This is a genomic window from Paenibacillus sp. ClWae2A, assembly GCF_032452295.1.
GTDB lineage: Bacteria > Bacillota > Bacilli > Paenibacillales > Paenibacillaceae > Paenibacillus.
Genome location: NZ_JAULSQ010000006.1, coordinates 230,687 through 323,447 on the forward strand (window position 1 = coordinate 230,687; position 92,761 = coordinate 323,447).

Annotated in this window: 72 protein-coding genes, 2 rRNA genes and 1 riboswitch (1 of these 75 only partly in view); of the genes, 23 read left to right on the forward strand and 51 right to left on the reverse strand. The window is 46.6% G+C overall.

Annotated elements, in window-relative coordinates; genetic code table 11:
* A protein-coding gene (locus tag QVE09_RS19370) for an SDR family oxidoreductase (RefSeq protein ID WP_315938093.1) crosses the window boundary here: on the reverse strand, positions 1 to 745 show its 5' portion. Its footprint begins 14 nt before the window's first position; 745 of the gene's 759 nt are visible here — the first part of the coding sequence; the start codon lies at positions 743 to 745; the stop codon falls past the left edge of the window.
* A 414-nt stretch (positions 746 to 1,159) separates the two neighbouring features.
* On the opposite strand from QVE09_RS19370, the gene QVE09_RS19375 reads away from it, so the two are divergent.
* Positions 1,160 to 1,753, forward strand: a complete 594-nt coding sequence (locus QVE09_RS19375) for a TetR/AcrR family transcriptional regulator (RefSeq protein WP_315938094.1) — start codon at positions 1,160 to 1,162, stop codon at positions 1,751 to 1,753.
* A gap of 155 nt (positions 1,754 to 1,908) precedes the next feature.
* Positions 1,909 to 2,532, forward strand: coding sequence for a hypothetical protein (locus tag QVE09_RS19380; RefSeq protein WP_315938095.1), 624 nt, complete (start codon positions 1,909 to 1,911; stop codon positions 2,530 to 2,532).
* 121 nt (positions 2,533 to 2,653) lie between these two features.
* On the opposite strand, the gene QVE09_RS19385 is transcribed toward QVE09_RS19380, so the two are convergent.
* The 5 genes from QVE09_RS19385 to QVE09_RS19405 all read right to left on the reverse strand — a co-directional run bounded on the left by QVE09_RS19385 (position 2,654) and on the right by QVE09_RS19405 (position 9,891).
* Positions 2,654 to 3,793, reverse strand: a complete 1,140-nt coding sequence (locus QVE09_RS19385) for a toxic anion resistance protein (RefSeq protein ID WP_017690481.1) — start codon at positions 3,791 to 3,793, stop codon at positions 2,654 to 2,656.
* Between the two features lie 19 nt (positions 3,794 to 3,812).
* On the reverse strand, positions 3,813 to 5,501 hold the full coding sequence (locus tag QVE09_RS19390) for a vWA domain-containing protein (RefSeq protein WP_315938096.1): 1,689 nt from the start codon (positions 5,499 to 5,501) through the stop codon (positions 3,813 to 3,815).
* Positions 5,502 to 5,513: 12 nt separating this feature from the next.
* Positions 5,514 to 6,245 carry a hypothetical protein gene (locus QVE09_RS19395; RefSeq protein WP_315938161.1) on the reverse strand — a complete coding sequence of 244 codons (732 nt, stop codon included), beginning with the start codon at positions 6,243 to 6,245 and terminating at the stop codon, positions 5,514 to 5,516.
* Positions 6,246 to 6,921: 676 nt separating this feature from the next.
* Positions 6,922 to 7,488 (reverse strand): Uma2 family endonuclease, encoded by a 567-nt coding sequence (locus QVE09_RS19400; protein WP_315938097.1) that lies wholly within the window; start codon positions 7,486 to 7,488, stop codon positions 6,922 to 6,924.
* Between the two features lie 81 nt (positions 7,489 to 7,569).
* Entirely contained in the window at positions 7,570 to 9,891 is a 2,322-nt protein-coding gene (locus tag QVE09_RS19405; protein ID WP_315938098.1) for a beta-L-arabinofuranosidase domain-containing protein, read from the reverse strand.
* Between the two features lie 182 nt (positions 9,892 to 10,073).
* Here QVE09_RS19405 and QVE09_RS19410 point away from each other — a divergent pair, with 182 nt between their 5' ends.
* Both QVE09_RS19410 and QVE09_RS19415 read left to right on the forward strand, forming a co-directional pair.
* Positions 10,074 to 10,838 carry a helix-turn-helix transcriptional regulator gene (locus QVE09_RS19410; protein WP_315938099.1) on the forward strand — a complete coding sequence of 255 codons (765 nt, stop codon included), beginning with the start codon at positions 10,074 to 10,076 and terminating at the stop codon, positions 10,836 to 10,838.
* Between the two features lie 129 nt (positions 10,839 to 10,967).
* Complete coding sequence (locus QVE09_RS19415) at positions 10,968 to 11,480, forward strand: GNAT family N-acetyltransferase (RefSeq protein WP_315938100.1); 513 nt, start codon at positions 10,968 to 10,970, stop codon at positions 11,478 to 11,480.
* Positions 11,481 to 11,617: 137 nt separating this feature from the next.
* Here QVE09_RS19415 and QVE09_RS19420 read toward each other — a convergent pair whose 3' ends face one another.
* The gene (locus QVE09_RS19420; RefSeq protein WP_315938101.1) at positions 11,618 to 12,661 is read right to left on the reverse strand and encodes a 2,3-butanediol dehydrogenase; all 1,044 of its coding nucleotides are present in this window, start codon (positions 12,659 to 12,661) and stop codon (positions 11,618 to 11,620) included.
* Positions 12,662 to 12,994: 333 nt separating this feature from the next.
* On the opposite strand from QVE09_RS19420, the gene QVE09_RS19425 reads away from it, so the two are divergent.
* Complete coding sequence (locus QVE09_RS19425; protein ID WP_315938102.1) at positions 12,995 to 13,906, forward strand: LysR family transcriptional regulator; 912 nt, start codon at positions 12,995 to 12,997, stop codon at positions 13,904 to 13,906.
* A 114-nt stretch (positions 13,907 to 14,020) separates the two neighbouring features.
* Here the strand turns inward: QVE09_RS19425 and QVE09_RS19430 are convergent, their stop codons facing one another.
* The 6 genes from QVE09_RS19430 to QVE09_RS19455 form a co-directional block, all read right to left on the reverse strand.
* Complete coding sequence (locus tag QVE09_RS19430) at positions 14,021 to 15,775, reverse strand: methyl-accepting chemotaxis protein (protein ID WP_315938103.1); 1,755 nt, start codon at positions 15,773 to 15,775, stop codon at positions 14,021 to 14,023.
* Between the two features lie 244 nt (positions 15,776 to 16,019).
* Positions 16,020 to 16,352, reverse strand: a complete 333-nt coding sequence (locus QVE09_RS19435; RefSeq protein ID WP_315938104.1) for a hypothetical protein — start codon at positions 16,350 to 16,352, stop codon at positions 16,020 to 16,022.
* Positions 16,353 to 16,373: 21 nt separating this feature from the next.
* Positions 16,374 to 17,699: a WXG100 family type VII secretion target gene (locus QVE09_RS19440; RefSeq protein WP_315938105.1), complete on the reverse strand. Its 1,326-nt coding sequence runs from the start codon at positions 17,697 to 17,699 to the stop codon at positions 16,374 to 16,376.
* A gap of 289 nt (positions 17,700 to 17,988) precedes the next feature.
* Positions 17,989 to 19,341, reverse strand: coding sequence for an amino acid permease (locus tag QVE09_RS19445; RefSeq protein WP_315938106.1), 1,353 nt, complete (start codon positions 19,339 to 19,341; stop codon positions 17,989 to 17,991).
* Positions 19,342 to 19,478: 137 nt separating this feature from the next.
* Positions 19,479 to 19,760, reverse strand: coding sequence for a hypothetical protein (locus QVE09_RS19450; protein WP_315938107.1), 282 nt, complete (start codon positions 19,758 to 19,760; stop codon positions 19,479 to 19,481).
* A 163-nt stretch (positions 19,761 to 19,923) separates the two neighbouring features.
* Positions 19,924 to 20,379 (reverse strand): GNAT family N-acetyltransferase, encoded by a 456-nt coding sequence (locus QVE09_RS19455; protein ID WP_315938108.1) that lies wholly within the window; start codon positions 20,377 to 20,379, stop codon positions 19,924 to 19,926.
* A gap of 255 nt (positions 20,380 to 20,634) precedes the next feature.
* Between QVE09_RS19455 and QVE09_RS19460 the strand changes: the two genes are divergently transcribed.
* Complete coding sequence (locus QVE09_RS19460; RefSeq protein WP_036672630.1) at positions 20,635 to 21,210, forward strand: GNAT family N-acetyltransferase; 576 nt, start codon at positions 20,635 to 20,637, stop codon at positions 21,208 to 21,210.
* The gene (locus QVE09_RS19465; protein ID WP_133386491.1) at positions 21,207 to 21,554 is read left to right on the forward strand and encodes a DUF1801 domain-containing protein; all 348 of its coding nucleotides are present in this window, start codon (positions 21,207 to 21,209) and stop codon (positions 21,552 to 21,554) included. The genes QVE09_RS19460 and QVE09_RS19465 overlap by 4 nt, the downstream gene beginning before the upstream one ends.
* A 429-nt stretch (positions 21,555 to 21,983) precedes the next feature.
* Here QVE09_RS19465 and QVE09_RS19470 read toward each other — a convergent pair whose 3' ends face one another.
* From QVE09_RS19470 to QVE09_RS19490, 5 genes are all read right to left on the reverse strand, one after another.
* Positions 21,984 to 23,288 (reverse strand): DUF1963 domain-containing protein, encoded by a 1,305-nt coding sequence (locus QVE09_RS19470; protein WP_315938109.1) that lies wholly within the window; start codon positions 23,286 to 23,288, stop codon positions 21,984 to 21,986.
* A gap of 107 nt (positions 23,289 to 23,395) precedes the next feature.
* Entirely contained in the window at positions 23,396 to 24,574 is a 1,179-nt protein-coding gene (locus tag QVE09_RS19475) for an alanyl-tRNA editing protein (protein WP_315938110.1), read from the reverse strand.
* Positions 24,575 to 25,040: 466 nt separating this feature from the next.
* On the reverse strand, positions 25,041 to 27,188 hold the full coding sequence (locus QVE09_RS19480; RefSeq protein ID WP_315938111.1) for a hypothetical protein: 2,148 nt from the start codon (positions 27,186 to 27,188) through the stop codon (positions 25,041 to 25,043).
* Between the two features lie 261 nt (positions 27,189 to 27,449).
* Positions 27,450 to 29,219, reverse strand: coding sequence for a dihydroxyacetone kinase subunit DhaK (gene dhaK, locus QVE09_RS19485; protein ID WP_315938112.1), 1,770 nt, complete (start codon positions 29,217 to 29,219; stop codon positions 27,450 to 27,452).
* The gene (locus QVE09_RS19490; RefSeq protein WP_076333049.1) at positions 29,219 to 30,361 is read right to left on the reverse strand and encodes a glycerol dehydrogenase; all 1,143 of its coding nucleotides are present in this window, start codon (positions 30,359 to 30,361) and stop codon (positions 29,219 to 29,221) included. The genes dhaK and QVE09_RS19490 overlap by 1 nt, the downstream gene beginning before the upstream one ends.
* 304 nt (positions 30,362 to 30,665) lie before the next feature.
* Here QVE09_RS19490 and QVE09_RS19495 point away from each other — a divergent pair, with 304 nt between their 5' ends.
* Positions 30,666 to 31,700 carry a PocR ligand-binding domain-containing protein gene (locus tag QVE09_RS19495; protein WP_315938113.1) on the forward strand — a complete coding sequence of 345 codons (1,035 nt, stop codon included), beginning with the start codon at positions 30,666 to 30,668 and terminating at the stop codon, positions 31,698 to 31,700.
* A 105-nt stretch (positions 31,701 to 31,805) separates the two neighbouring features.
* Positions 31,806 to 32,795 (forward strand): aldo/keto reductase family protein, encoded by a 990-nt coding sequence (locus tag QVE09_RS19500; protein ID WP_315938114.1) that lies wholly within the window; start codon positions 31,806 to 31,808, stop codon positions 32,793 to 32,795.
* 234 nt (positions 32,796 to 33,029) lie between these two features.
* On the opposite strand, the gene QVE09_RS19505 is transcribed toward QVE09_RS19500, so the two are convergent.
* From QVE09_RS19505 to QVE09_RS19520, 4 genes are all read right to left on the reverse strand, one after another.
* The gene (locus QVE09_RS19505) at positions 33,030 to 33,917 is read right to left on the reverse strand and encodes a LysR substrate-binding domain-containing protein (protein ID WP_397387069.1); all 888 of its coding nucleotides are present in this window, start codon (positions 33,915 to 33,917) and stop codon (positions 33,030 to 33,032) included.
* Between the two features lie 31 nt (positions 33,918 to 33,948).
* Positions 33,949 to 34,419 carry an SMI1/KNR4 family protein gene (locus QVE09_RS19510; RefSeq protein WP_315938116.1) on the reverse strand — a complete coding sequence of 157 codons (471 nt, stop codon included), beginning with the start codon at positions 34,417 to 34,419 and terminating at the stop codon, positions 33,949 to 33,951.
* Between the two features lie 190 nt (positions 34,420 to 34,609).
* Positions 34,610 to 35,710: a threonine aldolase family protein gene (locus QVE09_RS19515; protein ID WP_315938117.1), complete on the reverse strand. Its 1,101-nt coding sequence runs from the start codon at positions 35,708 to 35,710 to the stop codon at positions 34,610 to 34,612.
* Positions 35,711 to 35,763: 53 nt separating this feature from the next.
* Entirely contained in the window at positions 35,764 to 36,624 is an 861-nt protein-coding gene (locus QVE09_RS19520) for a LysR family transcriptional regulator (RefSeq protein ID WP_315938118.1), read from the reverse strand.
* 181 nt (positions 36,625 to 36,805) lie between these two features.
* On the opposite strand from QVE09_RS19520, the gene QVE09_RS19525 reads away from it, so the two are divergent.
* Together QVE09_RS19525 and QVE09_RS19530 are read left to right on the forward strand one after the other, a co-directional pair.
* Positions 36,806 to 37,795: a quinone oxidoreductase family protein gene (locus QVE09_RS19525; protein WP_315938119.1), complete on the forward strand. Its 990-nt coding sequence runs from the start codon at positions 36,806 to 36,808 to the stop codon at positions 37,793 to 37,795.
* A 393-nt stretch (positions 37,796 to 38,188) separates the two neighbouring features.
* Positions 38,189 to 38,407: a hypothetical protein gene (locus tag QVE09_RS19530; protein WP_315938120.1), complete on the forward strand. Its 219-nt coding sequence runs from the start codon at positions 38,189 to 38,191 to the stop codon at positions 38,405 to 38,407.
* Positions 38,408 to 38,537: 130 nt separating this feature from the next.
* Here the strand turns inward: QVE09_RS19530 and QVE09_RS19535 are convergent, their stop codons facing one another.
* From QVE09_RS19535 to QVE09_RS19560, 6 genes are all read right to left on the reverse strand, one after another.
* Entirely contained in the window at positions 38,538 to 39,845 is a 1,308-nt protein-coding gene (locus QVE09_RS19535) for an MFS transporter (protein WP_315938121.1), read from the reverse strand.
* Between the two features lie 106 nt (positions 39,846 to 39,951).
* Positions 39,952 to 40,116: a hypothetical protein gene (locus QVE09_RS19540; RefSeq protein ID WP_186327758.1), complete on the reverse strand. Its 165-nt coding sequence runs from the start codon at positions 40,114 to 40,116 to the stop codon at positions 39,952 to 39,954.
* Between the two features lie 17 nt (positions 40,117 to 40,133).
* The gene (locus QVE09_RS19545) at positions 40,134 to 41,621 is read right to left on the reverse strand and encodes a peptide ABC transporter substrate-binding protein (RefSeq protein ID WP_315938122.1); all 1,488 of its coding nucleotides are present in this window, start codon (positions 41,619 to 41,621) and stop codon (positions 40,134 to 40,136) included.
* Entirely contained in the window at positions 41,618 to 43,054 is a 1,437-nt protein-coding gene (locus QVE09_RS19550; RefSeq protein ID WP_315938123.1) for a coproporphyrinogen-III oxidase family protein, read from the reverse strand. The genes QVE09_RS19545 and QVE09_RS19550 overlap by 4 nt, the downstream gene beginning before the upstream one ends.
* Positions 43,047 to 44,897, reverse strand: a complete 1,851-nt coding sequence (locus QVE09_RS19555) for a B12-binding domain-containing radical SAM protein (RefSeq protein ID WP_315938124.1) — start codon at positions 44,895 to 44,897, stop codon at positions 43,047 to 43,049. The genes QVE09_RS19550 and QVE09_RS19555 overlap by 8 nt, the downstream gene beginning before the upstream one ends.
* 15 nt (positions 44,898 to 44,912) lie before the next feature.
* Positions 44,913 to 46,919, reverse strand: a complete 2,007-nt coding sequence (locus QVE09_RS19560; RefSeq protein WP_315938125.1) for a B12-binding domain-containing radical SAM protein — start codon at positions 46,917 to 46,919, stop codon at positions 44,913 to 44,915.
* A 436-nt stretch (positions 46,920 to 47,355) separates the two neighbouring features.
* On the opposite strand from QVE09_RS19560, the gene QVE09_RS19565 reads away from it, so the two are divergent.
* Positions 47,356 to 48,144 (forward strand): formate/nitrite transporter family protein, encoded by a 789-nt coding sequence (locus QVE09_RS19565; RefSeq protein WP_017690511.1) that lies wholly within the window; start codon positions 47,356 to 47,358, stop codon positions 48,142 to 48,144.
* Between the two features lie 265 nt (positions 48,145 to 48,409).
* On the opposite strand, the gene QVE09_RS19570 is transcribed toward QVE09_RS19565, so the two are convergent.
* The 5 genes from QVE09_RS19570 to nirB form a co-directional block, all read right to left on the reverse strand.
* The gene (locus QVE09_RS19570; RefSeq protein ID WP_315938126.1) at positions 48,410 to 49,396 is read right to left on the reverse strand and encodes a WXG100 family type VII secretion target; all 987 of its coding nucleotides are present in this window, start codon (positions 49,394 to 49,396) and stop codon (positions 48,410 to 48,412) included.
* Positions 49,397 to 49,777: 381 nt separating this feature from the next.
* Positions 49,778 to 54,748 carry a DUF4132 domain-containing protein gene (locus tag QVE09_RS19575; protein WP_315938127.1) on the reverse strand — a complete coding sequence of 1,657 codons (4,971 nt, stop codon included), beginning with the start codon at positions 54,746 to 54,748 and terminating at the stop codon, positions 49,778 to 49,780.
* Between the two features lie 24 nt (positions 54,749 to 54,772).
* Positions 54,773 to 55,192, reverse strand: a complete 420-nt coding sequence (locus QVE09_RS19580) for a hypothetical protein (protein ID WP_315938128.1) — start codon at positions 55,190 to 55,192, stop codon at positions 54,773 to 54,775.
* A gap of 341 nt (positions 55,193 to 55,533) precedes the next feature.
* The gene (gene nasC / locus QVE09_RS19585; protein ID WP_315938129.1) at positions 55,534 to 57,666 is read right to left on the reverse strand and encodes an assimilatory nitrate reductase catalytic subunit NasC; all 2,133 of its coding nucleotides are present in this window, start codon (positions 57,664 to 57,666) and stop codon (positions 55,534 to 55,536) included.
* A 21-nt stretch (positions 57,667 to 57,687) separates the two neighbouring features.
* Positions 57,688 to 59,793, reverse strand: coding sequence for a nitrite reductase large subunit NirB (nirB, locus tag QVE09_RS19590; protein WP_315938130.1), 2,106 nt, complete (start codon positions 59,791 to 59,793; stop codon positions 57,688 to 57,690).
* Between the two features lie 425 nt (positions 59,794 to 60,218).
* Between nirB and QVE09_RS19595 the strand changes: the two genes are divergently transcribed.
* Complete coding sequence (locus tag QVE09_RS19595) at positions 60,219 to 61,448, forward strand: nitrate/nitrite transporter (protein WP_315938162.1); 1,230 nt, start codon at positions 60,219 to 60,221, stop codon at positions 61,446 to 61,448.
* A 145-nt stretch (positions 61,449 to 61,593) separates the two neighbouring features.
* On the opposite strand, the gene fabF is transcribed toward QVE09_RS19595, so the two are convergent.
* Entirely contained in the window at positions 61,594 to 62,832 is a 1,239-nt protein-coding gene (fabF, locus tag QVE09_RS19600) for a beta-ketoacyl-ACP synthase II (protein WP_315938131.1), read from the reverse strand.
* A gap of 138 nt (positions 62,833 to 62,970) precedes the next feature.
* On the opposite strand from fabF, the gene QVE09_RS19605 reads away from it, so the two are divergent.
* Both QVE09_RS19605 and QVE09_RS19610 read left to right on the forward strand, forming a co-directional pair.
* Positions 62,971 to 63,834 carry a helix-turn-helix transcriptional regulator gene (locus QVE09_RS19605; RefSeq protein ID WP_315938132.1) on the forward strand — a complete coding sequence of 288 codons (864 nt, stop codon included), beginning with the start codon at positions 62,971 to 62,973 and terminating at the stop codon, positions 63,832 to 63,834.
* A 134-nt stretch (positions 63,835 to 63,968) separates the two neighbouring features.
* Positions 63,969 to 64,643: a response regulator transcription factor gene (locus QVE09_RS19610; protein ID WP_315938133.1), complete on the forward strand. Its 675-nt coding sequence runs from the start codon at positions 63,969 to 63,971 to the stop codon at positions 64,641 to 64,643.
* 21 nt (positions 64,644 to 64,664) lie between these two features.
* Here the strand turns inward: QVE09_RS19610 and QVE09_RS19615 are convergent, their stop codons facing one another.
* From QVE09_RS19615 to QVE09_RS19660, 10 genes are all read right to left on the reverse strand, one after another.
* Positions 64,665 to 67,889: a response regulator gene (locus QVE09_RS19615; protein ID WP_315938134.1), complete on the reverse strand. Its 3,225-nt coding sequence runs from the start codon at positions 67,887 to 67,889 to the stop codon at positions 64,665 to 64,667.
* A gap of 197 nt (positions 67,890 to 68,086) precedes the next feature.
* Positions 68,087 to 68,389 carry a PAS domain-containing protein gene (locus tag QVE09_RS19620; protein ID WP_315938135.1) on the reverse strand — a complete coding sequence of 101 codons (303 nt, stop codon included), beginning with the start codon at positions 68,387 to 68,389 and terminating at the stop codon, positions 68,087 to 68,089.
* A 71-nt stretch (positions 68,390 to 68,460) separates the two neighbouring features.
* On the reverse strand, positions 68,461 to 70,419 hold the full coding sequence (locus tag QVE09_RS19625; RefSeq protein ID WP_315938163.1) for a methyl-accepting chemotaxis protein: 1,959 nt from the start codon (positions 70,417 to 70,419) through the stop codon (positions 68,461 to 68,463).
* 383 nt (positions 70,420 to 70,802) lie between these two features.
* Positions 70,803 to 71,642 (reverse strand): MetQ/NlpA family ABC transporter substrate-binding protein, encoded by an 840-nt coding sequence (locus QVE09_RS19630; RefSeq protein WP_397387066.1) that lies wholly within the window; start codon positions 71,640 to 71,642, stop codon positions 70,803 to 70,805.
* Between the two features lie 63 nt (positions 71,643 to 71,705).
* Entirely contained in the window at positions 71,706 to 72,377 is a 672-nt protein-coding gene (locus QVE09_RS19635; protein ID WP_315938137.1) for a methionine ABC transporter permease, read from the reverse strand.
* Positions 72,374 to 73,183: a methionine ABC transporter ATP-binding protein gene (locus QVE09_RS19640; protein ID WP_315938138.1), complete on the reverse strand. Its 810-nt coding sequence runs from the start codon at positions 73,181 to 73,183 to the stop codon at positions 72,374 to 72,376. Before QVE09_RS19640 ends, QVE09_RS19635 begins: the two co-directional genes overlap by 4 nt.
* A gap of 131 nt (positions 73,184 to 73,314) precedes the next feature.
* Positions 73,315 to 75,618: an outer membrane protein assembly factor BamB family protein gene (locus QVE09_RS19645; protein ID WP_315938139.1), complete on the reverse strand. Its 2,304-nt coding sequence runs from the start codon at positions 75,616 to 75,618 to the stop codon at positions 73,315 to 73,317.
* A gap of 100 nt (positions 75,619 to 75,718) precedes the next feature.
* Positions 75,719 to 76,513, reverse strand: a complete 795-nt coding sequence (locus QVE09_RS19650) for an energy-coupling factor transporter transmembrane component T family protein (protein WP_315938140.1) — start codon at positions 76,511 to 76,513, stop codon at positions 75,719 to 75,721.
* Complete coding sequence (locus QVE09_RS19655) at positions 76,488 to 78,059, reverse strand: ABC transporter ATP-binding protein (protein ID WP_315938141.1); 1,572 nt, start codon at positions 78,057 to 78,059, stop codon at positions 76,488 to 76,490. Before QVE09_RS19655 ends, QVE09_RS19650 begins: the two co-directional genes overlap by 26 nt.
* Positions 78,060 to 78,653 carry an ECF transporter S component gene (locus QVE09_RS19660; RefSeq protein WP_315938142.1) on the reverse strand — a complete coding sequence of 198 codons (594 nt, stop codon included), beginning with the start codon at positions 78,651 to 78,653 and terminating at the stop codon, positions 78,060 to 78,062.
* A 507-nt stretch (positions 78,654 to 79,160) separates the two neighbouring features.
* On the opposite strand from QVE09_RS19660, the gene QVE09_RS19665 reads away from it, so the two are divergent.
* Positions 79,161 to 80,114 carry a copper amine oxidase N-terminal domain-containing protein gene (locus tag QVE09_RS19665; RefSeq protein WP_315938143.1) on the forward strand — a complete coding sequence of 318 codons (954 nt, stop codon included), beginning with the start codon at positions 79,161 to 79,163 and terminating at the stop codon, positions 80,112 to 80,114.
* Positions 80,115 to 80,296: 182 nt separating this feature from the next.
* Here the strand turns inward: QVE09_RS19665 and QVE09_RS19670 are convergent, their stop codons facing one another.
* Both QVE09_RS19670 and QVE09_RS19675 read right to left on the reverse strand, forming a co-directional pair.
* Complete coding sequence (locus QVE09_RS19670; RefSeq protein WP_315938144.1) at positions 80,297 to 80,965, reverse strand: pectate lyase; 669 nt, start codon at positions 80,963 to 80,965, stop codon at positions 80,297 to 80,299.
* 349 nt (positions 80,966 to 81,314) lie between these two features.
* The gene (locus tag QVE09_RS19675; RefSeq protein WP_315938145.1) at positions 81,315 to 82,190 is read right to left on the reverse strand and encodes a radical SAM/SPASM domain-containing protein; all 876 of its coding nucleotides are present in this window, start codon (positions 82,188 to 82,190) and stop codon (positions 81,315 to 81,317) included.
* A gap of 218 nt (positions 82,191 to 82,408) precedes the next feature.
* Positions 82,409 to 82,511, forward strand: a riboswitch (TPP riboswitch).
* A gap of 160 nt (positions 82,512 to 82,671) precedes the next feature.
* On the opposite strand from QVE09_RS19675, the gene QVE09_RS19680 reads away from it, so the two are divergent.
* From QVE09_RS19680 to QVE09_RS19710, 7 genes are all read left to right on the forward strand, one after another.
* The gene (locus tag QVE09_RS19680) at positions 82,672 to 83,439 is read left to right on the forward strand and encodes an ABC transporter ATP-binding protein (protein ID WP_315938146.1); all 768 of its coding nucleotides are present in this window, start codon (positions 82,672 to 82,674) and stop codon (positions 83,437 to 83,439) included.
* Complete coding sequence (locus QVE09_RS19685; protein WP_315938147.1) at positions 83,426 to 84,244, forward strand: ABC transporter permease; 819 nt, start codon at positions 83,426 to 83,428, stop codon at positions 84,242 to 84,244. The genes QVE09_RS19680 and QVE09_RS19685 overlap by 14 nt, the downstream gene beginning before the upstream one ends.
* A gap of 53 nt (positions 84,245 to 84,297) precedes the next feature.
* Positions 84,298 to 85,371 carry an ABC transporter substrate-binding protein gene (locus tag QVE09_RS19690; protein ID WP_315938148.1) on the forward strand — a complete coding sequence of 358 codons (1,074 nt, stop codon included), beginning with the start codon at positions 84,298 to 84,300 and terminating at the stop codon, positions 85,369 to 85,371.
* A 951-nt stretch (positions 85,372 to 86,322) separates the two neighbouring features.
* The gene (gene thiM / locus QVE09_RS19695) at positions 86,323 to 87,135 is read left to right on the forward strand and encodes a hydroxyethylthiazole kinase (protein WP_315938149.1); all 813 of its coding nucleotides are present in this window, start codon (positions 86,323 to 86,325) and stop codon (positions 87,133 to 87,135) included.
* The gene (thiD, locus tag QVE09_RS19700) at positions 87,132 to 87,944 is read left to right on the forward strand and encodes a bifunctional hydroxymethylpyrimidine kinase/phosphomethylpyrimidine kinase (protein WP_315938150.1); all 813 of its coding nucleotides are present in this window, start codon (positions 87,132 to 87,134) and stop codon (positions 87,942 to 87,944) included. The genes thiM and thiD overlap by 4 nt, the downstream gene beginning before the upstream one ends.
* Positions 87,944 to 88,609 (forward strand): thiamine phosphate synthase, encoded by a 666-nt coding sequence (gene thiE / locus QVE09_RS19705; protein ID WP_315938151.1) that lies wholly within the window; start codon positions 87,944 to 87,946, stop codon positions 88,607 to 88,609. Before thiD ends, thiE begins: the two co-directional genes overlap by 1 nt.
* Before the next feature lie 324 nt (positions 88,610 to 88,933).
* Positions 88,934 to 89,677 carry a MerR family transcriptional regulator gene (locus QVE09_RS19710; protein ID WP_315938152.1) on the forward strand — a complete coding sequence of 248 codons (744 nt, stop codon included), beginning with the start codon at positions 88,934 to 88,936 and terminating at the stop codon, positions 89,675 to 89,677.
* Between the two features lie 546 nt (positions 89,678 to 90,223).
* Here the strand turns inward: QVE09_RS19710 and QVE09_RS19715 are convergent.
* From QVE09_RS19715 to QVE09_RS19735, 5 genes are all read right to left on the reverse strand, one after another.
* Complete coding sequence (locus QVE09_RS19715; RefSeq protein ID WP_315938153.1) at positions 90,224 to 90,706, reverse strand: hypothetical protein; 483 nt, start codon at positions 90,704 to 90,706, stop codon at positions 90,224 to 90,226.
* 287 nt (positions 90,707 to 90,993) lie between these two features.
* On the reverse strand, positions 90,994 to 91,650 hold the full coding sequence (locus tag QVE09_RS19720; protein ID WP_091016111.1) for a deoxynucleoside kinase: 657 nt from the start codon (positions 91,648 to 91,650) through the stop codon (positions 90,994 to 90,996).
* Positions 91,647 to 92,270, reverse strand: a complete 624-nt coding sequence (locus QVE09_RS19725) for a deoxynucleoside kinase (protein WP_017690540.1) — start codon at positions 92,268 to 92,270, stop codon at positions 91,647 to 91,649. The genes QVE09_RS19720 and QVE09_RS19725 overlap by 4 nt, the downstream gene beginning before the upstream one ends.
* 184 nt (positions 92,271 to 92,454) lie before the next feature.
* Positions 92,455 to 92,571, reverse strand: a 5S ribosomal RNA gene (gene rrf, locus QVE09_RS19730).
* Between the two features lie 80 nt (positions 92,572 to 92,651).
* A 23S ribosomal RNA gene (locus tag QVE09_RS19735) occupies positions 92,652 to 92,761 on the reverse strand; the annotation flags it as partial.

A 92,761-nucleotide genomic window follows, 5' to 3' on the forward strand; every position in this document is an offset into this window, starting at 1 on the left:
AGCCAGCATCTGCTGTAACGACGGTTCCGTTCACGAAGCTGGACTCGTCCGAACCGAGGAACAAAGCTACCTTGGCGACCTCTTCGCTCGTACCGATGCGTGGGTTGATTGCCATGCCCAGCTGTTGCCGCCCTGCACCGTATGGGCTAATGCCAGCCATGGATGTGCCGATGTTGGTTGCCACAGCTCCTGGAGCGATCGCATTACAGCGAATGCCTTGCTCAGCATACATGTACCCTGTATTTTTAGTGAAGCCTACGACCGCATGTTTGGAAGCTGTATATGCTGCTCCCGCACGTCCGCCGTGCAATCCACCTGCTGAAGCAATGTTCACGATAACACCTTTTTGTTTTTCCAGGAAGATCGGTAATACCTTACGTGTCGTCCGCATCACACTGGTCGTGTTCACAGCGAACAATCTCTCCCACTTCTCATCCGTTATATCTGCTGCCGGCTCCATGCCATCCATAATTCCCGCATTGTTAATCAGAATATCTACTGTACCGTATGTGCTCACCGTCGTATCGATCAGGTTTTGCACATCTTCTTCTTTGGCTACATTCGCCAAAACAACAATCGCTTCTCCGCCCTGTGCCTTAATATCATGAACTACCGCTTGTGCGGATTCTTCGTTAATATCCGATACGACTACTTTCGCGCCTTCTTGGGCATACAACGTGGCAATTGCTTTTCCCATACCTGAACCAGCACCTGTAACAACTGCAACTTTATCTTGAAGTTTCATTCCATGTATCCTCCTTTGTGTATTCGTTTACAATAAGTTAACAAACAAATGTTCATTAACTCCTATCCTTAGTATAATAAGTCATAGCGTTTCACTTCAATCAGTAAAAGCTTGTCCAGTTGTACGTTAAACAACACTTATAAGCCCGAATGTACTTTAAAGTGAACGATATAAATTGAACTAAACATTTACACAAAACGGAGAGGACAGAAATAACCTGAAGAAGCGGGAGCGTTCGCCTACAAGCTTTCTGCAAGAAAGCTACATCGGAAGCATACGCTATCCCCGGATTTACCCCTTTATAAAAGGAATTAAAAAAATCTGGGGATAACAGCGATCGAAAGGTTGTTCTGTCATCGAAGTGGCCAGTGTAAATATTATTTAGTTCAACTTATATAGCGAGGAGGAAAATAGATGTCTGAAACTCTGAATTCAATGGACCGAAGAATCAAGAAATCAAAAGCTGCACTGAAGGATGCACTCATTCATTTGATGCAAAAACATCCCTTTAAAGAAATATCGATTACGGATATTGTGCAGCGAGCCGATCTGAATCGAGGAACTTTCTACAGGCATTATCATTACAAAGAAGACCTGTTCAACGAAATTATCGATGATGTGATTCAGGATCTGGTAACTTCTTTTCGCAAACCCTATCAGGATGAGGAAAAGTTCGAAGTCAATCTGATGCCCTCTTCGGCGATCACTATATTTGAGCATGTACACCAACATGCTCAATTCTACACACTGGTTGTGAAATCTGAGGCTTCATCCAACTTCCAGCGCATGATCTGTGATGTCCTTCGGGATCTCGCTTTACAGGATCTGAACCATATTTTCCCTCCGCACATCAACCATGAAATATTGGCAAGCTACCAATCTCATGCGATATTTGGCATGATCATGGAGTGGATCAGACAGGATTTCAAGCACAGCCCCGTCTACATGGCCGAGGAGTTGTTCAAGATCATCCATTACAAGCCAGATAATGTCGTGTTAAGAGACTGAAAATCCTATTCGCCATACTAGCTATAGTAGGGTTATTGAGAGTAATTTTAAAAAAGCTTTACCACAAAAATTATGTAAATGTATTCCTGTAATTTCTAGTGTTGATATGTTAGGTTATCCAATGGAATATAAACAAAAGGAGGATGACAATACATTTGAAGAAGTCGTGGATTATATCATTAATTACCAGTTTTGTTTTGCTTGGCGGAGTGCTTCTCTCTCCAGCCGCTTCTGCTGAAGCAGCCAAAGTAGTAACCTCTACATATTCAGATTCAGATCAGAGTTATAGTAAAGAAGAAGATGACTTTAGTGAAGAGTTTGCGGACGAATTAGAATTAGATGATGAAGAACAGGAGCTCACTAAAGATCAAAAGGATTTCGAAAAATATCTTGAACAAATATCTCGTCTGGTACCTTATGAGAGTAAAGCAATCGATACGTTGGGTAGTGTGGGAGGTGAGGTGAATTCAACCAATCGCAAGTCCATGTACCTCAAACTTACGAATACGGTGATCCCTAATTATACAAAAACGGTCTCCATGTTAAAACAAATCAAACCTTCCAATCCTGAACTTAAGAAAATACATGCCTATTATGTTAAGGGAAGCTACCTTCAGCTGGAAGGATACTTGTTGTACAAACAAGCCGTTTCTAAAAACAAAGTGAATTCTAAGATACTGCAACAAGGTCGTGCCAAAGTACGTGCGGCTGGCGTTCTCCTCGACCAATACGAGCAACAGATATACCCTTATGCACGGAATATCGGGTATCTAAATTAGTACCAATCTTCATAGAAGCCCAAAAAGCGCCCATTCCCAATGCTTAATGAGGAATGGGCGCTTTTCTAATTCTAAAAAAGATAACTATCTAACACATATTTTTTTTATTTCCCTCTTCTGATTACAATCCCAGCTTCTGCCCTTTTTCCAACCGCTGGATCTGCTGCTCCCCGGTATCCGCAAGTTCACGGAACTGGTTAATCGTCTCACGCATTCTTGGCAGAGCTTCCTGCTTATATAGACTGATTGAATCGAGTGCTGACAACACATCGGTAAACGCCTGTTTCATCGTATCCACGGAGATGCTGGCTTCATACGCCTGTTTTTGGATGGCAATCCCCTGATCCTTGAGCATCTTGGATGTACCCGCAATCAGATCATTGGTTGTCTGGTTCAGCAACTCAATTTTCTGCAATACAATCTTCTGATTATACAAAGCACTCGCTACCGTAACGGCAATTTTCAATGCCGAGATCGTTACATTCTTCGCCCGGTCTACGCCTCGGATCAGTTCCTTATTATTGCGGATGACTACTTCAATCGCCATGATACCCTGCTGGTTCACGACCAACATCTGCTGCAGATCCATCACCCGTTGACGGAGTGGGAACAGCACTTCTTCCGTAATAAAGCGGACTTTCTCGGGGTCCTCATTGCGGACCTTGGCGGCTTCAATCTGCGCATCGATGGACTCATCCATGAGTACGCCAAGCTGAATCTCCTTTTGCAGTCGTTTGGTAAGTTCCCGCAGGTTCTGCTGTTCAATCTCCAGCGTTGTATTATCGTTACGCAGGGTGGATCTTCCTTTATCCAAAGAGGTTACGATGTCAGCGATGACTGCGTCAGCCTTCTGGTATTTCAGAAAATAAGCGCGAAGCGGATTGAACAATTTCCCGAGGAAACCGGTCTTGGCAAAGTCGACCACGCTCGGGTCGAGATCCTTCAGTTGCATATGCAGCTCGGTCAAACCTTTGGCAACCTGACCGCCCTCGTCTCCCGTCTTGGACAGATGTCCAACGGAGACTTGAAGCAAGGCGTTTTTCTCGGAAGAGGATCTCATCGTGTTCATGCCAAAGCCGTCAATGGATTGCAGAATCTCTTTGCGCTTCTCAAGGGATTCGAGGTCCAGTGTCATGATCATCTCTACGTTGGCATTTGCCACTTGTTGAAGCTCCGCGACCTCTGCGGGCACGGGTTTTACCTCTTCTTCGATCACCTTCTGAATTTCCTTCTGGCTCGGTATTTCCATTGAAAATGACATCTACAGTTCCCCCTTTAGATTACATCTGTACGTTAAACAGGTTACCAATCTTGTACACGACATCGTCAGTATCGGCATTGATGCTTGCTGCTTCGTTAATGCTGGAGATACTCTCCAAAGCCTTGATGTCCGCGTTGTATCCAATCGTATAGATTGGCACTTTGTACGTCTCGACCAGATCCCGGATATCCTTGAGGGTATGACCTTCATTGGTCTCGCCATCACTCAGGACAAAAATCAACGGCTTCACGTTTGGATCAGCAGCCATGTAATCTTCCAGCATTTTCATTGCCACCACGATCCCGTCAAAGGTCGCCGTACCGCCACCAGCTTGCAAACTATCAACTGTTCCAACAAACATGGACTGCTGGTTCGTATCATACTTGGCAATCGGCAGATTCACGGTTACCCCGCTAGAGTAAGAAACCAGGCCAATACTATTCTCTGTGCCCAAGTACTTCTGACCTTTGTGCAGGGACTCCTTCAGTCGGTTAAGCGGTTCGCCGTCCATGCTTCCGGATACATCGGTCACGAACACAGCGGCAATCGGTTTGCTGCCGTTCTTCTTCTCTTTCCAGACTTTCTGCGCGGACAGTAACGTGCCGCCATCCACGGTAGCCAGTTCGGATTTGTAATCCTGTAGCCCGTTGAAACCGAACTCCTCCGCCGATTGTTGGTACTTCGCCTGGGTTACGAATTCCGCAAACTTCTGGATAATCTCCTGTTTGTTCTGCGGCAATTGTCCCAATGCATACAGCGGACTGTCATGTCTCACACCAAATGGTGTAAAGACGTAACCACTCTTCAGATCAGCGGTATTCACATACGTCTGGTATTCGAGTACAAAGGCATCCAATCTGCCTGACTTGGCAGCCTCCCGCATCTGAATCGTTGTCGAGGCTGTAAACGGTACATTCGTCTGGAATTTCTCAAATCCCTCAATTGCCTTCTCGCCCAGCGGGTTGGAGCTGTCATACGTATTCAGTGCAGTCACCAGAAAGTTGAGTCCTGTGGAGCTGGCAAATGGATCGGTATATCCCATCGCGAGTTCATTGTTGGCAATGGCTTCGGTTACGGTTTTCACATTAACGGAGCCGTACGTATCAACCAGTGCGTCATATTTTGCTTTGGAAATGACAATACCCGGAACATTCCCGACCAATCGCTCGGACACCATCTCTGTCTTCACCCCACTGGCCTCAACCATCTCGCCCCACAGTTCATTGGAAGGTGTGAATGCATCCGGTATATACTTGCCTGATTTGATATAATCGGTAGCCGTACCGGAGGCAATGTTGCGGATTTTGACCGATACCTGTTTGCCCCCAACGGTAATGTTTGATTTGTTGAACTCCTCGCCCACTTCGGTTAACCAGCCATCTACCCCGCTGCCCGACTTCTCTGGGGAAGAGAAGATTTCGACGTAATCATTCGTTGTATTCTCTACAGCAATTGCGAATTTGGAGATATCCGGCAGTGATTCCGCCACGTCGACCGGATCGAGATCAATCTGTCCTTTGACCGGTTCCGCCGTTGCTGGTGCAATGTCCGCGTACAGTTTCCCCAGTTCCTTACCTGCATTCTCTGTGCTTACCTGTGTGGTCGACTTGCCAAAGTTCGACGTCAGTGTAATCCCTGCATAGACCAGACCAAATACGAGTACCAGCATCACAATCGATATGAAAAAAAACTTTCCCTTCTTGGCCATACGAGCAACCCCTCACTGTCTGTATAATTTGGTGTGCTTGATTAACTGATCAATCTCCTGCATACAAGGCATCTGTTCAATATCTCCGGCTTCAAAGCTGTCGAGGCGTGAAATCTCCAGTAACAACTGATCGAGCTTGAGCAAAATCTCCTCATTGGTGTGTAGTGCATTTTTCACATAAGACAGATAATCGTTGTATACCTTGGTTTTTTCCTGAAAAAGTTTCTGGGGAAGTGTTGAGGAGTTGGATTTCATCATGTTGGCATAGTCAGCTTCATCAAATACATTCAACCGGTTCAGCACACTGCGGATGTTCAGGTATAACAACTTCTCCACTTCAAGTGTGACCGCAGCGAATTTCTTGTAGCTCAGTTCCCCTGGATCAAAACGCTGATGAAGCACATTCAGGAGTGTTTCTTTCTTCTTTTTCATTCGACTAAGTTGGGACAGCCCCAGCGTAATATCTTCTTCGAGGACTTTGATGCGTCTATAAAAAGATAGTGCTTCCACATAATCTTCATGTGTTTCGATATGCTTCACGGGCAGGACTACCGGCTGTCTGAACAGCAAGGTGTAACTCCCATATAAGAGTGCCATTGCACTGCCGAACAGAAGGGTAACGGATAGCGCAGTTGTGAATGCACCCTCCCCGAAATTCAGCCCGATAAAGCCGGGTGAGAATGCGAGAACATTCACAGCCACAATACCGAGGATTAATCCCAACAATTTTATGTACTTGATCATGTTCAATCATCCGACCTCCTTTCATGTTATATATTGAAGCTTTATGTCGTAATTTTCCTGTTCAACTTATTCTTATTGTACATGATGTTAACGCTCTCAGGTGGATAACATTGGATATTTGGATACTCATAATATACGTGGTTTGGGCTTATCCCATTTCATATTTTCAGGGACAACGTGGAACTTGGCAGGAAAATTTGTGGTCAATCCATAAAAAGTGAGTTTTACGAGACAGCAGATTGTGGAGAATTGTTATCAGGTAATACGTGGAAAATAGCTATGCGTGTCATTTTTTATATAAGACTTGTCTGAAAAAAAGAGCACTGCAAAAAGGACGAATCGGAGATCATCCGGTTTCGTCCCTTAAACGTTGTTTCTTCATTTTTGGTATTCTTATTGAAAATCTTGATGCCTTATTCTACAGCTAACGAACTGAGGTGACGTTATTAGGCACATTCCAGCTCTTCTGAAAATGTAACGAACCTGAGACACGTTATATTCGCGTGTTGGGTGTAAAAAGTTGTTTATCGCCTATTTCGAATGAAATAGCGTCGCTGAGATTCGTTACATTTTCCACCACATCAATATTGCCCATATAAGACGTATGCAGTTCGTTAGAATTTAGAAAACAACTGCCTTATTACTTCCTCTGTAGCAGACAGGTTGACGCTTCGCACTACCTGAACTTGAACAGCGAATCCATCGGGATTACCAGTTCGGGATATATAACCGATTGAATCGTTTCCTGCTCTGTATACAGATGACGTGTCTGGTAACTGCCATCCTCCAGCGTGTAGACATGGACGGTTTGATTGCCGGGGTCAACAATCCAGTATTCGTTCACGCCATATTTCTGATACAAGTTAAATTTTTCGTTAAAATCCTTTAACGCAGTCGAAGGTGATAACACCTCGATAATTAATGAAGGTGCACCGTGACAGCCATTTTTAGATATCTGGTCTTTGGAACACACCACCGATAAATCAGGCTGTACAACTTGATCTGGTAGGTCATATTGTTCATTTTCGCTAAAATACACATCAAAAGGGGCAACAAACACGAAACATTTCCGATTCTGAAAAAAAGTCCGCAAGGAGAAGTGCAGCTCACCCACAATAAAATGGTGCAATGAAGTGGGTGCTGGAGACATATTAAAAGCTTTGCCATTAATTAATTCCCATGCCCCCTCCCAAGTTAACCAATCCTGAAAGTTATAAGTACCTTTATTATCGGGTTTTGCCACACTCCAACCTCCTCTTTCACCTAACCGTAATTTATTTTCATTATAACATTGTGTTTGCGCCTTTTCACACTATGCCTCTTATCACGAAAAGATGGATTCCGGTTTGCTTCGCGTGGTGCGTACCTCTACAACTTTCCCGGCACAGCCATTGTCGCCCTTCGCCTGGAATACCACTGTAACGTTATCTTTGCCTGATGTAACTGCCTCAGGGATATCGTAGGTCACATAGAACACTTCGCCGATTTTGTTCATATGAATTCGTTGCTCTCCAATAAGTGTTCCACCCACGGTAATGGTGAATTGTCTGTCATATAACGTACCTTCCCGTTCAAACGGGGAATGATCTCCGCCCCAATAGGCCACACATAGGTAATTGGTTACGGCGCGATCCACCGCCAGTTGATAACTGAAGTAAGCCCCACTGACGCCAAAAGCCTCTCGCCACATATGCAACTTCTTACGGCCATCTGTGGTTGAACCATTGTGGTGCTCACCACGGCAGTTGCTATCCAGTTGATGTCCAATCTCATCCTGCTGACCGTCAGCCTGAACCCTGTCGATCGTGATATCGTTCAACTCTTTCTCCAGCGCATCCCCTTCATCGTTAAACGGCCAGTACACGGTATAAAATTCGTGATGCACATCATAGAACGGAATGAGCTTCACGACTTCGCCTGTGGAAGTAACATCTTTGCTAAGTTCAAATGTTAACGTATCTGCATCCACAACCTTGATCCACTCTCGTACATCCTCTTGCTCCGTCCAAATCACAGGTACAGGTGCAGTCTTGGGATTCAGTGCTGTTTCGTCCACAATCGTATCCTCGGGAAGACCCTCGTTTCCTAGTGCACCAGCGAGTACTATCGGGCCGTACAGGAATGCCACTTTGTGGGCATCATCCCGGGAAGTGTACTGGCGGAGTGACATCGGCAGTGTGATGGTGATGACATCGCCCGTTGTCCATGTGCGGTCGATGGAAAGATAGCCGGGTTCCATCCGTGTATACGGATGTTCCGTATCACCATTAACCGTTGCCGTCATTGGCTGTTGCAGCCATGAGGGCACGCGTAATCTTAGATGAGCCGAGGCGTTGCCTCCGGTGATCGTCAGGGTTACCTTTTCCGAATAAGGAAAGTCGGTTTCAAGCTTCAGGGATAATCCCTGTGACGCCCAATCCAATTGGGTAGCGATATACAGGTTGACGTACAGGTCCTGTTCATCCTCAAAATAGATCGCCTCGGCATATTTGCCCGGGTTCTCCATGCCTGATCCTGTGCAGCACCACCAAGCGGTATCGTGAGTACCATAGATTTTGTAGTGGCCTTGCAGCGTTGATGCAAAATACGTTTTGTTCCCCGTATCGGGGTCCTGCGTGCCAAGGATGTGATTGTATATGGCGTTTTCATAATAGTCCATGTAGGCGCTATCGTGATTCCAGGCAAAGAGTTGCTTCGTTAGATGTAACATGTTGTGAGTACAACAGCTCTCTCCTGTTTTTATCCCGAGACTCTCCATGCCCTTTGCTTCGTAATGCTCCGAAATGCTCGTTGCTCCAAATACATAAGAACGATGATGCACTGTGGTATTCCAGAAAAATTCTGCCGCCGTTCGATAACTCTCATGTGTATGGTCCTGATTGTAGATTTCGGCTGCACCGATCACTTTGGGAATCTGAGTATTGGCGTGTTTGCCTTGAAGATCGTCTTGCTTGTGCTCCAAGGGTCTCAGGATCAATTGATGGGTAAACTTGTTAGCGATCTCAAGATATAAGGCTTTGCCGGTAATCCCATACAAGTGTGCAAATACTTCATTCATGCCCCCGTGTTCACTTTGAAGCATCGTCTGCATCTGTTCTTCTGTCATCGGGAGCAAACCTTCTACTGCCCAATCTGCAAATCGGGTAACTACCTCAAGTGCCTGTCCGTTGCCAGTGAGTTTATGGGCATCAATCAGGCCACGATAGATTTTGTGCACACTGTACCAGGGAACCCAGTATTCACCGATGTTGAACCCACCGATATTCTCTGCTCGAAAAGCCATGTGGAAAGGTTCTTCGGACAAACCACCGATATACCCGCTCCCCGTGGTCTGCTGGATTCTCGCCAGTTCGGTAACCGCATAATCCAGTCTTTCTTTTAACGTGATTTTCCCGGTTGCCTGATACGTCACAGCCAGGGCAGACAGATAATGTCCGAGGGAATGTCCGCTGATGGTACGTGCCTCCCAACCCGCGTAGCGTTCTTTGCGGGCAGGTAAACCATGAGCTTCGAAGCATGGAGCCAGGAATCGATCGATATCCAGCGATAACAGGTAACGCTCCCCCACCTCTTGTGATGTTTGGAACACACCATTTAACAGATCTACATGTTCCGGTCCCAGAAATCCTTTTTTCGTATCAATCATGACACTCACTCCTTCTCGGGATGTAATAGATATCCATTCATTCTTGAGGGGTAAAATCCGTTTTATCAGCTACAAGACCAATACTCATCAATCTACTGTAGAGCTTGAACATCCCCATACTATCAAATAAAATACAATTACATCAGACTCATAATCCAAGAAAAGGTGGATAAATCCGTCCTATGCAAAAGCCACTGGAACATTACCTGTGCGGCAAGTTCATATCCGACGGCAACTGGAGCCACATGAGACGCAGCATGCCTGTTCACGAGATCATTTTGATGTTGGAAGGTGAGATGTATATCGCGGAAGATGAGGAACAATATGTAGTTCGTGCCAACGATCTGTTGTTTCTGCGCGCTGGTCGCACCCACTATGGATACCGGATCAGCGACGCCCCCGTCAGCTTCTACTGGGTTCACTATGATGCCATGCAGGCAGAATTCAACCGCTTTAGGACACATGCCACCATTCAGGTACCTTCCATGGCCAATCAGTTATTCAAGCAATTGCTGCATGTGTCATCCTTTTCACCGGAGGAAGCCAACGCTGCTTTGTTATTGTTGTTTAGAGAACTGGAGCGGAATATAGAGGCGGATTATCGCCCGCACAATGCGATTGTGGACCATATCTGCAAGTGGGTGGATATTCATCTGCATACAAACATCACGGTGAGTCAGATTGCGGAAAATTTTAATTTTAACAAAGACTATATCTCCAAAATGGTGAAACGCGAGAAAGGTACTGGACTCAAAACCTATATCCTCACAGAACGTATTCGCCGGGCAAAACAGTTGCTGCTCAACACCAATGCAAGTGTAAAAGAAATTGCCGGACAGTGCGGCTTCTCCGACTACAAGCTGTTCCTGCGCATGTTCAAGCAATACGAAGGCAATACGCCAACCGAATATCGCAATCATCTGTATTCCACACAGCTCAATCGCTGATATGCTTTGGTCTATAGAAATGACTGAGTTAACTATAGAAAATTTGAATGAATCGGATTGAATCCGTTATGGTAAAATGCAAGAAAACTATATTCCATACTTAACCCATAAGAGAAGGGGAATTATAAGATGACAACGGCTGCCGTTACGATTCATCCTGCCACAGAAGCAGACCATCCAGAGATTGTAGATATCCTTGTTGCAAGTTATGCCGAGTATCGGGAGACTTTTCAGCAAAATGAACGATGGGAGGCCTACCTAAAAGATATTCGAGAGTCTGTGGTTAATCCGTACCTGACACAATTATGGATCGCAAAGATTGATGATCAGATTGTCGGTACAGTCCAATTATTCGAAACAGCGCGCAAGGCTTATCCAAACTTTGAATTGCCCATCGATTATCCGTTTATTCGGCTGTTGGGTGTTGATCCAAAATGGAGAGGTCACGGGATTGCCAGAGTATTGCTCCAGCAATGCGTAGATTCTGCTAAAGAAATGGGCAAAAATACGGTGTATTTATATACAGGCGGTCAGATGGTCAATGCCATCCGTTTGTATGAGCGTTTTGGATTTACAGAGGATAAGGAATTCAGCTCCGAGAGTAGCGAGGGCAAGGCGATCTGTTACCGTTATGATTCCTAGTGGCAGGTAACAGGAACAACCCGCGATCAGCGAGCGGAGAATGAAACGTAAAAAAGACCGATCATTTTCATGACGGTCTTTTTTACGTTTATAAATGATCAATCAACATTTAAAATGATACATCGCTATTGATTGTTTTAGCCGCCAATCTCTACCAAAATCTTCGCATGGCTCTTGTCGCTCATCAACAACTCAAGTCCTTCCTGCACGATGTCGTCCAGTTTGATTTTCTTGGTGATGACCTGTTTCACATCGAGCGCCCCTTCAGCAATCAATGAAATTACTTCAGGGAAAATGTGGCGATATGCCAGCGTTGCCGTTAGATTTGCTTCTTTGACCAGAAGATCGAAGAAGTTCACTTGAAGCGGATTGGGTATCGCAGCGATGACAACAACTTCTCCACCTTTTTTGACAACCGCAATGGCGCTATCCATTGTTGGTTGCACACCCGCTGCTTCATAAGCCACATCAATACCGCCCGATTGTTGCAAGATCACCTCTGTTGCATTAACTTTGGCACTGTTCACCGGAATCGCTCCCAGCTTAACTGCCAGGTTCAAACGTTCCTCAAATACATCAACTGCATAGATTTCAGAGGCTCCTGCTGCTTTGGCAGACAGAATGGTCAATAATCCAATTGGACCAGCTCCGTATACAGCTACCTTGTTTCCCACTTTCAACTTGCTATGACGAACCGCGTGAAAGGCTACTGCCGTAGGCTCAACGAGCGCACCTTCTTCGAAAGTGACGTTATCCGGTATGGGATGAACCATGTATGCTTCAACAACAACATACTCCGCAAAACCACCATCACCATTCAATCCAACGAATCCAAATTGAGTACATTGGTTGTAACGACCCTGGATACAGTACTCACATTTTCCACAATGGTACAACGGCTCTACCACGACTCGATTCCCCACACTGATACCGCTTACATTACTCCCCAATTCACTCACAGTCCCTGCAAATTCATGACCCAATGTCAGCGGTGCTTTCTGTCCTGAGAGCGGATGATTCTCGCCTTCTTGAATCCCCACACCATGATGATAAGCATGCAAGTCACTGCCGCAGATCCCCGCATATTCCACTTTGATTTTGACCTGACCCGCTTGAGCAACCGGAACCTCCCGCTCTTCCACACGCACGTCTTTATGGGCATACCATACTGCTGCTTTCATGAAGTCCATCCCCTTTGTATGATTGTCTATATAAGTTGAACTAGATATGTTACACCTGATCACGCTGATTGCAGTACCATCTTTCGATCGCTCTTATCCCCAGATTTTCTTCATTCCCTTGATCCAAGGGGAAAATCCGGTGATAAAGGCGCACGCTCTGCTTCTTCAGATTGGTTCTGCACTCTGCGTTTCTGGTGTAAACGTTAAGGTTCTACTTATATAGTAAAGAACTACAATGCTTGTCTATATATTATATCCCTGTTCATGTATTATTCATATTTATAGATACTAATGTTAACATTAGTTGTATTAATGCTAAACGGAGATGAAATCATGAATCTGGAACAGCTCGAATATATCGTTGAAATTGCGAAAACGAAATCATTCTCCGCCGCCTCGGAGCATCTGCATGTCACACAATCGGCGATCAGCCAATCGGTTCATCGTCTGGAGAAAGAATTGGGGATCATCCTGTTCGAACGCTCGCGGCAGGGAACTCATCCCACTCCCGAAGGCAAACAATTTATTGCCAAGGCACTTGATATTTTACAGCGGATTGATGAATTGAAATCCCTGAACGCAGAAGCCTCCTCTCTTAGCGGAGAGCTTCATGTGGCTACTTTTCCAAGTGTCATGCCCTATCTTGTCCGGTCTGCTGCGGATATGAAGCTTGAGCACCCGCAACTTAACATCTCCATTGAAGAGAAAGGGTCCATGGAAATTATCGAGGATATTCGCAACAACAAAACCCATCTGGGCTTTATCGCGATCTATGCCAAACAATTGCGGGAATTCGATGGACTTCATTTCAGTCCCATGTACTCGGGCAAGCTGGTAGTCGGTACTCATCACCTGTCTGAACTTGCCAAGCACAGCCGTGTTTCACCGGATCAATTAAAAGAACATAAGCTGGCACTCTATCGAGATGGTTTCATCGAAGACTTCATCAAGGAATTCACCTATGATCATGGATCTCTGTCCATTCTGTTCAAAACAAATAATTCAGAAGCCATCAACATGGTGTTAAGAAACGATATTGCCAACACGATTGGTCACGACTTTTCCTTTCACCAAAACCCATTATGGAAAGAAGGTCTGGTGAAGATGGTAGAGATCGCTGGAATCGATCAACCGAAAATGCAGATTGGCTTCGTGCAGACGGAGTCCAAGGAGGCCGCCGTAGCCGCAGAACGATTCGCCCGCCGCTTCAGACAGGCGATAGAGCGGGATCATTTAAAAATTTAAATCTAAAAAAGTGCTCCACCCTTTGAAGGAAGTTTGGGATGATCACCAACTTCTCCAAGAGCGGAACACTTTTCTGATTACCTCTTGCGTTACGATTACTACACCTTACTCAAACTATACTTTAACTTTGCGCACGGCTTCGCTCATCTCGTTCGTCTGCTGCTCCAGCATTGTCGAGGTCTGCGCCACCCTGTTGAACATGGCCGACTGTTCACGCATCAAGCGATAGATTTCATCCGAATGATCCGACACCCCGGCTGATATCTGCGAGATCGTATTGACGGAGGCTGCAGCCTCTTCCGATCCTGCCGAGATTTCCTCTGCCGCAGCGGAGACTTCCTGAATGCGGCTGGTCACCAGTTGGAACGCATCAACTACATGAGCGAAAGCTTGCTCCGCTTCTGCGGTAATCGTAACACCTTGTCCAATCTCGGTTGCAGTAACCCCCATCTGTGAGCCAATCTGCTGTGATTCTTGTTGAATACGAAGAAGCAAGTCGGAGATCCGTTCCATGGATGTGCTTGAGGCCTCAGCAAGCTTCCGAACTTCATCCGCCACAACTGCAAAACCTTTGCCGTGTTCTCCTGCATGTGCTGCCTCTATGGATGCATTAAGCGCAAGCAGCTTGGTCTGACTCGCAAAATCACGAACCGTGTGCAGGGCACCCCCAATTTCCTGGGAGTAATTGTTCAGCACCTGGACCATCGCTACAACTTCACTTGAGACATTTGAGATGCTCTCCATCTGTGTTTTCATCAGTGTCATGCTCTGTTTACCGGACTCCGCCGTAGAAAGCGCACTTGTTGCCGCATCCGATACAACCATCGAGGATTCGGAAATATCCGTTATGCCTTTTGCAATCTCTTCCATCGCATTTGCACTATCGCTCGCACCCTGCTTCTGCGTATGCGCCCCTTGCCTAATCTGTTCGACAGATTGGTCAACCGTCTTGCTCATCTCAAGCATCTCTTCGGTACTGCGATTAAATTCCTTCGTTGATTCTGATAAAATGTCTGTGGTTACTGCTACGCCTTCAACCATGTTACTCACAATTTTATTCAAGTTACCGGACATATGTATCATCGCTTGATATGTGGTTCCAATCTCATCTGCACTCCGTAAACGATATGACGTCAAAATTTGATTCGCTTCTGCAAGCTCACCCTGTGCCATTTTTTCCACACTTGCCTTAAGGGGTTGAAGTGGTCGCAGTCCCCTTACGATAAACCACATGACAACGGCAATGCCTATAAGTGAAATTAAAAGCAACAAAGCATAGAAGGGAATACTCGATTTCATAATATCTGACTCAATGCTTCCGATCACCGATACCGCCGTATCGATACCAATTACACCTGTTACAGCCCCATTACTATCTAGCATAGGCGCGTAAGAGGAAATATAGTCGCCATACTCCTCGTTGTTAATAATTGAAGAACTGGCTGGTTGCCCCTGCAACAGCTTCTGCACAGCCTCCTGAGGGACATCCGTGACTTCATTAATCGGTGAGGCTTTATCTGCATCCTTCATGCCGTCCACCATAATAAGTGGCGTACCTTTGTCATCTATTTTGACGAAATACACATACATTGCACCAATGCGTACGCGAAAGTCATCCAGTTCATCACGAATCTTCAAGAATTCGTCATTCTCCTTGGGGTCCTTGGCAAACTCGGCATAAGATGCTGTATCCAGCTGATTCACATAACTCTGAGCAATCTGGATGTTGTAACTCGAAATGGCCTCCTGCGCAGCTAGTTTCATATTGGCCACCTGTAACAGCATGCTTCCAACGGCTATAATCGTAATGACCAGTGTAACTACGGCAACAATGCGCACAACCAAACGTTTTCTAAAAAAACCAATCATCCGCTCCTCTTCCTCTCCCGTGAACCCAAGCCTTTTTGACTAGGCGCTACCCAAAAAACGCATGCTTGAAGCACTAAGTATGGGAAAATAGTAAACGAATATGTCGAATTAGGCAAGAAAATATTGGGTTAACATAAAAACGCTATCATGGCTGTGGTAGCTTTGTTCATTGAAACAAAAAAACTCCAATGCAAGCATTAGAGTGTGTTCAAAGATTGATAATTATTTTATTCTGTAACTTGAGTTACCATTCTAACTCTTCAATCAAGTTAAATATCATTTTTTTATCAAAATCATCCATTGATTTAAAAATAGCTATTTCATCTGTTTTTTTGTCCAATTTGATGAGTGTAGCTATAGCTAAATCTCCAACTTTATAATAACCTATTAACTTATCTGATGCCCCTCTTCTGGATGTAAGTTCCTCCAGCTTTTCATTTATACCAGTTGACCCCAATTTTTCTTTACCTATATAAGTCATTACATGATACAAAACTATTGGATTTGCTTCATTTAATAAAAGTTGCAACTCATCAATCGAACATTGTCCTTCTTCAATTTTCTTTATTAAATTCATATTTCTACCCCCCATTAAATTTTATTTCAAATGACTCGTAAGAGTCTGCCTTTCTCTTACATAATTTTCAAACAGAGCATTTGCAATATCATTTCGACCTAATTCATCAGCTATTTTTATTTCTCTCATGTATGCATTTAATTCCATTTTAACACGATTCATAGTCTGAAAATGATAACTCATTCCCGGAAAACCTTTGTTCATATCGTCTAGATAATGTGTGTATTCGTGTAAAAGTGCCCCTATTGAAGCATCCTCATTTATAATTAACTGCCCAGGTCCACCTCTTTTTGGAGAATACGCCATATCCTCGCCTCTATGAATCACTTCGACACCGTTTGATTCCAAGTTATCAATAATTTCTTTCCATTTCTCGGGGTGAGATTCCCTTCCAGGGCCAAGAACTTCTTTTAATGGATCATCTATACCTTTTCTGAACATATCTTTACTATTATCTATGCGTGTCCCCACCTCTTTTTCCTTCTCCAGATACTCGGAAAACTTAGAGGATTCTCTCGCCTTTTTACTTTCAGCAATGTTATCCAGAACTCGAAGGCGTTGATCTTGAAGTCCATTAAAACCACCTGTTAACTGCCCTGTACCAGGCGGACGATTGAATGAATTAATCTTCGCGCCGCCTCCCGACGAAGTCAGAAGATTATGCGGCTTGATCATCGTGGAAGCATAACCCCCTCCAACCATTAGACCTCCCAACCCAATCATATTCGCCCAGTGTTCACTGGACCAGGCATTGGTCGGAAAGGTTGCTTCCCGTATCGTTCCATGGATACCAAACGTGAGCCAGTTGGCAGCATCATTGGGGGAGTTGAATGCTTTATCTGCCCTGTCTACATACCCCTGAACAAGACCGCTTGGAATACCAAATGTCCAATAATCCAGAAAACCACCTACACTATCATAACGCTTTTGATATCGATCATCCGCAGATTGCATAAAGGCTTGACCCAATTCGACTAAACTGTCAGCAGACTTCTGAAAAGCATTACGGGTATCGGCTACTGGTGCCCTGCATTCATCCGGCGGTGGTGGTACGCAACTCGCATCATAGAATTGTACAGCTTGCTGATCAGCAAGTCTGAATTTCTCCGCATGCCCTTCAAGATCTTTGGCAATGGATAAAGATAGTGAGACAAAGTCATCCATCACCCGCTGCGCAACTATAAAATCAACATAAAACCTTTCCTTCGTACTACCATCCCACTGTCTTTCGATTTCGAATAACTGCTGTTTCAAGATGTGGTTCATCTGAAAAACCTGATTCTGAGCTGCTGCAAATTGTTTCGAAACAGATATCAACTGTTCAGGAGTTACTTTTATTGTTGTCATGTGAGACCTCGTTCTAAATATATTTCGTTGTTATCCGAACATTTGTTGTTTAGAATGCTATAAGTTTTATATGTACAGATGGGCTTTTATTATAAAGTGAACACAGATCATTTCGTAGAGACTGTCGGTTTATTTATCTAGTTCGTATTACCCCTAATTTGTCCCAGATATAACAAAAACAGAGGTTCTAGTTCCAAAATAAAACCATTACCTTACTAAATAAAAAAAACACCCCGGCGCAAGCGCCGAGATGTCATGTTGTTCTAAATTTGCATACTACCCATTCATATTAAACTGTTTGTTTATTCGTCTTCCTAAATCGAATCAGAGACCAGATAATCAGCAACACGAGCACGGCAAGACAGATGCTAATGCTGAACCGATTACCTTCATCAAACACAAACATCACCGCAATCACACTGAGACATAGTACCACGACTCCGGTTATGTAAGGGAATCCCCAAACTTTGAAGGTCGGTTGAACCGGATATCTCTTTCGCAGTTTCAACTGTGATGAGGCAATACAGATCCACACAAGGATTACGACAAACCCCGGAACTGCGAGCAATACACGGAACAGTTGATCCTGCGCGAACAGGCCAAGCATGGAACCTCCGAGCAATACAGCCGCGCACACCAGCAAGGTATTTACCGGGCTACCGCTGCGATTTGTCTTTGACAATGCCTTCGGAGCTTCCCCGCCCACTGCCATGGAGTGCATCATCCGGGATGCACCATAGATCCCAGAATTCGCAGCAGACAGAACCGCCGTCACCAAAATAAAGTTCATAATGTGTGCCGCTCCCGGCAGTCCCGTGGAGGCGAGTACCTGTACAAACGGACTGCTCTCCGGCCCGATTTCATTCCAGGGGATGAGTCCACAGATGATGAGAATCGGCAAGGTGAAGAACAGAATAATTCTGAGCATGAAATTGCCCACAATCTTAGGCATAACCTTTTCTGCATTTTCCGTCTCGGTCAGGGTCAGACCAATCAGCTCCGATCCCCCATAAGAGAACATGACCACAAGCAGTGCCGAGAAGATCGAAGACCATCCGTTCGGGAAGAACCCGCCTGCTTGCGTGTAATTTTGTAGATATGGCGTGTTATCACTTGGGATAATGCCAAAGATCAACCCTGCACCCAGGATGATAAAAATAATGATCATGGCAATTTTGATCCCGGCCAGCCAAAACTCAAATTCCCCGAACACACCTACACTTAACAGATTAACCAGTATAATGAACGCCGCACAAGCCAGACTCAGCATCCACAGCGGTACTTCCGTGAACCAATACTGCAAAAAACTCCCGGCAGCAATCACCTCAATGACACACACCGATAACCATAGAAAGCAGTACATCCATCCCATAACAAAGGATACTCGGCTACCAAATGCCTCCTGCACGAAGTCTTTCATATTTTTGTTCTTGTACACCGTAGCCATCTCCGCCATTGCGGCCATAACAACCAGCAGCAATAATCCCGCAAAAATGTACGTGACAATAACTCCCGGACCTGCGAGTCCAATCGTCTCTGCGCTGCCTTTGAAAATTCCTGTTCCAATGACACCACCCATAGCCATAAAACTGATGTGTCTTGGTTTAAGCTTCTTCTGTAGTGTTCCTTCTGTCTGAGCCAATTCAAGTCCTCCTGATGTAAAAAACGTCTGTAATGCTGTCTTGTTTCATAGACATAATGTCCAGTATACCCTATTGTCCATCAATCAGCCCAGAAGTTCCTTATGGCCAATTCATCCCAAACATATATGGACATAACCTATGTTTTATACCCCACAATGGCACGAAGCAATCTGTGTGCAATCCAGGTTAGCAAAATGTACCCTGCCCCATAGATGAACCAAGCGCCTATGTTACTCCCCCATGTTGAAAGATCACTCGCGATATACAACAAAGGCAGCATAAAAGAAATAATCAGCGCTACCCAGAGTCTAAACCATTTGGCAAAAAAACTGCATACTCCAAGCACCACAGCAATGATGGGACATAACACCAAGACAGCAAACAGCGGATTCATATGATCAAACCACCAGTATATCATGGACAACTCCCTCCTCTTCGTCACAAGACCACGTTGCTTTTAATGCTGTATTATTGAGTTTATTCTACTCGTTTTCCAACTCTTAAAATGTACGATATGTTGCAAAATAAAAAAACCAGCATCCTGTAAAAAAACAGAATTCTGGTTTCTCATGTAGATCACTTTAGATTGTTTTGGTCATAAACGTGCTGTTCGGGTCCAATGTATAATCCGCGAATGGTTCGCAATATTCAAATCCGAAGTCTTCGTACAACTTCCGTGCCGGGATAAACGAATCCATTGAACCCGTCTCCAGACTGATTCGCTTATAACCACGTTCTACTGCAACGTCCATAATATGAGCCAAAATTTTTCTCGCTACGCCTTTTCTCAGATGAGCCGAAGCGGTACGCATCGACTTCAACTCTGCATGCTCTGGATCAAGTTCTTTGATAGCCCCGCAGCCGAGCAAGTCGTCCCCTTCCCAAGCACACCAGAAAGTGATTTCGGGCTTCTTGAGTCCATCCAGATTCAACGCATGAATACTCTCTGGAGGCGAATCTGCTGCCATCCCTTGCAGGTGCTCTGCAATTAAAGCCTTAACTTGTACTCCACTCAAATCATCCACTTTGATCTCCATAACGTACCACTCCCGCCGACATTTTTATTGGTTTTATCACTGAATGTATATCAATCATTTCATCTTACTACCGTGTTAGGTTTTATGACAAGAGGTTACTTCTATCCACTAAAATACGCTATTGTGATTCACCTGTAATTTCCAGTATGATGAGGCTATCAGATACCAAAGGGGCGAGGTCTATTGCGAAATATACATAGAGTTAAACGTGAAACTAAGGTGAAGCAAGCTTAACCTATTTTAAAGGAGACCCCTATGACACTAACTACGGACAACCTGTTTTATAGCAAACGATTAAAGATGACACCACCACGTGCTGAAGACGTGCAGACCATGCTGCAATGGAACGAAGACCCGGAGTACCTTCGGAATGTGGATACTGATCTGGCCATTCCCTATTCAGAGAAACAGTTGGAAGATGAGGGCGAAACGAAGAACAAGGAAGTTTACTTCAGACTGCGCACGCATGAAGAGGATACGCTGATTGGTTTTGTCGTCATTCATAGCATTGAATGGAACAACCGCTGCGGACAGCTTGCCATTGGCATCGGACTTGCCAAACATCGCAACAAGGGATATGGCACGGAAGCGTTGAATCTTATTTTACGATATGCGTTTCATGAGATGAATCTGGACCGGGTTGGCCTTGATGTCATCGCCTACAATGCCAAAGCAATCCGTTCCTATGAGAAGGTTGGTTTTCAGTTGGAAGGTCGGGCACGCTCAGCTGTATTTCGTGATGGTAAGCGTTACGACCGTTTAATGATGGGAATCCTAAGACCAGAATGGGAAACACACAATCAGATCCATACGGAGGGTGAACAAGTATGACCAAGAATGCAGAAGTTACTGCGTTTATTGAACAGATTCAGATCCCCTGGCAAATACAAGTCTCTGAACAATTGCGCGAGTTAGTGCATGATACCATCCCTGATGTAGAAGAACGCGTGCAATACAAGAAACCTCATTTTTTGAAAAACGGAAAGTATGCTGCGGTCATCTCGCCATCCAAACAGGCCGTGTCTTTCACCATCTTCCATGCAACCGGACTTGATCTCCCCGATGGGATATTTGAAGGCCCGGAAGAACGCAAAACGATCAAACTCAAGGAAAAAGATACGCCGGACTATGAATGGTTGGCTGGTTTGTTAAAGCAGGCATCTGCGGACTTGTAGACGACGGATGTAGTGAAGAGGCCCATACGAAGCATTAGTAACTCAGGTGGTAATATGTGGGCCGTAATGTTCGGGTGGTGTGTATAGGGTTTTAGGTTTAGGTTTGGGCCAAGCGCTAACGAATCGGACAGACCTTATGTCGCAGTTTTACAAGCATATGAAATTCTAACGAATCTCGGCAGTCTTATTACAGACCAACCCTCTGATTTGCTTCAAAAAAACCCATTTTCTCTCTGGTGACTAAATAACATAACCTGATGACTGTAGCAGATATCTCCCTTCCATCCTGCGCAGGGCAAGCAAAGGGGGCATCCCATGAAGTTCCAAGAACTTCGGGATGCCCCCTTTGTTATAGTCTGCTTACTACTGTTATAACAACCTAAACGGTCCTTTAATATTATAAATGGCTTATAAATATAGCTTCAACCATCAAGATTGCTGATATGATACGGCGGTCATCTGACACGGCTCACATATGAACATGTAATACATACCTTCACCATATTTCTCAACCTTGCCCCAGTCCAGTTGTGCAACAGCCTTCATTCTCGTGGAACAGCGTGGACATGTTGGGTACTCAGCATCTTGAACCCAACCCGGATGGCCGCCGACCTGAGATAACGATGGCTCCATCGCCCACTCACTGGCATGGAATGCATGACGCGATGCATTCGCAATCCGAAACTGCCGGCCCGCATCCGGTGCAAGTTTACCATAGTCGTCCGGATCAATCTCATCTGCTCCCACAGGCATGACATTATGTGAACTCCATAACGGTTCCCCCGCTGCGTCCAACTCCATGTAAACCACACCGTAACTGCTGCATATCACGCAAGTCTGTATCTGAAGTCGCTCGGCATGCCAAGACACCTCCTTCAAAGCGGGATGTTTAACATCCAGATTAATTAAGGTGGTTAACGCATTGCCACACCATGGACAGCAATTGTTACTAGGGTTCAACATGGAGAGTGAATTTCCGGTTAACTCCACGTTAGGTCCTTCATTCTCTTTTACTTTATACAGTGAATAACTTGGGGTGGTGAACAATTCTCTGCGCTGCCCGTCTTTTGTAAGCTCCCAACCAGCTTCAGTGGTGTAATACTCAGGTGCCACGTACAATTCGCTCGCCCAAGATGGCGGAGACTTTCTCCAATGCCTGAACTGCTGTACAACAACATCATCTCCGATATAGGCCAGCATGAGCAATATGTGGTTCCGATTCACATCATCGGTGTTCACCTGCTGAAAGAGACGATCTCGCACGGCTACCGAGGCACTTTTATACAAAATGGCAGGATAATAGATCCCCTGTTCCAGCAACTCAGGAACTTCGGTGGTCAACGATATATCATGGTAGCAGACCAGATATACAAGAATGTCTTTGCCCGTATCTTCATCACCTGTACGAATCCGTTGCATCGCGTAATGCTTCATCTGATCTTGTTGCTCTACAGACAAGGATAGATATACCTGTTCCTCGGATTGTTCATAGGGTACATAACGAATTAGTGGATCGCGAACCTGAGGTTCATGCATGATTTTCAAAATTTCGACCGGGTCTGTGATACCTGCATACAAGTTCACGTCACGTCGATTCGCTTCAATGTATCTCTGGCGCTCCTCGCGTTCCATCTCCTGCTTGCAAGGCATGCAATACCCACCTGTTCTGGCGACCGTTGCTGGCAAAATAGTATTAGCACACCCTTCCCGTATACACGGAATTCGTTCTGTCATGTTCCAACCTCCTTCAACTATCGGCAATGGAAAACACGCCACAATGTGACGTGCTTGTCCCTTACTCATATTTCAATACCTGCGTGTCTCATAAAGGAAAATGCGAATCAGTGATGTCCCAGCTGATCCTTGGTGAATTCGTAAAAGGCAAGCGCATCCTCACTGCTGGCAAAGCCTGCCTGAGCCATTTTTTCACTGCCACCACCTTTGCCATGGTAGGCTCCAAGATTGCCTTTGAAGAAAGGTCCACAAGCCCATTCAGGCGGCTGTCCGTTCTGTGCCAGAACAACTTTGGCCTCAGAGATACTGGCAAAGAGTACAAGTCCTTCATGGTCTGCCGTCAGCTTGGCGGCCAGGCTCTGCATATCCTTGAGTGATTTGTCTTCAAAGACCTGAGCAATCACCAGCCCCTGCCGGGCGGCCAGAAGTTCCTCCGCATAATAGGCATCGTTCGTTGTTTTCACTGCATTCAGCTCGGTTTGCAGCTGTTTTTGCTCCAGCTCCATTTTCTCAATGCGCTCCAGTAACTCGTCCTTACTGGTCTTTAATTTAACCATGATGCTATTGAGCACATTTTGTGTGGATGTGAATTCATTCAGCGCCCTTGTTCCACATTTGAAATATATGCGGGTGCCGCCCTTCACTTTTTCGGTTTTCAACAGTTTGATGATACCGATCTCGCCTGTCGCCGACACGTGCGTTCCGCCGCAGGCGTTATACTCCACACCCTCGATCTCGACGATGCGAATGTCTTCCGTTACCGTAGGTTGCTTCACCAGTGGCAATTGTGCAACCTCTTCTGCTGTAACCCAGGAAGTGTTGATGCGAGCGTTACGATAGATCTGACGATTCACTTCTTGTTCAATGGCGGTTAATTGATCCGCTCCCAGTTCAGGCGCAGCCACATCAATCGTGTCATACTCTGTACCGAGATGGAAACTGAGCGTCATCGCTTCTGTCAGCTTTAGCGTGATTGCCGATAACAAATGCTGACCCGTATGCTGCTGCATATGATCGAATCTTCGCTCCCAATCCAGCTCACAATGTACCTCGTTCTGTTCAGGGGCGCGTTCCAGCTTATGCCACACTGCTCCGTCTTCGATGTTCACATCCAGAACAGCGATGCCTCCAATTTGTCCCAGATCACAAGGCTGTCCGCCCCCATGCGGGTAAAAAGCAGTCTCCGCCAGCGTGACATATACACCATCTTCCTTGTCCACTTTGCCTGTAATTGTTGTATGCCACTCTCTTGTATAAGCAGAGTCATAATAGATTTTTTGCGTCATTGAATCATCCCATTCCCTTCTCGTTCAAATGGTTTTTTACCGATTCGTATCTAACCTCCAGATTACACTATCTGGAACCGCTAATCCAATTTTTAGGCGCAAGAAATCGCTCCTGCATATCAAAAAGACCGCTCTGTAAGCCAAGCTACAGAGCGGTCCCCTTACTTATATCCACGTTTAATGTAACGTTGGATATGGTTTGACCTATGATTACACCGGAACGGAGATTGCAGTCATACTACTTATTATAGACACAAGAGCGAAGCAGACAGAAAGGACCTGAAGAAGCGAAGCGTGCTCCTTTATCACCGGATTTCTCCCTTCAGGGGGAAAATCATCAAAATCCGGGGATAAGAGAGATCGAAAGGTTTTCTGTCTGTGTAGTTCCTGAGTGTCTAAATCAAGTATGGTCTGCAATCGGAGTGGTCAAGTGTAATCTACTTCACGGGTTCCATGTCTTTTTACATTAAACCAAATTCCAGAACAGTGCGGTATTCGCCACCGTAACCATGGTGAACAATAATGTGTTCACAAATGCGGCGAGCCATACGTTATTCGTTTTTTCAAACAATTTGCGTGCATACACGGCAGCGATGATGAGACAAGGCACCAGTGCAAAGAGCAAAATGCCATTCAATGCCTGACCTGGATACAACGCCACACCTGTCATAAAGTCTTTGCCGTATTGCACCAGCAACCACAGCACCAACCCGCCAACATTCAGTACAATCGCCAGGAACGTTCCGCCACGTTTGCCGCGTGTGTTGGCATTCAGAGCAACTGCACTGACAAAGTAATAAATCAGGAAGAACGGTGTATACCGCAAGGCGGTAATGAAGTGTTCACTCTCGAACGTTCGGACCGCGAACGTCCATATCCGGAAATCTGTTCCGAAGATCGCCTGCACTACAAACAGCAATGCGTATCCGATGACTACCGCGAGCACCGCGGTCACCAAGCTGGCAATGATCGTAACAGGATTCAAGCTGATACCATAATCGCTGAAACGGGTTCCTGCATCCTTTTTAGAGAAATAGTGGAATGCAAAGGTCACCAGAATCATAATTAACGCCGACACCAGCGCCCAGTAAACAATCTGGTTCGTTGTCGGTTCATTAAAGTAAGAACTTGTAACCACAACTTTGGCTGCATAGTTGAAGATGATCCACATCACCAGAGATACGATAGCCAGAAGTACGCTGCCTACCGCAATATTTTTCATCCGGCGGCTTGATGTATAGTCGTTTTTCTTGCTTCCAGCCATCACAAACCCAATAATGGCTCCAAGCACACTCACGGCAAGTACAATCATAGCGATGATGCGAAGCACATTCAATCCATTCGCCTCTTTATCCATCAAGGTAGGGAACAAGATTGCTGGGATCAATGTGCTGAATGCAATAGCGAGCCAATACATTGTTTTTTGTTTACCATTTACCGCTGCGGATACTGTTGCAATCTCTCCTGTTGCCGCGTTACGCAAGAACGGAAGTCTGAGCAGCAACGTAATCAACGGAACGATCATCAAGAAGAACCCGATCAGAGCTACAAAATTAAAGGCTTCCTTCGCCCACCAGATCTGATTGCCCGAATCCAGATTCACATTGGTCTGATTAGGCGACGTCACACCATTGAATGCATGTGCATAGAAGTCGATCAGATGCCCGGTTGTTGTACGCGAGAAATGGTTCCATGGGTGAGTTTGATTAGGAGTAAACAGAATATGCTCACCCGTTTGGGAAGGACGTACCACTTTTCCGTCTACGGTCAGATCGCCGGATGGTACTTTGGTAAATGTATCGGTCGTGCCTCTTGGCGCATCAGGTGCAAGGCCAAGGAAGGCTTTACCCGAAGCCGTTGCTGCAAAATCCTTGCGAGTCACCGTACCTTGTACTTCTTTCTCTGCGGCTGTTTTCTCTTCGTCCGATTTGTTGAAGAAAAACTCGTCATATTTCCCCGCGACCATGCCCACCGTCCGACTGCCAAATGCTGCTTGAAGCTGATCCTGTGGCGCAACCGCCGCAGCGTAAGAGTAATCCGCACCTGCTGAGATGCCTGTGTAGATCATACGGTATCCTGTTTGAAGGGAACTCATCTCGTCCATGTACATTGACAACAGCGTTGAGAACCCACCCATGGAGTGACCGCTGACTGCCACGTAGGCATTGCCTTTCTCATCTTTCTTGGTGAAGTCCTGCTCATAAATATATTTGGCTGCATCAAACTGCGAGTATATCCAGAACGTTCCGAACAGATCCTTTACCGGAATATCTGCACTCCAGCGGGAATCCCCGTGGTCATACATGTCCAGTGCAAGCACAATATAGCCGCGTCGGGACATCTCAATAGCAGGTGCATCCTGCATTTCTTTCGTATTCAGATATCCATGGGTTGTAATAATGACCGGACGTTTATCATTCACACCTGCACCTTTAGGCATGTAGAGCAGACCCGACAGCGTGCCGTGATCGGCTTGGAATTTGATCTCTTTGACCTTAACGGAATAAAAGGAAGAGTTGAACATTCCAGCAAACAAGCTGCCGAAAATGACCAAAACGAGTGATAAAACCAACAACCCCTGCGGTTTTTTTAAGAATGATGTGACTGTTCTCATAAAGGTCCCCTTAATAAATATAAAATACTAGATAAATGAATGAATAATAGCGCATTGCAGATACATCCAAAGAGTTATTCAAATTAGATGTAAATGATAACATGTAAAAATTGACTTAGCATGGCCTAAAAAAGGCACACATAACGGCGCCGGACGTCCGGCGCCATTACCTGTGTCACTTGCTGCATAGTAGCTTAACGTTTGCTGACTCAATCTCTATACCTGTCTAATGAATGACGCTGGGCAAACCCGTGACCAAACTTACTTCATCGACTCGGATAGCTCCGTGAAAATAACACCCAGCGCATACGCACCAGCATCAGGGTAGCCCAAACTACGATCGCCGACGGCGCCTGCACGTCCCATACGTGCCACGATGTCTTCGGTTTTCTTCGCACCTTCAACGGCTGCTGCTGCACCTTTGGCAAATGCGGTTTTGAAGTCATCGCCAGACTCCGCACTTTGTGTCCAGGAATCGGCACACGGAACGAGTGCATCGATCAAGGTTTTATCACCTACAACGGCACCACGTCCGAAGGAACGTTCTCCTGTAGACTGAATCCCTTGAACGGCTGCATGGATCATCTCGGCGAATTCAGCAACGTTTAATTGCTGTTTATCCCCTACAGCTTTGCCAGCCGCACGGAATGCCGAACCCCAGATCGGGCCGGATGCGCCGCCACAATATTCCATAATGACCAAGGAACATGCATCCAGGAACGATCCGATGTCTTTTTTATCTTCGTTAATAATGTGATTCCATTCGCGTTTCAACTGGCGGAAGCCTTTTGCTACACTCATACCGAAATCGCCATCACCGGCATGGGAATCCAGTTCACAGAACGGTACTTCGTTCTTGATGATGATCTCACCCATTTTATCAATCAGATAGACGACATTGTCCAGTGAGAATTGGTTGCCTTGAATTACCGCAGCAGATGCATCCGTCTCCACTTCGTAAGATACGGGAGCGTCTTCACCTACAACAGCTTCCAACGCTTCGGAATACGCCACTTGTGCTACCGGAGGACCGGATACTTTGAATGCAGGTGTATCACTTTCCTTGAACAACAGCGTTTTTAGTTCATCATCCAGTTTCAGGATCGTAACCGATGCACCAGCCATATCGATACTTGTCATATAGTTGCCTACAAACGTAGTAGCGACCTTCAGTCCTGCATGTCCTGCAAGCTCACGCTGAACGGAATTGTTAAGCAGGTACAGTTCTTGCAGTGGCGTTGCACCAAAACCATTCACGAGCACCGCAATCTCAGCGGATGCATCCTTATCCAGCTTCATGTCTGCGAGCAATGCTTCGACCATACGTCCTGCCAATTCATCAGCCGATACGATTTTCTCCCGGCGAATTCCTGGCTCACCATGAATCCCTACGCCGAATTCCATCTCATCTTCAGCAATTTCGAATGTAGGCGTGCCTTTGGCGGGCACCGTACAGGATGTGAATCCAAAACCAATACTGCGCACGTTCTGAGCTGCTTTCTCAGCAACGGATTTCACATCAGCCAGACTGCGGCCTTCTTCGGCTGCTGCTCCGGCGATCTTGTGAACCAGTACAGTTCCGGCAACGCCGCGACGTCCTACCGTGTACAAGCTGTCTTGCACAGCGATATCATCCTCAACGCGTACATATTGTACGTCGATGCCATCTTCTTCAGCCAGATGCGCTGCATTCTTGAAGTTCATCATGTCGCCGCTGTAGTTTTTGATGATCAGAAGTGTACCCTTGTTGCTGGCTGTTGCCTTAATCGCTTGATACACCTGGATTTGGGAAGGAGATGCGAATACATCTCCACATACCGCTGCATCCAGCATCCCTTTACCGACATAACCTGCGTGAGCCGGTTCATGTCCGCTGCCGCCGCCACTGATCAGGCTGACTTTATCGGCCTGAATCTCTCTGCGTTTGATGACTTTATATTTTTTCAAAAATTCAAGCTCCGGGTATGCGAGCGCAATCCCGTTACACATTTCCATAACTACATGTTCAGCTTGGTTAATAATTTTCTTCATTATTTGGCCTCCCGGCGAGCTGCTTTGTACTCACGACCCATTCGGTCAGCCGCTGCAATGGCAGCAGCCACTTCGGGAACGGTGATTGGGAAAGGCATGGCATGAATGGATTCTTCCGGAATACAAGCGATCTCGGCAACTTTCAACAACTCTTCCTGACTAATCGTGTCTACACCGATATCCGCCAAGCTGATCGGCAGTCCCACTTCGAGACAGAAGTCCATGACTTCATGCAGCTCTTCGGTTGGTGCATTTTCAAGTACGAGCTGTGCGATTGTACCGAAGGATACTTTTTCACCGTGGAAGAAATGATGTGTGCCTTCCAGAACAGTCAAACCGTTGTGAATTGCATGTGCTGCGGCCAGACCGCCACTTTCGAATCCAAGACCAGACAACAGAATGTTGGTCTCAACGATGTTTTCCAGCGCTTGTGTCACAACGTTGCTGTCACTCGCTACTTTTGCTTTTGCACCGTCAGTCAGCAGCATTTCATAACACAGTTTTGCCAGTGCAAGTGCCGCATTGGTACCTACTGCAGATGGTGTATATCCTTCGCGGGAACCCATTGGCAGACTTGCATTTACACGGGAATAGGATTTCGCTGTTGCTCTTGCTTCGAAGTATGTAGAGAGCGCATCTCCCATACCGGATACGAGGAAACGTGTTGGTGCGTTGGCAATTACCGTTGTATCAACGAGAACCACACTTGGGCTTTGTTTGAAGTAAGCATAGTCATCAAAAGAACCATCCGGTGTGTACAATACAGCGGAGTGACTTGTCGGTGCGTCTGTTGCCGCAATCGTTGGGCAGATGATCAGTGCTTCGCCTTCAGCTACACATTTAGCCGCATCAATGGCTTTACCACCACCAAGACCGATGGTAGAGTCACATCCTTTTTCCTTCGCGATCGCTTGCAGACGAGCAACTTCCTCACGGGAACATTCCCCTTTAAAACCGCTTTCAACAAACGTAATATTGAATTTCTCAGCTGTTGCATCCAGCTTTGCTTTGACACGCTGTACATCATCCGGATGTGCGATCAACAAGGCAGATTCTCCGAAGGATTTAACAAAGTACCCCAGGTTCAACAATTCGTCTTCGCCTTGTACATATTTGGTTGGGCTGATAAATGCTTTTCTCATAATAATATATGCCTCCTAAGGATATGAATTGGTGTAGTGATTACATCAAATTTTAATTTCTTACAATTGACCTTAATATAACGCATGAGCAGCAGGTTTACAGTGGACTTTGATAACAAATTATTATAATTTACAATCGTAATTTTTTGCTTTTTGGCACAATCATGGTATGTTATTGTCATGAGATGGTTGAATTTTGACCTCCCATTATACATTACCCGTCATCATTACATCTTAATATGTACAACTTGCTAACTTTTAACGTCCTAAATTATGAATTAGGTTAGATATGGAGGATGCACCAATGATTAAAGAATATCTACATATCAATAAAATTCTCGACCTTAATAAATGGAAGCGCCTACAAGATTCTCTCGCAACAGTAACCAAGCTGGCGATCCTCACCGTGGATTATAAAGGCATTCCCGTAACCAGTCACAGCAGCTGTCAGGCCTTCTGTCAGAATGTGCGTAAAGACCCGGAGCTTCTCCCCTACTGCCAAAAATGTGATTCGCGCGGTGGTCTGGAAGCGGTTCGGTTGAATGAACCTTATGTGTATTTATGCCATTTCAATATTATAGATATCGCGATTCCTATCACGATTGATGGCAAATATATCGGAGCTGTCATGGCAGGACAAGTGAAACTCGCCGATCCGGAAAAGGGTAGCGACTTGGAGCAAATTGTCACGTCCAAAAACGTACCCATGCATGCAGCCAAACTGGAGGAATTAAAGGACGATTACGCCCAGCTGCCTGTGATGACCTATGAAGAGATTGTGAAAATCTCCAACATGTTATCCCTGCTCTGCAACTATATTGTAGAAGAAGCGCTCAACAAAAATCTGTTAGTGGAAATGTTCGAGAAAGCTTCAGGCAATCAAGAGACTCTAAACCTCTCCACCATTCTGCCGGGTTACTCCATTCGTAATATCGAGTCGATCAAAAAAGAGATGACCAATGCGATAGCGGATGCTTATCTGAAGAACAGCCCAAGTGACACGGAAAGCTCCAGCCCGGTGCTTCAGCCTGCTTTTGAATACATTCACAGTCACAAGAGTGAGCAGGTTTCGCTCAAACAAATGGCCGATCTGTGCCACCTAAGTCCGAGTTATTTCAGCAGACTGTTTGCCAAGGAAACGGGTGAGAACTTCACAACCTACCTGGCAAAACTCAAGATTAAATGGGCCAAGCAATTGCTGGAGGTCACCGACATGCCTGTCTCACAGATCAGTGATGAGTTGGGATTTAATGAATCGGGATATTTTATCAAAATATTCAAAAAGTTCGAGGAGATTACACCAGCACTCTATCGCAAATACATCCAGGAGAAAATGTAGATTCACTGATACTTTTTTCGTATCAAAGATGAGGTTAAAAGATATTTCACCTATTAATCTCCCATTGTTACAATGGAGTCCAGATGACTTAGGGAGGCGACATGAATGGAATATCGCAAATTAGGAAACAGTGGATTAACCGTTAGTGAGATTTCACTGGGCAACTGGATTACGCATGGAGCGCAAGTGAATGATGGAATAGCAGAAGCATGTGTACAAGCCGCTTTAGATGCAGGTATCACCACATTTGATACGGCAGACGTGTACTCGAATACCAAGGCAGAAACCGTTTTGGGACAGGCTCTCAAAGATATACGAAGAGAGAGCATTGAACTGTGCACCAAAGTCTGTCACCCTACTGGTTCAGGTCATAATGACCGCGGACTTTCACGTAAACACATTATGGAAGCCTGCAATGGTTCATTAAGGCGGCTACAGACTGATTATATCGATGTCTATTATGCTCACCGTTATGACTATAATACTCCGCTGGAAGAGACGTTTCTGGCATTCTCCGATCTGGTGCGTCAGGGCAAAGTCCACTACATTGGCGTAAGTGAATGGAACGCGGATCAGATTGCACAAGGAGCCGCTTTGGCGAGGGAACTTCATGTACCCTTTATTGCAAGTCAGCCCCAATATTCAATGTTATGGCGTGTGATTGAGCAAGAAGTAGTACCTGCAAGCGACCAAGCAGGACTTGGACAGATTACATGGTCTCCTCTGGCTCAGGGTATACTATCAGGCAAATATGCGCCTAACGAAGCATTACCCACCGGATCACGTGCAGCTGCTGAGGCAGGAGCACCCTTTTTCAATAAACTGGCTGGTCAGTGGTTACGTGAAGATGTTCTTACCGCTGTGCAACAACTTGTTCCACTCGCTAAAGAGATTGGTCTAACTCTCCCCCAACTCGCTGTGGCGTGGGTTCTACAACATTCGTATGTTAGTTCCGTGATTATCGGTGCATCCCGGCCAGAGCAGGTATTGGAAAATGTAAAAGCCTCCGGTGTGAAACTGGACTCTGAGATCATGACTCGCATCGACGAAATATTGAATCCATGGATAGAGCGTGATCCAACCAAGACGGGATAGTTTTTTTTTACTACTCACACATAATAAGTTGAACTAATAATTTACACGATAACGGAGAGGACAGAAAAAACTGAAAAAGCGGAGCTACAAGCTTTCTGTAAGAAAGCTACTTCGGAAGCATACACTTCGCCTTTATCACCAGATTTTCCCCTTGAGAAAAGGAATCGAAAAAAATCTGGGGATAACAGCGATTGGAAGGTTGTTCTGTCATCGCAGTGTAAGTGTAAATAACCTTTAGCGCAACTCATGTTCCCCATCAACAAAGTTCATAAAGCGGGATATCACTTCCTGATTCATATCCGTCCGCCATGCCGTGAACAACGGTACGGAGGGCGGATTTTCTTGTAATGGAAGAAAGACCACACCCTTTCGCTGGAACACATCCACCGAAGAGGGAACAATAGAAATGCCCATGCCCGCCGCAACGAGATTCACAATCGTATACATCTGGATCGCTTCCTGCGTAATTCGAGGGTCTACGCCATGCTCCCTGCAATAATCGAGAACGAGACGATGAAATGGAGAGCCGAGATGCCTTGGGAATAAAATAAAATCTTCATCCGCCAGTTCTCGAATTGAAACTTGAGTCTGAGAAGCCATCCGGTGATGATCTGGCAACACGGCAATCAACGTTTCCATCTGGCAGGGGCGGAACGAGACATGACGAGTATCTTCCTGGTATCTCAAAAATCCAATATGGATCTGTCCGTCTTCCAGTGCCTGTAATTGTTGGGACGAAGTCATCTCGCGCAGCGTCAATTCAATCTGCGGATACGCAGCGCGAAATTTCCTAAGGACATCCACCATAATGCTCCCCGAAGCCGAATCCACAAAGGCTATGGTTATATGCCCGATGATGCCCTGATCTGCCTTTTGCGTAAGCTGAATGGATCGTTCAAGTTGGGCCATGATCAGTCTGGCCTGTTCCAGAAATACGGCACCTGCCGGGGTGAGACGAACCATTTTTCTGGTGCGCTCCAACAGCTTCACGCCAAGCTCTTCCTCCAGATTCTGAATCTGCTGGCTCAGCGGTGGTTGCGTCATATTTAATTTTTCCGCTGCACGGTGGAAATGAAGTTCTTCTGCCACGGTGATAAAGTATCTTAACTTTCGGATATCCATAAGCCGATTGCGCATCCTTCCGTCTACCTTGTTAATTCATTTGTTCCTGAACCCAGATTGCCGACTCAGCCAGCATTGTCATTAGTTCGTTAAAGTCTACAGCAATCTCCTGAAGGGGCACTTCTCCCGCATCGTGAATCAACATCAGCACCTTGCCTGAACTTTGATCCAGTATAGCCATACTGCCTTCACCAAATCCACCAATCGGGAAAGGCTGGAGGTCAGCTGGCATTTCGTATTCTTTCTCATATTCACGGTATACGTCCAGAAACTCGGGATAAGCCCAACTCAGTTCTTTCACCGAATACAAGGCAGGGTCGCCGAAGTTACATGCACCGAATTCAAGTAAAAGTGCACGATACGCTCCGGGCAGTCTCACATTATGCTTTTGCTCAAACTCCTCAATGCTCTGTTGCGTTTCAGGAGTACACCCTTCTCCCATTGTTGTATCGTAGGCCTTCACCAAAAGATCACGAATCGGTTCCAATTCTATTGACTTCACTTGGTCTCCCCCTTTAAGGTACCTTTCTCGACTGATCAACCGTTGCGAATTAAATATTCCTGCTTGAAGCGCAACACCTTACCATACCTTTCAGTATGCCTGTTTTTGCTACAAGTCCATGCATTGTTGTCTTGGGCATTATAGCAAAATGCTCTACCAAACAAGAGAGTCGATCATTAAAATCATCTTGTTAGCTCACCTGTTTACGCAACTCTTGATCCAGCCATTCCAGTGCTGCACGCAGCTTGTCCTGGGGAATTTTCTCATAACGATCACCCGTAGACAATTCAAAGGCACAGCTGTTCCCACTCGTTTTGTTCAGATATGAAGTCATTCCTATGCCATACTGCTGAGCCATTTGCACAAGAATCGGTTCAACTTCGGCAGCAGCGAGCGCAAAGTGTACATGGAACATATTCGATACCGGTACCTCGGGCAATGTGTGTATCCCGTGACACGCATTCAGTAGAGAGGCGAGTTCTTGAGCCTGCTTGTAATAACGCTCCATTTTGCCAATCCGTTCATTGAAATAATATTGGGAACTCAGAATATACGGATACAGGCCAATCAGATCTCCGCCGTGCCGCCGTTTCCATACTTTCGACTCTTGCATCACATCCGTGTCTCCGGCCAATATGGCCCCCGCAATACCTCCAATACCTTTATAAAAGGACACATACACCGTATCAAACAAACTGCAAATCTCCGCAGGCGTTTTCTGGTAATAAGGAGTGATCTCAAACAGGCGTGCCCCGTCCAGATGCAGCTTAATCCCGCGTTCATGGCAATAGGCCGAGATCGCTTCCAGTTCTTCATATGCTGGCAATTGCCCGCCAATCTCGCGTTGTGGCAGTTCCAACAGCAGGCAGGCAATGTCCTGATCAAGCGCTTGTACATCTTGCAAACGAATCAAACAATCCTTGTCCGCCAGTAAAATCGATTCAATCTGATGTAACTCTTTTAGTCCATCTTCCTCATGGATTTCCAAATGACACAGAGGGTGGTAAGCAACTCGCTTTACTCCTTTGCGGTCACACCAGATCCGTAATGCAATCTGCTGCGCCATTGTTCCACTTGGAAAAAATACCGCCGATTCCTTGCCAAGAACGTCCGCCATCTGTTGCTGAAATTCTTCAATGAGGGGGCCGTTGCCGTAGTGGTCACTAAACAACTCCCCATCGATCTGCTCCAGTACGTTCTGAAGCACCTTCACTTGGCGACTGCCATGACCGCCTACAATAAAATCTGTCTGATTAAATGCATCAGCCAATGTTAACGTAGTATCCTCCAAAGTCATTCACTCCTTTATAATGCGTGTTCAAAAGCTTACTTTTTCAACAACCTCTATAGTTCTGGTTCTGTAATGATCTGTACCAGAGCACTTAGCGCACTTGATATATGTTCACCACGGGAATACACAAATCCTACTTCCAACCGGCAATAAGGATCAGTCAAAGACATCACCGCGATCTCACCTCTTATTTCTGCTTTGGTAACCGAAGAACGTGGTAGCAATGATACACCGAGCCCGGCAGATACACCATTCAGAATCGTGTCCAGTGTTCCATATTCCATGATGTTAAGCGTGTGGATACCCTGATCTTTCAAAAAGGATTCCGCCTGATTGCGATGAGTGCATCCGATCTCAAAAAACAACATCGGTCTTGATAATAACGTGTACATCTCATGCGCTCCAGGTTCAGCGATCAACACCAATTCCTCGTCATACATCTTCATATAGTTCAGCTCAGGATGATCGATTGGGCCATATATTAACGCGCCATGCAATTCATGTTGAATCACCTTCTGGTTCAGTTCATGGGTCCCACCCGTGACAAGCGAATGCTGTACTTCCGGGTAGCATGAAGTGTATTCAGCCAAGAGCGGTGTCAGAAAAGTAGAAGCCGCTGTCTCTATGGCACCCAGACGAAGCATGCCAGCTGGTGGGTTACCCACTTGCGTGGCCTGCTCTGCTTCATATAATAATTCCAATATTCTATCCGCATACCCAAGCAGGTTCTCGCCCGCTGGTGTAAGAGACATCCCCCGATTGGAACGATGAAATAGCGGTACTTGCAGTTGAGTCTCCAACTGCTTAATTCGTGTGGTTACATTGGACTGCACATAATTGAGTGCTAGTGCAGCTTTACTGATACTACCTTCGCGGGCAACCGCCTGAAATATTTTCAAATCACCTGCATCCATATCCTGATCACCTGCTCGTCGTTATATCGGCATTCTGCATCATCCGCTTCATGCAAAGTGCGTATCTATTATTTTCAATGATACTGACAATCATTTTTGTTCATTTTACGTGAATCTGCCCTATCTGTACAATGAGGCTCAGTAGTGAAATCTGGCTATACACACAGGAGGAATATTGAACATGAAAGCTATTGTCCATTCGGGCCAGAGCGGCCTTGCAGGTCTTCAATATACAGAGTCAATCTCTCGGTCACCACAAGCCGGGGAAGTGCAGATTCAATTAAAATCCGCTGGAATCAATCATCGGGATCTATTCATCATGTCAGGACGCGGAACCCAGGACACCCCGCTCATTCTCGGTTCCGATGGAGCAGGTATTATCGTAGCGATTGGCGAAGGGGTAAGAGGGTTCGCGATAGGTGATGAAGTCATTATCCATCCTACGCTCGGTTGGGAATTTTCGAATAACGTGCCCATCGTGCCCGATATTGTTGGTGGCCCTACGGATGGAACGCTCGCGCAATATATAACGTTGCCTGCTGAAAATGCCCTGCCTAAACCAGTCCATCTATCCTGGGAGGAAGCAGGCGTGCTGTCCCTTTCCGCGCTGACAGCCTATCGCGCCTTATTTACTCGCGGCGTATTGAAGAAAGGTGAACATGTCCTTATTCCCGGCATTGGCGGTGGTGTAGCGACCTATGCCCTGCTCATAGCAGTAGCGGCTGGTGCCAAGGTGACCGTCACCTCCAGAAGTGAAGCCAAAAGAAATGAGGCACTGCGCTTGGGTGCTACCCATGCATTGGATAGTCATGCCGATTGGCGTTTGAAGAACAATCTTGAACCTGTGGACATGATCTTGGATAGCATCGGACAAGCCATGTTCCCCAAATATTTTGATATAATCAGACCAGGTGGACGTATCGTGATGTATGGTGCAAGCTCGGGGGATGATCTGACCCTACCAATTCGCTCTATCTTCTTCCCGCAGATCTGTCTGATTGGCACCTCTATGGGCAGCCGTGAGGAGTTTGTCCAGATGCTGCAATGGGTGGAGCAACACGACATACATCCTGTAATCGATAGCGTATATCCGTTGCAAGACGTAGAAAAAGCATTCGAACGTATGGAAAAAGGCGAGCAGTTTGGTAATCTGGCTATCCTTATGGAGTGACATCTATTTTGAGATGGGCCTTCATGAATTGTTGAAAATTGTTTTACGATAATGGGGTGAATCCATCTGACCCGTCTCGCGAAACGTATACTAATTGTTCTTATTGCTATTATCATTGTGGCCCAAATTCCTATGTTAAAAGAAACCTTAGCCCGAGGAGTTACTACGTTATATGTGAAGATAAAGTATCCAGAACATTCCTTTCAATTCCAAGACTTCATCTACGAGTCTCATTTCGGGAACTATATCATTTCATATACTGATCAAGACGAACAACTCATTAGTCTGATGCTTGAGCCCAAATTTTTTCCGGTGCTCATCACGTATGATCCATTGAATCAGCCCATGAAAGACTAGTTTGTTCACGCTATGAATCATTCAGGAGGTATCGATATGGACAATCGATTACATTTGGTAGAATTGGTTCGCAAACTGATGGACTCTGAAGGAACGGAAGCAGAGTTGAATGACATGTTAACAGAGCTACAACAGCAAGTGCCGCATGCAGAGATCAGTAATCTGATTTTCTGGGATGAGCGAGACCTGACGCCTGAACAGATTGTGGAAGAAGCCTTGGCTTCCCGTCCGATCATTCTTCCGCCCCAATTATAAACTCCATTCAGGGGCAAACGAATACTTATGTCTGCTGAGCAAAAGGCTGATATTTTGCAGAGTTGTTCCCTTTCCAATAGACTCATGAAATACAAAAGTAACTCCAGTGGATTAACTGCTCCTCATCTCTTCATCCCTGTGAGGAGTGCGTATCCCGGACAGGAGATTCAACAGGAATGCACGGCTTCGGTGCCAGTACATATAATCCGTTCAGCCATAGCGTCAAGATCGGCATACCTACAAGCAGCAACATGGATACTACAAGGAACAAGGATTCTGGTCCGTACCATTCCCCTACAGGACCGGCGAGCACATAAGCTGCCATGCCGGTGATACGAAGCATTGAATTGGTCACAGAATACACTCGGCCCCGAATTTCATTCGGCGTCGTTTCTGCGTAGTATGCAGATAAAGGAGCCATCGCTCCGCTCGCCCCGAGTCCAGCGATTAGCAGCAAGATGAGTAACCAGATAGTCTGCGGATGAAACTGCATCATGATCAGGGTTACGCCTTGAAGAAAAAGCCCGCCTGTAATTAGATAACGGCGCTGGACTCTTTTCTCAAAAGCCGTAATAAGGATCGTGCCCGAGATGACCCCGATCGCCATCGCTGCAACCGCCAAACTATAGATACGATCTCCTTGGCTCGCAGTGAGATCCATCGTACTCTTCACATAGAGCAGTGTCCCAACCAGCACCAGCGATTGCACAACCGACTTTAGCAGATTAATGCTAGTCACATAGCGCATCACTCGATTCGTAAAAAGAAACGATGCACCTACTTTGAACATCTGCCCAAAGGTAACCAGAGGGGGTTCTGCCGTACGCCCATCTTTCCGCTGATCGACCTGAGCGGTTCGGGGAGGGATTTTCATCATAATGGCCGCTCCTACACAGAGCATGAAGGTTAAACTGTCTAACAGAAATACTGGTCGGGGGCCGCCGGTCATCGACAGAATTGCTGCCGCCACCAGCGGACCAATTACCTGCACAGTCTGAAAAGTTGTATGAGACATGCCAATAGCTTTGACGTACAGCTCCTTATCCAGTAAATCCGGTATGATCGAGGAACGTACAGGTGTATTAATTGCTGCCATGGCCTGCATCAGAAAAGCAATACCATATATTACACCGACGTGATCGGTAAAAAAGACTACACCGATGAGCAGCATACGCAAGATATCAGTTGCTACCAACAGAACAAAACGGTTCATCCGGTCTATAAATACACCTGCGATTGGCCCCACCACAATCCAGGGGATGGCTTCGATAATAAATGTCAGCGTCAGCCCCATAACGGACTGTGTTAATTCATAGACCAGCAGGGGCAGCGCCACAAGCGTCACGGCATCCCCAATCTGGGAGACGGTCTGCCCTATCCATAACAGCATATAGTTCCGATTACGCAAGACTTGCCTGAAGCCTGTCTTGTTTTTCATACTATGTGATGCCTCCTATGTAAGGTGTTGGATGCTGTAATAACAGAACGGGCTCTCTTGTGAAAGACAGCCCGTTCCATGCTTTACTCGCTCAAACACATAATAATTACCATTCTGATACAACTCGGCTTGTAACAACGCGGGTCAGGCGTTTAGGTGTAAGTGCAGATGTATCGGTTACTTTTTCGCTATCCAGTACAGCTTCTACCGTTTCTTCCACTGGTTGTTGCACAACCTCTTCTACTTGAGTTGTATTTAATACTTTCGACATATCGTTCTCACCTCCTTTCATGATAGAAGTTCAATATTTTTAAGTGGCAGAACAGCGGCCTTATTTAAATGGGCTCCCTTTACACCTTCATCGATCATTACAAAATGGGAGTCGTACAATAATGGAATGACAGCCATATCATCAAGCAAAAGCCACTCTGCTTTCAGGTAATGCTTTGTTCGTTGTTGAACTTCCACCTCGTCCAGGGAGAGTAACATTAGGTGATCAAATTCTGAATTGGCGTACCCCGGCGTATTAAACGGATGATCTGTCGATAAAGGAATCAGGAAGGCACCAGGATCGGGGACATCTGCATGCCACGTCTCATACAGCAATTCGTAATCCCTAGACTCCAGTCGCAATAAATATTCACTCCAAGGAAGCCTGCGGCACTTCACCTTAATACCCAGAACACGCTTAAAATCTTCTATTAGATATAAAATCATCCGCTCCTGATAATCATGATCAAACAATGTTAATGTGAGTTCGGGAAAATGTTGCCCTCCCGGGTACCCCGCTTCAGCCATGAGGCGTCTTGCCTCAGATTCATCCTCTTGAAGCATTTTTCTTGGTTCAGGATAATCACGCATATCCCGAGGTACTAATGCATCGGCCACCTGTACATGGGGAAGGACCGTCAACATCCGCTGACGTGAAATTGCCAGAGAGAGGGCGCGTCTAACACGCACATCCCCTAAAGGCGTGACACTGAAATTGGGCGTAAGCACAATGGTTGCATGTACTGGTGCAGGTTGAAGCTCAGGGTTATTTTTCAATTCTTCATATCGCATCACAGGTCCATGATTAAGAAAATAGTATAGTCGCTTGCCTGCGGCAGAATAACGGGTTTGAAATACACGCAATCGCTCATCGGCATCCATAATTGGAATATAGGCTACCTGATCAATCCTGACAGCCTTCTGATCCCAGTAGTAGGGATTTCGTTCCAGTAACTTGATCGAGGGGTGCTTGATGCTTGATGCTCCCAACTTCTTAAGTCTGAATGGACCTGAGCTAACCAAATGATCTGGAGCAAAACCATAGTTTTCCACAACAGAACGTGAAACAATGGAGAAAGGCGGTGTTGCTAGATGATCCAAAATTCCTTGCACTGGTGGAGAGATATCCAACCTCACCGTTCTGGGGTTCACACCTGAGGTAGCGACCAACTCACTTCCCTGAAACTGTCCAATGCGTTGAATGGAAAAGATGATGTCGTCCGCCAGAATCGGCTCCCCGTCTGAGAAGCGTGCGTTCGTCCGTAAATAAAACAGATAACTTGCCCCAGGCTCTATGACATCCCAAGAATAAGCAATGCCAGGTTGCGGTTCAAGGGTACGTGGCTCTTGTGTAACCAACCCCTCATGGAGATTGGATACCACATTTCGTGTCACGATATCAAAAGATTCCATGGGGTCCAGCGTTAATGGAGGTACCTGTGTCAGGAAATGTAGCGTTTTTCGCTCACCTTCCAGTACCATATCCTCCCACCAAATCATATTCATTTTGCTACAACCCCTTCCTGAAGCGATTCATAAAGTTGGACTTCATCCCGCTCTCTACCTTCGGCAATGCGCTGTTCTATACGCTCATTTAGCCACCTTTTTCCCGAATCTGGGGTTAAGTAATAAACCAAATTGACATAGGACAGCCATCCCGCTGGAGTCAGTTCATACTGATCATCCGTCTCTTCAACCAACCCTTCTGCTACAGCAAGCGACAGTGCCTCCAACGTCTCGCTTGGTACCCGTTCCCAGTCAATTCTGGATTTATCCAGCACGCCGCGATAAGGAAAATAAACGATCCCTTTTTCGGGACATTCCTTATTGCCAAGTGTCAGTGGAGATAGCTGTAAGGGATCCAGGTACATCTCTTCCATATAAATTTTGAGGGTATTTGAGTTGTAGGAACTGAAATGAAGGGTCTGTGTTACAGCACTGGCTCCAAAACCGATAACCTCATCCGTTTCATATCCATAGAGCAGATCATGATATTTGAAAATCGGATCACGATCGATCAACACACGTTGACTGTGTGATTTCCGATCGAGCGTATAACTGTACCCGTTAATCGGAATATATCCTTTGGCACGCATATACTCATCCAGAAACATTCGGTAACTGATCTTGGTCGCTGGTGATAAGGGCTGCAAATGGTTTTCTTTGAACAATCGATGCATCTTAAGACTGGCTGACATGTAGTTTAATGGATAAAAATCAATGGTTGTTGTGTTCAGCGACATCGCCTGATCTGCTTCTTTCAGCAAATCATCGAGGCTCTGACCAGCTAAACCAAAGATCATATCCACATTAACGTATGAAAATATATCCATAGCCATCCGGGCAACCTCGCGCACCTGCTCCACGGTAGATGTTATATTGAACACCTGGCGATACACCGGATGAAATGTTTGTATGCCGAAGCTCACTCGGTTCACACCAATGTTTTTCATCGCTTGCAGCTTGTCCCTTGTCACACTTTTAACTTCCAGCTCAAAGGTGAACTCCTGTAACCGGGACAAGTCAAATAGACCATGCAGCGCCTCTCCGAAGCGCAGAATTTGCTCTACAGTCAACACGGACGGTGTTCCTCCACCGACGGATATGACATCTACAGGAACTTGACCAATACCGGAAAAAGACGCCTTCCATTTCATCTCACGAATGAGTGCATCCATATACGCATCCGTCTTTTCCTGGGCTGTGTAGTGACTTGACCGAAAGAAAGGACAGAATGTACACAGCGTGTCACAGAATGGGATATGAAAGTACAGCGCCCTCCGACCTTGGGTGGATGAAGGGGGCATCGCTTCCAAAGCTTCGGTAGTATCTATCACGTTATCCTCTTCATTTGGAAATGGATAGTACCAGTTGTACACAGGTAATTGAAAATCGAACTTGAGCAGAGACTTCCGCGGATTGATTACCGGATTAAGCATGACGTTTTCCTCCATCCTGATAGGATAGATCCACATTCATTTCCCATCTCTCCGGGTAATACACAGACAGGTCCTTCTGCTCAAACGCAGCAAATTGCTGTGGAGTTAGCTCGTATGTGGCCAAATGTCCCTTTTTGTTCTCATGAAGAAAGTAACGTATACCTGGCAAAATCACTTCTTGTTCCAGCAGATTTGGTGCGATCTCATCCGGTAAATACAGCGAACCTTTATATAAAACCTGGCCCTCGTATCCGGCTTTGGAGGCAAAAACAATGGATTGATCGTACCTAAGGCAGCTCACCAGATTGTAGGCGTAATGTTCCCCTGCCAATCCAATCAAATCTTCCTCCGTAATCTGAATGTCCAGTTGATCCCGTTGGGCTGGAGTAAGCTTAGTCACCTGTTCACGGAAGAACTCATAGATATCGAGTGGCGAGAGCTGCAGATCGTTAATTAGATAATGGATGGTATACGGATATTTGAAGAGACACATGGTGTAAAAATCAACAATATTGGAGTATCCTCCTTCCTGCATATAGGAACGGGAGTAATCGAGGAAGTAAAAGTTGGCATAGATAAACGGATTTTTTTCAATCTCTTTTTTATGCTGATCCTCAAGAAAAATGACCATCGACGTATTAACGTTTTCCCAGTCCAGGACCAGTTTTTCAGAATTTCTCATTAACCGCGTGCCTGTGTACGGACTTAACAGATTAATAAACGAACGCCATGCCCCAACAACTTTGCAGGCAAAAGCAAGCCGAATGGTAGCTTCAATGTCCTCCTGCTGTTCCTCTGGAAAGCCGAGAATGAATGAGGTCGTCGGCATGATACCATTTTCAAGGCAATTTCGGATGGTCTGATGAATTTTAGAAATTTTGAGACGCTTACCCATCGTGTGCTGGATATGCTCCGAAGCGCTCTCCACGCCAAAAAATATATAGTTGCAGCCAGCCGCACTGGCGATCCTGCATGTTTTTTCATCCAATGTATCAATCCGTGAGGAGAATCCCCAATGAATATCAAGCCCTCGTTCGAGTATCTGTTCCGCTATCCCATGGATATAGGGTTTATTAGAAGATAAATTGTCGTGTACCAGATTAAAATGAGTGACGCCATACGTGCGATGCAGATACTCAATTTCGTTAACAACTCGCTCGGCACCCATGACACGATACTTACGTTCCCAAACGATGCTTGTAGAACAGAAGGAACAGTCGAAAGGACAACCCGAACCTGCGTATACCTGCATGTAAATATCTTCAGCATGCTCGATATATGCTCTCATATCAATCAAATCATAAGCAGGACGAGGCGATAACATAATATCCTTAATAAGTGGGCGGGGTCCGTTGCTTATTGCGTTTCCCTGGTCATCGCGATAATGAACTCCCGGTATACCCTCCAAGCTTGCGTGATGTTCAAGTGCATCCAACAACTCAGGGAATGTTACCTCTCCTTCTCCAACGACACAAGAGTCAACAGCCTTAAAGCTGTCCAGAGTCTCGACGGGACATAAAGATACGTGGGGTCCTCCAAATGTAATATGTACATGTGGAGCCTTGCGCTTAATCTCACCAGCGAGTTCCACAGCCAGTACATAATTGCTGCACATTGCCGTAATTCCTACCATATCCGGCTCATGGGCAAGAATATCTTCCGCAGCCCGGACTGCAAACGGCTCAGATATCCAAGTGGGATCGATCTCCTTGTAAAAATCATAATCACATATGAACGGGACATGCCCCTTTTCCCGGATGGCTGAAGCCAGAATAAGTAGATTCAGCGGATATCCGTTAAACGCATTTGACGATAATAGCGGCCTAACCAGACAGACTTTCATATCCGTATCTCCCCTCTAGTTCATATGGTGTTTGTTAAGGTTACGAGAACGCATTCGCAGTAATCGGCGCAATGCCTCACCCTTCTTCAGCAGGCTCAAGTTTGGGATGCTGTTCAAAATGGAAGCAGCCTCTTCCTCCCTGCCAACAAGCCAGGCTTGCCAAGCGACGAGATATTTTCGATAAGCTTCGTAGCCAACCAATGGAACTCTTTCCTGATTCATGCGAAATACGTTAGGATCATCTTCAAACCGTTTCTCCAGTTTTGCTGCCAGCACTCTAGGACTTTCAGGGGCACAGTAGACCAGCGGGGATAAAGCTTCATCCGCTTGTCCTGGACCGTAATAGCCCTGCTTATCCCGACTTTTTTTCCATATTTCAGCATAAGGGGTTCCTGGATAAATTCTCACACCTACGTTGTAATAGAATGTAAATCCTCTAGCCGTATAATCCTGCATTCTGCGTGCAGCGTAATTCAAAGTCTCTTCGTTCTCGCCCGGTCCACCCAACAATATTCCTGCATAAAACTGCGTTTGATTCAAAAACGGCTGAAACTTGTCAAGCAACACTTCAATATCCTTTTCACGAAAATTTTTGTTATAGCTGGTTAACATATTATTGTGAAAATGGTCAATGGCGAACTTGAATCGGTATAATCCGGCAGAAATCAATAAAGGAATCGCTGACGTATCAAACGGTTTGACATTTAGATAAGCCGTCCACAGTATATATTTTTCAAGCCCACGACGAAGAATCTCCTTGGCAAGATCGGTAAGCCTCCGAAAGGGCAGGTTCGCTTCAGAATCCGCAAGATGAAACACCTGTATCCCGTAATGCAGTAATGAGAATTCCATTTCATCCACGACGTCTTCCACGCTACGCCAACTCATGACTTTACGATTCACCGATTCCAAACAGTAGCTGCAGCCTAACGCACAGCCCTGAGCACCTCTTACCGGTTCAGGCATCCATTCTTTTCGATTCATCAGGGTATATGGCAAGGTTCTGCGTATTCTTGGGGACTGCTCGAGTACACGGGATGTACTCGCCAGACAATGATGAAATTCGTTGCCTTCCGTCCAGACTGCACCAGGTAAATTCCTCCATATATTATGAAAACCAGCTTGCCAACGATGTTCCTTCTCGTGAACATCACAGGGTCTCCACATGGAACACAACTGACCAATCGCCTCATCCGCGGCTCCGATAACACCATATTGCAGTCCAAAATAGTCAAGCAGCAGTTTAGGCGCCGTGCCGAATGCAGCTCCTCCCATGATTACAGGTCCATCGTATCCTCTCATGCCCCCTTCCACCAATGTTCGAACACTTTTCAGCAAATCCTGAGTATCCACAGCGTTCGAATCTCCATGGAGACTGTGAATGATTAGAGCATCATCCATATTGCGAAGAGAGAGCCCTATCAGATCAGGTTCAAAATCCCTGATGATCTCCATCAACCCCTGCTCCGGTTCAAGATATTCCAAAAAGGGATTCACCAGCCGCGTCTGATACCCATGCTCACGGCTAATGCCGTTCAATATATCCAGACCATACGGACCTGCTATCAGGTCCGTATACGGATTAGCGAAAATCCATAATATCCTCCCCCGTTGCTGAACTGGCGGAGATTGAAACTCAAACAAAATACGATCACGCGCCATCAATTGCTGAGATGGGGTGAGCAACAGCTCGCCTGGATTGTACAAGCTGTATCGCTGCTCAGCGGTATTCGTACGGGTACCCATGTAATTCACTCCTGAAATGACATGGGCTAAAATATTTCCGAGTTCGCTTCTATCGAGATTCTCAAGAATACGTTCTCCACTTAGTAAAATACGATTTCTCCATTCGGCATCATAAAAAAATTCATCGAGAATGACTTCTTGTACAGCTTGTCCATTGTTAGATATGGCTTCGCAAAGAATGATCTGAACTGCCCCTTCTCTTGAATGGATTAATTTTGCTTTGTCAATGCGAATTTCCTTGCCTAGAATCCGAATCGACGGAAGTTCCGGTATCAACCTCCAAATCCATTGAACCTGAACACCAATCGCTGCCCAAGACCGTGTAATCTCGGCTTGATCGGAGAATCTTTCGGTTGAAAACACTTCAACGGTTAAAGGGTAAGAGAGCTTGTGATTTGTTTGTATGCTGAAGCACCTCACTTTCAGGGCTGGGGACTGTTAGAATGATTCAGCTCATTGCATTCATTGGAAGAGAAGAGTTTGAGAGTAAATAGACGCAGGATGTGCAGGAGTTAAGTGTCTGTCGTATCGGTTATTGAAATCAACGTTACATTTAATGTAAATTAGATGGGATAAAGAAGTTTTTTATACATAAAAAGGTTTTTTTTATTTTTTACTATATTCAATTTTCAAAATTCTGTAAACCCTCAAATCAAAATACAGTTATAATGTAGAAAACTTAGTTTCACTCATAACACATTGGAGGAGAATTATGGAAACGGAAGCTTTACGCAACGTGGAACAACTAGCTTTGAAGAAACACAAGATTTACAAACAAAGTTTAATCAGGTACCTTGCACGCTCCATGCTGGCCAGTATGTTTATCGGATTCGGCGTCATCGTGGCGTTTAAGACAGGTAACTTCTTTTATATGGAACAGTCCCCGTTTACCTATCCGATGGCAGCAATTACGTTTGGCGCGGCCATCATCCTGATCGCCTACGGTGGCGGTGACCTGTTCACAGGGAATACGTTCTATTACACGTATGCGGCACTGCGCAAGAAACTTCGCTGGTTCGAAGTTATCAAGCTGTGGATTGCGAGTTATAGCGGTAACCTGATGGGCGCAGCCGTGTTTGCCCTGTTAATCTACCTGACCGGATTGTTCGACTCGTCTCAGGTGAACGGTTTTCTGTTAAGCGTGGTGGAGCACAAGATGGAAGTTCCGACGATGCAGCTCTTTTTCCGGGGAATTCTGTGTAACTGGCTTGTATGTATGGCGTTCTTTGTGCCGATGTTCATGAAGGAGAATGGAGCCAAAATGTTCGCCATGATGCTCTTTGTGTTCTGCTTCTTCATCTCGGGATATGAGCACAGCATCGCCAATATGTGTACGTTCGCAATTGCACTTGTGCTGAACCACCCGGGGACGATCTCATTTGAAGGTGTGCTTCACAACCTGGTTCCCGTGACCTTGGGTAATCTGGTGGGTGGTGTGCTGCTGATGGGCTTTATGTATTATGCGGTGAACAAACCGTTTCTGGATGAAGAGACACATTAATCTCTGGCAAAAAAAAGATTCCCTTCCAGCCCGGTCCATTGGCCGTGGCTACTCGGTAAGATCAACCCAAAACACCCCGGCAACCTTCCGATCTCAGGAAGAAGGTTGCCGGGGTGTTTCTCTATGCGCAGGCTCACGGATAAGCCGCCTGCCCTCCACACGCATAGCCATGTGATATACAACCACATGGCTCCATGCTGTGGGTGGACAAGCAGGCCGCAACCAGGTACCCCTGCGTTGCCCGCTTGCCAACCCCATCCGTGGCTTAGAAGTACTCTCGCCACGGAGTATATTCAATATCGTTATCGCCACGCGTGACCACGATCATATTCTCGATTTTGCCCGTTTCCTTATTGGTACGGTAGATCATCGTACGTGTCTCACCTTCCTCCGGCACGGAGAACAGGAATTTGTCCGCGACGAAGGATGAACCTAGTCCTGTGGCATGTTCCGTGAAAGCAGAGCCCGTCTTGCTTGTGAGCAGCAGACCAATCCCGTAGGCTGTAGCCGTTTGTGCCACTTTGCCAAAGAGATGTTCGCCTTGACTGGTCGTGTGCGTTTGCTCCGAATACTTATACTTTTCCGTATCCTTGCTATAGTCCACCACATTGCCCTGTTTATCCAAACTGATGGTGGTCGTTTCGCCCTTGTCACTTTTCACCTGATACGTACCTACGATGGAATCCTCGGTAATTTTCACCGTCTTGCCAGTGTTGGGGTCAGTCTGATAGATTACATCTTCATACTGAAGCCGAATGATGTTCATGCTGGCCTGAATCTGTTGCGCCAGTTCTTCGTCACCCATCTCTTTGGCTTTCTTCAGCATTTCCTCATAGTTTTGGTATTTCTCGGCATCCTTCTCATCCCATTCATCCATGTTCTTTGGTGGACCTGGCGTTTTGTCGAGATCATCACCTTTATTTTTGCCCATGGTTGATAGCGCCCGCGCTGCGGTCAGCGCCGTCATGATTGCCTGGTTCACCGCCTCTTCATCTGTCGTGCGGAAACGCTCGGCAATCTTCTTAAGCTCCGACTGAATGGACAGAACCAGTTCCAGAACAGATTTCATCGTGCCTTGAGCCGTTGAATAATCGTTATAGAAGCGTTCCCGTTCCATCCCGTCCCAATTGCTGTGCATGACACTCATCTTGCCGTCCAATGTGGACATGAAACCCGATAATTGCTGATGTGCCTGAGCGAACTGCCCACTGACCGTCTCCAGTTGTTCCGGTGTCACCTTGATCTGTGTCATCCTGCACACTCCTCATCCTGGTCATTTATATCACGTGGTCAACCAATGCTGTCTCTCGAATAGCACTCTCCCAGATCTCGACCAACTTGTCATGATCTTGTTCCCGATATGCAACGACTAACATGTCCAACGTATTCTCCTTTTCTATTAAAAGTAAAAGGTTATGTAAAAGCCCGATCCTAAGATCGGACTTGTTTGATACATCAAATTTGAAATAACTCTACATGTATTTTACCATGTCCATTACTCAATCTGTACCCATAATGGCTAATCTTAAGTCAACATCCTACTACCAATTACGCAATCCAGCGAAAGATTGTGGCAGATTGGGAAGGTAATGCATACCGAAACGAATCTGCGTCCATACCCACATCTGGTTTCCTAGTTCTGTAACTGTGCAAGAATCTGCGGGTCCTTGATCTTTTTATCTTCGGCAAGCAACATTACCTTGGACAGAATCTCAGCCGTCCTCGGGTCTTCATCGAGGAATGGCAGGAAGATTCGACCCCGATGCTGACTGTGCACCGGTACGATATGAAGTGCACCTGTAGCTTGTTTGAACACATTGCCACTACCCAGATGAACAGCATACTCACCCAATTCACCATCAATCCGTGCGTAATTCCCGTCCAGACGTACATTGTCGATCTTCAGCAGACGCAACGACTCGTTCACAATGACGTGGCGCATCTCAATTGTTGTCAGGCTGGCTTCCGGATCTACGCCTCCCACATGTGCAACGCTGACCACCAGATCGATATCACGCATGACTTCCGAGAAGTACGTCAGCGGCACATCTTGCAGCGCTACAGGTTTGTAGCTCTTGCGATCGTAGAACTGCACCGTCTCCAAGGTAGGTGCCTCGGTATCTGCCGGTGAGAACCAATCCGCCATGGCATATAGATTCGCGATCAGATTGTGCTCATAGCTTACCTTCTGCAGACCTTCTTCATAACTGACAGTCCATTGGCGACCTTTAAGCAGAGCTACTGCTTTTTTCGGTTGAATCTGATACCCGGCATATCTGCGAGACACCGTACCATTAGCCAATTCGTCCTCGTTAGGAAGATATAGCTCACGGAATACCTGCTTGAACGGCTGACGCTCCTGACGGGTGAACAGATCCCGCTGGAATTCACTCCAGCTTCCGCTCTGATACAGATGAAGCGAATGAGCAATCAACAGTTGATCCTGTTCCGATAGTGCCTGGATCGTACCCTCCGGCCCTGGAGCAACCAAACCACTGGACGATACATCGAATCGTCCAGTCTTGTCACCTGACTGGAATACAAGTGTTCTTACCAGCGGTTGTATGACCGGATTTTGCATCAGACTGGCAATTTCCTGACGTGTAAAGGATGTACCAGCAGTCATCGAACGTTCCAGTTCCTGTCGTGCCCGGCGATACTGATCCACCAGATCCGATTTGAGCTCTTTAAGTTCAGCGATATATCCATCTTTTTTGAACCGGGCAGGTACAGATTTGAGCGTCTTGCCTTTGCTAACGATAACCATCTCGGGTTGGCCTTCCTCATCAATAACCAATTGTGCTGTCGTGTCAGCATCCAATGCATGAGGTTCAAAGAAGGATTTCATCTCATCCAACTTACGTGCTTCCATGTCCCACATCAGCCGCGTAACATCGGCATAACCTGCATTACGAGCAAGATTGCCCAGTGCAATCTGCGATGCCACACCTTCACTGGCACGGCGTTGTGCACCGAATTGTTTGCTTTGCGTCAGGAACTTCTGAATGAAGTCGTATCGCTCACGCAGATCCTGTTCCCGATTAGCCGCGAATGGGATCAGGCTGTAGGTTAACAAATGATCCTTGTTTCGCTTGTCTGACACGGACTCACGCATATCGTCCAATCGAAGCTTGCCCAGTGCAGCATCTGCGAACAATTGGGATCTGCGGTGATTGGCTCCGCCAGAGATATATTTGGCACAATCGTATAAGAGATTGAACCGTTCCTCCCCGACAGCAGCATAGGCCTCTTCAAACCAAGCAATATCAAACGCACCTTCATTAAAGTCCTGTGATGAGATTGGAGAATAGTGGGCCACGATGGTTTCTTTCTCCGCAGTAAAGCGTTCATTAATATGAGCATGGAAGTACCAGGCTGCACTGCGAAGACCTTCCCATCCCAGATGTTTCGCAACAATCTCCATCCATTGTGGTGCGTACATGGCTGCTTCCAGCAATTTTTTCTCATTCACCGGATACTTCTGGAGCAATTCTCCAAGTTGCTTCTCGTCTTCTCCATCCCGTGGATGACAATTCTGAATCAGATAGCTGAACGTCTCTTTACGTGTTGTGTTGTCTCCATAGCTATAGATATATCCACGGACAAATGTATCCTGATCCATTGCAGAGACCAGATGTACCCAGTGTTCCATGCCTTCAATTCGATCCAGTTTCATGGCAAGTGTGCTTACTTCTGTAGAGAGTTCTCCCCGGGTCAACTCAATCTCCAGAATGCGATCGACCACCGCATCTCGCAATTGAACAAGCTTTGGATCACTCGCGATCACTTCTGTACGAGTGGAAGTTAAGTCCCGAATAAACAACAGACGATTCCCACCGACCAGCACCTGTCGATATATCTCCTGATCATCAATCAGGTTCAACTGGTACGCACGCAGGAAATCTTCAAGTGACAGTAAAGACAGCGGCTGACTACTCTCTACAAGACTGGTGAACTGGTAAGCTGTCTGGAAGAAACGTTTGAAGCTGTTATCATCATGGATTTTGCCACGAACTACATAATTCCAAGGTCCAGTCAGAATATGAAGCATGCCTGACTCCTTCTCGAGTCGATCAGCAGGCATACTCGCGATGATGGAGGCCCAGGTTTTCTCAGCTATTTCAAACGTGTCAAGCGGATCGCTATCTAGAAATGCCGCCGATATCAGCGCCACTACCTGATCCTTATACGTCAACGAATCCAGCATCTGCTGCAGCTTTTCGATGTCATCCAGAGGATACATCTGTTCGGCAAACGACTTGCGCCAGCCTTCCAATAACGGAATCTTCTGCAATTCGTCATAGTCATACTGCTCACGGAAATAACTATAAAAATCGCTCAAATTGCCATTGAACTCCCGGAGCTGTACAACCATGTATAGCTGCATCAGTTCCACACTGCTGAACCCGGCATGTTGAATATAGTTCTCCCATACGTCATGAAGCGGAAACTGATCAAGCTGCTTCATCTCATTGCGCTCTGCATACGGAACCCTGGAGCGAAGACTCGCTCCGACTAACAATGTGTCTTTGTAGCCAGCGTAGTACTCCACTTCATACTCATAATCCCTGTGTCCATGCACCAATTCATTGAGCCCCTCCAGGAATGGTCTGGTCTTATCCAGAGAGAGTGTAAAGATATCCTTCGGACTGTGGCCTTCGAGGTCACGCTTCTCATCCAGCAATGGCTCACTTCGCTTCGGATTGAATAAACCTAACCCATTAGCGGCTGTATAGCGACTCCCCTGATCCGTCAGCTTGTCGAGCAGCTTCTGTTCCTTCGCGGTTGGTGTCTCAATCAGCTGCGCTAATGGCTGCAATGCCTCCTGCTGATCCGTCCGCTCTGGATCTGCCGCAATCTCGGTCAACAATTCGAGCGCACCCAAACGCTGCAGTTCACTCTTGGCCTGCAAAAGTTGTTTCAGTGAAACCGTCAATTGGTCCACGGGTTGCAGTAACAATACATGGATGACCTTTTGACGAAGTGAGCCTGTCTTGAGCTTCATCAATGCCTCCATCTGTTTCATCTCTTCAACCGTCAACGTGAGCAGCTTCGCCTTGGCGAGTGCACTCTCCCGATTAGTAATGCTTTTATCAGACAAACTCTCAAACACAAACTGTCTTTGCACCTCATTCTCAGGATGCTGAACAAACTGGGACAACAGCTCTCCGCGCAGTTCCGGGCTCAATCGGTCCTTGATTGCAATGACCTCCCCGATCCATTCCGGGTCCATATCATAGGCGGCCAGATATAACATTTTCTTCACTACATCATCTATATCAATCCGGTAGTGAACATACTCAAGTACACCCGATGGTCCACCTGAGCCGCCTTTCGGAATGGCAGCCAGCATCTGTTTGAATCGATCAAAGTCCTGACGCCGCAAGGCCTTATCTCCAAGAGCAGGCAATGGCCACACGTAGACGCTACGCTGATTCTCTCCATTCTCGAAACTCCAGTTGTACATATACATCGCATCATAGTTGGTCACAATCCAGTGCATCAACTCGGTATCCTGCGCCTCCAGATAACGACGTGCAATGTGCAAACGAAGCTCTCTGTTTTGGCTGTTAGCCAGCACGTATTGGGCAACAATCTTCTGATATAACTGACCTTGATCCATAATCTCGATTATCTTGCTCTTCAATTCATTCTCTTCAATGACCGCTGTCGCCCACAGGCTGATAAAGAGTTTGTTGGCGTTTGCTTCCTGCTGCCAGGCCTCGCGTACTTCTGGTTGAACAAGCGCCTCATAGGCCTGTTCAATGAGCTGTGCGGCAACACGCTGATTGGCTGCTTCTATGCCGATTCCTGTCCATACAGCGAGCGCTCTCACCACGGAACTGAAACGAATCAGGTTGTTGTCGATAATGATTTTTAATATGTAAACATAGGCTTCCAGTGTCCCCTCATCCATCCGCTCCACAATACTTTGGCGCAGCCCTTCCTGCAACCTTGCTGCAACGAGCAGCTCGCCCACCATCTGATAGGCATCCGCCTGATCGCTCATGAATATACCTTTGATCATTTCATGGGTTAACAATGCGGTCTGATTGTCACCATATATAATATCGTGCAGCGCCTGCTTCATATCTCCGCCCTGATGATCCAGTTCATAAGCGATACAATCCGCCAGAACCCAACGGATCTCATGCAAATAATCCAGCTTGTACTCACGAAGTGACACATATTCACTCAGGGAGAAATTTTTCATTTCCATACGGAACAATCCCATCAGTTTGCGAACAACCTGTGCTACATGCTGTTCCGGATCGGATGTGCGGAAAGGCCGGCGTTCATAGTTGTTACTGTATGGGAAACAAGTCGTACGCTCTGCGATATAACGGAATCGTGCAACCAATGACTCGCTCGCCAGATGCTGGAGAACATCCAATAGTGGCTGGAAAAGTGGTTTCTGCGTTTCTGCAGCCAGTCTTCCAAGCAACTTATCAGTATTCAAAAACATCTTTTCGTCTCCACGCAAATACGTAGACCCGGCGATCTCCACAACATAGCCCGCCAGCTCAAGCTGTACCCCTGTTAACGACTTTGCTTTTTCCTGCAATTCATCCATATACACCTGTTCTTGATCTTCATGATTCATCCTATTCTCCTCCTTCATCGCTCTCTACCACAGACGTCCGGCAAGCATTGTAAAACGGATAAACACCACGTTATCTCCGTCTTGTATAACCATTGACTTGTCCAGTTCCTGCAATTCTTCATCGTTGAGAAACACTTTGTACAATCCATCCTCATAGGCGGTTATCGCTGTCTCCATCGCACCATTCAGATCAGGAACGCCCTCATTGTATACTGCGCCAAACCCGACTTTCCCCGCCGCTCCCTGCGCCTCAATATCATCCGGCATCAGGTAGGCGAGCAATTCAGCCTGTTGCTTCTTGTCCTGAAGCGCTTTTACTTGCAGAGCCACCATGTTCTCAATGAGCTGCCTTAACGTATGAGTTGTTTCCGGAAGTTCGGCAGCTTGCTTGGCAAGTACCGGCTTGCGCTTGCCCAGACTTTTTACCGTTATCCATACGTTCATTGCATTCCCTCCTTTGTCCTGCTCTATTTGAAGAAGCTTCCATAAGCCCCGATATCTATACCACGATGCGTAATAACCTAAACTCGAAATGACGATCTGTCTCAAAACAAATTCAAAAATACGTACATATGTACCCCTAATGAACATCATAACTAAAATTCAAGCCATATTCATGAGCCAATCCTCATGTTTACGTGGAACCACGGAACTATGACCTACTTGCGTACATATACGCAAAAAAGCCGCACAGTCTCATATAATTATGGACTGCGCAGCCGCTAAGCTAACATTAGAACAGTTTATGACGCCTGAGAACCTTTATAAACTGAAACCTGCATGAATCATCTGACCAATCGCAACGGTCGAATGGTTACGGCTGCTGTCTTGAACCCAGGCATTCGGCAGAACGGATCTAGCTCTGGTCTGGTGGCCCGATTCACGTTCTGAATGCCGCCCCAATGCATTGGCACGAACAAGGTATCCTCTCGAATCGAGTTCTTGATGCGCGAACGAACCGTGAAGCTTCCGTACACCGATTCAATCTCGACCCACTCTCCATCGTGAATACGATAACGGGCAGCGGTTGCCGGGTGAAGTTCAACAAAGTTCTCCAATTCACGAGCTGCCAGTGCCGGACTGCGATGTGTCTGCACCCCTGTAAGATAATGAGGCAACACACGCCCATTGGTGAGAATTAGGGGGAATTTCGGCGATACATCATTCCATCCCGAGCTGGATTCAAATGTGAATGCCGCTTTGCCGTCCGGGTGAGCGAATCGTTCACCGAACAGTAGTCCTTCTCCCTGCTCCTCCAGGGCAGAACACGGCCAGTATACCCCTTTCTCGTTACGCAAACGCTCATAGGTAATGCCATAATAATCAGCGACTCCGCCACGGCTCGCCACACGAAGCTCATTAAAGATATCCTCAGCAGTGTCATATTCAAAATAAGAAGCTGTGCCCAATTGCGCGGCAACCCGGCATAATATATCCCAATCATCGAGCGTTTCTCCCGGCGCAGGCCGCCCCTGTTCACGGAGCAGAACACGCCCCTCCAGATTGGTCAGTGTACCTTCATTCTCCATATAAGATGTAACCGGCAGAACCAGATCAGCCATTCGCGCTGTCTCGGATAGAAACATGTCTGCCACGACCAGAAAGTCCAGCTTGCGCAGACCTTCTTCCACCAAACGCACATTGGGATTGGATACAACCGGGTTGGAGCCCATTACAAACAACGCCCGAATCTCCTGATCATGGACCTTCTCCATCATCTCGTAAGCGGACACCCCTTTACCTGGCAAACTTGCAGGGTCCACGCCCCAGACAGATGCCACATAGGCACGATCGGCTTCAATTTCAATCGATCGATAGCCCGGCAGCTGGTCAGCCTTCTGCCCATGCTCCCGTCCGCCCTGCCCGTTCCCCTGACCTGTGATGGCACCATATCCACAACCTTCTCGGCCAATTTTGCCAGTCGCTAATACCAGGTTGAGAAAGTGCCTGACGGCCATATGCCCATCCGTCTGCTGCTCCACACCACGCGCTGTCATGATCATGCCTGTTTCTGCCTCACCGTATGCCATCGCCGCCTGACGAATCAGCGCCAGATCAACCCCGCATGCTTGTGCCGCCTGTTCGAGCTGCAGATCAGCCAATCCTTGCATTAATTGCTCGTATCCATGCGTTCGTTCGCCTATAAATTGAGGGGCCACCAATCCGGCATCCATAATCACCTTCAACATGCTATCTGCCAGCAGAGCATCCATGCCAGGCTTCACCTGCAAATGAAGGTCGGCAATGGCAGCGGTTGCCGTCTTGCGTGGATCAATAACAATAATGAAGGCTCCATTCTCCTTCGCTTGATTGAAGTATGGCAAAAGGGTAGGTTGGCATTCTGCAATATTGGTACCTGCGAGTACTATACAACCTGCCTTGGGAACATCGGACAGACGGAACGTCAATCCACGGTCCATCCCAAACACTTTACTGCCAGCTGAAGCCGCAGCTGACATGCAGAACCGTCCATTATAGTCGATATATTTTGTCCCCAATGCAACTCTGGCGAACTTACCGAGCAGATAGGCTGTTTCATTTGTCAAAGATCCGCCTCCGTAGACTCCGACCGTATCTGCTCCGTATGAATCCCTCAAGTCCTGAAACCGCTCTGCGATGGTCTGAATGGCCTCCTCCCAGGAACAGGGTTCAAGCTCGCCATTGCGCCGAATCAGCGGATGCATTAACCGTTGACCACTGAGCGCATGTTGATGAGCATTCATACCCTTCACACACAACCTGCCCTGCGAGGCTTCATTCGGAACACCCTGAACCGTATACTCACCACGACGCTGCCCTGCAACAGGTACGGCCAGTTCTTTAACAGTCATCTTGCATTGCACACTGCAATACGGACACTGGGTTTCCTTTACATAGAGCTTGGAGGCTATTGGTTCTGAACTCACGGATAATCCCATCTTTCCATCCCCGCCTTTCATCTATATATCAGCTTGAAGTGTAGCTGCAAGTTCCTTCTGTAACTGGTCATCCAGCAGCGTTTCCCGAATCGACATGAATCCCAATCGTTCCGTCCATGCCCATAACGGCTCATCATACCAAGCGGTTTGTCGATACCATTGAAGGCAGGCTGATGCGAGTGCTGCCGCTTGTATCTCTGTTTCAGCCACCCCGAGCAAGCCACCTTGCTTGACCGGATGTTCTGCGTGACCGCCTGCGTATATCTCCCATCCAGCCGGTGAAGCCAGCAAGCCGATATCCTGCACTAGTGCGCTCACCAATGACCCGGGTCCTGGTGCGACTCCCATATTCACCGGCGACGGCATCGCTGCGTCGATCCAACGCGCACGAAGCTGTGCAGCCAAGCCACCCGCATCCCTTGCATAAAGTAACTGTGGAATATGATCATCCCAGCGTACCTGAATCTCTGAGTGGCCTTCGATCTCTCGAGCAACTATTGTTCCACCGGATACCTGCAAGTAATAGTGGATCACTGGACGACATACCGTGCAGCCATGCTCCGCTCCCCAACCCAGTTGCTTCAGGATCAAGGGCAGGTCTGTCTCCCGATCAACGATGTCAGCCAGCATTTCCTTCAGCTCTGCATGGCCAAGATCCGTACAACTGCATACAGGCATTGGAGCAGGTTTATCCGGTGTGGCTACTACTCCAGTACCCCCATTATTTTTCAGGTTATGCGTATGCTTCAACAGAGCAGCCACCATCGGGCGACAGCCACCGCATGAACCCGACGCTTTGGTCTGCTCCTTCACCTGATCTGCCGTTTCCAGACCCTGTTCCTGAATGGCCTTCATTATCGCAGCCTTGGTCACATTGTTGCAGGCACATACGGTCTCCTGAGCCGGTAATGCCGCAGCAGCCATCTCAGCCGGGTCCGGAGCCCCTTCACGCGGAGCCAGTTCCGCCACATCTGCGCCCCGTTGCACAAGTCCAAGCAATGCCGTTCCTTCGGTTGTATCTCCAAATAAAATGGCTCCACGCACTTTGCCAGCCTGCATCAGCACTTTTTTATATGTGCCTTGAATGCCATCCAGATGTTGAATTGCAGTCTGCATGCCTTCCCCACTGATCTCACCCGCCGAGAAAACATCAACCCCCGATACCTTCAACTGTGAGTAGGGAATAGATCCTTTGTATTCAGGCGTTTCCTGTCCACAGAGCGTACGTGCGAGCACCTTCCCCTGTTCGTATAAGGGGGCCACCAGACCATAACTGATTCCCCGATGTTCGGCACATTCCCCAACTGCGTAAATATCCGGTACACTGGTGCGCATATAATCATCTACCATAATGGCCCGATTGGTTGCGATTCCGCTTCGTCTGGCCAGATCCACATTTGGCCGAATTCCTACAGCGACAATGACAACCTGAGCTTCAAGCTTGGAACCATCTGTGAACAGCAGTCCCTGCGCCTGGGATCGTCCGGTAATTTTCTGCGTATTTTTGGACAAAAGAAAGGACATGCCCTGGTCTTCAAGCTCCTCCTGAAGCATCGCGGCCGCTTTCTGATCCAATTGTCGGTTCATAATGTAAGGTGCATTATGGACCACCACAGCTTCCATACCCAGATGCAGTAACCCGCGTGCAGCCTCCAGTCCAAGCAATCCACCACCAATAACGGCGGCCTTTCGATATTCTCTGGAATAGTCAGACATCCGCGTACAATCATCAATGGTCCGGAAGGACATGACCCGCTCTTTATCCATACCCGGAATCGGTGGGATAAACGGTGAAGACCCTGTTGCCAGAATCAGGACATCATATGTTTCTCTTAGTCCGGATTCAGTCTCTATATATTTTCCTCGGGTATCAATTCGGCGCACCGTTTCACCTGCGCATAGCCGGATTTGATGCTCGGCATACCAGCTCCAATCATTGATTATGATATCCTGTAACGAATGCTCACCCTGCAATACTTTCGATAACATGATCCGATTGTAATTGGGACGCGGTTCATTGCCGTAGATGACAATCTCATACGTATCAGGCTCCAGTGCGATGATCTCTTCAACACACTTCACTCCAGCCATGCCATTCCCGATAATCACCAGTTTACTTCTGCTCATGGGCTGCCCCCTATCTCTCTCACCTGAAAATAAACAGAAAAATCCCTTCTCCATGATTCGGAAAAGGGCACCGTTGCCTCCGGAATCCACACGCCTTTGTGTGGATTCATATTAGATTCAGATTAAGGGAATCTCAATCTAATGTCAACTAAATTAACATTAAAAATGCGAATAACGATTCAAAAATGAATTATTCAAAATTCCATGTAATTTTTATTGACATACACATTTTCTCTTGATTATAATTTGAATCAAAATCACAGTGCTGTGATCAACTCAGATGCGGGAACACAATGACGTGTACCGCCTGTCGGCAACGGGGCCGCAAATCGTTCTTAACTGGACGAATTGCGGCCTTTTTCTGCCTCATTAAGCACATAGACAAATCTCGAAGATCTCAATTGGATGAGGAGCGATGATGGATGATGGAGAGCAAAAGTTTTTGGAAAAGCGGGCATAAGCCCACCCTCTTCGGGGCGTTTATGTATTTTGACATCAGTTTTATGATATGGGGGATGCTTGGTCCACTCGCAGTTGTCATTGCATTGGATTATCCGATGACTCCGCTGGAAAAGGCTAATCTGGTCGCATTGCCTATTCTCGGCGGCTCCATCCTGCGGCTTGTGCTTGGCTTCATGTCTGATTATATCGGTCCGAAACTAACCGCACAGATCGGGATGCTCGTCACCTTAGTTCCCTTATTACTCGGCTGGTTATGGGTGGACTCCTTAAGCCAACTGTACGTGGTCGCACTCTTGCTCGGTGTCGCAGGCGCCTCCTTTGCTGCTGCGCTACCGCTGGCGGGCCAATGGTATGGCAAAGAGCATCAGGGTCTGGCCATGGGTATTGCCGGGGCAGGTAACAGCGGAACCGTACTCGCGACATTGTTTGCCAATCGCTTGGCTACGCATTTTGGCAGCTGGGAAGTTGTGTTCGGACTTGCTATTATACCAATCGCTATTGTATTTATTCTCTTTTCTCTCTTTGCCAAGAATAGCCCTAACCGGCCTGAACCCAAGAAATTGTCCCAATATGGAAGTCTGCTTAAACAAAAAGATGCCTGGGTATTCTGTGCCTTCTATTGTGTAACCTTTGGTGGTTTCGTTGGATTATGTAACTATCTCACCATCTTCTTCAACACCCAGTATGGACTTTCTCCTGTTCGAGCCGCAGACATTACCACCTTCTGTGTAATCGCAGGCAGTTTCTTCCGGCCTGTAGGGGGTTATCTGGCGGACAAAATTGGGGGAACCCGGATGCTGACTTTCCTGTACACAGGAGCCTGCATCATGTTGATCGGAGTATCCTTCATGCCACCGCTTCCGGTTGTAGTAGTCATGCTGTTCCTCGGTATGATGTGTCTGGGAGCCGGAAATGGCTCCGTGTTCCAACTGGTTCCCCAACGTTTCGGTAATGAGATTGGCTTGATGACAGGTATTGTGGGTGCCGCTGGCGGATTGGGCGGATATGCACTGCCGCTGATTCTCGGCCAACTCTACAGTAGCTATCAATCCTATACACCGGGCTTTGTCATTCTTAGCCTGATTGCAGCAGCTTCCCTGTTCCTTGTTCTCTTCATGCAATCTCGCTGGCGTGTGAGCTGGTTGAATCGGGGCAGCAAAGGCATGGCGGAATCGACGTCTCTCTCTTCTTGAGGCGTACAACCACTTGGCCGTTAACCAAGGTACAGTGTTTACGAGTGATCCATAAGTAACCAAAGAAACAGCGTTGCCCCATCAGGCAGCGCTGTTTCTTTGGTTACGGCTTTCTTTCTGCTTAAAGCTGCTTTTTCTTTTTGGCTTAAGATGAATACTTTTGAAGAACAATAACCGCATTATGACCGCCAAAACCAAAGGAATTAGACATCCCAATCCGCAGCTCCGCTCTTCTTGCCTCGTTTGGTACATAATCCAGATCACATTCAGGGTCACTCTGCTCCTGATTGATTGTTGGAGGAATGATGCCATGCCGCAGACTTTGGATAAGTGAGATCGCCTCCGCACCACCTGCTGCACCAAGCATATGTCCCGTCATGGACTTATTCGCTGTGACCGGAATATCATAGGCACCTGTCCCAAAAAGTTGCTTAATCGCTCTCGTCTCAGACAGATCACCTGCCTCCGTACTGGTGGCATGAGCATTAATTACATCAATGTCTTCAGGCTCAATCTGAGCTTCTTTCAGTGCTGCTTTCATCGCCAGATATGCCCCCCTTCCTTCCGGGTGGGTAGCTACCATATGATACGCATCTGAACTGGCACCATATCCAATCACTTCGGCAAGAATATTCGCCCCTCTTCCCAGTGCATGAGATAGTGACTCAACAACCAGAATTCCAGCGCCCTCCGCCATGACAAAACCGTCTCTTCCCGCATCAAATGGACGACTTGCTGATTGGGACGCTTCATTTCTTGTTGACAACGCTGTCGCATTACCAAAGCTTGCCAGCGACACTTCGGTTACAGCCGCTTCTGTCCCGCCAGCAATAATGACATCAGCTCCGCCATGACGAATTACCCGGAAAGCCTCTCCAATAGCTGTATTGCCAATGGAACAAGCTGTTACTGGCGACAATGTCGGTCCCCAGCAACCAAACCTCATACTGACCATAGCCGCAGCCATATTGGATATCATCATAGGTACCAGTGTTGGGCTGACTCGCGCAGGTCCCCGATCGGACAGGACCTTGCCTTGTTCCATCAATGTCCGGATGCCACCTATGCCTGAACCAATATATACACCTACCCGTTCACGGTCCAGTTCATCCATCACAAGACCCGATTGCGATACAGCCTGGTCCGCAGCAGCAACAGCAAATTGAACGAATCGATCCATACGCCTTGCTTCCTTGCGTCCAAAACGCTCTTCACCATCAAAATCACGGACTACGCCAGCGATTCTGGTTTTGTACAAAGCTGTATCAAAATGTTCTATAGGCGATACACCTGATCTACCTTCAATTAATCCATTCCAGAATGTATGTACATCATTTCCCAAAGGAGAGATGACGCCCATACCTGTAATCACGACTCGTTCCATGTCCATCCTCCTTCAGCGCTGTTGTCTACCTTACTCTTACGCTCTGCCACTAATAGTGCACTTTTGAATATCCTATTACAAGTTGTCAATTATAATAGTATAATGACTACCATGATAACGAGGATTGAAGGTGATGGATTGAACTACGATGTCAGGTTACAGGCATTGTCTACTTTTCTGAAAACACAGCGTTCCAAAATTTCTCCCGAATCGGTCGGTTTACCCACTGGAAGTCGGAGAAGAACGCCTGGGCTGAGGAGAGAAGAGGTTTCCCAACTGGCAGGAGTGAGTACAACATGGTATACCTGGCTTGAACAAGGTCGGGATATTCAGGTCTCCCATTCCGTGTTGGATAACATTGCTTCAGCACTGAGGCTTACTGCAGATGAACGAAAGTATCTGTTTTCGCTCGCCATGGAGCATCATACGGAGCTTCCCACACTTGAAGAAGAACCGGTTCAACTTCACCCTTCCTTGCAGAAAATTTTGCAAGAACTGCATCACTGTCCTACCGTGATCTCGGATCGACGTTGTTACATTGTCGGCTGGAATGATGCAGCCCGGCATGTTTTTATGGATTTTGAACAGATTCCCCCTGAACAGCGGAATATGATCAGTCTGTTATTTGATCGAAAGGAATTTCGCAGGCTCGCGGTGAACTGGGAGGATTTTGTTAGCGGATTTCTGGCGATTTTTCGTGCTTACTATGGTCAGTACGTTGATGATGAATGGTATAATTTATTTCTGGATGACATGATGAACAGACATCCCGATTTTCATACCCTTTGGAAACAAAGCAGCGTCAGCAGTGCCCCGGATGTATTAATCGAATTCAGGCATTCCAAAGCAGGCAAAATGTTGTTTGATCTGACTTCGTTGCAGGTTCAGGGTAGTTCCGATCTGCGTTGCAGTGTCTACACCCCTGCGCCAGAGACCGCTACCGAGCGCAAGCTGCTGCGCCTGATCGAGCGTGAAGCTGATCCACATGCTGGCAAGCATTAAATCGATTTTCTCACCTTCTTGGAGTCATGTTAGAGTCTTGACATCCTCATGTAGCATGTTTTAAATATCAGGTATATTAAGTTAATCCATGGATCTTAGTCCTTCTACAAGAAGGGGGTTCAGAAAGGAATATCATGACGAAAGTGCTTATCATAGAGGACGACAACATGTTAGGCGATACATTATCCTTGTACTTACAAGGTGAAGGATATGATGTTACTCGTGTCGATAACGCAAGAGATGGTCTTCTACAGCTTCAAGCGCGGCCTGATATCCTGCTTCTTGACTTGATGCTCCCTGATTCGGGTAATAAGAATCCTTGTTCTCTCATGCGCCAACATACGGCAATCCCCATCATTGTCATCTCTTCGTTAACCGAAGTTTCTGAGCGAATCCAATCATTAACAGATGGGGCTGATGATTATGTATGTAAACCTTTCAGCATGCAGGAACTGAAAGCACGTATTGAGGCTGTATTGCGTCGTTACTCCATATTAAACAGCTCTGTTGCCACTGAACAGGAAACCGGAATATCTCTCGATCTGGCGCGAAGAACCGTTCTGTTGAATAACCAGCGAGTGGAGATGACGTTTTCCGAATTTGAGATCATGAAGCTGTTTATCCTCAATCCTGGCAAGGTCTACAGTCGATATGCCCTGATTGAAGCCATTCGTGGTATTGATGCCTACATTAATGATCGCACCATCGATGTGCATATTACAAAGCTTCGTAAAAAAATTGAGGACAATCCAAAAAACCCCCAATACATTCAAACCATCTGGGGGGTCGGATATAAGTTCACACCTTAAAATAATACAACTTTATTGAGATCACCATGGCAGAGAACCGGTAATTTTATCAATCTCCTGTTGCACCTTCTCTAATACCGAGTTTAGTGCTTCTTCTTCGTGTAACGGACCCGATAAGAGCAGCTCCAGCTGGAGAACCGCACACATCAGGTCCACTGCATGCAGATTCGCAGCTACGCCTCGAAGAGAGTGAACACTACGGATTACATCAGCAATCTGCTGTTTCTGAAGCTGAATCGCCAGTTTTTTCTGATACGAGCCATACTCCATTCTGAATTTCGTGAGGGCATATTGCAGAATATGCGGCTTTCCGTCCATCTGTCTGATCGCCTTATCTGCATCAATTCCATGGATCGCCCTTATGCCTTTTAGATCAATCCATTTTGCCAAAATGTCTTCGATCTGTTGTTCATGTATGGGCTTAGTCAGGATGGCATTCATGCCTGCTTCAAGATATAACTCGTGGTCCCTTGTTAAACCATTCGCTGTAAGCGCGATAATGGGGGTACGATCATATTTCCTCATCTTGCGAATGTGCCTCGCTGCATCAATCCCGTTCATATCTGGCATATAAAGATCCATCAGAATCAGTTCCCATGTTTGTTCGTCCAATTTCTTCAAAACCTCTGTGCCACTGTTTGCCAGCGTCACCTTGAATCCGATATGTTCCAGCATGGCCCGAATGGCCAGTTGATTGATTTCATGATCTTCAGCGATCAGAATATGCCCTTTCAAGTTACGTGAATAGAATTCGTCGACTTCTACCACCTGATGTTTCTCCAGCGGTCCTTCGCCCTGAAGTGCAAGTATGACTTCAAACAATCCCAGACGTGTAATCGGTTTGACCATCATGATATCCGGGTGAATGGATTTTTCCTCAGTCCAGAGGGCGTTCTCACTGAATGCATGCGTATAACCTACCACCTGAATTTTCGTTCGATCTAATCGCTTCATCAGGTTGTTCCAGGCCGAACCATTGTGTGCGTGCTTTGCATCCATATTCATCATAAATAAGATTGAACTTATCCCCTCTGCATCAGGTACACCCCAATCACTTTCCATCATATGGTTCAACGAAGGATATAGCTTTGGCTTCATCCCGAATGAGTGGAGTATCTGCTTCAGACTTTCGCCCATTCGTTCATCTTCTTCAACGATAACCACATCATCCGCACAATAGAGAAGAGGGTATGTTTGCAGAAAGGAACTTTCTTCTTCCGAATCTGCAAGTTCAAATATTAAGTCGAATGAGAACAGACTGTACTCTCCCAGCACACTATCCACCCGCAAGCTTCCTCCCATGGAGGTCACCAGAAGGTAACAGATGACCAGCCCAAGACCAGAACCACCATATGTTCGATACGTTGAAGGTTCCGCTTGAGTAAACGGGACAAACAGCCGTTCCAATTGTTCAGGTGACATTCCAATTCCCGTATCCTCTACCTCAAAACGGACCTGAACTCGCTCCGCCTCCAATGAAAGCACCTCTGCCTGCAACGTTACATAGCCATGCTCCGTAAATTTAATCGCATTACTCAGCAGATTCAATAACACCTGTTCAAGTCGGAATGGATCACCAATCACCGTTAACGGCAGATCGGGATCGGTTGTAAAGATCACCTCAATATCTTTGTGCCCGACGGCCACACCGATCTGATCTGCCACACGTTTGATCACATCCTCTGGTGAAAAAGAGACCTTCTCTAATATCAGCTTGCCTGCCTCAATTTTCGAAAAATCAAGAATATCATTTACGAGGGCAAGCAAGGTTTGGGAGGACGCGTTGATTTTACTCAAATAATCCTTTTGTTGTGGAGTTAGATCTGTTCGTTGAAGCAACAACGAAAAACTGATAATGCCGCTCAGTGGGGTACGAATCTCGTGGCTCATGAATGCGAGAAACTCACTCTTTGCCTGGCTTGCTTTGTCGGCCTTAACACGCCTATAGTGATCTGAAATGTCATGAATGACTGCCTTAATTTTCTCACTCGAGTTGAGTACTTTAACAGGGTATAGGTGAACTCGAACATGCTGCTCATGACCTTCTCCAACAATGAAACGCAGTTCCGTATCCTGGACTATATTGTGATGTAAGGCTTTTTGGAAAACTAACAACCAGTTCTCCAGCTGTTCAATGAACAACAATTCTTCAAGCTGACGCCCAATCACTTCCTGCCTGCCGAGACCGAGCACATCCAGAAATTTCTGATTAACCGACACAATACACCTGTTGCTGTCCATACCGACAAACCAGTCTGCCGACACTCGCTCAAGTGTTCGATATCGCTCTTCACTTTCTTGAATCCTTCGTTTAACTGCTCTGTGTTCCGTGATATCGAGTCCATATCCCACGACATATTTCACCACACCCTCTTCTCGAAGAGGGCGAACGTTCACCAACGAATAGTAACCTCCATGCTCAATCTCGTAAAAAAAAGATTCCCCTTCCCATGCCCGGTTAAACTGTTTTCGCAGAAATTCTACCTTTTCCTGAGGTAAAATATCCAATGTGCCCAGTTTGTAATCTTGCTTCAGACTGCTCATATCCAAACCCAACCGGGCGAGCATCTCTCCTTCAAGTAGAAGATATTCGAATTTCCCGTTCTGTTTTCGGATTTTAAACGTAAACCCCGGCTGCATACGAAGCATCTCCAGCATTTCCTGATCCCTTTGAATGACCAATCTCCTATATCGATGATTTTGGTTCAGATAATACAGGAATAATATAACGAACAGCAGGCAGATACATTGAAAAAAGAGAATCTGCCCCATCATTACCAGAGTAGGAGAATTGATCTTTAGTACAGAAAACCCATACACAGCAATCAGCAGCAACGCTCCCGACAACCACTTCTGCATAAATCCTCTGATATACTTAAAGATCAGGCAGATGGCTACAACAAATAATAACTCTGTCAACGCATACTGCCAGTTCTCCAACAAGGGATTACGCCCCATATTAATCCGAAAAATCCACATGAATGCAAAAGTAACGAAAGCAGAGCCAGCCCCACCAAAATAAGCAGCAAGCAGATACACACTGGCCCGGAAATTCAATAATGTACCATCCTCAAGCACAATAGAGAAATAATAGAGCGCCGTGCCCAACATGCTCAGCGTTATACCAATAATGATCCGAGTCGTGATGGATGTTGAACGGGTAGCATTTGTATGGTTCAGATAGTGATGAATCAGGAAAACAAAGATCAAAATTAGCGTGAAATTTAATACAAGATCGCGTAGCAAATGGTCACCGTCCACATTACGACTTCAGGATTTCATGCATTCAATGAATGTTGTCAGATTCACGGTCGCAGTTCCCCAGTACACAAATCATAGTATGCCAGGCTCCCTTATTCAATTGACGATATTGACCATTTTCTTGAAAATAATTACTACTTTCAGCTAACATACCCTTATCACAAAACAATGATTTTTTTTCATCAACATTCATCATTAAATATGCTGATATAAAAGAGAGCATCGTCCAAATGAACCGATGTAATCGTAACTTGGGCTTCCCACAATTCCTGATTAGCCTTCATCAGTTTGGCTACGCCGGACCAGGTCTGATTTCCTCTCCAGTGGGTATCCATTAGCAACCGGGCAGGCTGACCTATGGTACTCTCCCGTGAGAATCCTGTTTTGGTTACATAAACGGAATTCACATCGAGAATCACACCCTCCTCATCTGTAATCATGACCGCATCCGTTAGCAGTAAGAAGGCTTTGAGTTCTAGTTGCATGGTTGTCCACTCCCTCTAATGAAACATGATGTGATTTCGTCCCTGTGTGATACTCTCTTCTACGATCCCGTTTAATACTTAAACTGTCTAATCAGGCGCTGCAGCTCTTCAGCCATGGTAGACAAGCCACGAGCCGAGGCAGAAATCTGCTCCATCGCTGCCAGTTGCTCCTCTGAGGAAGCGGCCACTTCTTCGGAAGTTGCGGCGTTGCCAGACGCAATGCCTGCCAACTCATTGGATACAGCAGATACTTCCTGTACACCTGCTGTAATCTCTTGTGACGTAGCTGCAATCTCTTCAATCTGAGGTGTCGTTTCACGCATGCTATCCAGAATACGTTCAAACTTCCGAATCGCTTCTGTGGAGATTTCCATGCCCTCACCAACCTCTGAAGTCACCTTCTCCATCATGCGAACGGAAGCAGCCATATCTTCCTGTACCGCCGTAGTCAGCACGGTAATTTCATTGACGGACTGCCCGGATTGCTCTGCCAACTTGCGAACCTCTGCTGCTACAACGGCGAATCCATTGCCATGTGTACCTGCACGGGCAGCTTCAATGGATGCGTTCAGCGCGAGCAGATTTGTCTGTTTGGCTATATTTCCGATTAACTCCGTGATGGCTGAAATTTGATGTGATCGTTCATATAACGCCTGAATCATTTGGTTTGTCTGTTCTACCGTCTCTTGAATCGATTGCATCTGACTCACCGTCTGCTTGACGGTGTTGCCGCCTTCTTCTGCTTGTACAGTTGTATGTTTCGCCAGATCAGCGACATGTATGGAACGCTCGGCAATTCTTGTAATGCCAATCGTAATTTCATTCATGGCCTGGTGGTTATGTTCAATACCCTGGGTCTGTTTCTCCGCACCACTCGCAATTTCCTGAATGGCTCGCGCGACCTGTTCACTGGCTGCACTGGTTGATTCCGCACTCTGAGTCATTTCATCCGATGAAATGACTACCTGACTGGCGCTGTTCTCCACATTTTGAATCAACACGCGCAGGTTGCTCTGCATTTTGCCAAATGCTTCACTCAGTTCACCAATCTCATCATGACTTGTGCTTGTAATGGTCTGGGTTAGATCTCCTTCGCTCACCTGAATCGCCTGATCCTTCAACTGACGAATCGGTTTAACAATCGATCGCATCACCAGCCAGATGATCAAAATTCCGATAACCAGAAAAGAAACGATGACCATAATCGTTCGATTCAGAATAGGCGCAGCGGCATCCTCTACTTCTGAGGAGAACATGGTGCCTGCGACCTTCCATCCTGTGGATGCATTCGTGGCGTAATACATAATCTTATCAACCTGATCAAAGGTATAGTTGAAGTTACCGGATTCATTCGTATACACTTGTGTCCAAAAATCTTCTGTTGCATCTGCTCCAGGTTGCATCGTCGGATGATAGATATACTTTTCGCTGGCATCCAACAGAATCAGATACCCCTGTTCTCCTACTTTAATTCCGCTAACCAATTCACTAATGTCCGACAGATCGAGATCCAGTTGAACCACACCGGATTGGTCTTCCAGTGCCTTCGCAATTGTAATGGTGATCTCTTTCGTCTCAGCAGAAATATAAGGATCTGTAACAATCACCTGCTGTGGAGTAGCCATCGCTTCCGTGTACCATGGTCTTGTTCGCGGATCATAATCTTCAGGCATCTCCGCATCAGAGGACATCAGATATACACCTGCCTCTGTGCCTACACCTATGGTGATGATATCGGTGTTCTGCGCAGCGTACCCCTTCAATTCGTTCACAACCCGAACCTCAGCATCTTCTTGTCGTAATTCCTCTGCAAGTGTATTCGCATAGTATTCGATATGATTCCGTTTGGCATGGATCGAAAGATCTATCGTTGCACTGGCAAGGTTTACGTTTTCCATCGCACTATGTAAAATTTGCTTCTCTACTTCATCTTTCGCACTGTTATACGATAAAACTCCAATACTTAACGAAGGAATGGCCAGGAAAGCAATAAAGGACACCACCAGCTTGGTCTTAAAGTTCTTATACATCTTGTTGAACCAGGTCGGTTTACTATTTTGTTGGGACAAATTTCTCTACCTCTTCCAGATTAATTTTAGTTTTACTTGTTCTAGCTATTGTTGTAATTCATTTCTCTTATCCGGAATATTCTCCAGATATTAAAAACTAGGTCTCCATTCTTGTGAAAAACACTTTTCAAGCTAAAAAACATGATTAAATCTCTTAATTTATAATCCTAAAGAACTATTTTCAAACAAATTATACAAAAAAACTATTAAATAAAGTATTCCAGGGATATGACCAAATTGTTAACTTTCTAAATACTTGTTAATAAGCATGCAGATGACAAAAAAAAAGATCCAAGCATTATCGCTCAGATCTAAAGGCTATTCATATTGGACCAACGTATTCTCTATTTAAATGCCGGGATCGCAATATCTGCGTATTTCTCTTCGAAGAAGGCTTTGACCTCTGGACCCGTCATACGTTTAGCCAGCTTCTGAATAGCTTCGGAGTCCTTATTATCCTCACGGGCAACCAGGGTGATCGCAAAATGGGAATCATCCTTCTCGGTTAACAGTGCATCCTTTTTCGGTGTAAGACCGAGCGGACTGGCATATGCAGGTGTCATGGCTACCAGATCAGCATCATCCATCATACGAGCCAGCATCAACAAGTCCACTTCCTCAAACTTGAAGTTCTTCGTATTTTCGGTGATGTCTGCCTGTGTCGCGTTAAAACCTACGCCTTCCTTCAGCTTAATCAATCCGTTCTGCTCCAGCATCACAAGAGAGCGACCAATGTTGGAAGGATCGTTTGCAATTGCGATCGTTGCACCTTCTGGCAATTCCTCAATCGTTTTGTACTTTTTGGAGTAGCCGCCATAGATGGCATTATAGATAGGCTGCACAGCCACCAGGTTTGCATTGTTTGCCTCATTATATTGGTTCATGTAAGGCACGTGCTGGAAGAAGTTTGCATCCACTTCCTTGTTCGCGAGTGCCGTATTTGGTTGAACGTTATCCGACAACACAACAACTTCCAGATTGACGCCGTCTTCCTTCAATAGTGGCTTAACAATATCCAGTACGTCTGTCATCGGTGGAATCAATGTGGCCACTTTCAGCGTAACTTCTTGTGCAGCTTGTGTATCTTCTTTTGTTCCTTCAGCCGCAGGTGTTTCTTCTTTTTTGCCACAAGCAGCGACGACCAACATCACTGCAAGCAACATAAGCATCATTTTTGCTTTCATTTTATGTCTACCCCTCATTCTATAATCTGTATTGGTTATTCTTGATACTGCTCTGTCATCCGCTTAAGATCTGCGATCCAGCCAGTGGGACAGTCTGCTGCCTGTGAATTGGATCATCTGTACCAGGATAATCATAATGATGATCGTAAATACCATAATCTCCGTTTCGAAGCGTTGATAACCGTAGCGAATGGCAAAATCACCAACCCCGCCGCCACCTACAATGCCCATCACCGTCGAGTAGGAGATGAAGCTAATCGTAGCTGTGGTGAGTCCCAGTACAAGTCCAGATCGTGCCTCCACGTACAGGAATTTCACCACAAGCTGCATCGTCGATGCCCCCATGGATGAAGCAGCTTCAACCACTCCCTTCGGTACATCCAGCAACGCTTGTTCCACCAGTCTGGCGTAGTATGCAATCGCAATGATCGAGAGTGGAACGGTTGCCGCCAGTGTACCGATGGAAGTTCCCACAACAATTCGTGTGAATGGAATCATGAATACCACCAGCAGTAAAAACGGAAACGAACGAATGATGTTCACGACACTGCCGAGTACAAAGGATAACGTTTGATTCTGATACCGTTGTCCTCTCCGGAATAAGTACAGAAGTGTACCCAGAGGTAATCCAATCAGAACAGCTGCCGCAATGGAGATGCCCACCATGACAAAAGTCTCTCCGATCGCCTGCCATATTTCATGCTGATACTTGAGCACAGATTCAGGTAACCTCATGACTTGTCCCCCTGTTCTGCCTGACGGAACAAAGACGAACCTGCCATCCCGTATTCGTCACCCGCAAGCAAGGAGGTCAGCAGATCCGGTTGGGGAGCGGGGATACTGCTCACTTCCGCTTCAGACAATGTCCGAACAAGTCGCCCATCCTTCATGACGGATATCCTGTGACATAGTCTGCGAGCCACTTCCATCTCATGCGTCACTACGACAATGGTCACGCCCAGCGTTTCATTGATATGACGAAGCACATCCAGTATGCCGTTGGTGGTCTGTGGATCAAGCGAAGAGGTCGGTTCATCACAGAGCAGCACATCCGGACGACTGGCGAGTGCTCGTGCAATCGCCACACGCTGCTTCTGTCCTCCGCTAAGCTGAGCAGGATATTGATCCGCCTTGTCTTCCAGTCCAACAAACCTCAGCACCTCAAGTCCACGTTCGACTCGCTGTGTACGGGACATACCCGCCAGTTCCAGCGGCATGCAGACATTGCCACTCACCGTTCGATTACTGACCAGATTGAAGTGCTGAAAGACCATACCAATGGACCTTCGTGCGAGACGCAGCGTGCGCTCATTCATCTGGGTCAGGTGCTGCCCATTCACAACAACCTCACCATCATCCGGCTTTTCCAAACCATTGAGCATCCGCAGAAGTGTGGATTTGCCTGCGCCACTCGAACCGATGATGCCGTGAATTTCACCTTGTCCCACTTCAAGCGAGACCGAGCTTAACGCTTCGAATCCCTGATCTGCACGGGAACCGCGCTCGTTATAACGTTTGCTTACACCATATAATGAGATCATGGAGAGTCCTCCCGTGAATGATCATGCATGGTTCTTCAAGAACACATGAAGAAAGCCCGCACAGCCGATAACCGGAGCGCGAGCAAGCCTGTTCATTTATAATAAATCAACATCCCTTACGAGACAAGCTTTTAAGGTGAGATTGCCTCCTGCAGGCGGCTGGCTTCATATACACGAAAACGTCCGTTGGACGAACCCACATACACTTCATTACCGATCCGGTTAATCATTCCATTCTTCGCATCCCGGTCCCGGTGCTCCGGGTTTCCCATCACAACGTCATGTACACGACCTAACAGTGCTCCATTCTTTTTGTTCATTACGAGCAAATTCTCGTCCATGGGCAACAGCAACTGATCATCAATGACCAGATAACTTCCCTGATTCGTCGGATGCCTTAGTGTTGCGATAGTATCTTTGGCATTCCAGCGCGTCTCCCCCGTTTTATAATCCACAGCCGCCGGGTAGCCATTCTTAATCACATACAACTGATCCTCTTCCACCAGTCCTCGTTCAATCTTGCCCTTGATCGTCCAGCGTGTTTTGCCTGTCTTGGCATCATACAGGGTAGTTGTAAAATCTTCATATTCGCCGTAATGATTGCCGTTTTTGTTCTCACGGATCAACAACATGCCATCATTCAGCTCCTCAAATCGCTGTCCTACCCGAGCAGGGAATTGGGCAAGCTTTTTCCCCGTGTTCAGATCAAGCAGAAACCACTGATTATCTAGTGATAGCCATCTTTCAGCATTTGTGGTTGCAAAGGGATCAAGACGTTCAATTCCACCAGTATATGGATCATTCCAAAATTGTTCTATGGTGGATCGTTTGCCCTTTAAGCTCCATACGGTTCGCCCTGATTGCGGATCGACTGCAACCAGCTTATTCTTTTCCCAATACAACACATAGGGGTCATCTGCACTCTTGTTCAATAATTCATAACCCGTAGCCAGTTTTCGCGTCCACAATGTTTTTCCGTTTGCACTGTCCAGAACCGTTAACCAACTGTTGCTTGAGCTCTCAACAACCGGGTTATCCACAACCACAACGTTCTTCGCAGCGGTGATACCATTAAGTCTAAAATTTTGCTTAGGGGTGTACGTCCAAGTGACCTTTCCGTTCTTCAAGTTCAGATGACGAATACGATCCACGTATTTTTTCTTGTCTGGGTCATAATCGGTGTAGATTGTAACGTATTGGCGTCCTGTATCCACCTCTGCCTGCTGTCTTCCAAAGCCCCCATTGATCCCCCATAATTGCTGGCCTGTATGTCGGTCAAGAGCATATATGGAGCCTTCGTAGTAACCCCCGCTAAATCCACCGTCATCCCCTTTCGTCAGGAGCACGTCATCCGTGGCTGCTTGTAAAAAAGTGTAGTTAATATCACCCTGATTGGTCCATACCGATTTCCAAGGGATTGTCGTAGGCAGTGTTGTGCCATAGATTTTTGTCGTGAACCCATATTCATCCGCCCGACTGATGTTCCAATCGGAAACGACAGTATTTCGATTATCCTGTGCTAAATTCCAGCGTGTTCTGACCAGTCTGCCATTCTTGTTGAACGTGACCAGAAATTGTGCATCTTCCCGCTCATATCTCCAGGTCTGCCCAATACTCATTGCATAACCGGTATCATTCAAATTGCTTGAACTCTCTTTCCAATCCGGTTCGCCTAACCACCCAGCCACTTGTTTGGAGGTGGTTGCCTTGTTCAGCTTCATATCTGTCAGATGGCGTATAACCGAAGTTGGCAGCGATGCCTCCTGATTGAACCAACCATCAGCCACATTCATCTGCTGTTCTATAGCCTGTGCCTTGATCCAGAAGAGTCCTGGCCGATACGTGGAGGATTCCTTATTCCAGACTCGTGGGGCAATGGAGACCCCATACCATCCTTTCCACTTTGCAACAATAACAGCCTTATCTGTTAGCGCTTTCTCAAAAGACCAGGTTGTAGAACTGTCTGGAGCCAGATACAGCTTGCTGCCTGATTGGAGCGTGAAGCTTTGGAGAGCTGTTTCCGTCATACTTCTGCTCTCCTTCAGTGCATACCAACTTGGCAGCCAGAAGTTTCCATGATCGGTTGACTTAAGCTGCACCCACTCGCCTCGAACCGAGGCCAACGTATACTTTTCGTTTTTTGTTGTATAGTATTCAATTCCCATCTGGTCAGCAGCCACACTGCCGTCCCTCCTGTTTTTGAACAGAGGGATGTCATTCATGAGTGAGACGGTATCTCCTTGTTTGTAGGCCAACTGTGTTGATAAGGCTTGGGAACTAGCTCCCAAGCCTTGTGGCGTCGTAATCGAAGCTTGTCCTCCAAGCACGACCATTTTGGAATCCAGTAGCATCCATCCCGTCAACAGTACAGCTGATAATCCAGTCATGGTAATCCACTTGTACCCCATTCTCTGCCAGTCAGGACCCGTCTTCACTCTCGTTCATCCCCATCCATTAGAAGTTATTTCCATATAGACGCTGCAAACAGGAAAAAGTTACCGGTTACCTCAATATATTTCTCTCTATCTCCCCGTATTACCTTACATCCACCATCGTAGCATGATAAGGAAAGGTAACCCCGATGTAATAAGCCGCTATTAAGGTGAGGATATAATAAAATACAAACCACAGATCAGCTAGGGAATAGCCAATCTGAATGTAATACGTTCGGCTCGCGCCATCCGTAAATCCTTTCGCTTCCATCGCTACCGCCATTCGCTGTGCACGGCGAATACTCTGTGCCAGCAGCGGAATAGCGTAACGCTTGAGCGTACCATACACGTTCCAGCGAGAGCCGCGCTGCCTTGTCCCCCGAATACGAATAGCGTAACGGAGCGTCTGGAATTCATCCAGCAAAATGGGGATCATGCGCATCGCGGCCAGAAAGCTATAGGCATATTTCGCAGGAAGCTTCCACTGCTGCATCAGGGAATAAAACAGCCGTACCGGCTTCGTCGTAAGACCAAAGAGTAACCCAGCCGCCGCCATGCTCAGCGAGCGAAAACCCAAGTGTAGACCGCGATAAAAGCTCTCTTCGGTTATATGAATCAGTCCCCACTTATACCATGTGGTCTCGCCCTTACCAAACATCATCATACCTGTAGATGTGGAGATAAACACCAGAATGAATGGGGACGCGTACAGGATTAATCTGTACCACGGATGGCCTGTCCAGCACAGTAATAACATCATCGCCACAGCAACATTGGCCATTACATTCAGATTGTGAATAATGATAACGATGACAAACATCATCGTCAGAATAATCATCTTTAATCCCGGATTAACAGTATGAAGCCAGGTTTCACGGTGAGGAAACGACAGTTGCATCAGATAACCTCCCCTCATCCACCGACCAGATTCGGGTGCAATATCTTTTTACAATTTCACGATCATGGGTAACCATAACAATGGCTGTCCCCTCTCTCCGCAATTGCTCCAGTTGGGCTAACATGGCAAACGTATTGCGGGCATCCTGTCCAAAGGTAGGTTCATCCAACAGCAGTATTCGCTGCTCTCTCACCAGTGCAGAGGCAACGCTCAAACGTCGTTTTTGCCCCATCGATAATTGGTAGGGATGACGCTCAGCCAGGTCGTTTAGTCCAAATTGATTCAGCATCTGATCAGTCCTGGCAAGTCTTTCTTCCGTTGTAAGCCTGCCCCCCAGCAATGAAAATTCCACTTCTTCCGCGACGGTGTTGGTCACAAATTGAAACTCCGGGTTCTGAAATACAAATGCAATTTGATCTGCCAGTTGCTCCGTTTTGCCAGAGGGATGACCATCCACCTCATAGTGACCTGTCGTCTTCAGGATATTCATCAGAGATAACAACAATGAACTCTTGCCTGCACCATTGGCTCCCACAACACCGATCCAGTCTCCATGCCATACCTTGGCCTGTTCCACCTGAATAGATGATGATTTACCACGCCATCCGTTGAACTGCTGCAAGTCCAGTGCAGGCTGATAGGCAAGTGATACAGGTGATAAGGATGAACCATGAGACATGGGGAATATACCCGGTATTTCAGATAAACCAGACGATTGCTGTGCTTCCAAGCTTGAGATGCCCTGATCCGCACACACTTGAAGCTCTCCAGATGTACTTCCCTGTTCTTCCTTAGTTGCCTGCTCTCGCTCCTCCCATATGCCTGGATACCAGATCCCATAATCCTTCAGCTTGCCCCGTTCATCCGTGAATACCTGATGTGCTGGCCCATCCGCCACAATCTTTCCTTCAGGTGATAACACAATGATGCGGTCGACCATATCTACAATCTCGTTTATTTTGTGTTCAACGATGATGATCGTTTTGTCACTCGCGATCCGTCTGACGGTATCCCACACCTGGGAAGTACCCTCATCATCCAGCAGTGCAGTGGGTTCATCCAAAAACAATACCTCCGGGTCCATGGCAAGCATCGAAGCAATCGCAAGACGCTGCTTCATCCCCTGAGACATGGACTGGATCAATACACGATTCTGTTCAAAGAATAACCCCACTTGTTTCAGATAATATTCAATCAGAGCAGGCATCTCTTCACGCGGAATATTTCGGTTTTCCAGAACAAATGCGATCTCTTCATCCGTAAAGGACATACAGAACTGGGTATCCGGATCTTGAAAGACCACTCCTGATTGGGCGGAAACCTGAATATCATCACATTTCATCGGAATCTCAACCGAACGTGGTATCAGACCGCTCAGAATTTGCAATAACGTCGATTTACCGGAGCCACTTGGGCCAAGCAACAGCACTTTCTCTCCTTGACGCACAGAAAGAGACAAGCCTTGAAATACCAAGGCTTTCTCTCCCGGGAACTTGCATCTTAGATTTGTGACACTTACCGCTTGCGAATTCCCTTCCCTGTTCATCTAATCCAACGCCTCATAATCTTGTTTGGATACTGGTCTGAGTGAGCGTGTTACACCGGTCAGTTCCAATGCTTTGGCAAGATAATAAGCGAACACTCCTGCAATCAGGATGCTTCCGATGAAGCGGAATCCGATAAATAACGTATAATTCCAGGCCGAGAGTGAATCAATATACCCGTACTGGTAATCCAGCAAAAGCGAAGCCGCTGCGGCTCCTATGGCTGCAAGACAAGTGACAAACAGATTGGTTTTTCGATACAGGAATGCGGCAAAGAATATCTCGGCTCCCAACCCTTGCAACAGACCATACACAAGTGTGGACATGCCCCATTCACTGCCTAAAAAAGCACTTACCGTTGAAGCTGCAACCTCGGCAAGAATCGCCACGCCTGGTTTACGAATGATAACAAAAGCAAACGTGCCCGCCATAAACCACATGCCGTAGATCATCTGCTCCGCATGAACGCCTAATGGCTTCATCAAGTCATATGTAGGTCCCCATATCTTGTAAATCACCCCAAACACCACTGCGATCACGATGGTTACCAGAATATCCGTTAGTTTCAATCGCTTGTTGCCTGCTGTTGTTGCCATGTTCTCTACGTCCTTCCTCTGTTCCCTGTGAGGGTTATCAAAATAAACGAAAAAGCCTCCCCGGTTCCGGGCAGGCCTTACGCGCAGTATACAATCCTCACAATAATGTATCGGATGGATGTCGAAAATACGGAATATCAACCATTCCCTCTCCGCACTGGCAGATACACCACCCCAGCTCAAAGAGGTCTGTTGTTCATCCACGTTCATTCCCGCAATTCACCCTTACATATTGCAAATCCATGTTCTCTACGCTGGCATTACCCAGATCAGATGTACGGTCAGCGGCACAAGTCCACTCTCTCAGCCCAACTTCATTGAGCTCCCGGTTCACTTATTTCATTGCTTCTACTGTACATCAGTTGGGTAATTGTGACAATCCCTAGAAGAATCATCATGCTTCTTTTGGGGTAAATGGGAAGGGGGTATCCGATAATTCACTTTCCATAATATGCAACATTTAGGTTATCTAGTGCGTCTTAAACATTAGAAGGGAGATGGATAGTGATGAAAAATTACAACTCTGTTTGGCAGCTTAAAACATGGAAAATGGTCCTTGCCGCTTCGATACTCACCGCAGGCACGGCACCTGCCTTACTCTCATCCACTGTGGCGGAAGCTGCAGCAACTAAACCTAAACCGACAGCTTATATTAACAATGTTCAGGCTGAATATGATGTTGTCATACGGCAGGGTATTACGTACGTGGCATTGACAGAGCTTCAATTCCTAGGCAACTATACGTTTGGCTACAATAACAAAACAAAAGAGATCAGCATTAGCACAGGCAGCGATAAGTATGTCCTTACACCTAACAGCAAAACAATGAAGAAAAACGGTCAGAATGCGACATTATCCTCCGCGCCGATTCTGGTGAATGGTAAAGCGATGCTACCGCTCCGTGCCATCGGTGAAGCTTTTGGTGCCAAGGTGCAGTGGAACCAGAGTGCCAAGGAAGCCTACATTTACACTACCGATGCTACGATTGTAAAAGAATATAACAGTTCCGATCTGACTGTGGCGCGTGAAGCCGCACTGCATCTGCCACGCTTCTCTGAACTGGGACAAGCACGTCTGGACATTCGCAACCCTTTGGGTCCGGTGGATTCATCCATTGAATACATTTTTGAACAAGGCAAAAAAGATCGTTTCTTCGTTGTTGAGGATAACGATCTGATCAGTTATTACATCCTTAAAAATGGAAGTGCCCTGCTACAATGGCAGGCTAACATCAGCAAAAATGCCGGAACCATCGGTGACCTGTTCTTTATTAAAACCAAAGCCGTCGCTGAAGCAGGGACTCGTCCTTCCGTAGCAGGTCAAACACTCGTATCATTCAAGTACTCTCGCATGCTGGAAGAAACCTCTTACGAGATCATGAACAAATCGGGCTCTATGGATACCGGTTCTGTTGTCCCCGAGAAAGGCAAAGTCATCGTTGAAGTTCCGGGAGAAAAATAATTTGAGCCTCCACTATGAAACATTGCTCAGCAGAACTATACTATAATATCTGCATTACAAAGAGCGTCCCTCAAAGTCAGTGTGGCAATGACCTTGGGACGCTCTTTTTGGCGTTATATTTTAACTTTCAAATCACAAGCGGAGCAGACAGTTTTACCAACTCCAGCGATTCAATCTCTTGTTTAATATTGCGTGTTCCCGGATTGACTGGTTTTACCTGAAGCAAAGCCCTTGAACAGGGTTGGTACTTTGGAATAGCGGGTATTCGTAATTTTCCCTTGTGATGTACTGCTGTCTGTACGCATAATCGAATCTTTCACATTGGAAATGTTGGAGTTATCCAGCGTCATGTTAACTGTGAAGGAAGTTCCACCATTTTGACGCACCAGTTTGCCGATATCATCTGCACGGAAATTTTTGATGTTAATCGTTCCGGCTGCATTGATCTGGAATACTTTATCATAGGCCTTATACGCTGCCCCACCGGTAATGTTAACCGTTCCGGCCGACTTCAATGTCAGAGCATCCTCGCCTACGTCCTCCCAGACTACATTCGAAATATTACAGCTACCATAACAGTGAACACCATCGGCAGCAGGTGATCCAATATTTACATTTTTGAGTGTGGCCCCTGCCTCCAGGCGGAAGACTGGTTTCTGACCCTCTGCTTGAGACCCATCACCCAGTGTGGAAGGATTGGCTACAAATGTTTTGCCTTGACCGTCATAGGTCGTGCCCTTTGGAACAACAATTGTTGAATTTACAACTGTAGGCGCAGCAGCAACCGGAACTGCACCAAATATGGAAGCAACCAAACCAGCGGACAACAACAACGTCAATATTTTTTTCATAACTTTATTCCTCCCTTATTCTCTCGTTATTTGGTAATGTACAAGCCTGAGCTTGTCCTGGAAGTTCGTCAGAGGTGCACCTCTGTCCGATCCACAACCTAATCCTACCAAATAAGGAAGGTAACTAGAATAATCATTAGATCAGATATATCATGACATCGCACAATCCCTGTCATATCGGCATTTTTTGCATACCAGGTCTCTCAAGCAATATGCTCATATCAACCTCTGGTATGCTCATTTGTAACGTATGTACCCCTCACTTGAATCCCCGATCACAAAGAAAGACCACTACATTTGTCTCCAAATGTGTGATCTTGAATGACTTCCGGCTTGCTAACATAAGATGTCAGGCTCCAAATCTCTGACGATAACCGCACTTTCGACACAACTCTTCTACAGCTTCGCGTTTGGAGAAGCCATATACCAGATTGTTCGCCCGCTCACCCTCAATAATCTCCGAGAATGACTTCTCGTGCACATTACCCAGATTAATCACACCCTCGCCATCGAGACAGCATGGAACCACCGTTCCATCTACAAGCACAGCTGCCTGATTACGCAATGCATGGCAAAAGCCTTTGCCGTCATCTTCAGGTGCATCCAGACTTGGCCATTGGAACTCATGGTCCTGATTCAGGTATACATTTGGGGCAATTTTGACCCCGCTGCCTGGAACTACTTTTTCCTCAATGCGGAAGTCCAGATTGAACTCACGTTCCAATACTTCAAGGGTCTCCCGATTTCGATTCATCTGAGCATTCGTGAAGTTATCCTGCGTCAGATTCCACAGTCGGAATGAGATGATGACATTGTGTTTAACGGCCTCGTGTACAAAGGACAAAATATGACGCAGATATCCGTCACGATCTGTTGAACCTTCATGCCCATCGAAGCTGTGCAGGGAGAAATTCATCTGCCGCAGCGCCGGTTTGCCAAGCAATTTATGCTGAGTCTTGGGCAACAGTGTACCATTTGTTGTAATGTTCACCTTGAGTCCCTTCTCATGTGCGGAATCAAGCAACAGATCTATTTTGGGATGCAACAAGGGTTCGCCTTTGACATGTAGATAAATATGATTGGTGTGTGGTTTAACTTGTTCCAGTATATTGTTGAAGACTTCAGGGTCAATGAATCCTTTGGCACGCTGCGTCTGTGGACAGAAGCTGCAAGCCAGATTGCAGATACTCGTGATCTCAATATATACTTTTTTGAACGTTTTCAACTCGGGTCCCCATTCTGCCTAGGAGGGAGAACATTCCCACCTGCATTTTGTGATCCGGCCTTTACGGGCCATCCCTATTATATCGAGTTCGGAAGCCAAGGTAAATTGTTCAGTTGTTCGGGTCTGACTCCAAGTTCATCTCAAGAATTCTATCACACTGCCTCTTTACAGTTCATGTTCGAGTGATATATGCTGAACACACAACTGCATATCTTGAACTTTTGCACTAGGGGAGCCTTGCGGCTGAGACGAATATGACTATTCGGACCCTTTGAACCTGATCTGGATCATACCAGCGGAGGGAAGTGGAGCGGCCTTTTAGTAAGCGGAATTTTTTCATGTATATGTGAAGATAAATTGCCGATTTAACTTACAGACCCACTCATTTCTCCGGAAATGGGTGGGTCTTTTTTGTTCCTTTTGCAGAGCATAGGATGCCGTTGTTATTCCAGCAGTCTGAAATTAAGGGGGTGAGGATCAGATGGATAACCATGTAACCATTCACAACGTAAGCTTTGCTTTTTCCAAAAAAAAGGATTCCCCCGTGCTCTCCAATGTGTCGCTTCGGGTTCAACAAGGAGAATTTGTCTCGATTATCGGCTCCAGCGGATCAGGTAAAAGCACGCTCTTCAAGCTGCTCGCAGGCTTGCTTGAGCCAACCGGCGGCACCATCGATATTGCTGATGTACCGCGAGGAGAACGGCTCGGACGAGTCGCCTATATGCCGCAGAAAGACCTGCTGTTATCCTGGCGTACCGTCATGGAGAACTGCATGCTGCCTGCCGAGTTGGCACCAGGCCGACAGGACAAGGACAAGTTACGTGCCAACATCCTAGCTGGATTGGCAAGGTTCGGCCTGTCGGGTTATGAACAGGCCTATCCGGATGAATTGTCCGGCGGCATGCGGCAGCGGGTGGCATTGCTTCGTACCTTGCTTACAGGCGGGCAGCTCATGTTGCTGGATGAACCCTTCGGTGCACTCGATGCCTTAACAAAACGAGAAATGCATCGCTGGTTGTTGGAGCTGTGGGAGGGCTTTGGCCAAACCGTGCTGTTCATTACACATGACATCGAAGAAGCCCTGCTGTTAAGTGACCGTATCATTCTGTTAACTCCAGGAGGGCAAGGTCAGCAATTGCGGGAGATGACGGTTCCTTTATCACGCCCAAGGCATTCGGACATGATCTACGAAACGGCTCTTGTGCAGATGAGACAACAACTGGAGGAACAATTGCATGCAAAGCGATAGAGGTAAGGTCAGCGTCCGGACTTGGCTCTCGAAGTGGTTTTCCCAATATGGTTTGTTTATTGTGCTCGTGCTCTTATTACTGGTGATCTGGGAAGTGATTGTGCGTATGGGATGGGTGCCTTCCTTCATCATTCCTGCACCCACGGCCATCGCAGGCTCACTGATTAAGCATTGTCATCTGCTGTTGACCATCCATCTGCCTGCTACCTTTATGGAGGTTGTTGTTGGTTTTGTCTTGTCCATAGTGACTGGAATTACGCTAGCAACAGGCATGCATATGAACCGATCGATTGAAAAGGCTTTGTATCCCTTCATCGTGATCAGTCAGACCATACCGCTGATTGCCCTGTCTCCTGTATTCATCCTGTGGTTTGGTTATACGCTGTGGAGCAAAGTCGCCGTGGTGTTCCTAATTGCGTTCTTCCCCATTGTGGTCAGTACCTACGATGGACTCCGCCAAGGCGATCCAGAGCAGCGTGAACTGCTGCTCACCATGGGCGCCAGCAAGTGGGATATTTTTTGCAAACTCCAGGTTCCACTGGCGCTTCCCTCTTTTTTCTCGGGGCTAAAGATGTCTGTGGTGTACTGCGTGGTTGGGGCAACGATTGGCGAATGGCTCGGTGGCAGCAAAGGTCTCGGATACTTCAGCCGCCGTATGTCCAGCAACATGAACACGGATGCAATGTTTGCCGCTATTGTGCTGTTATCCCTGCTGGGGATCGTTTTGTTTGTACTGATTGCCTGGCTGGAGAAACGGTTTAGCATACGGCGTCATGGTCATGGAGGCAAAAGAAAAGTTGGATAATACTTAGACAGAAATTAGTTGTAAACAAAACGATGAAATGAGGAACTTCATTTATGAATAACAAAGGTATATACTCCCTGCTTCCCATCATGCTCATTAGCCTTTTGCTGATCGTTAGCGGATGCAGCACCACGAATACTAGCAAAAACACGCCAACAATAGACTCTGCAACGAATGCACAGCAAACAGATCCGTCTGCAACCGAACCAGCATCAGACGCCAAAGATAAACTGTCCATCATGCTCGACTGGTACCCGAATGCAGTTCACTCCTTCATCTATGTTGCTCAGGAAAAAGGATACTTCGCAGACCAAGGTCTGGATGTCGAAATTCAGATGCCTGCGGATACCAATGATTCACTCAAACTTGTTGCTGCCGGTAAAATTGATCTGGCCCTTAGCTACCAGCCCCAAATCTTGCTCGCGCGTGGCGAGAACATTCCTGTACGTTCCATTGCTGCTGTTGTTCGGCACCCGCTTGTGCACCTGTTGACCGAAGCAAATGGCAACGTGAGCTCACCCAAAGATCTTGAAGGAAAAACTGTCGGTTATTCTTCGATTCCGCTGTATGAAGCGATGGTACGTACGATGATTAGCCACGATGGTGGAAACCCAGATAACATGAATCTGGTTGACGTTGGGTTCGATCTGATTCCTTCGCTGGCTTCCGGACAGGCAGATGCGATTATGGGTGGTTTTATTAACCATGAGCAATTGATTTTGGAGAAAGAAGGACATGCCATGAAATCGATTAACCCTGTCGATTATGGTGTGCCTGATTATTATGAATTGGTCCTGACCGCAAGTGAAACTGGTATTGAAGCAAAAAAAGACCAACTTACCCGGTTCGTCAAAGCGATCCAGGAAGGACAGAAATATGTGACTGAGCATCCAGAAGAAGCCTTGAATATTCTGCTCGCTCATGAGAATGAAACGTCTCCGCTTGACCCGGAGATCGAAACCAAAAGCCTGGCTATTCTACTGCCACTCATGAATGAAGAAGGCCAACCGTTTGGTCGGCAGGAAATGGCGTCGTGGGAAAATGTACGTGCATGGCTCGTTAAAAAGGATTTGATTCCTGAAGCGGTGAAAGCCGAGGATGCTTTTATTAATCTGCAAGGAGAGTAAGTAAAGTAGAGCAACCTGAATGAAGGAAAAGTGACTGAACGCAAAGGGAATGAAAGCAAGGGGATTAAAAGCAAAGTTAGCAAAAACGTAGGATCGGATGCATGAAGGTTTGCGAAATGGAATTGGCCTGAAGCAAGCATTGGAGGATCAGAATTTTAACAATCCTAAGTGGCTTGATGTGCAATTGGGTACCTTGATATGCGTTTGGGTGACTTGTTGATATGTATTTGGTATGTACGTCAGCGCATATCTTCAAGCCTACTGGGAGCTGGATCGCGCCTTAACTTGATTAAAACAGAGCATGCAGCGAGTGCTAAAGAATCTGTGGCGTCCTATTCAAGGATTTGGAGCGGTTACAGAAATCTAAGGAATCTGAAACATGTTATATCAGAATAATCAGCTATTTGCAGCGTTTTTGTTAGCGATTCTGGGAAATAACGTGTCTGATGTTCCTTACCATTCAAAAGGAGGATCTGACAGCCAAATAAGACGTCCTGTGTTCTTTAGAAACATCGTGTGACCTTCGCGCCCCGATCATTGGGTATCGTTCAGTCTGGACTTCAAGACACTGGTTGGACGCCAACGTCCATCACCGCATCGCTTGCCTGAGTTTGGAGACATACGCGGGGTTCACTTTCTGTATTTTGTATTCTTGCGTTTTGTACTGTTTCGTTATTTTATATAAATCCAACCTTAAGCTGTTTCAATCAAGGGGAGATATAGATCAAAATGATTCAATTTGTCTATATCCAGTTATAAAAATCCATTTTTAGTGAGTTATGAAATTGATTTAGATTTTACGTTTCTGCTTTTCCCGCATTAATGCATCTGGCTGTTGTTAGACTCTGCGCCCCAACTCAACAATGAGACTCATATCCTATTATTCTGCTGAGTGACCCTTCATACCGGTCTTCTACCGATGGGGTTACTTCATAACAAGGAGGAAATTATATGTCTTATCTGGAACGTGTTCGTACGCAAAATCCGCTGGTACACAATATCACCAACCTTGTCGTGGCTCCCTTCACAGCCAATGGCCTGCTTGCACTAGGTGCGTCCCCTTTTATGGCCTATGCTCATGAAGAGGTCGCTGATGTCGCCAAGATGTCAGGAGCCGTGGTACTCAACATCGGTACACTCGATGACAAAGTCGTTCAGGCGATCCGTCTGGCAGGCCAATCGGCTAATGCGCATCACGTGCCTGTGGTGCTTGATCCTGTCGGCGCAGGCGCAACCGCTTATCGCACGGAAACCGTGCAGATGCTCGTTCGTGAGCTTCGCCTCACGGTACTGCGCGGCAATGTGGCGGAGGTCGCCAATGTCATCGGTGAGAGTTGGAGTATTAAAGGCGTAGACGCAGGATCAGGTGAAGGTGATCGGATCGGCATTGCCGAGCGGGCAGCGCAACAACTTGGCTGTGTCGTGGTCATTACCGGGAAAGAAGATATCATCACGGATGGACAATCCACATTCCTCACAAGAAATGGACATCCCCTGCTCACTCAGGTCACGGGTGCAGGTTGTCTGCTAAGTTCGGTGATTGGTGCTTTTACAGCCATAGCGGAATCGGAAGCCGATCTTCTAGGCAGTGTTGTAGAAGCGCTTGCGTTTTATGGTATAGCAGCTGAACTGGCAGCAGAGCGTACGGCTCACCTGGGACCAGGCAGCTTCCAAATTGATTTGTTAAATCAACTGGCACAAGTGACACCTGACCTCTTGGCAAAGCACGCACAGATCCGTCAGATCCGTGGAGGTGCAATATGAACATTGCCCAAGCGCTAACCATTGCAGGCTCCGATAACGGGGGCGGCGCAGGAATTCAGGCCGATCTGAAAACGTTCCAGGAGCTTGGCGTATACGGCATGACCGTTATCACCGCTATCGCTGCCCAGAATACAACAGGTGTGCAGGGCGTTTTTCCCATCCCTTACGATGGCATTGCCCAGCAATTGGAATCGACCGGTGAAGACTTTCAACCAACCGCAACGAAGACCGGCATGTTATATAGTGCCGAGATTATTCGTCTAGTGGCTGAGAAATGGCAGCAATACCGTTGGTCTAATCTGGTCATCGACCCTGTGATGGTAGCCAAAGGTGGCGCCCCCCTTCTCCAGCAGGAAGCTGTACAGGCGTTGGTTAAGGATCTGTTGCCCCATGCCCTGATCACAACACCTAATATACCGGAGGCGGAACTGCTTACCGGAATGTCTATCACCAATCTGAGTCAGCGGGAAGAAGCCGCAAGACGGATTGTACAGATGGGCTCAACGTATGCTTTGGTCAAAGGTGGTCATGATGAAGGAAGTGGCATGATCGTGGATGTGCTCTACGACGGGCAGTCTTTTCATTATCTGGAGAATGTTCGTGTGGTAACACGTCATACGCACGGAACAGGATGCACATACTCTGCCTCCATCACCGCAGAGTTAGCCAAGGGTTCACCTGTTCTGGCTGCCGTTACGACCGCGCGAGCATTCATTCAGGCTGCCATCGAAGATGAGCTGGGGATTGGGGCCGGACATGGGCCAACGAATCATTTTGCGTATCAGCGCAGACAGCGGGGTGAACAGTGATGCTCCCTTGGAATGCAGAAGCGGTACAACGCGCGATGCAGGTGTATTTGGTGATGGGCAGTGTCAATACAACGCAAGACCCGGTGGAAGTGCTGCGCCAGGCCATTGCTGGCGGCATTACGCTGTTCCAGTTCCGTGAAAAGGGAACTGGCGCCCTGGCTCACGAAGCTCGCATCACGCTTGCGATGCGGCTTCGCGAGGTGTGCAGCCAGCACGGGGTCCCGTTCATCGTGAACGATGATGTGGAGCTGGCTGTAGCGGTGGAGGCCGACGGCGTGCATGTCGGCCAGGAAGATGCGGACGCGGCGCTGGTACGCGCCCGCATTGGAGATGGGCGGATGCTTGGCGTATCCGCCCACTCTGTGGTTGAGGCGCGCCGTGCGATGCAGGCGGGCGCCGACTATCTTGGCGTCGGGCCCATGTACCCGACGCGCTCCAAAGCGGATGCCCACGCTGTGCTGGGCCCCGCAGGGGTAGCGGAACTGCGCGCCGCAGGCATCGCAGTTCCGATTGTCGGTATCGGCGGCATTACGCCCGATACCGCGGCCGCCGTGATGGCGGCTGGAGCCGACGGCGTAGCCGTCATCTCCGCCATCGCGGGCGCGGCCGACGTGCGCGCAGCGGCTGCGCAGTTCGCTGCGGCAGTGCGCGGGATGCAGGCGTAGCCCTGCTCTCCCTGCACTGCCGGCCCCGTGGGCTGCACCGAACACATGGTGCAGCCCATAACTGCTCAGTCTCCTCTCCATAACAGAGGAGCCTCCCCCCTGCGGCGCGGCAGTCTGTGTCTTCGACTTAGAAGCGCATCCGCTCCCCTACAATGACTGAATGACAAAATTATTTCGTCACACCTATTCACATCTAGTCACATCCAGTCACCAATCCATGATCAAGATGCAGCTTCCATGCTCGCATCTTGTTTTTTCATTTTCAACTGTTGACTCTCACGTAACGTGACACTGTACAATCGGTGTTGTAAGGAGGTTTCACACATGGCCATGAAGGTAAAAGAAGTTGCCGAACTTGCCTCGATCAGTGTGCGCACACTGCATCACTATGATGAGATCGGACTATTAACCCCGGACGAAGTGACTTCTGCTGGGTATCGATTATATTCAGATGCCAACCTGGAACGGTTGCAGCAGATATTGTTTTTTAAGGAACTCGACTTCTCTCTGAAGGAGATCAAAAACATTATAACCAACCCCTCCTTCAACCCGGAAGAAGCACTAAATATGCATCGACTTATTCTGCAGGAGAAGCGCCAACGCTTGGACCAGATGATTGCTACCATTGATAGAACGGTTTTACATGTGAGAGGAGAAATTAAAATGACAGCCAAAGAACAATTCGAAGGATTTGATTTTAGCCAGAATCCGTATGAACAAGAAGCGCGTGAACGGTGGGGAAACCAAGCCGTAGATCAGGCAAATCAAAAGCTACACAGTAAATCTACCAAGGATCAGAAGGCTCTATCCGATCAAATGAACGAAATCTACAAACATCTTGCTTCACTTCGTCACACAGAACCAGCATCTGCGGAGGCACAGGCCGGCATCAAAGAGTGGTACACTTGGCTAAACCAAATGGGAAGCTACTCACCTGAAGCCTTTAGAGGACTTGGTCAGATGTACGTGGACGATGGACGCTTCACACGTAATATTGACCAGTTTGGTGATGGTTTGGCAGTATTTATGAGAGATGCTATGGCTGTATTTGCTGACCAAAACAAATAATATAGACCTTTCTTCAACCACATATAGTATTATTCAACTCTCATTACCGTCAGATGTGCACTGTAAACGATGGTCTTGAACTTAAAGCTCTGTCCTCTAGTGGTAAAATTAATCTCTCGTCATTAGCTTTATTCGCTGTAAATGACCATTCGGATATTTGAACCTACCTCCTGGGGTGACCCTATCTTTCTTGTAATTAACCTTATGAACATGCTGGATATTTACTAGGGTTATGTGGTAAGTAATTTAAATCGATCCGAATTGTTGCAAAAGTTATGAGCAATATCCACCCCTACCTGGTGGATACACAAAAGGGACGTACACCCTCAGGCGTATCGTCCCTTTTGTGTATCCAAGTAACTCAGCCGCAATGTGAACAAGCCTAACTGCTGCTCACTCTGAGTACTTTATAAATATCTTTTAAAGTAGATGCTCTTTACTACGTTTTTCTTCTGCTCCCAGTCCTTCGATATAACCTTTTCACAAGTCCTTAGGATGATGAGCATTAAGTTCCTTCTGTCAAGCCAGCGTCCACTGTCTATCCGATTAAGCTCTTGGTGCGTGATCCGATGAAGATGCATCCGTGGCTAGACTAGTTCTCGCCATCCGGCCAGGAATCTGCCATGCAGATACAATCGCAAGCACAATGAATAACAAATCAATCGGTTGGCCGAAGTACTCCTGGAAGGTTTCCACAAACGCACTGATCATCTCGTTATCAAACACGAGTTCCATCACGCTTACATCACCAAACAGTTCGGAAGTAAAATAAACCACCGTCAGATATTTCCCCAACAAAATGCCGACGAGCGCAAAAAGTACGGCAATGACTTTATGTACCGTCGCAATTCGTTTGTTCGAGAACAACACAACTGCGTAGCCCGTGAGCGCTCCAATCAAAATCGCAATTAATCCCACCTCATACTCGGTCATTGCAGCAATAGCTGCCCACACGATGCCTCCCAGAATGGCTGCAATTAAACCACCAAGGATCGGCATACCGATTTTAACGCCTTGTTTCTCTTCCACGTTGTCTTTCCCTCCTGAGTCATGCATATGCTTCTTTTCCAAAATTCACCTTTCCTATGAAAACACAAAAAGACCTATTATTCAACATTTTTCTACTTTTGGTGACCATCTATTTACATAATAGAAAAGATATATTAAGCATCCATTTCCTTATTCGCTCGAATATCATTTTAGTTTTGTCCACAAACAACTCATAATCACTCCATTGGTACATAAAAAAACATCCCTCCAACAGCATAATAGCCGTAGAAGGGAAGTTTGTTTTACCTTGGAAAACTCGCTCTATCTTATCGTTGCACTTCCTTGGAAGGCTGAATGACAGCTGCAATCTGTGCCAAAATGGCATCCACCGATGCCGGATCATGCACATCATACTCATCAATGTTCAGACGCAGCACAGGGCAAGCCGTAAACTGATCAATCCACACGGAATAGCGCTCGTGCATGTGCTCCCAGTACGAACGATCCGTCTGAATCTCCATCTCGCGTCCACGTTCCGTAATTCGGTTTAAAATCGAAGGCAGACTGCCTTCCAGATAGATCAACACGTCTGGATGTGGGAAATACGGTGTCATCACCATCGCTTCAAATAAACTGCTGTATGTCTCAAAATCTGTAGCAGACATGGTTCCTTGATCCGCATGCATCTGTGCAAAAATACCCGTATCTTCATAGATGGAACGATCCTGTACGAATCCCCCACCCAGTTCAAAAATCTTTTTCTGTTCCTTGAAGCGCTCTGCCAGGAAATAAATCTGCAGATGGAAGCTCCAACGCTCGAAGTCATGATAGAACTTCTCCAAATATGGATTGTGATCCACTTGCTCCAGAGAAGTCTTGAAATTCAAACGCTGCGCAAGTGCAGCCGTTAACGTGGATTTGCCCACCCCAACCGTACCTGCTACCGTAATTAATGCATTCGCTGGAATGCCATAGTTATTCATATGATATACTCCTTTACCTGATTAACAATTTGCCTGAAGTGTTCAGGATGTTCCACAAAGTCCAGTTGCTCTGCATTGACCTTAATGATTACTGGTGGATTTGAGCTATTCGCCAGATAGTCCATGCCTGTTTTGTAATCAGCAATGAGTTGTTCCATATATGCCGGGTCCATGTCCTGCTCAAATGAGCGTCCACGCTTGTTAATGCGATACATCAACGTATCGAGTTCAGCTTCAATATAAAGCACCAGATTGGGCTTTGGCAGATCATCTGTTAACAGGTGATAGATTTGACGATATTTATCCCGTTTCGTTCCCTTTAAGGTACGATCGGCAAAAATCATATTTTTATAGATATGATAGTCTGAAATGACTGGGGTATTTTGCTCTACATAATGAGCGCCCGTGTCTTCCAGTTGTTTAAAACGATTACACAGAAAAAACATTTCCAATTGGAAACTCCACTCGTCGATATCCTGATAAAAGGAAGCCAGAAATGGATTCTCTTCTACGATTTCTTTAACTAACGGAAGATTCAATTCATGGGAAAGCATCGTTGCCAGCGTTGTTTTCCCCGCTCCGATCGGACCTTCCACGGCAATAAACGGGGCTGATTTCATCGTGTTCACTGTTCCTCCTCGTACTTATGCGTGTTTCCGTTTTCTATATAGACCTCACCTATTGTATCACAGCTTTAAGGATTGGAACGCCAGTATTTTATGTATATAACAAGTCAAATCGGAACGAATGAATTACATTAAAATGAAAAAGACACACTCGATATCATCAAGTGTGTCTTCTATTGCTTGGCGGCGTCCTACTCTCCCAGGACCCTGCGGTCCAAGTACCATCGGCGCTAGAGGGCTTAACGGTCGTGTTCGGGATGGGTACGTGTGGAACCCCTCCGCCATCGCCACCAAACGCATAGCTTAGCTTACATTTCAGAGATCATTCTCTGAAAACTAGATTCGAAACGAAACACGCGAATTACAACTTGCTAATTGGATAAGCCCTCGACCGATTAGTACTGGTCAGCTCCATGCATTGCTGCACTTCCACCCCCAGCCTATCTACCTCGTCGTCTTCAAGGGGTCTTACATACTGGGAAATC

What these genes read in the sequence shown, in the direction of transcription:
- QVE09_RS19375 (WP_315938094.1), top strand. Translation starts at nt 1,160, where the DNA reads ATGTCTGAAACTCTGAATTCAATGGACCGAAGAATCAAGAAATCAAAA.
- QVE09_RS19385 (WP_017690481.1), bottom strand. Translation starts at nt 3,793, where the DNA reads ATGTCATTTTCAATGGAAATACCGAGCCAGAAGGAAATTCAGAAGGTG.
- QVE09_RS19390 (WP_315938096.1), bottom strand. Translation starts at nt 5,501, where the DNA reads ATGGCCAAGAAGGGAAAGTTTTTTTTCATATCGATTGTGATGCTGGTA.
- QVE09_RS19395 (WP_315938161.1), bottom strand. Translation starts at nt 6,245, where the DNA reads ATGATCAAGTACATAAAATTGTTGGGATTAATCCTCGGTATTGTGGCT.
- QVE09_RS19405 (WP_315938098.1), bottom strand. Translation starts at nt 9,891, where the DNA reads ATGATTGATACGAAAAAAGGATTTCTGGGACCGGAACATGTAGATCTG.
- QVE09_RS19410 (WP_315938099.1), top strand. Translation starts at nt 10,074, where the DNA reads ATGCAAAAGCCACTGGAACATTACCTGTGCGGCAAGTTCATATCCGAC.
- QVE09_RS19415 (WP_315938100.1), top strand. Translation starts at nt 10,968, where the DNA reads ATGACAACGGCTGCCGTTACGATTCATCCTGCCACAGAAGCAGACCAT.
- QVE09_RS19420 (WP_315938101.1), bottom strand. Translation starts at nt 12,661, where the DNA reads ATGAAAGCAGCAGTATGGTATGCCCATAAAGACGTGCGTGTGGAAGAG.
- QVE09_RS19425 (WP_315938102.1), top strand. Translation starts at nt 12,995, where the DNA reads ATGAATCTGGAACAGCTCGAATATATCGTTGAAATTGCGAAAACGAAA.
- QVE09_RS19430 (WP_315938103.1), bottom strand. Translation starts at nt 15,775, where the DNA reads ATGATTGGTTTTTTTAGAAAACGTTTGGTTGTGCGCATTGTTGCCGTA.
- QVE09_RS19435 (WP_315938104.1), bottom strand. Translation starts at nt 16,352, where the DNA reads ATGAATTTAATAAAGAAAATTGAAGAAGGACAATGTTCGATTGATGAG.
- QVE09_RS19440 (WP_315938105.1), bottom strand. Translation starts at nt 17,699, where the DNA reads ATGACAACAATAAAAGTAACTCCTGAACAGTTGATATCTGTTTCGAAA.
- QVE09_RS19450 (WP_315938107.1), bottom strand. Translation starts at nt 19,760, where the DNA reads ATGATATACTGGTGGTTTGATCATATGAATCCGCTGTTTGCTGTCTTG.
- QVE09_RS19455 (WP_315938108.1), bottom strand. Translation starts at nt 20,379, where the DNA reads ATGGAGATCAAAGTGGATGATTTGAGTGGAGTACAAGTTAAGGCTTTA.
- QVE09_RS19460 (WP_036672630.1), top strand. Translation starts at nt 20,635, where the DNA reads ATGACACTAACTACGGACAACCTGTTTTATAGCAAACGATTAAAGATG.
- QVE09_RS19465 (WP_133386491.1), top strand. Translation starts at nt 21,207, where the DNA reads ATGACCAAGAATGCAGAAGTTACTGCGTTTATTGAACAGATTCAGATC.
- QVE09_RS19470 (WP_315938109.1), bottom strand. Translation starts at nt 23,288, where the DNA reads ATGACAGAACGAATTCCGTGTATACGGGAAGGGTGTGCTAATACTATT.
- QVE09_RS19475 (WP_315938110.1), bottom strand. Translation starts at nt 24,574, where the DNA reads ATGACGCAAAAAATCTATTATGACTCTGCTTATACAAGAGAGTGGCAT.
- QVE09_RS19480 (WP_315938111.1), bottom strand. Translation starts at nt 27,188, where the DNA reads ATGAGAACAGTCACATCATTCTTAAAAAAACCGCAGGGGTTGTTGGTT.
- dhaK (WP_315938112.1), bottom strand. Translation starts at nt 29,219, where the DNA reads ATGAAGAAAATTATTAACCAAGCTGAACATGTAGTTATGGAAATGTGT.
- QVE09_RS19490 (WP_076333049.1), bottom strand. Translation starts at nt 30,361, where the DNA reads ATGAGAAAAGCATTTATCAGCCCAACCAAATATGTACAAGGCGAAGAC.
- QVE09_RS19495 (WP_315938113.1), top strand. Translation starts at nt 30,666, where the DNA reads ATGATTAAAGAATATCTACATATCAATAAAATTCTCGACCTTAATAAA.
- QVE09_RS19500 (WP_315938114.1), top strand. Translation starts at nt 31,806, where the DNA reads ATGGAATATCGCAAATTAGGAAACAGTGGATTAACCGTTAGTGAGATT.
- QVE09_RS19505 (WP_397387069.1), bottom strand. Translation starts at nt 33,917, where the DNA reads ATGGATATCCGAAAGTTAAGATACTTTATCACCGTGGCAGAAGAACTT.
- QVE09_RS19520 (WP_315938118.1), bottom strand. Translation starts at nt 36,624, where the DNA reads ATGGATGCAGGTGATTTGAAAATATTTCAGGCGGTTGCCCGCGAAGGT.
- QVE09_RS19525 (WP_315938119.1), top strand. Translation starts at nt 36,806, where the DNA reads ATGAAAGCTATTGTCCATTCGGGCCAGAGCGGCCTTGCAGGTCTTCAA.
- QVE09_RS19530 (WP_315938120.1), top strand. Translation starts at nt 38,189, where the DNA reads ATGGACAATCGATTACATTTGGTAGAATTGGTTCGCAAACTGATGGAC.
- QVE09_RS19535 (WP_315938121.1), bottom strand. Translation starts at nt 39,845, where the DNA reads ATGAAAAACAAGACAGGCTTCAGGCAAGTCTTGCGTAATCGGAACTAT.
- QVE09_RS19540 (WP_186327758.1), bottom strand. Translation starts at nt 40,116, where the DNA reads ATGTCGAAAGTATTAAATACAACTCAAGTAGAAGAGGTTGTGCAACAA.
- QVE09_RS19545 (WP_315938122.1), bottom strand. Translation starts at nt 41,621, where the DNA reads ATGAATATGATTTGGTGGGAGGATATGGTACTGGAAGGTGAGCGAAAA.
- QVE09_RS19550 (WP_315938123.1), bottom strand. Translation starts at nt 43,054, where the DNA reads ATGCTTAATCCGGTAATCAATCCGCGGAAGTCTCTGCTCAAGTTCGAT.
- QVE09_RS19555 (WP_315938124.1), bottom strand. Translation starts at nt 44,897, where the DNA reads ATGAAAGTCTGTCTGGTTAGGCCGCTATTATCGTCAAATGCGTTTAAC.
- QVE09_RS19565 (WP_017690511.1), top strand. Translation starts at nt 47,356, where the DNA reads ATGGAAACGGAAGCTTTACGCAACGTGGAACAACTAGCTTTGAAGAAA.
- QVE09_RS19570 (WP_315938126.1), bottom strand. Translation starts at nt 49,396, where the DNA reads ATGACACAGATCAAGGTGACACCGGAACAACTGGAGACGGTCAGTGGG.
- QVE09_RS19575 (WP_315938127.1), bottom strand. Translation starts at nt 54,748, where the DNA reads ATGAATCATGAAGATCAAGAACAGGTGTATATGGATGAATTGCAGGAA.
- QVE09_RS19580 (WP_315938128.1), bottom strand. Translation starts at nt 55,192, where the DNA reads ATGAACGTATGGATAACGGTAAAAAGTCTGGGCAAGCGCAAGCCGGTA.
- nasC (WP_315938129.1), bottom strand. Translation starts at nt 57,666, where the DNA reads ATGGGATTATCCGTGAGTTCAGAACCAATAGCCTCCAAGCTCTATGTA.
- nirB (WP_315938130.1), bottom strand. Translation starts at nt 59,793, where the DNA reads ATGAGCAGAAGTAAACTGGTGATTATCGGGAATGGCATGGCTGGAGTG.
- QVE09_RS19595 (WP_315938162.1), top strand. Translation starts at nt 60,219, where the DNA reads ATGGAGAGCAAAAGTTTTTGGAAAAGCGGGCATAAGCCCACCCTCTTC.
- fabF (WP_315938131.1), bottom strand. Translation starts at nt 62,832, where the DNA reads ATGGAACGAGTCGTGATTACAGGTATGGGCGTCATCTCTCCTTTGGGA.
- QVE09_RS19610 (WP_315938133.1), top strand. Translation starts at nt 63,969, where the DNA reads ATGACGAAAGTGCTTATCATAGAGGACGACAACATGTTAGGCGATACA.
- QVE09_RS19620 (WP_315938135.1), bottom strand. Translation starts at nt 68,389, where the DNA reads ATGCAACTAGAACTCAAAGCCTTCTTACTGCTAACGGATGCGGTCATG.
- QVE09_RS19625 (WP_315938163.1), bottom strand. Translation starts at nt 70,419, where the DNA reads ATGTATAAGAACTTTAAGACCAAGCTGGTGGTGTCCTTTATTGCTTTC.
- QVE09_RS19630 (WP_397387066.1), bottom strand. Translation starts at nt 71,642, where the DNA reads ATGAAAGCAAAAATGATGCTTATGTTGCTTGCAGTGATGTTGGTCGTC.
- QVE09_RS19635 (WP_315938137.1), bottom strand. Translation starts at nt 72,377, where the DNA reads ATGAGGTTACCTGAATCTGTGCTCAAGTATCAGCATGAAATATGGCAG.
- QVE09_RS19640 (WP_315938138.1), bottom strand. Translation starts at nt 73,183, where the DNA reads ATGATCTCATTATATGGTGTAAGCAAACGTTATAACGAGCGCGGTTCC.
- QVE09_RS19650 (WP_315938140.1), bottom strand. Translation starts at nt 76,513, where the DNA reads ATGCAACTGTCGTTTCCTCACCGTGAAACCTGGCTTCATACTGTTAAT.
- QVE09_RS19655 (WP_315938141.1), bottom strand. Translation starts at nt 78,059, where the DNA reads ATGAACAGGGAAGGGAATTCGCAAGCGGTAAGTGTCACAAATCTAAGA.
- QVE09_RS19660 (WP_315938142.1), bottom strand. Translation starts at nt 78,653, where the DNA reads ATGGCAACAACAGCAGGCAACAAGCGATTGAAACTAACGGATATTCTG.
- QVE09_RS19665 (WP_315938143.1), top strand. Translation starts at nt 79,161, where the DNA reads ATGAAAAATTACAACTCTGTTTGGCAGCTTAAAACATGGAAAATGGTC.
- QVE09_RS19670 (WP_315938144.1), bottom strand. Translation starts at nt 80,965, where the DNA reads ATGAAAAAAATATTGACGTTGTTGTTGTCCGCTGGTTTGGTTGCTTCC.
- QVE09_RS19680 (WP_315938146.1), top strand. Translation starts at nt 82,672, where the DNA reads ATGGATAACCATGTAACCATTCACAACGTAAGCTTTGCTTTTTCCAAA.
- QVE09_RS19685 (WP_315938147.1), top strand. Translation starts at nt 83,426, where the DNA reads ATGCAAAGCGATAGAGGTAAGGTCAGCGTCCGGACTTGGCTCTCGAAG.
- QVE09_RS19690 (WP_315938148.1), top strand. Translation starts at nt 84,298, where the DNA reads ATGAATAACAAAGGTATATACTCCCTGCTTCCCATCATGCTCATTAGC.
- thiM (WP_315938149.1), top strand. Translation starts at nt 86,323, where the DNA reads ATGTCTTATCTGGAACGTGTTCGTACGCAAAATCCGCTGGTACACAAT.
- thiD (WP_315938150.1), top strand. Translation starts at nt 87,132, where the DNA reads ATGAACATTGCCCAAGCGCTAACCATTGCAGGCTCCGATAACGGGGGC.
- thiE (WP_315938151.1), top strand. Translation starts at nt 87,944, where the DNA reads ATGCTCCCTTGGAATGCAGAAGCGGTACAACGCGCGATGCAGGTGTAT.
- QVE09_RS19710 (WP_315938152.1), top strand. Translation starts at nt 88,934, where the DNA reads ATGGCCATGAAGGTAAAAGAAGTTGCCGAACTTGCCTCGATCAGTGTG.
- QVE09_RS19720 (WP_091016111.1), bottom strand. Translation starts at nt 91,650, where the DNA reads ATGAATAACTATGGCATTCCAGCGAATGCATTAATTACGGTAGCAGGT.
- QVE09_RS19725 (WP_017690540.1), bottom strand. Translation starts at nt 92,270, where the DNA reads ATGAAATCAGCCCCGTTTATTGCCGTGGAAGGTCCGATCGGAGCGGGG.